General features: G+C 73.2%; 102 protein-coding genes and 1 tRNA gene (2 of these 103 only partly in view). 51 read left to right on the plus strand and 52 right to left on the minus strand.

Going from position 1 to position 112741, the window contains the following annotated elements:
• Positions 1-67, minus strand: the 5' end (the start) of a protein-coding gene (locus tag CP977_RS07245; RefSeq protein ID WP_208421656.1) for a site-2 protease family protein. 1067 nt of this gene lie to the left of the window's left edge; 67 of the gene's 1134 nt are visible here — the first part of the coding sequence; its start codon is at positions 65-67; its stop codon lies off the left edge, out of view.
• A gap of 181 nt (positions 68-248) precedes the next feature.
• Between CP977_RS07245 and CP977_RS07250 the strand changes: the two genes are divergently transcribed.
• Complete coding sequence (locus CP977_RS07250; RefSeq protein ID WP_229991590.1) at positions 249-1151, plus strand: RecB family exonuclease; 903 nt, start codon at positions 249-251, stop codon at positions 1149-1151.
• Between the two features lie 84 nt (positions 1152-1235).
• On the plus strand, positions 1236-1910 hold the full coding sequence (locus tag CP977_RS07255) for a response regulator (RefSeq protein ID WP_062758812.1): 675 nt from the start codon (positions 1236-1238) through the stop codon (positions 1908-1910).
• A gap of 80 nt (positions 1911-1990) precedes the next feature.
• Here the strand turns inward: CP977_RS07255 and CP977_RS07260 are convergent, their stop codons facing one another.
• The 4 genes from CP977_RS07260 to metH form a co-directional block, all read right to left on the minus strand.
• Positions 1991-3574 carry an ABC transporter substrate-binding protein gene (locus CP977_RS07260; protein ID WP_152369794.1) on the minus strand — a complete coding sequence of 528 codons (1584 nt, stop codon included), beginning with the start codon at positions 3572-3574 and terminating at the stop codon, positions 1991-1993.
• Between the two features lie 65 nt (positions 3575-3639).
• The gene (locus CP977_RS07265) at positions 3640-5229 is read right to left on the minus strand and encodes an ABC transporter substrate-binding protein (RefSeq protein WP_152369795.1); all 1590 of its coding nucleotides are present in this window, start codon (positions 5227-5229) and stop codon (positions 3640-3642) included.
• Between the two features lie 443 nt (positions 5230-5672).
• Positions 5673-6371, minus strand: coding sequence for an HAD family hydrolase (locus CP977_RS07270; protein WP_062759698.1), 699 nt, complete (start codon positions 6369-6371; stop codon positions 5673-5675).
• A 146-nt stretch (positions 6372-6517) separates the two neighbouring features.
• Positions 6518-10042 carry a methionine synthase gene (gene metH, locus CP977_RS07275; protein ID WP_109187040.1) on the minus strand — a complete coding sequence of 1175 codons (3525 nt, stop codon included), beginning with the start codon at positions 10040-10042 and terminating at the stop codon, positions 6518-6520.
• Between the two features lie 243 nt (positions 10043-10285).
• On the opposite strand from metH, the gene CP977_RS07280 reads away from it, so the two are divergent.
• From CP977_RS07280 to CP977_RS07300, 5 genes are all read left to right on the plus strand, one after another.
• Positions 10286-11050 (plus strand): IclR family transcriptional regulator, encoded by a 765-nt coding sequence (locus tag CP977_RS07280; protein ID WP_152369796.1) that lies wholly within the window; start codon positions 10286-10288, stop codon positions 11048-11050.
• A 301-nt stretch (positions 11051-11351) separates the two neighbouring features.
• Positions 11352-12110 (plus strand): MIP/aquaporin family protein, encoded by a 759-nt coding sequence (locus tag CP977_RS07285; protein ID WP_152369797.1) that lies wholly within the window; start codon positions 11352-11354, stop codon positions 12108-12110.
• Between the two features lie 35 nt (positions 12111-12145).
• Positions 12146-13681 (plus strand): glycerol kinase GlpK, encoded by a 1536-nt coding sequence (glpK, locus tag CP977_RS07290; protein WP_109187114.1) that lies wholly within the window; start codon positions 12146-12148, stop codon positions 13679-13681.
• 27 nt (positions 13682-13708) lie between these two features.
• On the plus strand, positions 13709-15313 hold the full coding sequence (locus tag CP977_RS07295; RefSeq protein WP_062758826.1) for a glycerol-3-phosphate dehydrogenase/oxidase: 1605 nt from the start codon (positions 13709-13711) through the stop codon (positions 15311-15313).
• 273 nt (positions 15314-15586) lie between these two features.
• Positions 15587-16690, plus strand: a complete 1104-nt coding sequence (locus tag CP977_RS07300) for a PAC2 family protein (RefSeq protein ID WP_152369798.1) — start codon at positions 15587-15589, stop codon at positions 16688-16690.
• A gap of 89 nt (positions 16691-16779) precedes the next feature.
• On the opposite strand, the gene mshC is transcribed toward CP977_RS07300, so the two are convergent.
• The 4 genes from mshC to CP977_RS07320 form a co-directional block, all read right to left on the minus strand.
• The gene (gene mshC, locus CP977_RS07305) at positions 16780-18009 is read right to left on the minus strand and encodes a cysteine--1-D-myo-inosityl 2-amino-2-deoxy-alpha-D-glucopyranoside ligase (protein ID WP_062758839.1); all 1230 of its coding nucleotides are present in this window, start codon (positions 18007-18009) and stop codon (positions 16780-16782) included.
• A gap of 229 nt (positions 18010-18238) precedes the next feature.
• Positions 18239-19045, minus strand: a complete 807-nt coding sequence (locus tag CP977_RS07310) for an SCO1664 family protein (protein WP_152369799.1) — start codon at positions 19043-19045, stop codon at positions 18239-18241.
• Complete coding sequence (locus CP977_RS07315) at positions 19042-19632, minus strand: DUF3090 domain-containing protein (RefSeq protein ID WP_062758844.1); 591 nt, start codon at positions 19630-19632, stop codon at positions 19042-19044. Before CP977_RS07315 ends, CP977_RS07310 begins: the two co-directional genes overlap by 4 nt.
• Positions 19633-19699: 67 nt before the next feature.
• Positions 19700-20389 carry a histidine phosphatase family protein gene (locus tag CP977_RS07320; protein WP_104860568.1) on the minus strand — a complete coding sequence of 230 codons (690 nt, stop codon included), beginning with the start codon at positions 20387-20389 and terminating at the stop codon, positions 19700-19702.
• A 241-nt stretch (positions 20390-20630) separates the two neighbouring features.
• On the opposite strand from CP977_RS07320, the gene corA reads away from it, so the two are divergent.
• A complete protein-coding gene (corA, locus tag CP977_RS07325; protein WP_109187047.1) occupies positions 20631-21626 on the plus strand; it encodes a magnesium/cobalt transporter CorA in 996 nt (331 codons plus the stop codon).
• Positions 21627-21672: 46 nt separating this feature from the next.
• Here the strand turns inward: corA and CP977_RS07330 are convergent, their stop codons facing one another.
• Positions 21673-22458, minus strand: a complete 786-nt coding sequence (locus tag CP977_RS07330; RefSeq protein ID WP_062758846.1) for a hypothetical protein — start codon at positions 22456-22458, stop codon at positions 21673-21675.
• A gap of 335 nt (positions 22459-22793) precedes the next feature.
• A complete protein-coding gene (locus CP977_RS07335; protein WP_062758847.1) occupies positions 22794-23843 on the minus strand; it encodes an LLM class F420-dependent oxidoreductase in 1050 nt (349 codons plus the stop codon).
• Positions 23844-23972: 129 nt separating this feature from the next.
• Here CP977_RS07335 and CP977_RS07340 point away from each other — a divergent pair, with 129 nt between their 5' ends.
• Both CP977_RS07340 and CP977_RS07345 read left to right on the plus strand, forming a co-directional pair.
• On the plus strand, positions 23973-24950 hold the full coding sequence (locus CP977_RS07340; protein WP_062758849.1) for an aldo/keto reductase: 978 nt from the start codon (positions 23973-23975) through the stop codon (positions 24948-24950).
• Complete coding sequence (locus CP977_RS07345) at positions 24947-27127, plus strand: helix-hairpin-helix domain-containing protein (protein ID WP_104860567.1); 2181 nt, start codon at positions 24947-24949, stop codon at positions 27125-27127. The genes CP977_RS07340 and CP977_RS07345 overlap by 4 nt, the downstream gene beginning before the upstream one ends.
• 77 nt (positions 27128-27204) lie before the next feature.
• Here CP977_RS07345 and CP977_RS07350 read toward each other — a convergent pair whose 3' ends face one another.
• Positions 27205-27864 carry a hypothetical protein gene (locus CP977_RS07350; protein ID WP_062758851.1) on the minus strand — a complete coding sequence of 220 codons (660 nt, stop codon included), beginning with the start codon at positions 27862-27864 and terminating at the stop codon, positions 27205-27207.
• A gap of 47 nt (positions 27865-27911) precedes the next feature.
• Here CP977_RS07350 and CP977_RS07355 point away from each other — a divergent pair, with 47 nt between their 5' ends.
• The gene (locus CP977_RS07355; protein WP_015032473.1) at positions 27912-28100 is read left to right on the plus strand and encodes a DUF5703 family protein; all 189 of its coding nucleotides are present in this window, start codon (positions 27912-27914) and stop codon (positions 28098-28100) included.
• A gap of 103 nt (positions 28101-28203) precedes the next feature.
• Here the strand turns inward: CP977_RS07355 and CP977_RS34755 are convergent, their stop codons facing one another.
• The 3 genes from CP977_RS34755 to CP977_RS07370 all read right to left on the minus strand — a co-directional run bounded on the left by CP977_RS34755 (position 28204) and on the right by CP977_RS07370 (position 30829).
• On the minus strand, positions 28204-28923 hold the full coding sequence (locus CP977_RS34755) for a chaplin (protein ID WP_152369800.1): 720 nt from the start codon (positions 28921-28923) through the stop codon (positions 28204-28206).
• Positions 28924-29063: 140 nt separating this feature from the next.
• Positions 29064-29297: a chaplin ChpH gene (gene chpH / locus CP977_RS07365; RefSeq protein ID WP_062758855.1), complete on the minus strand. Its 234-nt coding sequence runs from the start codon at positions 29295-29297 to the stop codon at positions 29064-29066.
• A 206-nt stretch (positions 29298-29503) separates the two neighbouring features.
• A complete protein-coding gene (locus CP977_RS07370; RefSeq protein WP_109187051.1) occupies positions 29504-30829 on the minus strand; it encodes a M20/M25/M40 family metallo-hydrolase in 1326 nt (441 codons plus the stop codon).
• Between the two features lie 227 nt (positions 30830-31056).
• Between CP977_RS07370 and CP977_RS07375 the strand changes: the two genes are divergently transcribed.
• A tRNA-Leu gene (locus tag CP977_RS07375) sits at positions 31057-31144 on the plus strand.
• A gap of 93 nt (positions 31145-31237) precedes the next feature.
• The gene (locus CP977_RS07380; RefSeq protein ID WP_152369801.1) at positions 31238-32164 is read left to right on the plus strand and encodes a pseudouridine synthase; all 927 of its coding nucleotides are present in this window, start codon (positions 31238-31240) and stop codon (positions 32162-32164) included.
• Here the strand turns inward: CP977_RS07380 and CP977_RS07385 are convergent.
• From CP977_RS07385 to CP977_RS07400, 4 genes are all read right to left on the minus strand, one after another.
• A complete protein-coding gene (locus tag CP977_RS07385; RefSeq protein WP_152369802.1) occupies positions 32148-32777 on the minus strand; it encodes an MBL fold metallo-hydrolase in 630 nt (209 codons plus the stop codon). The genes CP977_RS07380 and CP977_RS07385 overlap by 17 nt on opposite strands.
• On the minus strand, positions 32777-33862 hold the full coding sequence (locus tag CP977_RS07390) for an S-(hydroxymethyl)mycothiol dehydrogenase (RefSeq protein WP_062758862.1): 1086 nt from the start codon (positions 33860-33862) through the stop codon (positions 32777-32779). Before CP977_RS07390 ends, CP977_RS07385 begins: the two co-directional genes overlap by 1 nt.
• 113 nt (positions 33863-33975) lie before the next feature.
• Positions 33976-35448: an amino acid permease gene (locus CP977_RS07395; protein WP_062758864.1), complete on the minus strand. Its 1473-nt coding sequence runs from the start codon at positions 35446-35448 to the stop codon at positions 33976-33978.
• Positions 35449-35645: 197 nt separating this feature from the next.
• Positions 35646-36347 (minus strand): FadR/GntR family transcriptional regulator, encoded by a 702-nt coding sequence (locus CP977_RS07400; protein ID WP_062758866.1) that lies wholly within the window; start codon positions 36345-36347, stop codon positions 35646-35648.
• Positions 36348-36512: 165 nt separating this feature from the next.
• Between CP977_RS07400 and CP977_RS07405 the strand changes: the two genes are divergently transcribed.
• From CP977_RS07405 to CP977_RS07415, 3 genes are read left to right on the plus strand one after another with little or no spacing between them, the layout of a single operon-like run.
• Positions 36513-37034 carry a gluconokinase gene (locus tag CP977_RS07405; RefSeq protein WP_062758869.1) on the plus strand — a complete coding sequence of 174 codons (522 nt, stop codon included), beginning with the start codon at positions 36513-36515 and terminating at the stop codon, positions 37032-37034.
• Positions 37035-37081: 47 nt separating this feature from the next.
• Positions 37082-38479: a GntT/GntP/DsdX family permease gene (locus CP977_RS07410; protein ID WP_062758871.1), complete on the plus strand. Its 1398-nt coding sequence runs from the start codon at positions 37082-37084 to the stop codon at positions 38477-38479.
• A 52-nt stretch (positions 38480-38531) separates the two neighbouring features.
• Positions 38532-38963 carry an ASCH domain-containing protein gene (locus tag CP977_RS07415; RefSeq protein ID WP_152369803.1) on the plus strand — a complete coding sequence of 144 codons (432 nt, stop codon included), beginning with the start codon at positions 38532-38534 and terminating at the stop codon, positions 38961-38963.
• Positions 38964-39147: 184 nt separating this feature from the next.
• On the opposite strand, the gene CP977_RS07420 is transcribed toward CP977_RS07415, so the two are convergent.
• The gene (locus CP977_RS07420; protein WP_062758875.1) at positions 39148-40803 is read right to left on the minus strand and encodes an FAD-binding dehydrogenase; all 1656 of its coding nucleotides are present in this window, start codon (positions 40801-40803) and stop codon (positions 39148-39150) included.
• Between the two features lie 106 nt (positions 40804-40909).
• Between CP977_RS07420 and CP977_RS07425 the strand changes: the two genes are divergently transcribed.
• The 9 genes from CP977_RS07425 to CP977_RS07465 all read left to right on the plus strand — a co-directional run bounded on the left by CP977_RS07425 (position 40910) and on the right by CP977_RS07465 (position 47671).
• A complete protein-coding gene (locus CP977_RS07425) occupies positions 40910-41560 on the plus strand; it encodes a TetR/AcrR family transcriptional regulator (protein ID WP_109187054.1) in 651 nt (216 codons plus the stop codon).
• Positions 41557-42321 carry a glucose 1-dehydrogenase gene (locus tag CP977_RS07430; RefSeq protein WP_062758881.1) on the plus strand — a complete coding sequence of 255 codons (765 nt, stop codon included), beginning with the start codon at positions 41557-41559 and terminating at the stop codon, positions 42319-42321. The genes CP977_RS07425 and CP977_RS07430 overlap by 4 nt, the downstream gene beginning before the upstream one ends.
• Positions 42322-42354: 33 nt before the next feature.
• Positions 42355-42876 (plus strand): NUDIX domain-containing protein, encoded by a 522-nt coding sequence (locus CP977_RS07435; RefSeq protein ID WP_062758883.1) that lies wholly within the window; start codon positions 42355-42357, stop codon positions 42874-42876.
• Positions 42877-43062: 186 nt separating this feature from the next.
• Positions 43063-43455 (plus strand): YidH family protein, encoded by a 393-nt coding sequence (locus tag CP977_RS07440; protein WP_062758886.1) that lies wholly within the window; start codon positions 43063-43065, stop codon positions 43453-43455.
• Between the two features lie 20 nt (positions 43456-43475).
• Positions 43476-43781, plus strand: a complete 306-nt coding sequence (locus CP977_RS07445) for a DUF202 domain-containing protein (RefSeq protein WP_062759703.1) — start codon at positions 43476-43478, stop codon at positions 43779-43781.
• 141 nt (positions 43782-43922) lie between these two features.
• A complete protein-coding gene (locus CP977_RS07450) occupies positions 43923-44219 on the plus strand; it encodes a hypothetical protein (protein WP_109187055.1) in 297 nt (98 codons plus the stop codon).
• Between the two features lie 93 nt (positions 44220-44312).
• Entirely contained in the window at positions 44313-45272 is a 960-nt protein-coding gene (locus CP977_RS07455) for an MBL fold metallo-hydrolase (protein ID WP_062758890.1), read from the plus strand.
• A gap of 120 nt (positions 45273-45392) precedes the next feature.
• Complete coding sequence (locus CP977_RS07460) at positions 45393-46451, plus strand: phosphotransferase family protein (protein ID WP_062758892.1); 1059 nt, start codon at positions 45393-45395, stop codon at positions 46449-46451.
• Positions 46452-46456: 5 nt separating this feature from the next.
• The gene (locus CP977_RS07465; protein ID WP_109187058.1) at positions 46457-47671 is read left to right on the plus strand and encodes an acyl-CoA dehydrogenase family protein; all 1215 of its coding nucleotides are present in this window, start codon (positions 46457-46459) and stop codon (positions 47669-47671) included.
• Positions 47672-47711: 40 nt separating this feature from the next.
• On the opposite strand, the gene CP977_RS07470 is transcribed toward CP977_RS07465, so the two are convergent.
• Together CP977_RS07470 and CP977_RS07475 are read right to left on the minus strand one after the other, a co-directional pair.
• A complete protein-coding gene (locus CP977_RS07470; RefSeq protein WP_062758896.1) occupies positions 47712-48305 on the minus strand; it encodes a TetR/AcrR family transcriptional regulator in 594 nt (197 codons plus the stop codon).
• 78 nt (positions 48306-48383) lie between these two features.
• A complete protein-coding gene (locus CP977_RS07475) occupies positions 48384-49235 on the minus strand; it encodes an SDR family oxidoreductase (protein WP_079131441.1) in 852 nt (283 codons plus the stop codon).
• A 209-nt stretch (positions 49236-49444) separates the two neighbouring features.
• Between CP977_RS07475 and CP977_RS07480 the strand changes: the two genes are divergently transcribed.
• The 4 genes from CP977_RS07480 to CP977_RS07495 all read left to right on the plus strand — a co-directional run bounded on the left by CP977_RS07480 (position 49445) and on the right by CP977_RS07495 (position 54248).
• A complete protein-coding gene (locus CP977_RS07480; RefSeq protein WP_152369804.1) occupies positions 49445-50722 on the plus strand; it encodes an exo-beta-N-acetylmuramidase NamZ family protein in 1278 nt (425 codons plus the stop codon).
• A 111-nt stretch (positions 50723-50833) separates the two neighbouring features.
• Positions 50834-52204 (plus strand): erythromycin esterase family protein, encoded by a 1371-nt coding sequence (locus CP977_RS07485; protein WP_152369805.1) that lies wholly within the window; start codon positions 50834-50836, stop codon positions 52202-52204.
• Between the two features lie 126 nt (positions 52205-52330).
• Positions 52331-53476: a serine-threonine protein kinase gene (locus CP977_RS07490; RefSeq protein WP_152371529.1), complete on the plus strand. Its 1146-nt coding sequence runs from the start codon at positions 52331-52333 to the stop codon at positions 53474-53476.
• Between the two features lie 157 nt (positions 53477-53633).
• Positions 53634-54248, plus strand: coding sequence for a hypothetical protein (locus CP977_RS07495; protein WP_062758902.1), 615 nt, complete (start codon positions 53634-53636; stop codon positions 54246-54248).
• Positions 54249-54497: 249 nt separating this feature from the next.
• On the opposite strand, the gene soxR is transcribed toward CP977_RS07495, so the two are convergent.
• Positions 54498-54980 carry a redox-sensitive transcriptional activator SoxR gene (gene soxR, locus CP977_RS07500; protein ID WP_062758904.1) on the minus strand — a complete coding sequence of 161 codons (483 nt, stop codon included), beginning with the start codon at positions 54978-54980 and terminating at the stop codon, positions 54498-54500.
• Between the two features lie 145 nt (positions 54981-55125).
• Between soxR and CP977_RS07505 the strand changes: the two genes are divergently transcribed.
• On the plus strand, positions 55126-55587 hold the full coding sequence (locus CP977_RS07505) for a MaoC family dehydratase (protein ID WP_062758906.1): 462 nt from the start codon (positions 55126-55128) through the stop codon (positions 55585-55587).
• On the opposite strand, the gene CP977_RS07510 is transcribed toward CP977_RS07505, so the two are convergent.
• The 4 genes from CP977_RS07510 to CP977_RS07525 form a co-directional block, all read right to left on the minus strand.
• The gene (locus CP977_RS07510; protein WP_109187115.1) at positions 55578-56204 is read right to left on the minus strand and encodes a TetR/AcrR family transcriptional regulator; all 627 of its coding nucleotides are present in this window, start codon (positions 56202-56204) and stop codon (positions 55578-55580) included. The genes CP977_RS07505 and CP977_RS07510 overlap by 10 nt on opposite strands.
• 61 nt (positions 56205-56265) lie before the next feature.
• Positions 56266-56931, minus strand: a complete 666-nt coding sequence (locus CP977_RS07515) for a hypothetical protein (RefSeq protein ID WP_229991589.1) — start codon at positions 56929-56931, stop codon at positions 56266-56268.
• An 88-nt stretch (positions 56932-57019) separates the two neighbouring features.
• Positions 57020-57307, minus strand: a complete 288-nt coding sequence (locus CP977_RS07520) for a YiaA/YiaB family inner membrane protein (protein ID WP_062759707.1) — start codon at positions 57305-57307, stop codon at positions 57020-57022.
• Between the two features lie 71 nt (positions 57308-57378).
• Positions 57379-58530 carry an acyl-CoA dehydrogenase family protein gene (locus CP977_RS07525; RefSeq protein ID WP_062758908.1) on the minus strand — a complete coding sequence of 384 codons (1152 nt, stop codon included), beginning with the start codon at positions 58528-58530 and terminating at the stop codon, positions 57379-57381.
• 79 nt (positions 58531-58609) lie between these two features.
• Here CP977_RS07525 and CP977_RS07530 point away from each other — a divergent pair, with 79 nt between their 5' ends.
• A complete protein-coding gene (locus CP977_RS07530; protein WP_109187063.1) occupies positions 58610-59284 on the plus strand; it encodes a TetR/AcrR family transcriptional regulator in 675 nt (224 codons plus the stop codon).
• 18 nt (positions 59285-59302) lie between these two features.
• Positions 59303-59998 (plus strand): ArsR/SmtB family transcription factor, encoded by a 696-nt coding sequence (locus CP977_RS07535; RefSeq protein ID WP_062758912.1) that lies wholly within the window; start codon positions 59303-59305, stop codon positions 59996-59998.
• An 86-nt stretch (positions 59999-60084) separates the two neighbouring features.
• On the opposite strand, the gene CP977_RS07540 is transcribed toward CP977_RS07535, so the two are convergent.
• Both CP977_RS07540 and CP977_RS07545 read right to left on the minus strand, forming a co-directional pair.
• Positions 60085-60996 (minus strand): hypothetical protein, encoded by a 912-nt coding sequence (locus CP977_RS07540; RefSeq protein ID WP_152369806.1) that lies wholly within the window; start codon positions 60994-60996, stop codon positions 60085-60087.
• A 119-nt stretch (positions 60997-61115) separates the two neighbouring features.
• Positions 61116-62321 (minus strand): S1 family peptidase, encoded by a 1206-nt coding sequence (locus tag CP977_RS07545; protein ID WP_152369807.1) that lies wholly within the window; start codon positions 62319-62321, stop codon positions 61116-61118.
• Positions 62322-62797: 476 nt separating this feature from the next.
• Here CP977_RS07545 and CP977_RS07550 point away from each other — a divergent pair, with 476 nt between their 5' ends.
• Positions 62798-63115, plus strand: a complete 318-nt coding sequence (locus CP977_RS07550; protein ID WP_062758922.1) for a hypothetical protein — start codon at positions 62798-62800, stop codon at positions 63113-63115.
• Here the strand turns inward: CP977_RS07550 and CP977_RS07555 are convergent.
• Complete coding sequence (locus tag CP977_RS07555) at positions 63112-66000, minus strand: LuxR C-terminal-related transcriptional regulator (protein ID WP_152369808.1); 2889 nt, start codon at positions 65998-66000, stop codon at positions 63112-63114. The genes CP977_RS07550 and CP977_RS07555 overlap by 4 nt on opposite strands.
• Before the next feature lie 837 nt (positions 66001-66837).
• Between CP977_RS07555 and CP977_RS07560 the strand changes: the two genes are divergently transcribed.
• The 3 genes from CP977_RS07560 (at position 66838) to CP977_RS07575 (ending at position 71237) form a co-directional block, all read left to right on the plus strand.
• Positions 66838-68304 carry a S8 family peptidase gene (locus CP977_RS07560; protein WP_062758924.1) on the plus strand — a complete coding sequence of 489 codons (1467 nt, stop codon included), beginning with the start codon at positions 66838-66840 and terminating at the stop codon, positions 68302-68304.
• A 200-nt stretch (positions 68305-68504) separates the two neighbouring features.
• Positions 68505-70070, plus strand: a complete 1566-nt coding sequence (locus tag CP977_RS07565; protein WP_152369809.1) for an ABC transporter substrate-binding protein — start codon at positions 68505-68507, stop codon at positions 70068-70070.
• A gap of 252 nt (positions 70071-70322) precedes the next feature.
• A complete protein-coding gene (locus tag CP977_RS07575) occupies positions 70323-71237 on the plus strand; it encodes a DMT family transporter (protein ID WP_062758928.1) in 915 nt (304 codons plus the stop codon).
• A 69-nt stretch (positions 71238-71306) separates the two neighbouring features.
• Here the strand turns inward: CP977_RS07575 and CP977_RS07580 are convergent, their stop codons facing one another.
• On the minus strand, positions 71307-71975 hold the full coding sequence (locus CP977_RS07580; protein WP_062758930.1) for a TetR/AcrR family transcriptional regulator: 669 nt from the start codon (positions 71973-71975) through the stop codon (positions 71307-71309).
• Positions 71976-72103: 128 nt separating this feature from the next.
• Between CP977_RS07580 and CP977_RS07585 the strand changes: the two genes are divergently transcribed.
• The gene (locus CP977_RS07585) at positions 72104-73042 is read left to right on the plus strand and encodes a DMT family transporter (RefSeq protein WP_152369810.1); all 939 of its coding nucleotides are present in this window, start codon (positions 72104-72106) and stop codon (positions 73040-73042) included.
• Positions 73043-73154: 112 nt separating this feature from the next.
• On the opposite strand, the gene CP977_RS07590 is transcribed toward CP977_RS07585, so the two are convergent.
• The 7 genes from CP977_RS07590 to CP977_RS07620 all read right to left on the minus strand — a co-directional run bounded on the left by CP977_RS07590 (position 73155) and on the right by CP977_RS07620 (position 83336).
• Positions 73155-74243 (minus strand): Zn-dependent alcohol dehydrogenase, encoded by a 1089-nt coding sequence (locus CP977_RS07590; RefSeq protein WP_109187067.1) that lies wholly within the window; start codon positions 74241-74243, stop codon positions 73155-73157.
• Between the two features lie 47 nt (positions 74244-74290).
• The gene (locus tag CP977_RS07595; protein ID WP_109187068.1) at positions 74291-75682 is read right to left on the minus strand and encodes an aldehyde dehydrogenase family protein; all 1392 of its coding nucleotides are present in this window, start codon (positions 75680-75682) and stop codon (positions 74291-74293) included.
• A 434-nt stretch (positions 75683-76116) separates the two neighbouring features.
• The gene (locus CP977_RS07600; RefSeq protein WP_308017207.1) at positions 76117-76947 is read right to left on the minus strand and encodes a class F sortase; all 831 of its coding nucleotides are present in this window, start codon (positions 76945-76947) and stop codon (positions 76117-76119) included.
• Between the two features lie 55 nt (positions 76948-77002).
• The gene (locus CP977_RS07605) at positions 77003-77704 is read right to left on the minus strand and encodes a hypothetical protein (RefSeq protein ID WP_062758940.1); all 702 of its coding nucleotides are present in this window, start codon (positions 77702-77704) and stop codon (positions 77003-77005) included.
• Positions 77705-77891: 187 nt separating this feature from the next.
• Positions 77892-79301, minus strand: coding sequence for a CitMHS family transporter (locus CP977_RS07610; protein ID WP_152369812.1), 1410 nt, complete (start codon positions 79299-79301; stop codon positions 77892-77894).
• Positions 79302-79514: 213 nt separating this feature from the next.
• On the minus strand, positions 79515-81716 hold the full coding sequence (locus CP977_RS07615; protein WP_152369813.1) for a molybdopterin-dependent oxidoreductase: 2202 nt from the start codon (positions 81714-81716) through the stop codon (positions 79515-79517).
• Positions 81717-81806: 90 nt separating this feature from the next.
• Positions 81807-83336, minus strand: a complete 1530-nt coding sequence (locus tag CP977_RS07620) for a flavin-containing monooxygenase (protein ID WP_152369814.1) — start codon at positions 83334-83336, stop codon at positions 81807-81809.
• Positions 83337-83568: 232 nt separating this feature from the next.
• On the opposite strand from CP977_RS07620, the gene CP977_RS07625 reads away from it, so the two are divergent.
• Positions 83569-84798, plus strand: coding sequence for a PucR family transcriptional regulator (locus tag CP977_RS07625; protein WP_229991588.1), 1230 nt, complete (start codon positions 83569-83571; stop codon positions 84796-84798).
• Between the two features lie 30 nt (positions 84799-84828).
• Here the strand turns inward: CP977_RS07625 and CP977_RS07630 are convergent, their stop codons facing one another.
• From CP977_RS07630 to CP977_RS07645, 4 genes are read right to left on the minus strand one after another with little or no spacing between them, the layout of a single operon-like run.
• Entirely contained in the window at positions 84829-85569 is a 741-nt protein-coding gene (locus CP977_RS07630) for a TetR/AcrR family transcriptional regulator (RefSeq protein ID WP_062758950.1), read from the minus strand.
• 36 nt (positions 85570-85605) lie between these two features.
• Entirely contained in the window at positions 85606-86955 is a 1350-nt protein-coding gene (locus CP977_RS07635) for a hypothetical protein (protein ID WP_229991587.1), read from the minus strand.
• A complete protein-coding gene (locus CP977_RS07640; protein ID WP_229991586.1) occupies positions 86952-87782 on the minus strand; it encodes a cupredoxin domain-containing protein in 831 nt (276 codons plus the stop codon). The genes CP977_RS07635 and CP977_RS07640 overlap by 4 nt, the downstream gene beginning before the upstream one ends.
• On the minus strand, positions 87779-90043 hold the full coding sequence (locus tag CP977_RS07645) for a right-handed parallel beta-helix repeat-containing protein (protein ID WP_152369816.1): 2265 nt from the start codon (positions 90041-90043) through the stop codon (positions 87779-87781). The genes CP977_RS07640 and CP977_RS07645 overlap by 4 nt, the downstream gene beginning before the upstream one ends.
• A gap of 199 nt (positions 90044-90242) precedes the next feature.
• Between CP977_RS07645 and hmgA the strand changes: the two genes are divergently transcribed.
• The 4 genes from hmgA to CP977_RS07665 all read left to right on the plus strand — a co-directional run bounded on the left by hmgA (position 90243) and on the right by CP977_RS07665 (position 94874).
• Entirely contained in the window at positions 90243-91556 is a 1314-nt protein-coding gene (gene hmgA, locus CP977_RS07650) for a homogentisate 1,2-dioxygenase (RefSeq protein WP_109187071.1), read from the plus strand.
• A gap of 39 nt (positions 91557-91595) precedes the next feature.
• A complete protein-coding gene (locus CP977_RS07655) occupies positions 91596-92345 on the plus strand; it encodes a GntR family transcriptional regulator (RefSeq protein WP_152369817.1) in 750 nt (249 codons plus the stop codon).
• Between the two features lie 33 nt (positions 92346-92378).
• Entirely contained in the window at positions 92379-93602 is a 1224-nt protein-coding gene (locus CP977_RS07660; RefSeq protein WP_152369818.1) for a type ISP restriction/modification enzyme, read from the plus strand.
• A 75-nt stretch (positions 93603-93677) separates the two neighbouring features.
• Positions 93678-94874: a CaiB/BaiF CoA transferase family protein gene (locus tag CP977_RS07665; protein ID WP_062758960.1), complete on the plus strand. Its 1197-nt coding sequence runs from the start codon at positions 93678-93680 to the stop codon at positions 94872-94874.
• Between the two features lie 220 nt (positions 94875-95094).
• Here the strand turns inward: CP977_RS07665 and CP977_RS07670 are convergent, their stop codons facing one another.
• On the minus strand, positions 95095-95367 hold the full coding sequence (locus tag CP977_RS07670; RefSeq protein WP_079131446.1) for a hypothetical protein: 273 nt from the start codon (positions 95365-95367) through the stop codon (positions 95095-95097).
• A gap of 336 nt (positions 95368-95703) precedes the next feature.
• Here CP977_RS07670 and CP977_RS07675 point away from each other — a divergent pair, with 336 nt between their 5' ends.
• Positions 95704-96798 (plus strand): serine/threonine-protein kinase, encoded by a 1095-nt coding sequence (locus CP977_RS07675; RefSeq protein ID WP_152369819.1) that lies wholly within the window; start codon positions 95704-95706, stop codon positions 96796-96798.
• Here the strand turns inward: CP977_RS07675 and CP977_RS07680 are convergent.
• Positions 96782-97588: an SGNH/GDSL hydrolase family protein gene (locus tag CP977_RS07680; RefSeq protein ID WP_062758967.1), complete on the minus strand. Its 807-nt coding sequence runs from the start codon at positions 97586-97588 to the stop codon at positions 96782-96784. The two genes, CP977_RS07675 and CP977_RS07680, sit on opposite strands and share 17 nt — an antisense overlap.
• A gap of 648 nt (positions 97589-98236) precedes the next feature.
• Here CP977_RS07680 and CP977_RS07685 point away from each other — a divergent pair.
• The 4 genes from CP977_RS07685 (at position 98237) to CP977_RS07700 (ending at position 102201) form a co-directional block, all read left to right on the plus strand.
• Positions 98237-99067, plus strand: coding sequence for a glycosyltransferase family 2 protein (locus CP977_RS07685; protein ID WP_109187075.1), 831 nt, complete (start codon positions 98237-98239; stop codon positions 99065-99067).
• A complete protein-coding gene (locus CP977_RS07690; RefSeq protein WP_229991585.1) occupies positions 99064-100206 on the plus strand; it encodes a glycosyltransferase family 2 protein in 1143 nt (380 codons plus the stop codon). Before CP977_RS07685 ends, CP977_RS07690 begins: the two co-directional genes overlap by 4 nt.
• Complete coding sequence (locus tag CP977_RS07695) at positions 100203-101009, plus strand: polysaccharide deacetylase family protein (protein ID WP_152369820.1); 807 nt, start codon at positions 100203-100205, stop codon at positions 101007-101009. Before CP977_RS07690 ends, CP977_RS07695 begins: the two co-directional genes overlap by 4 nt.
• Before the next feature lie 73 nt (positions 101010-101082).
• The gene (locus CP977_RS07700) at positions 101083-102201 is read left to right on the plus strand and encodes a DUF5925 domain-containing protein (RefSeq protein ID WP_062758973.1); all 1119 of its coding nucleotides are present in this window, start codon (positions 101083-101085) and stop codon (positions 102199-102201) included.
• Positions 102202-102204: 3 nt separating this feature from the next.
• Here the strand turns inward: CP977_RS07700 and CP977_RS07705 are convergent, their stop codons facing one another.
• Positions 102205-102579, minus strand: coding sequence for a GntR family transcriptional regulator (locus CP977_RS07705; protein ID WP_030212822.1), 375 nt, complete (start codon positions 102577-102579; stop codon positions 102205-102207).
• A 73-nt stretch (positions 102580-102652) separates the two neighbouring features.
• Here CP977_RS07705 and CP977_RS07710 point away from each other — a divergent pair, with 73 nt between their 5' ends.
• Both CP977_RS07710 and CP977_RS07715 read left to right on the plus strand, forming a co-directional pair.
• Positions 102653-103576, plus strand: a complete 924-nt coding sequence (locus tag CP977_RS07710; RefSeq protein ID WP_152369821.1) for a GNAT family N-acetyltransferase — start codon at positions 102653-102655, stop codon at positions 103574-103576.
• Positions 103557-104045, plus strand: a complete 489-nt coding sequence (locus CP977_RS07715) for a ribonuclease FAU-1 family protein (protein ID WP_152369822.1) — start codon at positions 103557-103559, stop codon at positions 104043-104045. The genes CP977_RS07710 and CP977_RS07715 overlap by 20 nt, the downstream gene beginning before the upstream one ends.
• Positions 104046-104054: 9 nt before the next feature.
• Here CP977_RS07715 and CP977_RS07720 read toward each other — a convergent pair whose 3' ends face one another.
• The 4 genes from CP977_RS07720 to CP977_RS07735 all read right to left on the minus strand — a co-directional run bounded on the left by CP977_RS07720 (position 104055) and on the right by CP977_RS07735 (position 107667).
• Positions 104055-104579, minus strand: coding sequence for a DUF6299 family protein (locus tag CP977_RS07720; RefSeq protein WP_109187078.1), 525 nt, complete (start codon positions 104577-104579; stop codon positions 104055-104057).
• A 74-nt stretch (positions 104580-104653) separates the two neighbouring features.
• A complete protein-coding gene (locus CP977_RS07725) occupies positions 104654-106159 on the minus strand; it encodes a tripartite tricarboxylate transporter permease (RefSeq protein WP_109187079.1) in 1506 nt (501 codons plus the stop codon).
• A gap of 3 nt (positions 106160-106162) precedes the next feature.
• Entirely contained in the window at positions 106163-106687 is a 525-nt protein-coding gene (locus CP977_RS07730; RefSeq protein WP_062758984.1) for a tripartite tricarboxylate transporter TctB family protein, read from the minus strand.
• Complete coding sequence (locus CP977_RS07735) at positions 106684-107667, minus strand: Bug family tripartite tricarboxylate transporter substrate binding protein (RefSeq protein ID WP_062758986.1); 984 nt, start codon at positions 107665-107667, stop codon at positions 106684-106686. Before CP977_RS07735 ends, CP977_RS07730 begins: the two co-directional genes overlap by 4 nt.
• A 135-nt stretch (positions 107668-107802) precedes the next feature.
• Here CP977_RS07735 and CP977_RS07740 point away from each other — a divergent pair, with 135 nt between their 5' ends.
• The gene (locus CP977_RS07740; RefSeq protein ID WP_079131447.1) at positions 107803-108471 is read left to right on the plus strand and encodes a response regulator; all 669 of its coding nucleotides are present in this window, start codon (positions 107803-107805) and stop codon (positions 108469-108471) included.
• A gap of 161 nt (positions 108472-108632) precedes the next feature.
• The gene (locus CP977_RS07745) at positions 108633-109652 is read left to right on the plus strand and encodes a lytic polysaccharide monooxygenase auxiliary activity family 9 protein (RefSeq protein WP_152369823.1); all 1020 of its coding nucleotides are present in this window, start codon (positions 108633-108635) and stop codon (positions 109650-109652) included.
• A gap of 62 nt (positions 109653-109714) precedes the next feature.
• Here the strand turns inward: CP977_RS07745 and CP977_RS07750 are convergent, their stop codons facing one another.
• From CP977_RS07750 to CP977_RS07760, 3 genes are all read right to left on the minus strand, one after another.
• A complete protein-coding gene (locus tag CP977_RS07750) occupies positions 109715-110917 on the minus strand; it encodes a hypothetical protein (RefSeq protein WP_229991584.1) in 1203 nt (400 codons plus the stop codon).
• 202 nt (positions 110918-111119) lie between these two features.
• Positions 111120-112001 carry an esterase/lipase family protein gene (locus CP977_RS07755; protein ID WP_062758990.1) on the minus strand — a complete coding sequence of 294 codons (882 nt, stop codon included), beginning with the start codon at positions 111999-112001 and terminating at the stop codon, positions 111120-111122.
• A 270-nt stretch (positions 112002-112271) separates the two neighbouring features.
• Positions 112272-112741: the 3' portion of a S1 family peptidase gene (locus tag CP977_RS07760; protein ID WP_183953305.1), read on the minus strand. The gene runs 424 nt beyond the window's last position; the window shows 470 of its 894 coding nt (coding positions 425-894); its start codon lies off the right edge, out of view; it ends in the stop codon at positions 112272-112274.

Consider the following 112741-nt stretch of genomic DNA (forward strand, 5'->3'; position numbering starts at 1 on the left):
TGATGAGGGCGGCCACCAGGAACCAGCTGGGGGCGACGTAGACGGGCACGCCGAAGGGCCGGCCCATGAGGATGCCTCCGCCGGGCTCCTCGGTCCGCTGCGGCTTGGGCTCGTCCTGGTTCACGGGTTCCTTTCGTCGCGCCGGTGTGGTCCGCGTCGTTGCGTCACGGTTCGATCATGCAGTGCGACGGGGTCCCGGGTCGATGGTATGCGTCCGGTTGTCGGTGGCGGGTCGTAGGGTCGGGGTCATGAGTACGAGCGAGCGGGTGCCGATGGAGCCGAGAGCGCCCATGTCGTTGTCGCCGTCGCGGGCGAGCGATTTCATGCAGTGTCCGCTGCTGTACCGGTTCCGGGTGATCGACCGGCTGCCGGAGAAGCCGAGTGCGGCGGCGACCCGGGGCACGCTGGTGCACGCCGTCCTGGAGCGGCTCTTCGACGATCCGGCGGCGGAGCGGACGGCGCCGCGGGCGAAGGCGATGGTGCCGGGGCAGTGGGAGCGGCTGCTGGCGTCGAAGCCGGAGCTGGGCGAGCTGTTCGCGGAGGATCCGGACGGGGAGCGGCTGGCGGGGTGGCTGGTCGAGGCGGAGCGGCTGGTCGAGCGGTGGTTCACGCTGGAGGACCCGACGCGTCTGGAGCCGGCCGAGCGCGAGCTGTTCGTGGAGACGGAGCTGGATTCGGGGCTGCGGCTGCGCGGGGTGATCGACCGGATCGACGTGGCGCCCTCGGGAGACGTGCGGATCGTCGACTACAAGACGGGCAAGGCGCCCCGGCCGGAGTACCGGGACGGCGCGCTGTTCCAGATGACCTTCTACGCGCTGGTGGTCCGGCGGCTGAAGGGGGTGGTCCCGAGGCGGCTCCAGCTGGTGTACCTGGGCAGCGGGGAGGTGCTGACGTACGACCCGGTGGAGGCGGACCTGCTGCGGGTGGAGCGGAAGCTGCTCGCGCTGTGGGAGGCGATCCGGCTGGCGACGGAGACGGGCGACTGGCGGCCGCGGCCGACGAAGCTGTGCGGGTGGTGCGACCACCAGGCGGTCTGTCCGGAGTTCGGCGGGACTCCCCCGGTCTATCCGCTGGAGATCGTTTCGGTGCGGCCGCCGGAGTCGGGCGAATCCGGGCAGGGCAGAATGGACCCGGCCCCGCCCGCACCGTAGGGGTCCGCCCGCGCCTCGGGGACCCGCCCGGTCCGTGAGCCCCGTGGGCCCATCCCCGTGAGTCCAGCTCGTGAAGGAGCCCCCGTGACGATCCGCGTCCTCCTGGTCGACGATCAGCCGCTGCTGCGCACCGGCTTCCGGATGATTCTGGAGGCGGAGCAGGACATCGCGGTGGTGGGTGAGGCCGGGGACGGTCTCCAGGCGCAGGAGCAGGTGCGCGTCCTCCAGCCGGACGTGGTCCTCATGGACATCCGGATGCCGCGGATGGACGGGGTGGAGGCGACCCGGCAGATCACGGGTCCGGGCCGGGACGGTCCGGCGAAGGTGCTGGTCCTGACCACCTTCGACCTGGACGAGTACGTGGTGGAGGCGTTGCGGGCCGGTGCGAGCGGCTTCCTCCTGAAGGACGCCCCGGCGAACGAGCTGGTGCAGGCGATCCGGGTGGTGGCCGCGGGCGAGGCGATGCTGGCGCCGTCGATCACGCGCCGGCTGCTCGACAAGTACTCGGCGCACCTGCCGACGGGCGAGGAGCAGGTCCCGGACACGCTGAACACCCTGACCGACCGCGAGCTGGAGGTGCTGAAGCTGGTGGCGCGGGGCCTGTCGAACGCGGAGATCGCGGCGGACCTGTTCGTGAGCGAGACGACGGTGAAGACGCACGTGGGGCACGTGCTGACGAAGCTGCGGCTGCGGGACCGGGTGCAGGCGGCGGTGTACGCGTACGAGAGCGGTCTGGTGCGGCCCGGCGGCAACCAGTAGCGGCGCGGACGGACGACAGAGGGGCCCGGCGCGGGTGCGCCGGGCCCCTCTCGTCGTGGGGGAGGGTCCTGTGACGGGCTTCAGCTCTTGCGGAGCTCCCAGAAGCGGAAGACGGTCGAGGCGTCGAGGGTCCATTCGAGGCCGGTGACGCCCGTGCGGGAGACGGCGTACTGCTTGCCCTGCCAGAGCGGCAGCATGGGCAGCTCGTCGGCGACGATGTCCTGGAGCTTCCCGTACTCGTCGGTGGTGGAGGCGCGGTCGGCCGCGGCGGCCGTCTTCGGGAGGAGGGCGCCGGTGATGGTGGCGTTCTCGTAGTGGTTGCCGAGGACGTTGCCCTCGCCGAAGAAGGGGGCGGTGAAGTTGTCGGGGTCGGGGTAGTCGGGGACCCAGCCCTTGACGTAGACGCCGTACTTGCCGGCCGCGATGTCCTGCTCGTACTGCTCGAAGGCGACGGACTTGACGTCGGCCTCGAAGAGGCCGCTGGCGTTGAGCTGGCCGGCGATGGCCTTGAGCTCCTGGTCGGTGGAGGGGCCGTAGCGGCTGGGGGTGGACCAGAGGGTGAGCTTCACCTTGTCGGTGACGCCTGCGGCGCGCAGGGCCTTCTTCGCCTTGGCGGTGTCGGGGGTGCCGTAGGTGTCGTAGAAGGCGGTGTTGTGGCCGGTGATGCCGGCCGGGACGATCGAGTAGAGCGGGGTGGCAGTCGACTTGTAGACGTCCTCGACGAGCGCCTCGCGGTCGACGAGGTGGGCGATGGCCTGCCGGACGCCGAGCTTGCCGACGACCGGGTCCTTCATGTTGAAGACGAGGTGCTGGACCTCGGCGCTGGTGCCCTGGACGACCTCGACGCCCCGGTCGCCGGTGGTGGCGGAGGTCTCCAGGGCGGCGATGTCGTCGGCGGAGAGGCCTCGGTAGGCCACGTCGATCTGGTCGTCGGCGAGGGCCTTGGCGAGGGCGGAGCGGTCGCCGCGGTAGAGCTTGAGGGTGACCGACTCGCTCTTGCGCTTGGCGTCGCCGCGGTAGCCGGTGTTGCCGGAGAAGGTGGCCTGGGTGTCGCTGAGGGAGTCCAGCTTGTACGGGCCGGAGCCGGTGGCCTTCCCGTCGGTGCGCAGCGCGTCGGCGGGGTACTCGCGGTGGTCGACGATGGAGCCGGCGCCGGAGGCGATCTTGCTGGGGAAGGTGGCGTCGGGGACCTTGAGGCGGAAGACGACGGTCTTCTCGTCGGGGGTCTCGATGGTGTCGATGCCGGCGAGCAGGGGGGCCGGGCCGTTCGGGTCGGCGATCCTGATGGCGCGTTCGAAGGAGTACTTGACGTCCTCCGAGGTGAGCTTGTTGCCGTTGGAGAAGGTGAGGCCGTCCCGGAGGGTGCAGGTGTAGACCTTGCTGCCGGTGGAGAAGGCGCACTCGTCGGCGGCGTCGGGCTCGGGTTCGAGGCCGCCCTTGGGGAAGGCCAGGAGGGACTGGAAGACGTTGTTGAACAGCAGCCAGGAGCCGGGGTCGTAGCCGGCCGCCGGGTCGGTGGCGAGGATCTCGTCGGACATGCCGACGCGTATGCCGTCACCGGAGCCGCCGGAGCCGCCGCCCTGTTCGGTGCCGCAGCCGCTGAGGAGGGCGGCGGACAGGCCGGCGGCGAGCGGGGCCGTCAGCCACTTGTTGTGTGCCTTCACAGTCGTGCCTCTTGATCTCTTGCCATGACCGGCCGCGCGGGCGCGCGGCCGGGACAACGAAGGGGTCAGGCGGTGCCGCGACCCAGTTCCCAGAGCAGCAGGTCGGAGGAGGTGTTGAGCGCGTACTCGACTCCGCTGAGGTCGTCGCGGGCGGCGACGTACTGCTTGCCCTGCCACAGGGGCAGGACGGGGACGTCCTCGGCGACGATCTTCTGGATCTGCGCGTAGACGGGGGCCGCGGCGGTGCGGTCGGCCTGGCGGCGCGAGCGCGGGATGAGCTGGTCGCGGACGACCGTGTTCACGTACGGGGTGTTGAGGAAGTTGTCGCTGTCCAGGAAGGGCGCGATGTAGTTGTCCGGGTCCGGGTAGTCGGGGAACCAGCCGAGGCCGTAGACGGCGTAGTCGCCGCGCTTCTGGGCGGTGCGGAAGGTGGACCACTCGGTGCCCTTGACGGTGACGTCGAAGAGTTCGCTGGCGGTGAGCTGCTTGCCGAGCGCCTCGAACTCCTGGGCGGTCTCGGCGCCGTAGTGGTCGGTGGTGTAGTTCAGGGTGATCTTGACCGGGGTCTTGATGCCGGCCTTCTTGAGGATCTGGGCGGCGCGGTCGCGGTCGGGCTCGCCGTACGCGTCGAAGAAGGGGGTGGCGTGGCCGGTGATGCTGGAGGGGATCAGCGAGTAGAGCGGCTGGGCGGTGGGGCCGTAGACGAGGCTGACCAGGGCGCCCCGGTCGACGACGGCGGCCATCGCCTGGCGCACGGCCTTCTGCTCGACGGAGGGGGCCTTGGTGTTGAAGCCGAGGTAGCGGATCTCCAGGCCGGGGACCTCGACCGTCTTGATGCCCTCCTTGGGCTTCTCGGCGAGGTCCTTGATCTGCTTCTGCGACAGGGAGCGGGCCATCATGTCGATGTCCTTGCTCTCCAGGGCCTTGCCCATGGCGGCCGAGTCGGCGAAGGGGCGCAGTTCGACCTTGTCGTTGCGCGGGGTGATGTCGCCCTTGTACTTCGGGTTCCTGGTGAAGACGAAGCGGCCGACCTTGTCGCCCTCGCGCTCGACCTTCATGGTGTACGGGCCCGAGCCGTCGACGTCGAAGCCGTCGCGGAGGCCGTCGCCGGGGTACTTGTCCTTGCTGAGGATGCCGGCGACGGGGGTGGAGAGCTTGTACGGGAAGGTGGCGTCGGGGGTCTTGAGGTGGAAGACGATCCCGTCGGTGCCCTGGGTCTCGACGGTGTCGATGTTCGAGAGGAGGGCGGCCGTTCCGTTGTCCGACTTGATCTTCAGGACGCGCTCGATGGAGTACTTGACGTCCTCGGCGGTGATGGGGGTGCCGTCGGCGAAGGTGAGGCCGGGGCGGAGGGTGCAGCGGTAGCTCCCGCTGGCCTTGTCGGAGAAGCCGCAGCTCTCGGCCGCCTCGGGGACGGGCTCGCCGCCCTCGCGGGGGACGTGCAGCAGGGTCTGGACGGTCTGTCGCAGGACGTTCCAGGCGCCGGTGTCGTAGGCGTAGGCGGGGTCGAGCGGGGCGGGGGCGTCCTCGGTGGCGATGAACTGGTCCGTGGTGCCGACCACGATGGCCCGGTCGCCCTCGGATCCGCCGCAGGCGGCGAGCAGGGGGGCGAGCAGGCCGGCGACGGCCGGGAGCACCAGGGTCTTGCGGTTCATCAGGGACGATCTCCTCATCCGGCACTGGGTTGCAGCGGTCAGTGACACTCCGCCGCCTGCCGCCCGGTCGGGGCGGGAGCGATCGGGCCGGGTGTTGCGATCGGTCCTGTGTTCACGGCGACTCGGATGTGCGCCGGTGCACGCGGTTATGCGGCGAAGTACTCGCGAAAGATTAGTGGGCCGCGCCCCTATTGCCGGACCACGGCCCGGTGGCGGGGTAATCGCACAGTGATCATGAATGCGTGCGGTTCGATAGTCATGCGTCGGACGATGCGGACGGGCACGAGCGAATCGGGGCACATGGGGGCGCCGAAAAATGTGCATTCCGGGCGGTGGACGAGGTCAGGCCATCTGCCGTCCGGCACCCTGCGTGACCAAGGTCACGCGGAGGCCTTTTCGGCAAATGGCCTGATCGTTTTCTCCGGGGAAAGCTCAGTGAAAGCTCAGATTCCCGTGATCAATGTGCGGAGAAAGGGCACGTCGACCTCTTCGAGCGAACGCACGACGACCCGGCCCGGGGAGGGCGCGATCGGGGCGACGGAGGGGACGGCGACGACCCGGCAGCCGGCCGCCTCCGCCGCCGCGACGCCGGTCGCGGTGTCCTCGACGACGGCGCAGAGCGTGGGGTCGGCCCCGACTCCCTCGGCGGCCGCGAGGTACGGCTCGGGGTGCGGCTTGGTCCGTACGACCTCGTCGCCCGCGACGGTGAGGGAGAAGCGGTCGCGGCCGAGCGAGGCGAGGACCCGGTCGATGATCCGGCGGTGCGAGGCGGAGACCAGGGCGGTGGGGATGGAGTGCCGGGCCAGCTCGGCGAGGAGCCGCTCGGCGCCGGGCATGAGCGGGACGCCCCGCTCGATGCGCCGCTCGAACTTCTCGTTGAGCAGGACGGTCAGCTCGGGCAGGGTGATGTCGGCGCCGGTGGCCTCGATGAGGTAGCCGGCGCTGCGGGTCATCGGCCCGCCGACCACCACGTCCCGCCAGGCCTCGTCCAGCCGGTGCCCGAGGTCGGCGAAGGCCTCGACCTCCGCGTCCCACCAGAAGCCCTCCGTGTCGACGAGGGTCCCGTCCATGTCGAGGAAGACCGCCTGCAGGGCGGAGCTGCCGTTCGTACGGAACAGGGACGCGGGAACCGTACTGGTCATCCGGCACACCTCCATGAAGGGACGAGAAGGCCGGTCTTCCCCCCGCGCGGGAGGAGGACCGGCCTGCTGGACGGACAAGTGTACGTCCCGATCAGCGGAAACGCGTCCCTTTACGCGCCGGCGAATTACGCGAGGTCAGCGAGCCGTCACCGTGCGTTGAAGTACTTCGCCTCCGGGTGGTGGATGACGATGGCGTCGGTGGACTGCTCGGGGTGGAGCTGGAACTCCTCCGAGAGGTGCACGCCGATCCGCTCCGGCCGCAGCAGGTCCGCGATCTTCGCACGGTCCTCCAGGTCGGGGCAGGCGCCGTACCCGAGGGAGAAGCGGGCGCCGCGGTACTTGAGCGCGAACATGTCCTCGACGTCGGCCGGGTCCTCGCCGGCGAAGCCGAGCTCGGCGCGGACGCGGGCGTGCCAGTACTCGGCGAGGGCCTCGGCGAGCTGCACGGAGAGGCCGTGGAGCTCCAGGTAGTCGCGGTAGGAGTCGGACTCGAAGAGCTTGGCGGTGGCCTCGCCGATCCTCGAGCCGACGGTGACGACCTGGAGGCCGACGACGTCGGTCTCGCCGGACTCCTCCGGGCGGAAGAAGTCCGCGAGGCAGAGGCGGCGGCCGCGGCGCTGGCGCGGGAAGGAGAAGCGGGTCCGCTCGTTGCCGTCCTCGTCCAGGATGATCAGGTCGTCGCCCTTGGAGACGCAGGGGAAGTAGCCGTGCACGACGGCCGCCTCCAGGAGGTTCTCGGTGTGCAGGCGCTCCAGCCAGCCGCGCAACCGGGGCCGGCCCTCGGTCTCGACCAGCTCCTCGTACGCCGGTCCGTCGCCGGCCCGGTTCTGCTTCAGGCCCCACTGGCCCTTGAAGAGGGCGCCCTCGTCGAGCCAGGACGCGTACTCCTTGAGCGGGATGCCCTTGACGACGCGGGTGCCCCAGAACGGCGGGGTCGGGACCGGGTTGTCGACGGCGACGTCGGAGCGGCCGCCGGGCTCCGGCTCCTCGACCTGGAGGGCGGCCGCGTCCCGCTTGGGAACGCGGCGCTGCTTGAGCTCGGGCAGCGCCGCGCCGGGCACGCCGCGCTTGATGCCGATGAGGGCGTCCATGAGACGCAGGCCCTCGAAGGCGTCGCGGGCGTAGCGGACCTCGCCCTGGTAGATCTCGTGGAGGTCCTGTTCGACGTAGGCGCGGGTCAGGGCGGCGCCGCCGAGGATCACGGGGTACTTGGCGGCCAGCTCGCGCTGGTTGAGCTCCTCCAGGTTCTCCTTCATGATCACGGTGGACTTCACCAGGAGGCCGGACATGCCGATGACGTCGGCGTTGTGCTCCTCGGCGGCCTCCAGGATCGCGGAGACGGGCTGCTTGATGCCGATGTTGACGACGTTGTAGCCGTTGTTGGACAGGATGATGTCCACGAGGTTCTTGCCGATGTCGTGGACGTCGCCCCGAACGGTGGCGAGGACGATAGTGCCCTTGCCCTCGGCGTCGGACTTCTCCATGTGCGGCTCCAGATAGGCCACCGCGGTCTTCATGACCTCGGCGGACTGGAGCACGAACGGCAGCTGCATCTGGCCGGAGCCGAACAGCTCGCCGACCACCTTCATGCCGTCGAGCAGGATCTCGTTGACGATGTCGAGGGCGGACGTGGTGGTCAGGGCCTCGTCGAGGTCGGCCTCCAGGCCGTTCTTCTCGCCGTCGATGATCCGCCGCTTCAGGCGCTCCTCCAGCGGCAGGGCGGCCAGTTCCTCGGCCTTGCCGGCCTTGAGGGACTTGGTGGTGGCGCCCTCGAACAGCGCCATCAGCTTCTGCAGCGGGTCGTAGCCCTCCGCGCGCCGGTCGTAGATCAGGTCCAGGGCGGTGGTGACCTGCTCCTCGTCGAAGCGGGCGATGGGCAGGATCTTCGAGGCGTGCACGATCGCCGAGTCCAGGCCGGCCTTCACGCACTCGTCCAGGAAGACCGAGTTGAGCAGGATGCGGGCGGCCGGGTTGAGGCCGAAGGAGATGTTCGACAGGCCCAGGGTGGTCTGCACGTCGGGGTGGCGGCGCTTGAGCTCGCGGATCGCCTCGATGGTGGCGATGCCGTCCTTGCGGGACTCCTCCTGACCGGTGCAGATGGTGAAGGTCAGGGTGTCGATGAGGATGTCCGACTCCTGGATCCCCCAGTTGCCGGTCAGGTCCTCGATCAGGCGCTCGGCGATGGCGACCTTGTGCTCGGCGGTGCGGGCCTGGCCCTCCTCGTCGATGGTCAGCGCGATGAGCGCGGCGCCGTGCTCCTGGGCCAGCCGGGTGACCTTGGCGAAGCGGGACTCGGGTCCGTCGCCGTCCTCGTAGTTCACCGAGTTGATGACGGCCCGGCCTCCGAGCTTCTCCAGACCGGCCCGGATGACCTCCACCTCGGTGGAGTCGAGGACGATCGGGAGGGTGGAGGCGGTGGCGAACCGCCCGGCCAGCTCCTCCATGTCCGCCACGCCGTCGCGGCCGACGTAGTCCACGCAGAGGTCGAGCATGTGCGCGCCCTCGCGGATCTGGTCGCGGGCCATCTCGACGCAGTCGTCCCAGCGGCCCTCCAGCATGGCCTCGCGGAACTTCTTGGAGCCGTTGGCGTTGGTGCGCTCACCGATCGCCATGTACGAGGTGTCCTGGCGGAACGGCACGGTCTGGTAGAGCGAGGCGGCGCCGGGCTCGGGCTGGGGGGAGCGCTCGGGGGGCGTGAGGTCCCGGACCCGCTCGACGACCTGCCGCAGGTGCTCGGGGGTCGAGCCGCAGCAGCCGCCGATCAGCGACAGGCCGTAGTCGCGCACGAAGTGCTCCTGCGCGTCGGCCATCTCGGAGGGGGTCAGCGGGAAGTACGCGCCGTCCTTGGTCAGCACCGGCAGGCCCGCGTTCGGCATGCACATGAGCGGCGTGCGCGAGTGCCGGGCGAGGTAGCGCAGGTGCTCGTTCATCTCGGCCGGGCCCGTGGAGCAGTTCAGGCCGATCAGGTCGATGCCGAGCGGCTCCAGGGCGGTCAGGGCCGCGCCGATCTCCGAGCCGAGCAGCATGACGCCGGTGGTCTCGAAGGCGAGGGAGCAGATCAGCGGCACGTCCACGCCCAGGGCGTCCATGGCGCGCCGCGCGCCGATCAGGCTCGACTTGGTCTGGAGGAGGTCCTGGGTGGTCTCCACGATCAGGGCGTCGGCACCGCCGGCGAGCAGGCCCTCGGCGTTCCGCTGGTAGCCGTCGCGGAGCACGTCGTACGTGATGTGGCCGAGCGACGGCAGCTTGGTGCCCGGGCCGATGGAGCCCAGGACCCAGCGCTGGCGGCCGTCCCCGGCGGTGAACTCGTCGGCGATCTCGCGGGCGATCCGGGCGCCCGCCTCGGAGTGCTCGAGAATCCGGTCCGCGATGTCGTACTCGCTCGCGGCGGAGTGGTTGGAGCCGAAGGTGTTCGTCTCGACGCAGTCGACGCCGGCCTCGAAGTACTCCCGGTGCACCGAGCCGACGATGTCGGGCCGGGTGACGTTCAGGATCTCGTTGCATCCTTCGAGGTCCTGGAAGTCCTCCAGGGTGGGGTCCTGGGCCTGGAGCATGGTTCCCATGGCTCCGTCGGCGACGACCACCCGGGTCGCGAGTGCCTCGCGGAGGGCGGCGACGCGGTTCCGGCTGTCTCCGGTGGCGGAGGCGGAAGGGGACGGCAACGAGGCCATGGGCTATCTCCCTGGGATGCGACGGCTGTCGGCTTTGCACGCTCGGTGGAGGGTGCACGGAGCCAGCGTAACCGCGCTCGGGCCGGGGTGGACACGGTGTCCCACGAGGCGGACGGCATCCTGTGTCCGGGGACTCCCGGTCCTGCCCCTCCTTGACCGACACTGTGGGATGTGACGCAAGGTCGGCATCGACCGATAGTGTTCAGCATTGTCGAACAGCGTGAGAGGGATAGGGGCCGGGCGATGGCGAAGAACATCCAGTCGCTTGAAAGAGCGGCGGCCATGCTGCGACTGCTCGCGGGCGGCGAGCGCCGGCTCGGCCTTTCCGACATCGCGTCCTCGCTGGGGCTCGCCAAGGGGACGGCCCACGGAATCCTGCGCACCCTCCAGGCGGAGGGCTTCGTGGAGCAGGAGGCGGCCTCGGGCCGCTACCAGCTGGGCGCGGAGCTGCTGCGGCTCGGCAACAGCTATCTGGACGTGCACGAGCTGCGGGCGCGGGCCCTGGTCTGGACGGACGACCTGGCCCGGTCCAGCGGCGAGAGCGTGCACCTGGGGGTGCTGCACCAGCGGGGCGTGCTGATCGTGCACCACGTCTTCCGGCCGGACGACAGCCGCCAGGTCCTGGAGGTGGGGGCCATGCAGCCGCTGCACTCCACGGCCCTGGGCAAGGTCCTCTCGGCGTACGACCCGGTGGCGCACAGCGAGGTGGTGGAGGTCGAGCGGGAGGCGTTCACGCCCCGGACGACGACGGAGCTCGGGGACTTCGAGACGCTGCTCGACACGGTGCGGGCCCGGGGCTGGGCGGCGGACCTGGAGGAGACCTGGGAGGGCGTGGCGTCGGTGGCGGCGCCGATCCACGACCGGCGGCGGATGCCGGTGGGGGCGGTGGCGGTGACGGGCGCGGTGGAGCGGCTCCGCCCGGACGGCGAGCTGCGCCCGGAGCTGGTGGCGGCGGTGCGCGACTGCGCCCGCGCGGTCTCCCGGGACCTGGGGGCCGGCCGCTTCTGAGGCCTCCGGGGCTCCCTGCGCCCCGCCTCCCCCGTACCCCTCCGCACTCCCTTCGGACCCCCTTCCGACCCGCCGGTAACGATCGCGTTATCGGCGGGTTTTTCACTTCCCAGACCCTTGACGCGCTGTTAACCCCGGGGCAAAACTTCCGTTCATCGGTCGGCATTGCCGAACACCTAACGGCAATACGCGCTAGAGTGTGGCAGTGCCAAGGGCCGGCAACGCCCTCAACACGAGGGTGCGGACCATCGGAGGGACCCGTGGTTCGCCTTCCCCTGGACGAAGGACAAAGGAGTCGCGGGTGTCCAGCTCCGACATCTTCCTCGGCGAGACCATCGGTACCGCCGTACTCATCCTGCTCGGCGGTGGTGTGTGCGCCGCCGTCACGCTCAAGAGCTCCAAGGCCCGCGGCGCGGGCTGGCTCGCGATCACCTTCGGGTGGGGCTTCGCCGTGATGACGGCCGTCTACATGACGGCTTCCCTCTCGGACGCCCATCTGAACCCCGCCGTCACGGTCGGAATCGCGATCAAGGACGGGGCCTGGGGCGACGTGCCCGTCTACTTCGCCGGCCAGATACTCGGCGCGATGATCGGCGCGGCGCTGGTCTGGGTGGCCTACTACGGCCAGTTCCAGGCCCACCTCACGGACCCGGAGACCATCGGCGAGAAGCCGATCGAGGGCCCCGGCCCGGTGCTCGGCATCTTCTCCACGGGCCCCGAGGTCCGCAACACCTGGCAGAACCTGGCCACCGAGATCATCGGCACCGTCGTGCTCGTGCTCGCCGTGCTCACCCAGGGCCTCAACGACAGCGGCAAGGGCCTCGGCACCCTGGGCGCCCTGATCACCGCCTTCGTCGTGGTCTCCATCGGCCTCTCGCTCGGCGGCCCGACCGGCTACGCCATCAACCCGGCCCGCGACCTCGGCCCGCGCATCGTGCACGCCCTGCTGCCGCTGCCGAACAAGGGCGGCTCCGACTGGGGCTACGCCTGGATCCCGGTCGCCGGTCCCCTGATCGGCGGCGCCCTCGCCGCGGGTATCTACACCATCGCGTTCGCCTGAGCCGTCCTTCTTCCAGACCTCCCTTGGAGCACACCGTGACCGACGCCCACACCTCCGGCCCCTTCATCGCCGCCATCGACCAGGGCACCACCTCCTCCCGCTGCATCGTCTTCGACAAGGACGGCCGGATCGTCTCCGTCGACCAGAAGGAGCACGAGCAGATCTTCCCGAAGCCGGGCTGGGTGGAGCACGACGCCGCCGAGATCTGGACCAACGTCCAGGAGGTCGTCGCCGGCGCCCTGGAGAAGGCGGAGATCACCGCCGCCGACGTCAAGGCCATCGGCATCACCAACCAGCGCGAGACCACGCTGCTGTGGGACAAGCACACCGGCGAGCCGGTCCACAACGCCCTCGTCTGGCAGGACACCCGCACCGACGCCCTCTGCCGGGAGCTCGGCCGCAACGTCGGCCAGGACCGCTTCCGCCGCGAGACCGGCCTCCCCCTCGCCTCGTACTTCTCCGGCCCCAAGGTCCGCTGGCTGCTCGACAACGTCGAGGGGCTGCGCGAGCGGGCCGAGCGCGGCGACATCCTCTTCGGCACCATGGACTCCTGGGTCATCTGGAACCTGACCGGCGGCGTCGACGGCGGCGTGCACGTCACCGACGTCACCAACGCCTCCCGCACCATGCTGATGAACCTCCACGAGATGGCGTGGGACGAGCGCATCCTGCACTCCATGGACGTCCCGGCCGCCGTGCTGCCGGAGATCCGCTCCTCCGCCGAGGTGTACGGCACGGTCAAGGGCGGCGTCCTCGACGGCGTCCCGGTCGCCTCCGCGCTCGGCGACCAGCAGGCCGCCCTGTTCGGCCAGACGTGCTTCGCCGAGGGCGAGGCCAAGTCCACGTACGGCACCGGCACCTTCATGCTGATGAACACCGGCGAGAAGATCATCAACTCCTACAGCGGCCTGCTGACCACGGTCGGCTACCGGATCGGCGACGAGAAGCCGGTCTACGCCCTGGAGGGCTCGATCGCCGTCACCGGCTCCCTGGTGCAGTGGATGCGCGACCAGATGGGCCTGATCAAGTCCGCCGCCGAGATCGAGACCCTCGCGTCCTCGGTCGAGGACAACGGCGGCGCCTACTTCGTCCCGGCCTTCTCCGGCCTGTTCGCCCCGTACTGGCGCTCCGACGCGCGCGGTGTCATCGCCGGCCTCACCCGGTACGTCACCAAGGCGCACATCGCCCGCGCCGTCCTGGAGGCCACCGCCTGGCAGACCCGCGAGATCACCGACGCCATGACGAAGGACTCCGGCGTCGAGCTGACCGCGCTCAAGGTCGACGGCGGCATGACCTCCAACAACCTGCTGATGCAGACCCTCTCGGACTTCCTGGACGCGCCCGTCGTGCGCCCCATGGTCGCCGAGACCACCTGCCTCGGCGCCGCCTACGCCGCCGGCCTGGCCGTCGGCTTCTGGCCCGACACGGACGCGCTGCGCGCCAACTGGCGCCGCGCCGCCGAATGGACCCCCCGCATGGACGCCGACAAGCGCGACCGCGAGTACAAGAGCTGGCTGAAGGCCGTCGAGCGCTCCATGGGCTGGCTCGAAGACGAGTCCGACGAGCAGTAAGAGCGAGCAGTAAGAGGAGTAAGCGACATGACCACCCTGCAGAGCGTCCCCGCCCTGGGGACGCGCCCGGCTGCCGGTTCCCTGCCGAGCCGCGCCGAGACCCGGGAACAGCTCTCCAAGGCGACGTACGACCTCCTGGTGATCGGCGGCGGCATCCTGGGCATCTCCACCGCCTGGCACGCCGCGCAGTCGGGCCTGCGGGTGGCCCTGGTGGACGCCGGCGACTTCGCCGGCGCCACCTCCTCCGCCTCCTCCAAGCTGCTCCACGGCGGACTGCGCTACCTGCAGACCGGCGCGGTGAAGCTGGTGGCGGAGAACCACTTCGAGCGGCGCGCGGTCTCCCGCCAGGTGGCCCCGCACCTCGCCAACCCGCTCACCTTCTACCTGCCCGTCTACAAGGGCGGCCCGCACGGCGCCGCCAAGCTGGGCGCCGGCGTCTTCGCTTACTCCGCGCTCTCGGCGTTCGGCGACGGCGTCGGCCACCTGCTCTCCCCCGCCAAGGCCGCGCAGGACGTGCCGGAGCTGCGGACCGACGACCTGAAGGCCGTGGCCGTCTACGGTGACGACCAGATGAACGACGCCCGGATGGCGCTGATGACGGTCCGCGCCGCGGTCGACGCCGGCGCCACCGTCCTCAACCACGCCGAGGTCACCGGTCTGCGCTTCACCCGCGGCCGGGTCACCGGCGCCGAGCTGAAGGACCGCACCAGCGGCGACGAGTTCGGCGTGAGCGCCCGCCTGGTCCTGAACGCGACCGGCCCGTGGGTCGACCACCTGCGGAGGATGGAGGACCCGAACGCGGCCCCCTCCATCCGCCTCTCCAAGGGCGCGCACCTGGTCCTCAAGCGGACCTCGCCGTGGAAGGCGGCGCTCGCCACCCCGATCGACAAGTACCGCATCACCTTCGCCCTCCCCTGGGAGGACATGCTGCTGCTCGGCACCACCGACGAGGAGTACGAGGGCGACCCCGGCCAGGTCGAGGTCACCGAGAAGGACACCGCCCAGATCCTGGACGAGGCCGCCTTCTCCATCCGCGACCAGCAGCTGTCGCGCGACCTGATCACGTACGCCTTCGCCGGTCTGCGGGTGCTGCCCGGCGGCCCCGGCGACACCTCCAAGGCCAAGCGCGAGACGGTCGTCACCGAGGGCCGCGGCGGGATGCTGTCGGTGGCCGGCGGCAAGTGGACGACCTTCCGCCACATCGGCCGCACGGTCATGAAGAAGCTGGAGCAGCTCCCGGGCCATCCGCTGGGCGAGGACTACGAGCCGGTGTCGGCGCTGCCGAAGCGGCTGCCGCTGCCCGGCATAGCCAACCCGAACGCGGTCGCCCACCGGCTGCTCGTCGACGGCCCGGCGCCCGGCCCGCGCATGGCCGCCGACACCGCCAAGCACCTGGCGACGCACTACGGTTCGCTCTCCTTCGAGATCGCCCGCATGGCGAACGAGAACCCGGAGCTGGCCCGCCGCGTCCACCCGGACGCGCCGGAGATCTGGGCCCAGGTCGCCTACGCCCGCGACCACGAGTGGGCCGAGACGGCCGACGACGTGCTGCGCCGCCGCACGACGCTGACCATCCGCGGTCTGGCGACGGACGAGGTCCGCGCCGGGGTCGAGGCGATGCTCCGCAAGTAACGCGCCCGCGTGCAGGGGCGGTTCCTCTCCGAGGGGCCGCCCCTTCGGCGTGCCGCGCCCCGTCCGCTCACCGGCGAACTCCTTTCCGCCGCCGTCCGGTCGGGGCGGATCGTCACGGTCCGGGAGGAGTGACCCCTCCGTGTGCGGAGGCGAGTTCCTGGGTAGTCGATCAAGGCCGCACGGGTTTTCGGGGATGTCCGGGGGCTGCGGACGGACCGCCGGAAAGCCGTAAGGTTGGTCCGTACGACAGGAACTTCGAGAAGGAGGCGCTGGGTGATCGAGCTCGAGGGGGTGCCCGAGCTGATCGACCCGGTCATGGTGGCCGCGTTCGAGGGCTGGAACGACGCCGGGGACGCCGCCTCCACCGCGGTCGCCCATCTGGACCGGGAGTGGAAGGGCGAGGTGTTCGCGGCGCTCGACGCCGAGGACTACTACGACTTCCAGGTGAACCGGCCCACGGTCTTCCTGGACAACGGCGTGCGGAAGATCACCTGGCCGACGACCAGACTCTCCGTGGTCCGGGTGGGCGGTGACAAGCCCCGTGACCTGGTCCTCGTGCGCGGGATCGAGCCCTCGATGCGCTGGCGCTCCTTCTGCAACGAGCTGCTCGCCTTCGCGCACGAGCTGGGCGTGGAGATGGTGGTGATCCTGGGCGCGCTGCTCGGGGACACCCCGCACACCCGGCCGGTCCCGGTCAGCGGCGTGACCTCCGACCCGGACCTGGCGCGCACGATGGACCTGGAGGAGACCCGGTACGAGGGCCCGACGGGCATCGTGGGCATCCTCCAGGAGGCGTGCACGCACGCGGGCGTGCCGGCCGTGAGCCTGTGGGCGGCGGTGCCGCACTACGTGTCGCAGCCGCCGAACCCGAAGGCGACGCTGGCGCTGCTCAACCGCCTGGAGGACCTGATCGGGCTGCGCATCCCGCTGGGCGAGCTGCCCGAGGACGCGCGGGCCTGGCAGCTGGGCGTGGACCAGCTGGCCGCCGAGGACAGCGAGGTCGCCGAGTACGTGCAGACGCTGGAGGAGGCGCGGGACACCGCGGAGCTTCCGGAGGCGTCCGGCGAGGCGATCGCCCGCGAGTTCGAGCGGTATCTGCGGCGGCGCGAGCCGGGCGCGGGGCCGGGCCCCGGCCCCGGGGTGGCGACGGAGGGCGGGGACTCCCCCTTCCTGCGGGACCCCGGCAGCGGCCGCACGCGTCCGCCGAAGCCGGAGCAGCCGGGACCGGAGTCGGTTCCGGGACCGGAGTCGGTTCCGGGCGCCACCGGGGAGAACCCGCCCGGAGAGGCCCCGGAGAGCGGGAGTCCGGAGACCGAAGGCCCGGACGGCGAGGGCCCGGAGAACGGTGGGACCCCGGACGGCGACCCCGGCAAGTAGCCGGCGAAGGTCGGTACGGAAGGAGGGGCGTCCGGAACCGGGCGCCCCTCCTTCATGCCGTCACGTGCGTACGGGACCTCTCCGGCGTCCTACAGGGCGACGCCCAGGAGCGCGTCGACCGTGCGGGAGACGAGCCCGGGGGCGGACTCGTCGGTGCCGCCGTCGGCCTCCTGGAGCGCGGCCCAGCGGTCGACCGCGGCGAGCGCGGCCGGCGCGTCGAGGTCGTCGGCGAGGGCCTCGCGGACCTCCTCGACGAGGGCGTCGGCGGACGGCCCGTCGGGGCGGGAGACGGCGGCGCGCCAGCGTCCGAGGCGCTCCACGGCGTCCTGGAGGACCTGGTCGGTCCACTCCCAGTCGGCGCGGTAGTGGTGGGAGAGGAGCGCGAGCCGGATCGCGGCCGGGTCGACGCCGTCGCGGCGCAGCTTCGAGACGAAGACCAGGTTGCCCCTGGACTTGGACATCTTCTCGCCGTCGAGGCCGACCATGCCGGCGTGGACGTACGCCTTGGCCATCGGGAACTCGCCGGTGAGGGCCTGGGCGTGCGAGGCGCCCATCTCGTGGTGCGGGAAGACCAGGTCGGAGCCGCCGCCCTGCACGTCGAAGCCCATGCCGAGGTGGTCGAGGGCGATGGCGACGCACTCGATGTGCCAGCCGGGGCGGCCCGCGCCGAGGCTGCCGCCGTCCCAGCTCGGCTCGCCCTCGCGGGCGGCCATCCAGAGCATGGGGTCGAGCGGGTTCTTCTTGCCGGGGCGCTCGGGGTCGCCGCCGCGCTCGGCGGAGAGGTGGCGCATCAGCTCGGTGTCGTAGTGCGAGACCTGGCCGAAGTGCGGGTCGGCCTCGACGGAGAAGTAGACGTCGCCGTCGAGCTCGTAGGCGGCGCCGGAGTCCCGCAGGCGCTCGACCAGCGGGACGATGCCCGGTATGGCCTCGACCGCGCCGATGTAGTGCCGCGGGGGCAGCATGCGCAGGGCGGTCATGTCCTCGCGGAAGAGGGCGGTCTCGCGCTCGGCGAGGCCGACCCAGTCGACGCCGTCGCGGATCGCGCGCTCCAGGAGGGGGTCGTCCACGTCCGTCACGTTCTGGACGTAGTGCACCTGCCGCTTGGTGTCGAGCCACACGCGCTGAACGAGGTCGAACGCGTTGTAGGTCGCCGCGTGACCCATGTGGGTCGCGTCGTACGGGGTGATCCCGCAGACGTAGATACGGGCGACGGGGCCGGGGACGAGGGTGACTCGTCCGCCGGTCGCGGTGTCGTGGATCCGGAGGTCGCGGCCCTTGCCGGGAAGGGCGGGGACCTCAGAAGCGGGCCAGGCATGCATGACCCGAGCGTAACCGGACAGGTGTTCCGGATACGAACCGGATCCGGGATCTTGACCGATTAGGCGGTCTTGCGGGACGAATGCGCCCATGCATACCCCTGGGGGGTGCCGTTCGGCGCAGCTCGGCTTGGCCGAAACCTTTCGGTCGACCCCCTGTGTGAACCTCTGGGCGAACCCCTGAGGCGTCGGGTCCGTACGGGACCGGGAGCGGCGTCCGGGGCGGCGGTTCTCAGACGGGCGGCCAGGGGATGGCGGGCCACTGCCCCGAGGGTTCCGGGTGGCGTCCGCTCGTCCGCATCGCCTCCACACGGGCGCGTACCGCCGCCACTTCGGCGCCGGTGAGCAGTTCGGCCAGTCGGGTGGCTAGCGGCGCGCCCGGCGCCAGGGACCGGCCGAGCCCGTCGAGGACCTCGACCGCCTCGGCGGGCAGCTCCTCGCCCGCCCATCCCCACAGCAGGGTGCGCAGCTTGTCCTCGACGTGGAAGGTGACCCCGTGGTCGATGCCGTACAGGTGTCCGCCGGGGGCCGGCAGCAGGTGCCCGCCCTTGCGGTCGCCGTTGTTGACGACGGCGTCCAGGACGGCGAGCCGCCGCAGTTCGGGGGTGTCGGCGTGGACGAGGAGGGCGGTGCGGCCCTCGCCGACCTCGGCCTCCCCGACGGCCTTCCAGCCCTCGCCCGGCTCCTCGTCCTCGGTGAGGGCGAGCAGCCGCGCCCCGGGGTCGGCCTCGATCCACAGCTGGACCATCCCCTCCCCGTACGGGCCGTCGCGCAGCACCGTCGGCGGGACCAGGCCCCAGCCGGTGGCCTCGGAGACCTCGTACGCGGCGACCTCGCGCCGGGCGAGGTTCCCGTCGGGGAAGTCCCACAGGGGCCGCTCCCCCGCGATCGGCTTGTAGACGCAGGCCGCCTCCTGGCCCTCGTGGGCGACGGAGCAGTAGAGGACGGCGTTGGAGGCCTCGCGGATCCGGCCGCGCACGGTCAGCTCACCGCGGGCGAGCAGGTCCGCGCCCGGCAGGGTCTGGGGGCTGCTGCTCATGCTCCGCGGCGGTATCCGTTCTGGCGGGGGCAGACGTGCCCCTCGGGGTCGAGCGGCAGGCTGCACAGCGGGCACGGCGGGCGGCCGGCGTTGACGACGTCCAGGGCCCGCTTGGCGAAGGCCCGGGCCTGGGCGCCGCTGAGCCGGACCCGGAGCATCGGCGGGCCGTTCTCCTCGTCCTGGAGCAGCCGCTCCTCGGCCTCGGCGAGGTCCTCCTCGGACTCCGCGTCGAGTTCCACGAGGGCCTGCGCCTCGACGATCATGCGCTGTTCCTCGCCGTCCCAGGCGAGCGCCATGGTGCCGACCCGGAACTCCTCCTCGACGGGCACGTCGAGGGGGGCGGTGTCCGCGATCTCGGCGGGGGCGACGGCGGGCACGGGCGCGTTGCCGCCGGTGCGCCGCACGACCTCGTCCAGGAGTTCGTCGATGCGCTCGGCGAGGGCGGCGACCTGCATCTTCTCCAGGGCGACGCTGGTGACCCGACCGCCGGCGGACGCCTGGAGGAAGAACGTACGGCGGCCAGGCAGCCCGACCGTACCGGCCACGAAACGCTCCGGTGGGTCGTAGAGGAACACCTGACGGGACACGTTCCCGGCTCCCTTGCGTCTCGACGGTCGTACTACAGCGGCGCGTCCACCCTACTGCGCGAAGGGATCACGGTGCGCCCGCACCGCCACCGACCTCGGCCGTCCCGGCGTCCCCGGGGCGCTCGCGGGGGGCGAATCCGGCGAAGTCCCCCGTGTCGCCGAGCCGGAGGAGGAAGGGACGCAGGCGCGTGTAGCGGATGACGGTGACCGAGCAGGGGTCCACGTGGACGCGCTGGAAGAGGTCGAGGTGGAGGCCGAGGGCGTCCGCCACGAGCGACTTGACGATGTCGCCGTGCGAGCACATGAGGTAGCAGGCGTCCTCACCGTGCTCGGCCTCGATCCGCGCGTTCCAGTCGCGCACGGCCTCGACGGCGCGGTTCTGCATGGCGCGCATGGACTCGCCGCCGGGGAAGGCGGCGGCGGAGGCGTGCGCCTGGACGACCTCCATCAGGGGCTCGTCGTTGAGCTCGGCGAGCTTGCGGCCCGACCAGTCGCCGTAGTCGCACTCGTTGATCCGGTCCTCGACGTGGAGCGGGAGGTCCGGGCGGGCGTCGAGGAGGGGCCGCAGGGTCTCCCGGCAGCGCTGGAGGGGGCTGGAGACGGCGGCGGCGAGCGGGACGTCCGCGAGGCGCGCGGGGAGGGCGGCGGCCTGCGCGGCCCCGCGCTCGTCGAGCGCGATCCCGGGCGTGCGCCCGGCGAGGACCCCGGAGGTGTTGGCGGTGGAGCGTCCGTGCCGGACGAGGATCAGCGTGGCCATGGCGGCCAGCCTAGGGGGTGCCCCGGGCGGGCCCCGTCCCCCGCCCGTACGCGCGCGTGCGGAACGCGGGGAGGCGGGGGTGATGGTCATGCGTCGGTCTCCCGCCCGTACGCGCGTGCGGAACGCGGTTCGCCCGTCGGCCGCCCGTCACGCCCGCCCGGCCGTACGCGTGCGCGTGCGTGCGGAACGGCGGAGGTCCGCGCGAGCCGTACGCGTGCATGGCGGAGCCGTTCGGGGGAAAATGCGGCCCGTGATCGTGGACTCTGCCATCTATCGGGACGGGCACCGCACGGACGGACCCGCCGACCTCTCCGACGCCCTGAAGGAGGCGCGGGCGACGGGCGACGACGCGTTCCTGTGGGTGGGGCTGCACGAGCCCACGGAGGAGGAGTTCGACCACGTCGCCTCGGAGTTCGCGCTGCACCCGCTGGCCGTCGAGGACGCCCTGAAGGCCCACCAGCGGCCCAAGCTGGAGGTCTACGACGACTCGCTGTTCATGGTGCTCAAGCCGGTCGTGTACGAGCCGGAGAGCGACCGGGTCTCCTCGGGCGAGCTGATGCTGTTCGTGGGCGATTCGTTCGTGGTCACGGTCCGGCACGGCGAGGGGGCCCCGCTGGCGGAGGTGCGCCGGCGCCTGGAGGCCGATCCGGAGGTCCTGAAGCACGGTCCGACGGCGGTCCTGTACGCGGTGAGCGACGCGATCGTGGACCACTACCTGGAGGTCGCGGGAGAGCTCCAGGTGGACCTGGAGGAGTTGGAGGCGGACGTCTTCGCGCCCACCGGGGACGCGGCCTCCAACACGGCGGCGCGGATCTACACGGCGAAGCGGCAGGTCCTGGAGTTCCGGCGGGCCAGCGGTCCGCTGGCCGGGCCGATGGCCCGCCTCACGGCCGGTTCGGTGCCGTTCGTGAACGAGCACTCGCAGCCGTTCTTCCGGGACGTCAACGACCACCTGCTGCGCTCCAACGACCAAGTGGAGGGCCTGGACCGGCTCCTGTCCGACGTGCTCTCGGCCCATCTGGCGCAGATGGGGGTGCGGCAGAACGACGACATGCGGAAGATCTCGGCGTGGGCGGCCATGGCGGCGGTCCCCACCATGGTCGCGGGGATCTACGGGATGAACTTCGAGCACATGCCGGAGCTGGGCTGGGGCATGGGCTATCCGGCGGTGATCCTGGTGATGACGGGCATCGTGGTCGTCCTGTACCGGATGTTCAAGCGGCGCGGCTGGATGTAGGACCGCTCCCGCCGCCGGGACCGCTCCCGCCGCGCCGAGGCCCGGGTCAGAACGCGGGGGCGGGGGTCATGGGGCCCCCGAGCGCGTCGAGCCGTTCGGGCATCCTGAGGTCGATCATCTTGTGCCAGCCGGCGAGGCGTTCGTACGCGTACATGCCGTGGATGCCGGCGGCGAGGGCGAGGGCCTTGGGCTTCGGCCACTCCAGGACGCGGCCCATGTGGCGCATCACGGCGAGGCTGACGTCCCGGTAGACCTGGATCTCGACCAGGGCGGACTCGCGCAGGGTCTTCTGGATCAGCCGGCCGTGCCCCTGGCGGGCGAGCCGGAGCAGTTCCTCGTGGCAGTAGGCGAGGTGGTTGGCCTCGTCGTTGTCGATCATGTGGATGGCCCTGCCCAGTTCGGGGTGGTCCCCGAAGTAGGTGACGAGCATGTCCATCTGGTCGGCGGCCCGCTGCTCGGTGACCCGGCTGTGGGCGAGGTAGACGATGATGTCCCGCTCGGTCAGCGGCTCGTCGCGGCGGAGCTTGTCGTGCGCGAGGCCGATGCCGCGCTGTTCGAGCAGCATCGTGTAGTCGGTGTCGGGGGGTACCGGGACGGGTTCGAGGCCGCGCTTCTTCATCAGCGCGTTGAAGATCCGGCCGTGCTTGTCCTCGTCGGCGCCGTGCCGGGTGATCTTGGGCGCGAGTTCGCGCATCCCGGGGGCGACGAGGGCCGCGATCCGGCCGTTCTCCCAGCCGCCCTGGGCCTCGCCGCTCGCCGCGATGGAGCAGAAGAGCCGGAAGGACTCGTCGTTGTCGATGATTTCCTGGAACAGGCCCTTGGCCGTGAGCATCGCCGCCACCTCCGTGCGGACGTTCGCACTCCGGTACGTCCGGGGAGCGCCCTGTCCGGGGAGAACGAGTCAAGTCCGGTCCGGGGCGGCGGGCAACACGGGGGCGGGAAGGACTCGGCCGAAAGAGTGACCCCCGAGGCCGTAACCGGGGGCCCGCCGGAGCCGTTGTGCTGCGTGACGGCCGTGGCGGGGAAGACCCCCCGAGCCCCCACCACGGCCGCAGACCTCTCCGGCGGCCCCGTACGCGACATCCGTACGGGGCCGTCGGCGCGTCACGTGCTCCACGCGTCACGTACGAAGCCGTCAGTGCGCCGCGTACGGAGCCGTCGGCGCGGTCACGCGAGCCCGGCCCGCTCCAGCGCCTCGACGCCCGCCCGCAGGGCCGCCACCCGCTCGTCCAGGGTGAAGCCGGCCGGGGCGACGGTGAGGGTGGTGACCCCGGCGGCGGCGTAGGCCGCCATCCGGTCCGCGATCCGCTCGACGGAGCCGAGCAGGGTGGTCCGGTCGATCAGCGAGTGCGGCACGGCCGCCGCCGCGCCCGTCTTGTCGCCGGCCAGGTACTTGTCCTGGACCTCGGCGGCCTCCTTCTCGTACCCCATGCGGCGCGCGAGCTGGTTGTAGAAGTTCTGCTTGCGGCTGCCCATGCCGCCGACGTAGAGGGCGGTGTACGGCCGGAACACGTCGGCGAGCGCGTCGACGTCGTCGCCGAGGGCGAGCGGCACGGTGGGGCAGACGTCGAAGCCGTCCATGGTGAGGCCGGCCTTCTCGCGGCCCGCGCGGATGTGCCGCAGGGCCGTGTCCTCCAGGTGGTCGGCGGAGGGGAAGATCAGCAGGGCGCCGTCGGCGATCTCGCCGGTCTGCTCCAGGTTCTTGGGGCCGATGGCGGCGATGTAGAGCGGGATGTGCTCGCGCTGCGGGTGCACGGTGAGCTTGAGGGGCTTGCCGGGGCCGTCGGGGAGCGGGAGGGTCCAGTGCTCGCCGTCGTAGCTGAGCCGCTCGCGGGTCATGGCCCTGCGGACGATCTCGACGTACTCGCGGGTCCGGGCGAGCGGCTTGTCGAACTTCACGCCGTACCAGCCCTCGGAGACCTGGGGTCCGGAGACGCCGAGGCCGAGGCGGAAGCGGCCGCCGCTGAGCGAGTCGAGGGTGGCGGCGGTCATCGCCGTCATGGCGGGCTGGCGGGCCGGGATCTGCATGATCGCGGAGCCGACGTCGATCCGCTCGGTCTTCGCCGCGACCCAGGCGAGGACGGTGGGCGCGTCGGAGCCGTAGGCCTCGGCGGCCCAGCAGACGTCGTACCCGAGGCGGTCCGCCTCCTGCGCGACGGCGAGGTTGTCGCCGTCCATACCGGCGCCCCAGTAGCCGAGGTTGATGCCGAGCCGCATTCCACGCACCCCTTACCCATCGGTAACGTCCCTGTGGGCCGGACTCTAGCGCGCGGTCGGCGCCTCCGACAGGACGCGGTTGTCCACAGGCTCTCTCCGCGTGCCGCCCCGGACAGTAATCTCGCGCCCATGGAGCAGAGGCATCTCGGACGTACGGGCCTGCGCGTGTCGCGCGTCGGACTCGGCACCCTCACCTGGGGCCGGGACACCGACGAGCACGACGCCGCCGAGCAGCTGAAGGCGTTCTGGGACGCCGGCGGCACGCTGGTGGACACCGCCGACGTGTACGGCGGCGGCGAGGCGGAGTACCTGCTCGGGCGCCTCATGGAGCGGCTCGTGCCCCGGCAGGACCTCGTCCTGTCGACCAAGGCGGGCAGCGTCCCCGACCCCGACCGGCGCACGGACGGCTCGCGCGGCCACCTGCTCGCCGCGCTCGACGCCTCCCTCGCCCGGCTCGGCACGGACCACGTGGACCTGTGGCAGCTGCACGCCTTCGACCCGCACACGCCCCTGGAGGAGTCCCTGCAGGCGCTCGACATCGCCGTGCGCAGCGGCCGGGCCCGGTACGCGGGCGTGGCGAACTTCTGCGGCTGGCAGCTCGCCAAGGCGGGCACCTGGCAGCTCGGCGGGGACCGGACCCGGCTCGCGGGCGCGCAGCTGGAGTACTCGCTGCTCCAGCGGGGCGTGGAGCGCGAGGTGCTGCCGGCCGCCCTGGACCTGGGGATAGGCCTGCTGCCCTCCTCGCCGCTGGGGCGCGGCGTCCTGACCGGGAAGTACCGGAGCGGGACGCCGTCGGACTCGCGGGGCGCGTCGGAGACGATGGCGCCGTTCGTGGAGCCGTACCTGGACGACGCGGCGAGCCGGATCGTGGACGCGGTGACGACGGCGGCCGACGGCCTCGCGACGACCCCGCTCCACGTGGCGCTCGCCTGGGTCCGCGACCGGCCCGGGGTGACCGCCCCGATCGTCGGCGCGCGCACGGCGCGCCAGCTCACGGCCGCGTTGTCGGTGGAGACCCTTAGTCTTCCTGACGAGATCTGCCGGGCGCTGGACGACGTGTCGGCGCCCGTGCACCGCTATCCGGATCACGACTGGAGCACCTTGTGACCGAGCCTTCCGGGGAGACCGCGCCCGAGGCACCCGAGGACGTGGAGCCCACCGAGGACGTACGGGAGGGGACCGGGACGGCCCCGGCCGGCACCACGGAGGACGGGCCGGAGGCGACCGCCGGGGAGCCCGACGCCGCCGAGGGGGCCGGGGAGACCTCCGAGAAGCCGGCCGAGGACGCCGGGGCCTCCGACGCGCCCGGGCTGAGCGAGGCGCAGGCCGAGCTGGCCGCGCAGCGGGAGCTGCGGGCGAGGATCGAGGCGCGGAAGGCCGAGAAGGGCGGCCCGGTCGCGGCCGGCGCCAAGCTGAGCGGCACCGCCGCGGACCTCCTCGCGGCGGTCCGGGCCGTGGAGGGCGGTGCGGCCAAGGGCAGTGCCTTTTACGAGACGGCCGCCCCGGTGCCCGAGCCCTCCGCCCCCGAACGGCCCCCGACGGCACCCCCCGGGCCCCCCGCACCGGAGCGACCGACGGGCCCGGCACCCGCCACCACGGCCGCCGTCCGCGAGGTCCTGGCCCGGGGCGGCGCCCCGGAGACCCTGGCCGGGCCGGTGGCCGCCGCGCTCGGCGAGGGCGCGGCCGCGATCCTGCTCGACGACCCCTGGCAGCTCCTGGCGGTGGCGGGGGTGCGGCCGGAGCAGGCCGACGGCTTCGCGCGGGCGCTGCTCGGCCCCGACTGCGGCCCCGGCGACCCGCGCCGGACGGTCGCGCTCACCGTGTGGCTCCTGGAGCAGGCCGCGCTCCGGGGACACACCGCCCTGGAGACCGCGACCGTGTGCGCCGGCCTCGCCGCGCACTCCGTGCCCGACCCCGAGGAGGCGGTCGACACCGCGGTCTCCGAGGGGGCGGTCCACCTCTTCCGGGAGGAGCGGGAGGAGGCCCCGGAGGAGGAACCGGACGAAGAGGCCGGCGAGAAGGCGGACACGAGCGACGAGAGCGGCGGGGCACCCCCCGCGCTGCTCGGCCTCGACCGCTACGCGCTCGCCGAGGAGAGCCTCGCGGAAGGACTCGCCCGTCTCGTCAGGACGGCGACGGCCGACGCCTGGGAGGGCTCCGAGCTGGAGCGCGCCGCCGGTGCGCACGGTCTCGTCCTGCACACCGGCGGCGAGGCCGCCCGCGCCGAGCCGGTGGCGCTCGCGGCGGCGGCCCGCGAGCGGGGCCTGCGCGCCCTGGTCGCGGTCCACTCCGACGGCGGGCGGCGGGCGCTCGGCGCCGCGGGGACGGAGGCCGTGACGGTCGCCGCCCTGCTGGCCGGGGCGGCCGGTCCGGGCCGGGACGAGGACGGGGCCCTCGCCCTGGACCTCCTGGTGGTGCTCGACGCGCCGCAGCTGGACGTGGAGACGGCCGCGACGCTCGTGGAGTCGCTGCCGGACGGCTGCCGCCTGGTCCTGAGCGGCGACCCGGAGGTCCTCGGGGCGCCGGGCGCGGGCCGGGTCTTCGCCGACGTGCTCGCGGCCAAGGTGTGCCCCCGGATCGCCTCGCGCGTCCCCGACCCGGGGCCGCTCGGCGAGCTGGTGTCGGGCATCGGCGTCGGCGAGCTGAACCAGGTCGAGGCCCCCGGCAAGGAGATCGTGATCGTCCCGGTGCGGGACGCGGGCGAGGCCGTGCACCGCACCGTCCAGCTGGTGGCCGACTCGGTGCCCCGGGCGATCGGGGTGCCGCCGGAGCGGACGCAGGTCGTCACGGTCGGCCACGGCGGCTCGGCCGGGACGCGCGCGCTGAACGCCGCCCTCAAGCAGCGGCTCAACCCCGGCCCCGGCCGGTTCGGCGGCTACGACCCCGGCGACCGGGTGGCGTACGCGCCGGTGCCGGGGCGGACGGTCACCGGCACGGTCCTGTCGGCCGACGCCGAGGGCCTGCGGCTGCGCTGCGGGGACGACGAACTCCTCGTACCGAAGGAGCGGGTGGAGTCGGCGCTGCGGCACGGCTGGGCGCTCACCGCGCACCAGGCGGCCGGGACGCGCTGGCCCGCGGTGGTCGCGGTGCTGCCCGGGGACGCGGCCGGGGGCCTGAGCCGGCCGTGGGTGTACACGGCGTTCGGCCGGGCGGAGCGCCATCTGTCGGTCGTGCACGGCGTGGACCAGGCGCTGCCCCGGGCGGTGGCCGAGGGGGTGGCCCCGGAGCGCACGACGCGGCTGCGGCCGCTCCTGGAGGGGCTGCTCGCCGCTCCCGGGGAGTAGGGCGGCGGAACGACGGGAGGGCCGGGACACCTCGTACGGTGTCCCGGCCCTCCCGCGTCTCCGCGTCGGCCGCGGGGTCAGGCGCGGACCCTCCCGACGGGGCCGTCGCCGTCGTCGCCGTCGTCCTCCTCGTCGAAGACGGAGCTGACGTCGAAGCGGCAGACGATCCGCTCCGGGTCGGCGTGTTCGAAGGGGGCGTGGAGCCACTCCCCCGGTTCGGGGAGTTCGTCGGCCGCGACGACCCAGAGCGTGGAGTCGCCCTCCTCCAGGCCGAAGTCCTTGTGCCGGGAGGCGATCTCGTCCGGTTCGTACTCGCCGAAGAGCACGCCGAGCGCGGCGAGGGGCGAGACGCCGGCCTTGGCGGCCGCCCCGGTGACGTCCTCGCCGCCGCTCTCGGCGACGCGGCGGGCCTGGGCGAGCAGGCGTCGGGGTTCCGCCACGGCGTAGTCGCGGCGGATCAGGAGGCTGAGGGCGTGGGGTTCGTCGGGCCCGGTGTAGGGCGGCAGGGCGCCGTCCGCGCCGGGGATCTCGAAGGGGGTGACCTCGTCGTAGCGGTCGTAGAGGAGTTCGTCGTAGGTCTCGGCCGCCGAGGCCAGGGCGTTGAAGGCCTCGTAGACGGCCGGGTCGTCGTCCCCCGTGCGGCGTTCGACCGCCGCGAGGTGACGGTCCAGTGCGGCTTTGACCGCCTCGGCGGCGGCACGTACCTCGGCAGCGGTGGGCTGCGCAGCATCAGACATGGGAGAGACGCTATCCGTACCGGGGCCGTGCCCGCACAATAGATGCGATGCCGGAATACGAATTTGTCGACGTGTACGTGCCGCGCGGTGTCTCCCGCAAGGAGGCGACGCGGCTGCTGACCGATCATGCCGAGTACGGACACTGGGAGTTGGACCGTCTGAGCCTGCACCGGGACGGGAGCCGCAGGGTGCGGCTGAAGCGACGGATCATCCGCCAGGTCAGGGCGACCTGGTAGACCGGAGAACGACGAGAAGGGGCCCCGCGGTGTGCGGGGCCCCTGTGCGTGGTGCGCGTCCGCGCGTGGTGCTCGTCACACGGCCCCGGGCCGTGCGGCGGGCTCAGGCGGCGCGGCGGGCGCGGCGGTAGATCAGCGAACCGGCGAGCAGCAGTCCGGCGCCGGCGGGGACGATCACGCCGAGCGGCCCGGCGCCGGTCTCGGCGAGCTCCTCGACGGCCCGCGGGGGCGTCACGACGTGCGTACCGGGAGTGTTCGACCCGCCGTCGGTGCCCGGGTTCCCGGGGGTGCCGGGGTTCCCGGGGGTGCCGGGGTTCCCGGGGTTGCCCGGGTTGCCGGGGGTCTCCGGCGTCTCGGGGGTCTCGGGGTTCCCCGGCTGCGTCGGCTCGACGCCGTTGGCGCAGTCGTTGCCCGCGGCCGGGTTGAGGAGCCCGATGACCGAGACGCTGTTGCCGCACACGTTCACCGGGACGTCGACCGGCACCTGGACGTTGTTGCCGGAGCCCACGCCGGGCGAGCCGCTCGTGTGGCCCTCGGCGGAGGATCCGCCGCCGGGCGTGCCCGGCTTCCCGGAGTCGGAGACGTTGGCGCACGTGTTGCCCATCGCCGGGTTCAGCAGTCCGACGACGCTGACGGTGTTTCCGCAGGCGTTCACCGGCACGTGCACCGGGACCTGGACGGAGTTCCCGGACGCGACGCCCGGGGAGTTCGAGGCCGTACCGTTCGCGCCGGAGTCGGCGTGCGCATAGCCGCCGCCGACCGCGGCGAAGACGCCTCCGGCGGCCGCGACGGTGATGAGGCCCTTGCGCGTGACCTGTCGCATAGCTTGTTCCCTGCCTGCTCGGCTTCGAAGAAGTGCCACCGGGCGAAGGGCCCGAGGCGGAAATGGCCACCGGCCCCGGAGTGCATGGCACGCACTCCGGGGCCGGACCGGCTCACACCCTCACGGGGCGAGGGACGACGTCAGTCGTTGACGCAGGCGTTGCCGAAGGCGGGGTTCAGCAGACCGATCACGGAGACCGTGTTGCCGCACAGGTTCACGGGAACGTGAACCGGCACCTGGACGACGTTGCCCGAGAGGACACCGGGGGAACCGATGGCCGCACCCTGGGCACCCGCGTCGGCAACGGCCATGCCCGCACCCGCGAGAACGAGACCGCCAGTGGCAGCCGCAGCAGCGACGACCTTCTTGATCATTATTCCTCCTAGTTGGCAATGCGGCCCCAGCCGCGGACCGCACACCTGTAACGAGGGGGAAGGGCGGGGGCTACGAGCCCCCGGGGTCATTCACTCTTTTCGGGCAAGGGCAAACGCGCGGACGAATCCGGCGCGCGCCGTCGGCGGGTCCTTCCGGCAGGCCCTCTCCTCGGGTCCTCCCCACGCCTCCTCTCCTCGGGGCGTCCTCAGCAGGCGTCCAGGAAGCGGTCCAGGACGCGGGCGCCGAACTTGAGGCCGTCGACCGGGACCCGCTCGTCCACGCCGTGGAACATGCCGGCGAAGTCGAGCTCCGGCGGCAGCTGGAGCGGGGCGAAGCCGAAGCAGCGGATGCCGAGGTCGTCGAAGGACTTGGCGTCGGTGCCGCCGGAGAGCATGTACGGCACGGCGCGGGCGATCGGGTCCTCGGCGCGCAGGGCCAGCTGCATGGCGTCCACCAGGGCGCCGTCGAAGCTGGTCTCCAGGGCCTTGTCTCCGTGCACGTCCTCGCGCTTCACGCGGGGCCCGAGGATCCGGTCGAGGTCGGCCAGGAACTCCTGCTCGTACCCGGGCAGGAAGCGGCCGTCGACGTGCGCCGTGGCCTGGCCGGGGATCACGTTCACCTTGTAGCCGGCGCCGAGCATGGTCGGGGCGGCCGAGTTGCGCAGGGTGGCGCCGATCATCTTGGCGATGCCGCCGAGCTTGGCGAGGGTGGCGTCCATGTCCTCGGGGTCGAGGGGGGTGCCCAGGGCGTCCGAGAGCTCGTCCAGGAAGGACCGGACGGTCTTGGTGACCCTCACCGGCCACTGGTGGCGGCCGAGGCGGCCCACGGCCTCGCACAGCTCCGTGATGGCGTTGTCGTCGTTGGTCATCGAGCCGTGGCCGGCGGTGCCCTCGACGGTCAGGCGCATCCAGTGCATGCCCTTCTGGGCCGTCTCCACCAGGTAGAGGCGCAGGTTCTCGTTGACGGTGAAGGAGAAGCCGCCGACCTCGCCGATGGCCTCGGTGACCCCCTCGAAGAGGTCCCGGTGCTCGTCGACCAGGTACCGGGCGCCGTAGGTGCCGCCGGCCTCCTCGTCGGCGAGGAAGGCGAGGACGACGTCGCGCGGGGGCTTGCGGCCGCTGCGCAGCCGGTCCCGCACGACCGCGAGGGTCATCGCGTCCATGTCCTTCATGTCGACGGCGCCGCGGCCCCAGACGCAGCCGTCGGCGATCTCCCCGGAGAAGGGGTGGTGGGTCCAGTCCCCGGCGTCGGCCGGGACGACGTCGGTGTGGCCGTGGATCAGCAGGGCGGGCCGCGACGGGTCCTCGCCCTCGATCCGGGCGACCGTGGAGGCCCGCCCCCGGTGCGACTCGAAGATCTTCGGTTCGAGGCCGACCTCGGCGAGCTTCTCGGCGATGTACTCCGCCGCCGCCCGCTCCCCCGGCCCCGAGTGGTCGCCGTAGTTGCTGGTGTCGATGCGGATGAGGTCGCGACAGAGGTCGACCACCTCGTCCTCGCCGCGGACGCTCCCGGCCGTGTTCGACTCGCTCACGCTGCTTCCTCCCACTACGTGCCCCACGCGGTTGCTGCTGGTCGCCTCCATCCTCGCGCGTGGCCCCCTCCCCGCCCAAGGCCGACCGCCGTCCGACATGCGGCCGTCACGTGCCGGGGGGCGCCGGGGCGGACCGGGGCCGGCCGGGGGTGGTGATCGACCACCCCGAATGTTTGCTATGGTTTTCCTCGTCGGAAGGGCCCAGCGGCCAAGAAGACAGACACCTTGTCCGGGTGGCGGAATGGCAGACGCGCTAGCTTGAGGTGCTAGTGCCCTTTATCGGGCGTGGGGGTTCAAGTCCCCCCTCGGACACCACACGGAGTCCCGGTCGAGATCTTCTCGACCGGGACTTCCGCATGAGCACTCGCGTCATGAGCGCACGCGTACGGACGGCCACGAGGCGGAGTGGTGAGACGCAGAACCAGGGCCCCCGCGTCGCCGCTGGCCCAGCGGGACGGGGTCGATCCCGTGCGGGTGCGGCTGCCGGAGGATCCGGAGGGTGCCTGGGCGACCGTGCGGGACCACCTGGTGGAGCGGTACGGGGCGGCCGTCGGGGTCGGGCGGGTCGAGGAGATGCTGCGGGCCGGGAGGTTCGTCGGGGTCGACGGGCCGGTCTCCGGGGACGAGTCGTACGCCGCGGGGCGGTGGCTCTGGTTCCACCGGGACTTTCCGCCGGAGGTGCCGGTGCCGTTCGGGGTCGGGGTCGTGTACCGGGACGAGCGGATCGTGGTGGCCGACAAGCCGCACTTCCTGGCGACGATGCCCCGGGGGCGGCACGTCGTGGAGACCGCGACGGCGCGGCTGCGGCGGGACCTGGGGCTGCCCCGGTTGCAGGCCGCGCACCGGCTCGACCGGCTGACGGCGGGGCTCGTGCTTTTCGTCGTGCGGGAGGAGGACCGGGGGGCGTACCAGACGCTGTTCCGGGACCGGGCCGTGCGCAAGGAGTACGAGGCGGTGGCGCCTTACGACCCGGCGGTGGGGCTGCCGGTGACGGTGCGGAGCCGGATCGAGAAGGAGCGCGGGGTGATGGCCGCCCGGGAGGTGCCGGGCGAGCCGAACGCCGAGAGCCGGATCGCGCTGGTGGCGCACGGGGGCGGGCTCGGCCGGTACCGGCTTGAGCCGGTGACCGGGCGGACGCACCAGCTGCGGGTGCACATGAACGCGCTCGGGCTGCCGCTCCTGAACGATCCGGTCTATCCGGTGGTCCGTGAGGACGGGCCGGAGGACTTCGGGCGTCCGCTGGGGCTGCTGGCACGGACGCTGGAGTTCACCGACCCGTTCTCGGGCCGTGCGGTGCGCTTCGAGAGCCGGCTGCGGCTCAGTGGCCCCGGCTGATCCACTCCTGGAGGTGGGGGGCCTCGGCGCCGACGGTGGTGGTGTCGCCGTGGCCGGTGCGCACCACGGTCTCCGGCGGCAGGGTGAGGAGCTTGTCCCGGATCGAGTCGACGATCGTGGGGAAGTCCGAGAAGGACCGGCCGGTGGCGCCGGGGCCGCCCTGGAAGAGGGTGTCGCCGGTGAAGACCGTGCCGAGGTCCGGCGCGTACAGGCTGACCGCCCCGGGGGCGTGGCCCGGGGTGTGCAGGACCGTGAGGTCGGTGCCGGCGATGGTGAGGACCTGGCCGTCGGCGAGGTCGCCGTCCGGGCTGTGGTCGGGGTGGGTCTGCTTCCACAGCGGCAGGTCGGCGGGATGGAGCAGGATGCGGGCGCCGGTGGCGGCCGCGAGCGCCGGGGCCGCGTCCACGTGGTCGTCGTGGGCGTGGGTGCAGACGATGGCGCGCAGGGTGCGTCCGTCGAGGGCGGCGAGGATGGCCTCGGCGTCGTGGGCGGCGTCGATGACGATCGCCTCGGTGTCGTCGCCGACGATCCAGACGTTGTTGTCGACGTCCCAGGTGCCGCCGTCGAGGCTGAAGGTGCCGGAGGTGACGAGGTGGTCGATGCGGGCGGTCATCACAGCACCACCACCGAGCGCAGGACGTCTCCCTCGTGCATGCGGGCGAAGGCCTTCTCGACCTCGCCGAGGCCGATGGTCTCGGTGACGAAGGCGGCGAGGTCGATGCGGCCCTGCCGGTGCAGGTCGACGAGCATCGGGAAGTCCCGGGAGGGCAGGCAGTCGCCGTACCAGGAGGACTTGAGCGCGCCGCCGCGGCCGAAGACGTCGAGGAGGGGCAGTTCGAGCTTCATCTCGGGGGTGGGGACGCCGACGAGGACGACGGTGCCGGCGAGGTCGCGGGCGTAGAAGGCCTGCTCGTACGTCTCCGGGCGGCCGACGGCCTCGATGACGACGTCGGCGCCGAAGCCGCCGGTGAGTTCGCGGATCGCCTCGACGGGGTCGGTGGAGCGGGAGTTGACGGTGTGGGTGGCGCCCATCGTCTTCGCCGTCTCCAGCTTCCGGTCGTCGATGTCGACGGCGATGATCTTCGCGGCTCCGGCGAGGCGGGAGCCGACGATCGCCGCGTCGCCGACGCCGCCGCAGCCGATGACGGCGACGGTGTCGCCGCGGCCGACGTTGCCGGTGTTGATCGCGGCGCCGATGCCGGCCATGACGCCGCAGCCGAGGAGGCCCGCGACCTCGGGGGCGACCTCGGGGTCGACCTTGGTGCACTGGCCGGAGGCGACGAGGGTCTTCTCGGCGAAGGCGCCGATGCCGAGGGCCGGGGAGAGTTCCGTGCCGTCGAGCAGGGTCATCTTCTGCTTCGCGTTGTGGGTGTCGAAGCAGTACCAGGGGCGGCCGCGCAGACAGGCGCGGCAGTTCCCGCACACGGCGCGCCAGTTGAGGATCACGAAGTCGCCGGGGGCGACGTCGGTGACGCCCTCGCCGACCGACTCGACGATTCCGGCGGCCTCGTGGCCGAGGAGGAAGGGGAACTCGTCGTTGATGCCGCCCTGCTTGTAGTGGAGGTCGGTGTGGCAGACGCCGCACGCCTGGATCTTCACGACGGCCTCGCCGGGGCCGGGATCGGGGATCACGATCGTCTCGACCCGTACCGGTTCGTTCCTGCCGGGGGCGATGACCCCCTGGACGTGCTGCGGCATCGCGAACTTCCTTTTCTCCGAACGGATCTTGTAAGGCTCCTGCGTACCACTATCTCCTGACAAAAGGCGAGACCCCCGCAGGCCGTGCCCGCGGGGGTCTCGTGGGGGGCGCGTCAGTCGCGGGGGGTTCCGGCGGTCGCGCGGACCCGGCCGCGGACCAGGAACCAGCCGCCGACCAGGGCCGCGGCGATGAGCGGGAGGCAGTTCACGGTGGTGCGGCTGATGCCTTCGTCCATCCACATCAGGACGAGGACGGAGCCGAGGAAGAGCAGGGTCACGATCTGGGTGTACGGGGCCCAGGGCAGCCGGTAGCCGGGGCGGGCGAGCTTGCCCTCCTCGGCCCGGCGCCAGAACAGCAGCGAGCAGACCATGATCATGGCCCAGGTGCCGATGATGCCGATCGAGGCGAGGTTGAGGACCAGCTCGAAGGCCTCGCCGGGCATGACGTAGTTGAGGCCGACGCCGAGGACGCCGAAGCCCGCGGTGAGCAGGATGCCGCCGTAGGGGACGCCGCCCTTGTTCATGACGCCGGTGAAGCGGGGTGCGGAGCCGGCCAGCGACATGGAGCGCAGGATGCGGCCGGTGGAGTACAGGCCCGAGTTGAGGCTGGAGAGGGCGGCGGTGAGGACGACCAGGTTCATCACGCCGGCGGCGCCGGGGACGCCCAGCTTGTCGAAGACGGTGACGAAGGGGCTCTGGTCGCCGGAGTAGGCCGTGTACGGCAGGAGGAGGGCGAGCAGGACGACGGAGCCGACGTAGAAGAGGCCGACGCGCCACATGATCGAGTTGATCGCCTTCGGCATGATCTTCTCGGGGTTCTCGGTCTCGCCGGCGGCGACGCCGCACAGCTCGACGGAGGCGTAGGCGAAGACGACGCCCTGGATGAGCAGCAGCATCGGCATCGTGCCGTGGGGGAAGATGCCGCCGTTGTCGGTGATGTTGGCGAGGCCGGGGGTGCTGCCGCCGACGTCGTGGGAGGTCACGATGAGGAAGACGCCGACCAGCATGAAGACGACCAGGGCGGCGACCTTGACGATGGCGAACCAGAACTCCATCTCGCCGAAGTACTTCACGGAGATGAGGTTGGCGGCGAGGACGACCGCGAGGGCGATCAGGGCGAGGATCCACTGCGGGACGTCGCTGAACATCGACCAGAAGTGGGCGTAGGTGGCGGCCGCGGTGATGTCGGCGACGGCGGTGGTCGACCAGTTGAGGAAGTAGAGCCAGCCGGCCGTGTAGGCGCCCTTCTCGCCCATGAACTCGCGGGCGTAGGAGACGAAGGCGCCGGAGGAGGGGCGGTAGAGGACCAGCTCGCCGAGGGCGCGGACCACGAAGAAGGCGAAGACGCCGCAGACGGCGTAGGCGATGAAGAGGGAGGGACCGGCCTGGGACATGCGGCCGCCGGCGCCCAGGAAGAGCCCGGTGCCGATGGCGCCGCCGATGGCGATCATGTTGATGTGCCGGGACTTGAGGTCCTTGCGGTATCCGGCGTCGCCGGCGTCGACGTGGGGGGTGGCGGCCGTGGTCCCGCCGGATGCCGCCGGTGCGGCGGACAGCGGGTCGGCCGCGATGACGCGGTCACTCATGGAGTTGTTCGCCTTCGTGAGGGGGGTTGTGCGGTACCCGGTCGCACCCGGTGGGGGGTCTCCCCGGTACGACCAGCGCACATCCTCACGGCACGGGGCGGTGACTGACTGTGGCGCATGTCACTGAACGCCCATATTTGAGCTAGTTCAGAGCTTGCGTCCGGTTGCCAGGACTCCTCGCGGCCTCTCGCGGCTTCTCACGGCGCGAGGACGTCCAGCTCCTGGAGGGCGCCGACCGCGATCTGCCGGGTCAGCTCCTCGGCGCGGGCCGCGTCCCGTTCCCGTACGGCCTCGGCGACCTGGACGTGGAGGGTGACGGCGGCCGGGTCCGGGTCCTCGAACATCACGTGGTGGTGGGTGCGGCCGGTGAGGACCTCCGCGACGACGTCGCCGAGGCGGGCGAACATCTCGTTCCCGGAGGCGTTGAGGACGACCCGGTGGAAGGCGATGTCGTGGACGAGGTACTCCTCCAGGCGCCGGCCGCGCGAGGTGGCGACCATGCCGAGGGCCTCCTCGGTGAGCTCCCGGCACTGCTCGGGGGTGGCGTGCACGGCCGCGAGGCCGGCGGCGACGGGCTCGACGGCGGAGCGGAGCACGGTGAGCGAGCGGAGCTGGCGGGGGCGGTCGGCGCCGGCCAGGCGCCAGCGGATGACCTGGGGGTCGTACACGTTCCAGCTGGCGGTGGGGAGCACGGTCACGCCGACGCGGCGGCGGGACTCGACGAGGTGCATGGACTCCAGGACCCGGACGACCTCGCGGACCACGGTCCGGGAGACGTCGAAGCGCTGGGCCAGTTCGTCGGTGCGGAGCACGGTGCCGGGCGGGTACTCCCCCGCGGTGATCGCGAGGCCCAGGGCGGCCAGGACGTGGGAGTGGAGCCCCTGGGCCTGTGTCGTCATGGGGTCAGCCTATGCGGGTACGCGGGAGTGATCACCCCTGAAGCGCACCCCGGAGCAAAAGTACGACTTTTATGTCACAGTCTCTTGAATAAGTCGTACCCAATGGGTTTCATGAGCGCGACGGACAACGGAATCGATGTCGACGAAGACAGCGAGGCACCTCCCATGACCACCACTCCCCAGGCCCCTCCCGTCGTCGTCGTGATGGGCGTCGCGGGGACCGGCAAGACCACCATCGGTCCGCTGGTCGCCGATGCCCTCGGCCTCCCCTACGCCGAGGGCGACGACTTCCACCCGGCGGCCAACGTCGCCAAGATGTCGGCCGGCGTCCCGCTGGACGATGAGGACCGGGGCCCCTGGCTGGACGCCATCGGCGAGTGGGCACACGGCCGGGCCGGGCTCGGCGGCGTGGTGAGCAGTTCCGCGCTGAAGCGGGCGTACCGGGACCGGCTGCGTGCCGCCGCGCCCGGCGTCGTCTTCCTGCATCTGACCGGTGACCGGGAACTCATCGAGGGCCGGATGGCCGCGCGCAAGGGGCACTTCATGCCGACGGCGCTGCTCGACTCCCAGTTCGCCACCCTGGAGCCGCTCCAGGACGACGAGGCCGGCGTCGCCGTCGACGTGTCCGGCACCCCCGAGGAGATCACCGCCCGCGCCGTCGCCGCACTGCGCGGCCGGGCCGGCTGACCCCCTCCGCCCCCTCTCTTTCTCCTGCCCGTACGAAGGACACCACCGTGACCAGTCTCAGCGTCGAGATCCTGGCAGCGGACGCCGCCGAACCGATCACCTCGGCAGGCAACGCCCAGCTCGGAATCGCCGTGCTCGCCGGCATCGCCGTCATCGTCCTGCTCATCACCAAGTTCAAGCTGCACGCGTTCCTGGCGCTGACCATCGGGTCCCTGGCGCTCGGCGCGTTCGCGGGCGCGCCGCTCGCGGACACCATCAAGTCCTTCACCGCCGGCCTCGGCAGCACCGTCGCCGGCGTGGGCGTGCTGATCGCCCTCGGCGCCATCCTCGGCAAGCTGCTCGCGGACTCCGGCGGCGCGGACCAGATCGTGGACACGATCCTGGCGAGGGCCGGCGGCCGGGCCATGCCGTGGGCGATGGTGCTCATCGCCTCCGTGATCGGCCTGCCGCTCTTCTTCGAGGTCGGCATCGTGCTGCTGATCCCGGTCGTGCTGCTCGTCGCCAAGCGCGGCAACTACTCCCTGATGCGGATCGGCATCCCGGCCCTCGCCGGCCTCTCCGTGATGCACGGGCTCATCCCGCCGCACCCCGGCCCGCTCGTCGCGATCGACGCGGTCGGCGCCAACCTGGGCGTCACCCTCGCCCTCGGCCTCGTCGTCGCGATCCCGACCGTGATCATCGCCGGTCCGCTCTTCTCCCGGTACGCGGCTCGCTGGGTGGACATCCCGGCCCCCGAGAACATGATCCCCACGCGTCCCTCCGAGGACCTGGAGAAGCGTCCCGGCTTCGGCGTCACCGTCGCGACCGTGCTGCTGCCGGTCGTCCTGATGCTGGTCAAGGCGCTCGTCGACATCGTCGTGGACGACCCCGAGAACGGCGTCCAGAAGGTCACCGACGTCATCGGCTCGCCGCTGATCGCGCTGCTCGCCGCCGTCATAGTCGCGCTCTTCACCCTGGGCCGGGCGGCCGGCTTCACCAAGGAGCGCCTGTCCTCGACCGTCGAGAAGTCCCTCGCCCCGATCGCGGGCGTCCTGCTGATCGTCGGCGCGGGCGGCGGCTTCAAGCAGACCCTGATCGACATCGGGGTCGGACAGATGATCCTGGACTTCTCCAAGAGCTGGGCCATCCCGACCCTGCTGCTGGCCTGGCTGATCGCGGTCGCGATCCGGCTCGCGACGGGCTCGGCGACGGTGGCGACGATCTCGGCGGCGGGGCTCGTGGCTCCGCTGGCGGAGGGCATGTCGACGGGCGAGACGGCGCTGCTGGTCCTCGCGATCGGTGCCGGTTCGCTCTTCTTCAGCCACGTCAACGACGCCGGGTTCTGGCTGGTGAAGGAGTACTTCGGCATGAACGTCGGCCAGACGATCAAGACCTGGTCGGTGATGGAGACGATCATCTCGGTCGTGGGCATCGTGTTCGTGCTGCTGCTGTCGCTGGTGTTGTAGCACCGCCGAAGACGGACGGTGAGGGCCGGTCGTGGCTGACAGACTGTCGGCCATGACCGGCCCTCACGCGCTCAAGCCCTTCCTCCTCGCCTTCCCCGGCCCCCTGCGGGACCGGCTCGTCGCGGCGGTGCTCTCCGGCGAGAAGACCGCCACGACGGGGCTCCTCCTGGAGTACGAGGCCGAGAAGGAGGAGCTGCCCGAGGTCGGCGAACGGTCGGCGCTGATCGACTCGGACGGTCGCGAGGTGGCCGTCGTGGAGATCACGGAGGTCCAGGTCCTGCCCCTGCGCGACGCGGACCTCCGCCTCGCACTCGCCGAGGGCGAGGGCTACCGCTCGGTCGCGGAGTGGCGAGCGGGCCACGAGAACTTCTGGCACGGCGAGGAGATGCGGGAGGCGCTGGGGGATCCGGGGTTCGTGGTGGACGGGGACACGATGCTGGTGGTGGAGTGGTTCCGGGTGGTGGAGGTGCTCCGGGAGGCCTGACAGTCAGGGCCCCTGGGCCTCGAGGACGGTGAGGAGTCGCCAGGCGAGATCGTGGATTTCCGGTGCCTCATCCTCCGTCGCCCGACGGAGGAACGGGAGGAACTCCGGGTCGTCGCGGCGAGTGGCGGCGAAGGACCTCGCGTCAGCCCACCGCCTTCACCGCCGCCCGGCCCAGGACCCCGCGTCAGCCCACCGCCTTCGCCGCCGCCCTCCCCGCCGCGCGGCCCGAGAAGATGCAGCCGCCGAGGAAGGTGCCTTCGAGGGAGCGGTAGCCGTGGACGCCGCCGCCGCCGAAGCCGGCCGCCTCGCCCGCCGCGTACACGCCCTCCAGGGGTTCGCCGCCCTCCGTCAGGACCCGGGAGTCGAGGTCGGTCTCCAGGCCGCCGAGGGACTTGCGGGTGAGGATGTTGAGGCGGACGGCGATCAGCGGGCCCGCGCCGGGGTCCAGGATGCGGTGCGGGGTGGCCGTGCGGATGAGCCGGTCGCCCAGGTACTTGCGGGCGCCTCTGATCGCCGTGACCTGGAGGTCCTTGGTGAAGGGGTTGGCGATCTCGCGGTCGCGGGCGGTGATCTCGCGGCGCAGGGCGGCCTCGTCGATCAGCGGCTCGCCGGTGAGCGCGTTCATGCCCCGGACCAGGGCGGAGAGGTCCTTCTCGACCACGAAGTCGACGCCCTTGTCCATGAAGGCCTGGACGGGGCCGGGGACGTCCGCCCGCGCGCGCCCGATGACGTCGCGGACCGACTTGCCGGTCAGGTCCGGGTTCTGCTCGGAGCCCGAGAGGGCGAACTCCTTGCCGATGATCTTCTTGTCGAGGACGAACCAGGTGTGGTCGTGCCCGGTCCGCGTGATGTGCGCGAGGGTGCCGAGGGTGTCGAAGCCGGGGAAGAGCGGCACGGGCAGCCGCTTGCCGGTGGCGTCGAGCCAGAGGGAGGACGGGCCGGGCAGGATGCGGATGCCGTGCCGGGCCCAGATGGGGTTCCAGTTCTCGATGCCCTCGGTGTAGTGCCACATCCGGTCGCGGTTGATGTGGCTGGCGCCGGCCTTCTCGGCGATGCCGAGCATGAGGCCGTCGACGTGCGCGGGGACGCCGGAGAGCAGCTTGGCGGGCGGGGTGCCCAGGCGGGCGGGCCACTGGGCGCGGACCAGGTCGTGGTTGCCGCCGATGCCGCCGGAGGTGACGATCACGGCCTGGGCGCGCAGTTCGAAGGAGCCGGTGGCCTCGCGGCCGCTGGCGGTGCCGCGCGGGACGGCGGAGGGTTCCAGGATCTCGCCGGTGACGGTGTCGACGGCCCCGGCGGTGCGGCCGAGGCCGGTGACGCGGTGGCGGAAGCGGAGCCGTACCAGGCCGCGGGCGACGCCCTCGCGGACCTTCCGCTCGAAGGGGGCGACGAGGCCGGGGCCCGTGCCCCAGGTGATGTGGAAGCGGGGGACGGAGTTGCCGTGCCCGGTGGCGTCGTAGCCGCCGCGCTCGGCCCAGCCGACGACGGGGAAGAACCGCACCCCGCGCGCGTGGAGCCAGGCGCGCTTCTCGCCGGCCGCGAAGTCGACGTACGCCTCGGCCCACTTCCTCGGCCAGTGGTCCTCGGTCCGGTCGAAGCCGGCGGTGCCGTACCAGTCCTGGAGGGCCAGGGCGTGGCTGTCCTTGACGCGCATCCGGCGCTGTTCGGGCGAGTCGACCAGGAAGAGGCCGCCGAAGGACCAGTGGGCCTGGCCTCCGAGGGACTGCTCGGGCTCCTGGTCGAGGAGGATCACGGTGCGGCCGGCGTCGACCAGCTCGGCGGTGGCGACGAGTCCGGCGAGGCCGGCCCCGATGACGATCACGTCAGCGTCGTAGGACATGGACCGCATCTTGGATACACCGGTGTATCGAGTCAACCGTTCGAGCGTTTTCCCGCTCACGGAGGGCTCTTATCGCTTTTTTAATGCTCAGCATTAATATGGTCGCATGGCCAGGACATCGGGTCCCGAGACCCGGGAGAAGCTGATCCGCGCGGCCGAGGAGCTCTTCGCCGCCCAGGGCGTCCACGGCGCGCAGCTGCGGGACGTCGTGGCCCGCGCCGGGCAGGCGAACCCCTCCGCCGTGCAGTACCACTTCGGCTCGCGCGCCGGCTTGCTCGACGCCGTGATGGCCGGGCGCCAGGCCCGTACGGAAGCGGTCCTCGCGCCGCTCCTGGAAAGTACGGACGATGACCTGAAAGGGCTGGTCACGGCCCTCGTCACGGCCGAGGCCAGTGAGCTGCGCACCGAGCGGGGCCGGCGCTGTCTGCGGATCTCCGCGCAGCTCAGCCACGAGAGCGGGGTCCGCGCCCGCACGCCCCACCCCGCACTCGCCGGCACCGCCTACTGGCGCCTGATCGAGCGGATCGCGGACCGCCTCGCCGCCGCCGGACTGCCCGAACCCCTCCTCCTGGAACGCCTCGACCTGGCGCTGACCGTGGTCGGCGCGGCCCTGGCGGACCGGGCCCGGCAGTACCTCGCCGGCACCGAACCCCTCACCGGCGAGGCGCTCTTCCTCGCGGACCTCGCCGAGACCACCACCGCCCTGCTGCGCGCCCCCCGGCCGGAGCCGGCGGACCACCGAAAGGATTCCTCATGAACGACCTCACCGGCAGGACCGTCCTCGTCACCGGCGGCGCCCGGGGCCTGGGCGCCGAGGCCGCCCGGCAGGCCGTGGCCGCCGGGGCGAACGTCGTGCTCACCGACGTCCTGGACGAGGAGGGGAAGGCGACCGCCGCGGAGCTCGGCGAGCGGGCGCGGTTCCTCCACCACGACGTGACCTCCGAGGAGGAGTGGGCGGCGGCCGTCGCGTACGCGGTGGCGGAGTTCGGCGGGCTGCACGGTCTGGTGAACAACGCCGGCATATCCACCGGCACCCTCCTGGAGACCGAGTCCGTCGAGCACTTCCGCAAGGTCCTCGACATCAACCTGACCGGCGTCTTCATCGGCATGAAGGCCGTGGTCCCCGCGATGCGGGAGGCGGGCGGCGGCTCGATCGTCAACATCTCCTCGGCCGCCGGTCTGATGGGCCTGGCCCTGACGGCCGGTTACGGCGCCTCCAAGTGGGGCGTGCGCGGCCTGACGAAGATCGGCGCGGTGGAGCTCGGCACGGCGCGGATCCGCGTCAACTCCGTGCACCCGGGCATGACGTACACCCCGATGACCGCCTCCGTCGGCATCGAGCGCGGCGAGGGCAAGTACCCGAACACCCCGATGGGCCGGGTCGGCGAGGCCGGGGAGATCGCGGGCGCGGTCGTCTTCCTGCTCTCGGACGCCGCCTCGTACGTGACGGGCGCCGAGCTGGCGGTGGACGGCGGCTGGACGACCGGTCCGACGGTCAAGTACGTCATGGGGCAGTGAGACCGGGCCGCGCGGTTTTGTTTGGATGGCGGCATGAGTTCCGCCGAAGAGATTCTCGACGTCGTCGACGAGCAGGACCGGGTGATCGGGCGGGCCCCGCGCGGTGAGGTGTACGCGCGGGGCCTGATCCACCGCTGCGTCTTCATCCGCGTCCGGGACGCCGGGGGCAGGGTCTTCGTCCACCGCAGGACGCCGACGAAGCTGGTCTTCCCCTCGATGTACGACATGTTCGTCGGCGGTGTCGTCGGCGCGGGCGAGTCCTACGACGAGGCCGCGCTGCGCGAGGCCGAGGAGGAGCTGGGGGTACGGGGGCTCCCCCGCCCCGAGCCGGTGCTGCGCTTCCTGTACGACTCCGGGGGCGTGGCCGGGAAGTGGTGGTCGGCCGTGTACGAGGTCCGCTGCGAGCTGCCGGTGGACCCGCAGGTCGAGGAGGTCGCCTGGCACGCCTTCCTGACGGAGGACGAGCTGGCCGCGCGGCTCGGCACGTGGGAGTGGGTGCCGGACGGGCTCGCCGCGTACGAGCGACTGCGGGCGCATGCGGCGGGGCGGGGCTGAGGGGGCGGGCCCCGGGGCCCCGGCGGGGGGCTGAGGGGTCGGCACCCGGGAGCCCCGGCGAGGCGCGGCCGGGCGGGGCCTGGCTCCGGGAACCCGGCCGGGCGGGGCCTTTCGGACACGCCCCGGGGGTCGGTTCGGAGCCGGACGTGCCGGGCGGGGCGATCATCCGGCCGTTAGGGTGCACGGGTGAGCGATTTCGTGCAGAGTCTGCGGCTCTGGTTCGCGCCGCAGCGGATCCGGGATGAGGGGGACACCCCCGACTACCGCTTCTCCCTCGCCAACGAACGGACCTTCCTCGCCTGGATCCGGACCGCGCTCGCCCTGGTCGGCGGCGGCTTCGCCGTCGACCAGTTCCTGCCCGACCTGCGCTGGGGGGTGCGGGTCGGGCTCGCGCTCGCCCTGCTCGCCGCCGGCGTCCTCTGCGCCCTGCGCGCGGTGAACCACTGGATGCGCTGCGAGCGGGCGATGCGGCGCGGCGAGGACCTGCCGGTCTCCCGGTTCCCGGCGCTGCTCAGCCTCGCGGTGGCCGTGGTGGCGCTCGCGATGGTGGTGGTCGTCCTCTTCGGCTGGGCCGGGTAGTGGAGGGGCCGCCGGACGCGGTGGTGACCCGGGACCCCGGGCTCCAGCCCGAGCGGACCCGGCTCGCCTGGCGGCGCACCACGCTCTCCTGCACGGTCGTGGCGGTGCTCGCCGTCAAGCTGGCCGTCCAGGACGAGACCACGCCCAGGGGCCTTGCTGGGCTCGCCCTCACCGCCCTCGTGTGGCTCCTGTTCCTGGCGGTGGCCCACCGCCGGATCCGCTCCCTGGACACGGCCCGGCCGCGCCCGCTCACCCACCGGGGCGCGCTGCTCGCCGCCCTGTGCACGATCGGACTGGCCGTCTTCGGGGCGGCGCTGATCTGGTGAGCCCGGCGGGGTCCCCGTAAGGGAAGCCGTAGGGGAGACCGCAGGGGAAGACACGGACGCGGCGGGCCTTCCGAACCAGGACGAGAGGGACGTATCGGACTAGCCTGGAAAGGTCAGCCGCTCCCTCACAGAGGCCATGTGATGACCGTTCTCCACCACGAGCACCCCACGCACGCCCACGCCCACGGCCCGGACTGCGGCCACCGGGCGGTGGACCACGGGGACCACGTCGACTACGCGCACGACGGGCACCTGCACCGCGAGCACTCGGGCCACTGGGACGAGTGCGAGCCGGCCGGTCACGTCTCCCACGAGGCGCACGCGCACGAGCACGGGCCGGACTGCGGCCACCAGTCGGTGACGCACGGCGACCACCTCGACTACGTGCACGACGGACACCGGCACGCGGCGCACGACGGGCACTGGGACGACCACTGATCCGGTGAACGACCCGGCTCCTCCTTCCCCCGGGCCGGGGCCGACTGGCACTCTCCCCCCTGTCCGGTCCGGCTCTCCTCCCGGGGGAATCCCTTGTCTTCCAACGGCCCTTCCAGCGGCTCTTCCAGCGGTCCTTCCCGCGCGTCCTCCACCGACCCCTACGTGGTCACCCTCGCCCCGCACGTCCACGCCTTCGTCCAGCCCGACGGCGGCTGGTGCCTGAACAACGCCGGCTTCCTCGGCGGCGCGGACGAGTCGCTGCTCGTCGACACCGCCGCCACCGAACGGCGGGCCCTGCTGCTGCGCGAGGCCGTTCTCGCCGCCGGTCTTCCGCTGCCGCGGACCGTCGTCTCCACCCACCACCACGGGGACCACACCTACGGGAACGGGGTGTTCGCCCCCGAGGCGCGGATCGTGGGCCACGAGAACTGCCGGACCGAGCAGCTCTCGGCCGGGCGCCAGCTCCATCTGATCTGGCCGCAAACCGACTTCGGCCGGGTCGAGATCCTGCCGCCGACCGTCACGTACACCGACCGGCTGACGCTCCACGTCGGCGGGATCGAGGTGCGGGTGATCCACCCGGGCGCCGCGCACACCACGGGCGACTCGATCGTGCACCTCCCGGAGCAGGGGGTCGTCTTCACGGGCGACCTGGTCTTCCACGGCGGGACGCCGTTCCTGCCGATGGGGTCGCTCGCCGGTTCGCTGCGCGCGCTCGCCCTGCTCCGCTCGCTCGACGCGCCGACCGTGGTGCCGGGGCACGGGCGGGTGACCGACCCCTCCGCGTACGACGCGACGGAGCGGTACCTGCTGTGGGTGCGGGAGCTGGCCGCCGAGGGGTACGCGAAGGGGGACCCGCCGCTGGAGACGGCTCGGCGGGCGGAGCCGGGCGAGTTCGCCGCGTGGCGGGAGAGCGAGCGCCTGGTGGCGAACCTGCACCGGGCGTACGCGGAGCTGGCGGGACTGCCGGAGGGGCACCCGCTCGATCCGGTGGCGGTCTTCGGGGACATGGCGGCGATGAACGGCGGGGAGCCGGTGGCCTGCCACGCCTGAGCCGTACGGAGAGCCGCACGGCGGGGGCTTCGGCGGAGTGTGGCGGACACCCCTCTGGACGACATACCGACTGGTCGGTCATCATGAGGGCCGACCGAAGCCGACCCGGAGGTACGTCCGATGAGCTCCGCCCCTGACCCGCAGTCCACGACGCGGGAGGTGCCCCCACCAGGCCTCGACCCCGAGCGGCTGCGCCGTCTCCTCGACCGCGAGCGGCCCGGCCTGGTGGGCGGCCCCCTCGAAGCCCGGCTGATCGAGGGCGGGCGGTCGAACCTGACGTACGCGGTGACCGACGGCACCGCCGCCGGCCGCTGGGTGGTCCGCAGGCCCCCGCTCGGCCACGTCCTGGCCACCGCCCACGACATGCGGCGCGAGCACCGGGTGATCAGCGCCCTGCGGGCGACGGACGTGCCCGTGCCCGCGACGGTCCTGTTCTGCGAGGACGAGTCGGTGCTCGGCGCGCCGTTCTACGTCATGGAGTTCGTGGAGGGCACCCCGTACCGCTCGGCCCGCCAACTCGCCCCGCTCGGCCCCGAGCGCACCCGCGCCGCCGTCCTCGGCCTGGTCGACACCCTGGTCGACCTGCACGCCGTGGACCCCGACGCCGTCGGGCTCGGCGACTTCGGGCGCCCCGACGGCTTCCTCGACCGGCAGCTGCGCCGCTGGGGCAAGCAGCTCGACGCCTCGCGCGGCCGGGAGCTCGCCGGGATCGACGAGCTGCACGCCGCCCTCGGCCGGGCGCTGCCCGCCTCTCCCCCGCCCACCGTGATCCACGGCGACTACCGGCTCGACAACGTCCTCGTCGGCCCCGACGACCGGATCCGGGCCGTCCTCGACTGGGAGATGTCCACGCTCGGCGACCCGCTCACCGACCTCGGCCTCCTCGTCATGTACAGCACCCCGCTCGATCTGCCGGGCTCCCCCATCTCCACGACCGCCACGGCCGCCGGGCACCCGAGCGTCGCCGAGCTGGTCGAGCGCTACGCGGCCCGCTCGGGCCGCGACACCTCCGCCCTCTCCTGGTACACGGCCTTCGCCTGGTTCAAGCTCGCCGTGATCCTGGAGGGCATCCACTACCGCTACACCCTCGGCCAGACGGTCGGCGCCGGCTTCGACCGCATCGGCGAACTCGTCCCCGTCTTCATCGAGCACGGCCTGACCACCCTTCAGGAGGGCTGACCCCCATGGACTTCGCCTACGACGCGCGCACCGAGGAACTCCGCGCGAAGCTCCTCGCCTTCATGGACGAGCACGTGTACCCGGCCGAGGCCGTCGCCGAGGAGCAGCGGGCCCTGCTCGCCTCCCCGTGGGACACCCCGGCGGTGGTCGAGGAGCTGAAGGCCGAGGCCAAGCGGCAGGGCCTCTGGAACCTCTTCCTCCCTGACGCCGAGTACGGGGCGGGCCTGACGAACCTCCAGTACGCGCCGCTCGCCGAGATCACCGGCCGCAGCCCCCAGCTGGCCCCGACCGCCCTCAACTGCGCCGCCCCGGACACCGGGAACATGGAACTGCTCGCCGAGTTCGGCGACGAGGCGCAGAAGAAGCAGTGGCTGGAGCCGCTGCTCGCGGGCGAGATCCGCTCGGCGTTCGCCATGACCGAGCCGGACGTCGCCTCCTCCGACGCCACCAACATCGAGACCCGCATCCGGCGGGACGGCGACTCGTACGTGATCGACGGGCGCAAGTGGTACATCTCCGGGGCGATGAACCCCGACTGCAAGGTCTTCATCGTCATGGGCAAGACCGACCCCGACGGCACCGACCTCCGCCGCCAGCAGTCGATGGTCCTGGTGCCGCGCGACACCCCGGGCGTCGAGGTGCGGCGCGCGATGAAGGTGTACGGGTACGAGGACCACTACCACGGCGGCCACGCCGAGGTGATCTTCGACGGCGTCCGCGTCCCGGCCGCGAACCTGGTCGGCGAGGAGGGCGGCGGCTTCGCCATCGCGCAGGCCCGGCTCGGCCCCGGCCGCATCCACCACTGCATGCGGCTGATCGGCATGGCGGAGCGGGCCGTGGAGCTGATGTGCCGGCGCGCGGTCTCCCGTACCGCCTTCGGCAAGGCGCTCGCCCAGCAGGGCGTCGTGCAGAACTGGATCGCGGACGCCCGGGTGACCATCGAGCAGCTGCGGCTGCTGGTCCTCAAGACGGCGTGGCTCATGGACACCGTCGGCAACCGGGGCGCGCACACCGAGATCCAGGCCATCAAGATCGCGACCCCGCGCGCGGTCGTGGACATCATCGACAAGGCCGTGCAGGCGCACGGCGCGGGCGGGGTGTCGCAGGACTTCCCGCTGGCCGAGCTGTGGGCGGCGGCGCGGACGCTGAAGCTGGCGGACGGGCCGGACGAGGTGCACCAGCGGTCCCTCGCGCGCCGGGAGCTGAAGAAGTACCTGTAGGCCGTCGCGGTCGGCCGCGCCCCCTCCGCGGGGGGTGCGGTCAGGGGCGCAGGGCCCGGAGCAGCAGGTCGGCGAGGTGGCCGGCGACCTGCTCGGGGCTGAGGGGGCCGTCCGGGCGGTACCAGGTGGACAGGTGGTGCACGGAGCCGAAGTGGTAGTCGACCACCAGGTCGGCGGGGGTCGCGGAGGAGAACACCCCGGACTTCTGGCCCTCCTCGATCAGGGCCCGGAACCGCTCGTGGTAGCGGCGCCGCTCGGCCCGCACCCGCTTGTTCTTCTCCGGGCTCAGGTGGTGCATGGAGCGGAAGAAGATCGAGGCGTCGTCCAGGTTCTCGATGGTGGTGACGACGACGTCGGCGGCGGCGTCGCGCAGCCGCTCCTCCACGGGCGCGTCGGCGTCGGCGAAGGCGTCGAGCCGCTCCTGCTGGAGGCGCAGGACCCGGGAGTAGACCTCCTGGAGCAGGTCCTCCTTGGAGCCGAAGTAGTGGTAGAGCGCGCCCTTGGTGACCCCGGCGGCCTCCACGATCTCCTGGACGGAGGTGCGGTCGTAGCCCTGCTCCGCGAAGAGCCGGGTGGCGGCGGCGAGGAGCCTCTGGGGGACGGGGGTGCCGTTCCCGTCCGTCGTCCTGGCCATGCTCCGCCGCCTTCCTTCGTACTGCTTCGTTCATCGTTCTGGGTGATCGTTTTCGGTCGGGGGAACGCGTTCCCGCCGCTAGATCTTCCCATCCGCCGGGGTCTGCGGCCGACCGGTGCCCGTCTCCCAGGTCCGCTGGACGTGGTTCATGGTGCCGAGCCAGCGCTCGGGGTCGGTGGCCCGGTTGCGGTAGTAGCCGGCGACCTCGGGGTGGGGCAGCACGAGGAAGCGGTCGGCCGCGATGGCGTCGATCAGGGCGTCGGCGACGTCCCCGGGCTCGATGGCGGTGGGGGCGAGGACCAGCTCGCCCGCGCTCCCGGCGGCGGTGAGCATGTCCGTGCGGACGCCCTGCGGGCAGATGGCGTGGACGGAGAGGCCCCGGTGCCGGTAGGTGAGGGAGAGCCATTCCGCGAAGGCGTACGCGCCGTGCTTGGAGACGCTGTACGGCGCCGCGCCGATCATGGTGAGGAGTCCGGCGGCGGAGACGGTGGAGACGAAGCGGCCGCCGCCGCGCTCCAGCCACTCGGGGAGCAGGGCGCGGGCCGCGCGGACGTGGGCCATGACGTTGACGTCCCAGGCGGCGGCCCAGACGTCCTCGTCGGCGAAGGCGTCGCCGGGCGAGGAGAGGCCGGCGTTGGCGCACCAGACGTCGACGGTGCCGCCGAGGGCCTCGCGGGCCTCGGCGACGACGGCGGAGGCGTCGCCGGGGACGGCGACGGCGCCGATCTCGGCGGCGACCGCCTTAGCGCGGTCGGCGTCGAGGTCGTTGACGACGACGCGGGCGCCCTCTGCGGCGAAGCGGCGGGCGAGGGCGGCTCCGATGCCGCCGCCCGCGCCGGTGACGACGACTCCGGCGTCCCGGAGGTCCGCCCCGGCGCCCCCGGCCGTCTCCGTGCCCGCGCTCGTACCCGTGCCCGTGTCCGCGCCCATGTCTGGACCCACCTCTCCGCGACTCTCCGGCCCGTCCGGCTTCCCCGGGACGACGACCCCGGCAGACTAACCGGTCGGTATGCAGGGAGGGAAGGGTCGGCGGGAGGAGGACCCCTCCGCACGCCTCGTTCCCCCGGGCGGCCGGGGACGCTAGCGTGCGTGCCCATGTCATGTGCCCCGGCCGGGGCCGCGATCGAGGAGGTTCGCGCATGGGTCTGTCGCGACGGGGTCTGCTGGCCGCCGGAGGCGCCCTGGGGGCGGTGGCCGCGACCGCGCACCCCGCCACCGCCGGGACGCCGGGCCGGGAGACGGGGGCTCCGGGCCGGGAGAACGGGCGGCGCCGGGTGCGGACCGGCTTCGAGCGGCTCGCGGCGGACGGGTACGCACAGCTCGCCGGGCAGCGGGTCGGCGTCGTCACCAACCCGACCGGCGTGACCCCGGACGCCCGCCACCTCGTGGACGTGATGCACGCCGACGAACGGGTGGACCTGACCGCCGTCTTCGGCCCCGAGCACGGCTTCCGGGGCACCGCCCAGGCGGGCGGCTCGGAGGGCCGGTACGACGACCCGGCGACCGGACTGCCCGTCTACGACACGTACCTGAAGAGCGGGCGGCCGCTCTCGGACGTCTTCACGGCCTCCGGCGTGGACACGGTCGTCTTCGACATCCAGGACGCCGGCGCCCGCTTCTACACCTACATCTGGACGCTGTACGACTGCATGGAGGCCGCCGCCCTCGCCGGGAAGCGGTTCGTGGTCCTGGACCGGCCGAACCCGGTGACCGGGCGCGCGGCGCTCGGGCCCGTCCTGGACCGGGCGTTCGCCACCTTCGTCGGGCGCGAGCCGATCGCGCAGGCGCACGGCATGACGGTGGCCGAGCTGGCGCTGCTCTTCAACGGCGAGTTCCTGGCCGCGCCCGTCGCCCTGGAGACCGTGCGGATGTCGGGGTGGCGGCGGTCGGACTTCTTCGACGCCACGGGGCTGCCCTGGGTGCCGCCGAGCCCGAACATGCCGACGCCGGAGACCGCGCTCGCCTACTCCGGCACCTGTCTCTTCGAGGGCACGAACCTCTCCGAGGGCCGGGGCACCACCCGCCCCTTCGAACTCCTCGGCGCCGAGGGGATCGACCGCCGGTGGGCGGAGGCGGCGAACGCGCTCGGCCTGCCCGGGGTCCGCTTCCGCGAGGCCTACTTCGCGCCGACCTTCTCCAAGTTCCAGGGGAGGACGGTGGGCGGGGTGCAGCTGCACGTCCACGACCGGGAGTCCTTCGACCCGGTACGGACCGGGATCGGGCTCCTGGTCACCGCCCGCCGCTCGTGGTCCGGCTTCGCCTGGCGGCCGGACCACTGGATCGACAGGCTGACCGGCTCGGCCCGGGTGCGGACCCTGATCGACGCGGGCGCGGACACGGACGAGGTCGTCGGGGCGTGGCAGAAGGACCTGGCGGCCTTCCGGGCGGTGCGGAAGGAGTACCTGCTGTACCGCTGAGGGCCGCCCCGGGAAGGGGGTTGTCCCCCGTGTCCCGAGGGGGTGGGCGGGAGGCCGGGAAAGGGGGCGGGCGGGATGTCCCGGCGGCGTCCCGCCGACCACGCTGGGCCCATGCGTCCCACCGCCCTTCCCCAGTCATCCTTACGCCGTCGCCTGTCCGTCGCCGGGCTGCTGCTCGCCGTCTGCCTGGGCGGCCTCGCCCCGGCCCCGGCCGGTGCGGCTCCCGCGAGCACCCGCACCGAGGCGGCCGTCACCGATCCGGCGCGCGAACTCGCCCGTTCCGCGCGCCCCCTGGCCGATCTGCGGCCGCTCGACCGGATGATCGGCTCCGCCGAGGTCGTCGGCGTCGGCGAGGCCACCCACAGCTCGGCGGAGTTCTTCACGACCAAGCACCGGATCTTCGAACACCTGGTGGAGGAGCGGGGGTTCACCACCTTCGCCCTGGAGGCCAACTGGTCCACCGGGCTCCTCATCGACGCGTGGGTGCGCACCGGCCGGGGCGACATCGAGGCGATCATGCGGGACGAGTTCCAGGAGTCGTACCGCCTCTGGAACACCGAGGAGTACCTCGACCTGTTCCGCTGGATGCGGGAGTACAACCGGGCCCACCCCGACCGCCCGGTCCGCTTCATGGGGAACGACCTCGGGTACGCGGGCCCGAACCTCTTCGACGCCGTCACCGCGTACGTCTCCCGCACCCGCCCGGCGCTGCTGCCCCGCTTCCGGGAGCTGTACCGGGAATCGCGGCCCACCGGCGGGGTCGAGGAGTGGATGAAGGGGTACCTGGACCGGCCGCTCGCCGAGCGGCGGCGGATGGCCGGCGACGTGAACCGGGCCCTCGCCCTCCTGGAGCGGCAGCGGCCCGGCGGGGGCGCCGGGGCGCGGGAGGCGCACGCCTGGGCCGTGCAGCACGCGCGCGCGATCGCCCAGGTCGGCACCGAGTACGCGCACGACTTCGCGACGCCCGAGGGGCTCGCGGCGGCGATGCTGTACCGGGACCGGGTCATGGCGGAGAACACCGTCTGGTGGCAGCGGCGGACCGGGGACCGGATGGTGCTCTCCGCGCACAACGGGCACGTGGGGTACGTGACGCTCGACCCGGAGCACTACCCGCGCCTCCAGGGCACCTTCCTGCGGGACGCGCTCGGCCGGGACTACGTGAGCGTGGGCGCCTCCTTCGGGCGGGGGTCCTTCAACGCGCACGACACCGGGGCCCCGGGCGAGCCGCTGCGGGTCTTCACCGTCGGGCCGCTCGGGCCGGACAGCGGCGCCCACACCCTGGACCGGGTCGCGGACGAGCCGTTCTACCTGGACCTGCGGCGGACGACCCCGGCGGCGCGCGAGTGGCTCGGGACGCCCCGGCCGGACCGGAACATCGGGACCGCGTACCCCTGGCCGGGCGACACCGTGCCCGGCCGGCTCTCCGCCTCGTACGACCTGCTGATCCACTTCCCCCGGATCTCGGCGGCCCGGCTGCGCTGACTCCCCGTCGCGGGTCTGGGAGGGTCCGTGCGCGGGCATGCTGGCCGTGGAGCCGCCGCCCGCGCACGGGGCGCACTCGGTGCCGCGGCCCCCTCGAAGCGGAGGGACGGTCGTGCCGTGGCCGGGATGAGTGTGGAGCCGTACCGGGAGATCACCTTCGACCAGGACGGCGACGGTCCCCCGGAACAGGCGGCGGCGCTCGCCGCGCTGGCCCGGCAGGGGGTCTCGGACCTGTTCCTCCTCGCGCACGGGCGGAACGGTTCTCCGTCCGGCGCGACCCGGCTCTGTTCGGACTTCTTCGCCCCCTTCCCCGGGCTGCTCGCCCCGGGGGCCGAGGCCGGGTACGCGGGGGTGGTGTGGCCCTCGGCGGTGTGCACGGGCGAGCCGGGGCCCGACTACCGGGCGCTCGCTACGGTCCTCCCGGAGAAGGAGCCGGTCCTGGAGCGGCTCACCGGCCTCCTCGCCTCGGTCCCCGGGGAGGAGGCGGCGTTCGCCGAGTTCGGGGCGCTGCTGCGGGAGTTGGCGGACGTGGCGGGCGCCGGGGATCCGGTGCCGGCGTTCCTGGCGGCGGACCCGGCGGAGGTGTGCGACCTGTTCGCCGAGGCCCTGGGCCCGGGGCTCCCGGAGGGGCCGGAGCGGCGCCGGCAGGGGGCCCGGGAGGCGCTGCGGCAGGCCGCGTACCACGTCCTCGGGCGGCGGGCCGGGCACGTCGGGGAGTACGGGCTCGGGCCGCTGCTCGGCCGGGTCGCCCGCGCGGCCCCCGGGCTCCGCGTCCACCTCGTCGGGCACGGCACGGGCGCCCGGCTCGTCGCGTACGCGCTGCGGGGGCTGCCCGCCGGGGCCCGGCCGGTCGCCTCCGTGACGCTCCTCCAGGGCGCCCTCCCCTCCTACGCGTTCGCGGAGCGGCTGCCGCACGCGCCCGAACGGACCGGGGCGCTGCGGGGGACGCAGCACCGGATCAGGGGGCCTGTGGTGGCCTGTCACTCGCGGTACGACACGGCGCTCGGGGTGCTGTACCCGCTGGCGTCGCGGCTCGCGGACGGCCCGGGCCCCGCCGGTGCGGACGATCCGCGCTGGGGGGCGGTCGGGTACGGCGGGATGCGCGGGGTGCCGGGGACGGTGGCGCGGAGCCTGGCGGCGGTCCTGCGCGCGGGGGTGCCGGGGGCGGGGTGCGTGAACGTGGACGTGACGGAGGTGGTCCGCTCCCACGGCGACCTCTGCCGGCCGGAGCTGGCCCGGGTGGTGGTGGCGGCGTCGGGGACGGGCCGCTGAGCCGGGCCCGTCCGTCCCCGGACCCGGTGGTTCCGCCCCGTCCCACGGGCCCCTCCCGCCCCACTGATGGCTGCCATCCGCATTTCGATGGAACGCGGAGGGCTTCCCGTTCGTCCCTCTGATACCGCGGAAGGACCAGCGACGGAGGTGGCGGGAGATGGCCGGTTTCCGGAGTCTCGCGAGACAGGTGCGCGATCCGGGGTGCGACACGGCACTGCGCAGGTACTCGCTGCGCAAGTGCCTGGAGCGGTTCGCCCCGTACGGGCACCGCGCGACCTGGGACCACTTGTGCCGCAGGCACAGGTTCGGACCGGAGGACCGGGAGCTCGACCCGGGGCGGCTCGTGGCGGCGCTCGACGAGCTGGAGGAGGCGCGGGCCGTGTGGCTCGCGTACGAGGAGGAGTTCGCCGCCCGGCGGCGGCGCGAGAAGCACGAGGGGCTGCGCCGGCCCGGCGCGCTGGACGACTGGCACCGGCGGGTCTGGGGCGGCAACGGCGTGGTCCGGTGCGGCGACCCCGAGCTGCATCCGTCGGACCCTCTGCCGGAGGTGCTGCGGCGGCTGATCGCGGCCCTGGAGCGCGGTCCGGGCGAGGCGTGCCCGGTGTGCGCGGGGCCCAGGATCGAGTGGGCGGGGCCCGGGGACCGGTACGAGCCGTGGCGCGGCCCGGTGTGCGTCGACTGCGGTGTGGGCGTTCCGCGCACGGTGCTCACCTCGGGCACCCTGGCCCGGGCGCGGGCCGACCGGGGCCGGCGGCTGGCGTCGGCGGCGTGACCTCCGGGGCGCCGGGGCCGGGAGGACCCTGAAGCGCCCCGGTGGCCCGCGCCCCGGTCCCGTACGCGCGTCTTCGCGTCCGTACGCGCCGTACACGCGTCCCTCGGCGCCGTACGCGGGGTTTCGTGGGCGCCGTACGCACGCTCCTCGGCGCCGTATGCGCGGTTTCGGGGGCGCCGTACACGCATCCCTCTGTGCCGTGCGCGCGGCTTCGTGGGCGCCGGCTCCCGTGGGCGTCGGCCGTGCCGTCTACTCCTCGCCGTGCTCCGGGGCCGGGCGGCGCACCGGGAGGAGGCGGGAGCCCGCCATCCGGTCGCCGAAGGCGTCGTCGGGGTTGGACAGGACGCAGGTCTCCAGGGAGAGACAGCCGCAGCCGATGCAGTCCGTCAGGTGGTCGCGCAGCCGGCCGAGCTGCTTGATGCGCTCGTCGAGTTCGGTGCGCCAGGCCGCCGAGAGGCGGGCCCAGTCCTCGTGGGTGGGCGTGCGCTCCTCGGGGAGCTGGGCGAGCGCCTCGCGGATGGTGGCGAGGGGGATCCCGACCCGCTGCGCGGCCCGGACGAAGGCGACCCGGCGGAGGGTGTCGCGGCCGTAGCGGCGCTGGTTCCCGCTGGTGCGGCGGCTGCTGATGAGCCCCTTGGCCTCGTAGAAGTGCAGGGCGGAGACGGCGGCCCCGCTGCGGGCGGAGAGCTGGCCGACGGTGAGCTCGTGGATCTTCTCTGGAATCTGCGGCACCCCGCGACCCTACGGGAACGGGCCCGCCGTCCGGCCGGGCGTTGACAGGGGTCCGCCCGCACCACAATGCTGAGCAAGCGCTTGGACAGCGCGACCGGAGCGTGCGGGGGCGTCCGGGGAAGGCGTGACGAGAGGGAGCAGGGACATGGCCGAGCCGAGGATCTTCACCTCCGCCGAGGAGCTGCGCGCGGGGGTCGGCGAGCAGCTGGGGCACAGCGACTGGCTGGAGGTCGACCAGAAGCGGATCGACCTCTTCGCGGAGGCCACCGGCGACCACCAGTGGATCCACGTCGATCCGGAGCGCGCCGCCTCCGGGCCGTTCGGCACCACCATCGCGCACGGCTATCTGACGCTGTCGCTGCTGCCGGTGTTCGTCCCGCAGGTCCTGGCGGTCGAGGGCGTGAAGATGGGCATCAACTACGGCACGGAGAAGGTGCGCTTCCCGGCCCCCGTGCCGGTGGGCTCGCGGCTGCGCGCCACGGCCGTCCTGACGAAGGTCGAGGAGGTCGCGGGCGGCGTGCAGGTGACGGCGGCGGTGACCGTGGAGCGCGAGGGCTCCGAGAAGCCGGTCTGCGTCGCCGAGTCGGTCTCCCGCTACTACTTCTGAGCGCCGACCATCCTGAGGACGAGGTCGGCGTAGAGCGCGCCGACCTCGTCGGGCGTCCGGCGGCCCTGGGTGGTGAACCAGCGCGAGACGTCGATGCAGAGGGACAGCACGGCGACGGTGGTGCCGGCCACGTCGGGGACGTCGAACTCCCCTGCCGCCACGCCCTCGTCGATGATCCGGCGCACGGTCGCGTCGGACTCGCGGCGCAGCTCCACGATCTCGGCGCGGTGCTCGGGGCCGAGGGCGTCGAGCTCGTACTGGACGACGCGGGCGGTGGTGTGGCGCTCGGCGTGCCAGCGGACGAAGGAGCGGACGGCGTCGGCGAGCCGCTCGGCCGCCGTGCCCTCGCCGTCGGCGGCGGCCCGGAGGATCTCCAGGGCCCTGTCGTGGCCGATCCGGCTGATCCGGTGGAGCAGCTCTTCCTTGGTCTTGTAGTGGATGTAGAGCGCGGCCGGGCTCATGCCGGCGCGGCCGGCGATGTCCCGGGTGGTGGTGGCGTGGTAGCCGCGCTCGGCGAACGCCTCGACGGCGGCCACCAGCAGCCGCCGCGCCGCCTCGGGCGTGACCTCGCCCCAGGGCACGTCCTCGCCCCCGGGCGTCTCCTCCGCCGCGCTCATCCCACACTCCTCCTCGGTCCCCGTCAGCAGGGACACCATATCAACGAGGGTGAGCAAGCGCTTAGAGCCGCCGTTCCGGCCTTCCGTCCGGTTCCGCCGCCGCGATCGGTTCCGCCGCCGGAATCCGTGCGGGAGCCGCGATCGGTTCGGGAGTCTCGACCGGTCGGGGGGCCGCGGTCGGTTCGGGAGCCGCGATCGGCCGGGGCGCCTCGGGGGTGACGCCGAGGTCGTGGCGCATCGCGGCCCTCATGGCCTGGAGCAGGTTCCAGATCTCCGCCTGGTCCCGGGCGGCGGTGGCCGTCGTCTCGCCGGGCTCGGGGGCTCCCCGTTCGAGGCGCTTGACCTGGCCGTAGACCCCGCTGAGGGCCCGGTTGACCCGGCTCATCCGGGCGAGCACGGCGTCGGGGGCGATCATCTGCGCCTCGGAGTGCCGGTCGCGGTGGTCCGCCTTCGCCTGTTCCAGGGCCTCCACGTCGGACTCCTCGACGGCCCGTTCCCGCATGACGTGCAGGTGCTTGTTGAGCGCCGTGGTGAACTGGCGCGCCGCCCGGTTGAACTCCACGTAGCAGGTGCGCCGGAGGAGCAGGTTCTCGCGCCCCTCCTCCTGGTCCCGGAGCAGGGCGATCTCCCGTCGCCTCGCCCGCTCGGAGGCCCGCTGGGTGAGGAACGTTCCCCCCAGCGTGCCGGCCACGCCGGCCACCGCGATGATCACCGAACCCAGATCCACAACATCCCCCTCGAAGCCGTCGGCGGCCCCATCACCTCCCACGGCCGGATCGGCTGTCAAGCCTTTCCGGCCGTGCGGCGGGGCCCGTTCAGAGCTTCTGGAAGGGGTCGTGTTCGGCGAGGAGCTTCTCCAGGCGGGCCTGGTCGACGCGGCTGACGATCTGGCCGGCCTCCTGGCGGTCGCGGACGACCTTGGCGAGGGTGAAGGCCGAGGTCGTGAGGTAGAGGACCGAGATCGCGAGGAAGGCCCGGACCCAGGCGCTGGCGTCGAGCTGGTAGACGCCGACGGCCACGGCCGTGAGCGCGAGCCCGAAGGAGATGACGGCCTGCATGTAGTAGGCGGCGGTGTTCTGCTGCTTGACCGGTGTGTCGCTCATGCCGGACAGCATCGGACGGATGTGGCCCCCGCCACATCCGTCCGTGTACTCAGGGGCGCGCGGCTCCGTACTCAGAAGGCCGAGACCCCCGTCAGCGCCCGGCCGATGATGAGCTTCTGGATCTGGCTGGTGCCCTCGTACAGGGTCATCACGCGCGCGTCGCGGACCAGTTTGCCGACCGGGTACTCGTCGACGTAGCCGTAGCCGCCGAAGACCTGGAGCGCGTTGTTGGCGGCGCGGACGGCGGCCTCGGAGGCGTACAGCTTCGCCTGGGAGGCGGCGGTGGCGAAGTCCCGGCCGCGGTCGATCAGGTCGGCGACCCGCCAGGTGAGCAGCCGGGCGGCCTCCACGTCGACGGAGATGTCGCTGATCAGCTCCTGCACCAGCTGGTACGAGGCGATCGGCTTTCCGAACTGCTCGCGCTCCGCCGCGTACCGCAGGGCCGCGTCGAGGGCCGCCCGGGCGATGCCGACGCAGCCGGCGGCCACCGACATGCGCCCCTTGGCGAGGGCGGACATGGCGACGGCGAAGCCCTTGCCCTCGGGGCCGAGCATCGCGGCGGCCGGGACGCGGACGTCCTCCAGGACCAGTTCGGCGGTGGCCTGGCCGCGCAGGCCGAGCTTGCCGTGGACGGGGCGGCGGGTGAGGCCGGGGGCGTCGGCGGGGACGAGGAAGGCGGAGACACCCTTGTGGCCGGGGGTGTCGTTCGTCCGGGCGAAGAGCAGCACCACGTCGGCCCAGGTGCCGTTGGTGATGAACATCTTGGCGCCGTTGACGACGTAGTCGTCGCCGTCCCGGACGGCCCGGGTGGCCAGGTTCCCGGCGTCGGAGCCGGTGCCCGGCTCGGTGAGCCCGAAGCAGCCGAGGGCCTCGCCGGAGGCGAGCCGGGGCAGCCAGGCCCGCTTCTGTTCCTCGCTCCCCCAGGAGGCGATCGTCTTGGCGACCAGACCGAGCGAGACGGAGACGATGCCGCGCACGGAGGAGTCGCCGCGGCCCAGCTCCTCGGTCACCAGGCAGTACGCGAGGTGGTCGCCGCCCGAACCGCCGTACTCCTCCGGGACCGTGAGGCCGAGGAAGCCGACGGCGCCGAGCTTCTTCACGATCCCCCGGTCCACCTCCTCCGCGCGGTCCCACGCGGTGACGTGCGGGGCCACCTCACGTGCGACGAAGTCCTCGGCGAGCCGCCGTACGGCCTCCTGCTCCTCGCTCAGCGCCAGATCCACCGTGCCACCTCATCCGTCCGACCGCGATCACTTTAATTACCACTGCTAGTTTTTCAGGGGCAGGCCTACTATGTGCGCCATGGCCCGACCGCGCAAGCCCCTGCTCAGCCGAGACCGCATCGTCGAGACGGCGGGCGCGCTGGTCGACGCGGAGGGGCTCGCCGCGCTCTCCACCCGCCGGCTCGCGGCCGAGCTCGGGGTGAGCGGGCCCTCGCTCTACAACCACTTCCGCACCAAGGACGAGATCCTCGACGCCGTCGCCGACGCGGTGAGCGCGAAGATCGACCTGTCGATGTTCGCGGAGGACGACCCCCGCGACTGGCGGACGGCGCTGCACGACTGGGCGGTCTCCTACCGCGCCGCCCTCGCCGACCACCCGCACATCGTCCCGGTCCTCGCCCAAGGGCCCGGCCGCCGCCCGGCCGGACTGCGGGTCGCCGACGCCGTCTTCGGCGCGATGGTCCGCGCGGGCTGGCCCCCGGCCCAGGCCACGTACATCGGCGCCCTGATGCGGTACTTCGTCACCGGCTCCGCCCTCGGCTCCTTCGCCCGCGGGTTCGTCGACGACGAGACGGCGTACGACCCCGCCGAGTACCCCCACCTCGGCCAGGCCCACCTGCTCGCGGAGCGGCGCCGACAGGTGGACGAGGGCGCCTTCGAAACGGGCCTGCGGGCGCTCCTCGACGGCCTGGCCGCGCAGTACGCGGCCCGGGTGACCGGATCCCGTGACGCTTCGGCCGCCGCCGAAGGGTGAGTGCGGCAGCCTGGGGGCATGGCAGCCAGTGACCTCGCCGCGCTCGCGGCGCTCTTCGCGGACGAGAGCCGCGCCGCGTTCCTGCTCGCCCTGCTCGACGGGCGGGCCTGGACCGCCGGGGAGCTCGCCCGGCACGCCGGGGTGGCGCCGTCCACCGCGAGCGAGCACCTCGGGAAGCTGGTCGGGGGCGGGCTGCTCGCGGAGGAACGGCAGGGCCGGCACCGGTACGTCCGGCTCGCCGACCCCGGGATCGCGCAGCTCGTCGAGGACCTGGCCGCCCGGTCCGGCCCCCCGGCGCCCGCGCGGCCCCGCTCGCTGCGGGAGGCGAGCGCCGGGGAGGCGATGGCCCGCGGCCGGACCTGCTACGACCACCTCGCCGGACGGCTCGGCACCGCGATCGCGGAGGCGATGACCGTACGGGGACTGCTGCGGCAGGACACCGGGTTCGCGCTCACGGACCGGGGCCTGGCCTGGTTCGAGGAGCAGGGCGTCGCCCTCGTACGGAAGGGGCGGCGGCCCGTCGCGCGCGGCTGCCTCGACTGGACCGAACGCCGGCCGCACCTCGCGGGGACGGCGGGCGCCGCGCTCTGCCGCCACGCGCTCGACACCGGCTGGTGCGTACGGATCGGGTCCGGGCGGGCCGTGAAGGTGACCCCGGCGGGCGAGGCCGCGCTGGGGGCGTGCCTGGGGATCGCGGCGGGGGCGCTGCGGTGACGGTCCCGGCCGCCGCGCCGGGAAGCGCCGTACGGGGCCCGTCGGGCCTCGGTGCCGGGGAGTGACGCGCGGGGTTCCGTCGGACCTCAGTCCGTCCACTGCCATTCCATGCCGTACGCGCCCGGCGGGCACTTCATGGGCAGCAGGTGCGCCGTGCGGAAGCCGTCCAGGGGTGCGAGCTGCCGGTTCCGGGGCTCGGCGCCGAGGTGCCCGCGGTAGTAGTGCCAGCACCTCGACGGCACCGCCGAGGGGTGGAAGCGGACCTGGAGCAGATAGGTCCGCAGGGGGGCGGTGATCCGGCGTTCGTGGTGGTGGGAGACGCCCTCGGTGGCGGCGGCGCGGAGCGTGTACTCGACGACCGCGGTCTCGTTCCTGGCCAGCCGGCGGCCGAGCGGGATCTCGGCGATCACGCAGTTCAGCTCCGGCCGCGACCGGACGCTCGGGGGCGGCCCGTGGGGGACGGCGAGGTCGACCGCGCCGTCCTGCGCCGCGTCCAGGGTGTGGACGACCGTCAGGTGCCGCACGTCGTCGCGGACGGCCCTGACCGCGGTGGTGACGCGCATCTCGTCCACGAGGCGGTGCTCGTTCACGCTCACCGCCTCGTGGACGACCAGCCGCCGCAGACCGGCGTTGAAGTACGGGAAGGTGTCGCCGAGCGCCTTTTCGAGGTCGGAGCCCTCGCCGTAGACGTCGCGGACGGCGGCCGGGTCGTGCTGCGGGACCCAGCCGCGCGGCCGGCGCCTCAGCAGTGAGCGCAGGGCGCCGCGCGGGAGGCCGAGGAAGGGTTCCAGGACGTCGACGGCGCGCAGGGACTGGGGTTTCTCCGGCAGGCTGCGGCCGCTCTGCCAGTAGCTGAGGGTGGCGAGGCTGAGGGTGATCCCGTACGACTCCAGGTGGTCGCGCACGCGGTCCAGCGGCAGGCCCCGCCGCCGCAGGGCCTCTTTGAACACGGCCGCGAACATCGCGTCCGGGCCGTCGGTGTGGGGGGTGTTCGGCATGGCGTCTTCCAGCGGGCGGGGACGACGGGGGGCGGGAGGCGGGGCTCTGCCGGAAAGCGGCCGGGGGCCGCTCGCCTTGTTCCGCGAGCGACCCCCGGCCGGTCCTGCTACGGACGTGCTCAGTTGGTGTTGAGCGTCAGACCGTAGTACTTGAGGGCGTCGTCGAGCGGCTGGAAGTGCGAGGTGCCGCGGGAGTTGACCCCGCCGGTGCACTCCTGGCCGATCGGGCCGCCGGAGGTCATGCCCTGGGCCATGTTGCCGGAGATGTACGCACCGCCGCTGTCGCCGCCCTCGGTGCAGACGCTGGAGGTGGCCAGACCGCTGACGACCGTGTCGGGGCCGCCGTTCAGGTCCTTGTAGGTGACGGTGTTGTTGTAGGAGCCGATCGTGCCGCAGGTCCAGCCGGTGGTGGCGCCGGACTTGCAGATCGCGGCGCCGGACGCGGCGCGGCTGACGCCCTTGACGGCGACCGTCCTGGTGCTGCCCTGGCCCCAGGTGCCGACGGCGGTGACGATCGAGTGGCCGGAGTTGACGGTCAGGATGCCCATGTCGACGCTGCGGGTGCCGAGCGCGTAACGGGTCTTGTACCCCTGGGCGAAGGCCGCCCCGTCGTAGCGCAGGGTGTTGGTGACGCAGTGCCCGGCGGTCACCAGGTACTGCCTGCCGGAGCTGTCGCGGGCGCCGTAGCCGACGGAGCAGTAGTTGCTGGTGTTGTTGAACGTCATCTTGCTGCCGGGGTAGATCGCGGCCTGGGGCGCGAGCTCCTCCTGACCCCGCACGATCTGGACGGCGGCGCCGTGCTTCGCGGCCGCGGCGAGGAACGCCTTGGCGGCGGCGCCCCGTTCGTTGTTGACCTTGACGGTCACCTTGTCCGAGGCCAGGTCCACGGACCAGGCGACGACCCCGGAGGGGACCTTCTTCGCCGCGAGGGCGTCGAGTTCGGCCTTGATCCCGTCGAGTGCGGCCTGGCCGCGGGCGGGCACCCGGGCGGCGAGGCCGGCCTCCTCGATCCTGGCCGCCTCGGCCTGGTCGTCGGCGTTGACGGTCAGCGTGCCGGAGGCGTCGAAGAAGGCGCCGTCGCCGGATATCCCGCTCTTCACCAGCTGGGCGAGCCGGGCCTGCTGGGCGTCCTGCCGGTCCAGGCGGTCGACCGCGGCCTTCTCGCTCACGCCGAGCGAGGCGGCCAGCGCCTCGACCATCTCGGGCTGGTAGCGGGGGGTGGACGCCGTGTCCTGCGCCTGCGCCAGGGTCTGGGTCCCCAGGACCGCCGAGGCCGAGAGCGCGATGCCCACCGCGGCCAGGCGGTACTTACGAGAGTTACGCACGTTGATTCCTTCCGGATGACAGTCAGGAACCCGATGGGGGGTGTATCGCCGGAATGCGCCAAAAACGCACCGACGAAGGGCAGTTCCTGTCTGACGGGGAGTGGGAAACTCGCCGCGGTCCGAACTATTGCCCAGCGGCCGAATGAACTTCAAGACACGTGCGCCGGGTAGTTTTCAACAGAATTCACGGCTCTCCTGTTGACCGGGGAGAGCCTTTCCGCGACCGGTCCGACGTGCGCCGGTACGCCGGCCGCCCCGCGCGGCGACCGGGATACGTACGGGGCGGGATACGCGGGGTGCGTGCGGGATACGGGCGGGATACGTATAGGTGATTCGCCGTTTCCGGATATTCAGGCCCCCGGGCCGGTTCGTAGGTTGATGGGGTCCGGTCGGGGGCCGAGCGGTCGTGAGGCCGAACGGGCCCGAAGGGGCGCAGCCCGCCGCACGGGAAAGCGCGGAACCGAGGAGACGGCACCATGGCCAAGGTCTACTTCCAGGTCAATGTCCCCATAAAGAACTCCGTACGGCCCGAGCAGTGCGGGCTGCACGTCCTCACCGGGCCGGCCGACACCTGGTCGGACGCCCTCCGCATCGCGCGCGAGACCTGCGACACGGCGGCCGCCGCGCAGCGGGCGGGCTTTCCCCTGCCCCGCAGGCGCCCGGACGGCTGGGGAGCGCGCGGGCTGCGCCCCGGCTGGGTCTTCGACTGGACGGCCGCGACCGTGGACGCCTGGGCCCACGACGGAATGTTCCGGGACCGCGGGCCCGCCCTGCCCCGGCGGGGTACCCCCTAGGGGGTACCCCCCAGCCTGTGGGCGAGGTCGCGGCGGGAGAGCGCCCCGGTCTTCCGCATGGCGCGGGCGATGTGCTGCTCCACCGTCCGGGGGGAGAGGTGGAGGGTGGCGGCGATCTCCCGGTTGGTCAGGCCGGAGACCGCGAGCTGGGCCACCTCCGCCTCCCGGGGGGACAGCTCGTCGGCGTGCGAGGGGCGGCCGGGAGGCCGGCCCTTCCTCGCCGGCAGGCGGGTGCGCAGCAGGGCCCTGGCCCGCGCCGCGTCCCAGACGGCCCCCAGCTCGGTGAAGCTCCTGGCACAGTCCTCCAGTTCGGCGATCGCCGCCGGGGTGGTGGGGTGGTCGGGGGCCGGGGCCGAGTCCGGGATCGGGGTCGGGTTCGAGGTCGGGGCCGGTGACGCGGTGGTGTCCCCGTGGTCCGCAGCGGGAACGGGGCTCGCCCCGGAGCCCGCCCCGGTGCCGGGCTCCGTGTCCGGCTCGGCGCCCGCACCAGTAACGGACCCCGCATCCGGCCCGGTGCCCACATCGCTGTCCGCCGCGAGTACGCAGCGCGCGGCGCCCTCCGCGGTCAGCGCCCGGGTGTAGGGGCGGGGCAGCTCCGCGTAGGCCGCCGCGGCCTGCCGGTACAGCTCCGCGGCCCGCAGCAGTCCGTCCCGCGGCTCCCGGTCCGGCGCCTCCGTCTCGGCGAGTACGGCCCTGCTCCAGATCAGCGCGGCCCTGGCGGCGGGCGCGTCGCTCCGGCCGAGGCCCCGGGAGAAGTCCCGGACCACGGCGTGCGCCGCGGCCCCGTCCCCCGCGCGCGACAGCGCCTCCACGGCCCACGGCGCGAGCTCCGCGGCCCACGGCCACACGCCCTTCCCGGCCACCACCGCCCAGGCGGCACGCGCCTGTTCCGCGGCGGCCTCCACCTCCTGGCGGGCCAGGGCGAGGCGGATCATGCCGCCGGCCGCCGTCGCGCCCAGGGGCACGGGCAGCTTCTCCGTCCCGAACGTCCCCCGCTGGGACAGCCAGGACATCGCCTCTCCCCAGTCGCCCTGGGCGACCGCGAGCAGGCCGCGCACGACGTAGGCGTCGGAGGCGATGAACGGCATGTCGGCGGTGGCGGCGACGAAGTCCTCGCACCGCTCGGCGAGGCCGGGCCACCGGCCGGTCCACCACTCCTGGAGCAGCCGCGTCCCCAGCGCGTTGTACTCCATGTACGGCGCGCCGCTCCGGGCGGACAGGTCGCTCCCCGCCGCGAGGAGGTCCTCCGCCCGCTCGTAGAAGCCGAGCCAGACCGCGAAGTCCGCCGTGTTGCACAGGCCGCGCGCCGCCTGCCGGGCGCACGCGGGGTCCGTGTCCTCCGCGGGCAGTTCCTTCGCCAGTTCCCACGCTCCCGGGTCGGCGCAGCTCATGGCGAGTCCCGCCCGGCCGGCCAGGACCGCCGTGCGCATGGGTTCGTCCCCGCTGACGTCCGCCGCGGCGGTGGCCTCGGCCAGCCACCTCCGGTGGACGTCGAGGGAGCTGCCCGGCCAGTAGGGGCTGGACAGTGCCGTCATGGCGCGTGCGGCCAGGCCGGGGCGGACCTCGCGCAGTTCGGCGGCGGCGATCTCCAGCATCCGCCATCCCTCGGGGAAGCGGCCCATCTGGTTGCACAGCATCAGCCCCAGGTCGAGCCGCAGTTCTCCGCGTACGGCCGGGGGCAGGGAGGCGTCCCGCACGATCTGCGCGAGGACCTCCACGGTCCGGTCCGAGCGCAGTCCGGTCACCGCGCTGCGGGCGAGGAGCGGTGCGAGGCGGGCCCGGCTCCGCGGGGGCAGGCCGGGCGTGGCGAGGGTTCGTTCGAGGAGCGCGACGGCCTGTTCGTGCCGGCCGGACGCCGCCGCCGACTCGGCCGCCCTCTCCACCGCCCCGAGCCATCTGCGGGTGTCGCCGGCCGCCCTGTGGTGTTCGGCCACGTCGGCCCAGGGCACGGGCTGCCTGCGGCCCAGCGCCCTCGCCGCCCGTCCGTGCAGGTCCTGGCGGACGGGTCCGGGCACACAGGCCCGTACGGCCGGTGCGGCCAGCGGGACGGCGAAGCCGTAGCGGCCTTCGGCCGGCTCCGCCAGGGCGGCGGTCTCCAGGGCCCGCAGCAGCGCGTCGCCGCCCGCCGCGGCTCCGAGGCCCGACACCGCGATCAGCTCGTCGCGGCCGGCGGGCTCGCCGAGGACGGCGGCCGCCCAGACCACCGGGCGGTGGGCCGGGGGCAGCGCGTGCGTACGGCTCAGGACCAGCTCCGCGAGGCGGGCCGGCACTCCCACCGCCTCGACCTCCGCGGCCGTACCGGTGAAGGGCGGATGACGTTCCCCCAGTACGGCGAGGAGGTCGACGACCACCCGGGGCACTCCGCCGGTGAGTTCGCGCAGCCTGCGCACCACCTCGTCCGTGCAGTCGGCCTCCAGCGCCTCCGCGGCGGCGCGGCGGACGCGTTCCTCGTCCCAGGGCGCCGGCCGGTGCCGGAGCACCGTCAGGCGGGAGGGGTACGTCAACGGCGGGGCGCCCAGCGGCAGGCCGGGCGCGGGGAGTTCCTCGGGGCGGTAGGCCACGGCCGCCGCCGAGCCCGGCTCCAGGGCCTCCAGGACCCGGCGCAGCCGCCGCAGTTCGGCCTCGTCCGCCCGGTGCACGTCGTCCACCAGCCACAGGGTCGGCACCCGCCGGTGGGCGTCCTCGTCCGGCGGCCCGCCGTCGGTTCCGCACCGCCACCGCACGCGGACGGTCTCCGCCGTTCCGGGCAGGTCGGCGAGTTCCTGGAGCAGATGGCTCTTCCCCGTGCCGGCGGCGCCCTCGACGAACAGCAGCACCGGTCCGGTACGGCCGTCGGTGAGGACCCGGGCCAGGGGCCGCAGAGCGGAACCACGCGTCTCGTTCACGCCGTCATCCTCGCTCTCCTTCTTCCGACGGGAATTCCGCGCGACGCATTTCTTTCCCGTTCCCGTTACCGCTCCCGTTCCCGGATCGCCGGTCCGCGCGGGTCGATTCCGGCACCGTATCAAGGAGGCGACGGCGGCACACGGGCACGGAAGCGTGCGGGGGGAGCAGGTTTTCCACCGTCTTTCTCCTGTACGGAACGGGAAAGGCCGCGCGATGCGAAATCGCCGGTGGCGGACGGCGCGGATTCGCGAGGGTCGCTCGCTTTCGGCCCGGAATTCCGGCGGGAACGAGTGCCCGGGCGCGCGGAAGAGCCTTCGGCGACGGGCGCGCCGCGGAGCACGCCCGGCCGACTGCGGAAAAGCAGGGCGCATTGCCATCCGGCCCGGGACTGCCCGAGGGCGGCGCGCACAGCTCGTTCCGCACGCCCGTGCACGATGTCGGCCGACCGAGGCCGGTGGGGTCCGCGCGGGTTTCGCACGGCCCGCGAGTCCGGTGGGCCGACACCTGAACTTAGGGTTCCGCCCGTGCTCCCGAACATCCGGGGAGCCGGTTCCACGGATACGCAATCAACCCTCCGGACCGTCCCGGGCGTCACGCCCCGCTCCCCCGGCCGTCGCGGTCCTCGTCGGGATGAATAGGTGTCCGTATGTGCGGCACCCGGATGGTCTTCCGGTCGCCTCCGTCCATAGGTTTCCGCCCATCGGTCGATCACCCGCCCTCCACGGCGGCCGACCGCACCACGACGGGCCACGGGCGCACCGGTCCCACCGCCCTTCGTGCCCCCCTGCCGACCCCCCACAGCAGAACGGGCGGCATCCGAGAAGTAAGGAACCACCGTGCACCGTTTCACCCCCCTCCGAATAGCCCTCGCGGTCGCGACCGCCGCCGCGGTGATGGGCACCGGCGTCGCCTTCGCCGGCGGCTCCTCCGACGCGGCCCGCCCCGCCGACGCCGGCAGGGCCGCCACCCCCGTGGCCGCCGACGTCTCCGGTGCCACCGAGCTCGTCCAGGGCTTCATCGTCGGGTACAAGTCCCAGGCGGCCGAGGCGAAGTCGAACGAGGCGGCCGTGAAGGACGCCAGGGCCAAGGCCGGCAAGGCCGGCGAGCCGGTCTCCTTCGAGCGCCGCCTGGGCACGGGCGCCGCCCTGGTCGAGCTGCCCGAGGCCGACAAGGTCCAGGACGCGCAGAAGGTCGCGGCGGCCTTCCTGGCCGACCCCGACGTGGCGTACGTCGTCCCCGACCGCCGGGTGTACGCCACCGCGGTCGACCCCGACGAGTACAGCTACCAGTGGGACCTGTACGAGACCACGGCCGGCATGAACGTTCCTGCGGCCTGGAAGCAGGCCACCGGCAAGGGCGTCACCGTCGCGGTCATCGACACCGGCATCGCCAAGCACAGCGAGCTGAGCTCCAAGGTGCTGCCCGGCTACGACTTCATCTCCCACACCTGGACGGCCAACGACGGCGGCGGCCGCGACAACGACCCCTCCGACCCCGGTGACTGGCTGAAGAGAGGGGAGTGCGGCAAGGACAAGAACGGCAACCCCGTCCCCGCCCGCGACACCAACAGCGGCTGGCACGGCACCCACGTCGCCGGCACCGTCGCCGCCGCGGCCAACGGATACGGAACGGTCGGCGTGGCCCACGAGGCCAGCATCCTGCCCGTCCGCGTCCTGGGCCGGTGCGGCGGCACGACCTCCGACATCATCGACGCCATCACCTGGGCGTCGGGCGGAACCGTGACCGACGTCCCCGCCAACAAGAACCCCGCCGCCGTCATCAACATGAGCCTGGGCGGCGGGTTCACCTGCGACCAGGCCTACAACGCCGCCCTCAAGGGCGCCAGGGACCGGGGCGCCACCGTCGTCGTGTCCGCCGGCAACGACAACACGGACGCCGCCGCCTACAGCCCGGCCGGCTGCGCCAACGTCATCACCGTCGCCGCCTCCGACCGCGAGGGCAACCGCGCCGCCTACTCCAACTACGGCAAGGTCGTCGACGTCACCGCTCCCGGCGGCGAGAACAACGTGCGCGACGCGGACGGCATCTGGTCCACCCTCAACACGGGAACCACCACGCCGGACAAGGAGAAGTACGCCTCCTACCAGGGCACCAGCATGGCCGCCCCGCACATCGCGGGCCTGGCCGCCCTGCTGAAGCAGAAGAACCCCTCCCTCACCCCCGCCCAGATCGAGCAGACGATCAAGAACAACACGCGCGCCCTGCCCGGCACCTGCTCCGGCGGCTGCGGCGCCGGCCTCTCCGACGCGGACAAGGCCCTGACGGCCGTCACCGGCGGCTGACCCGACCGCCGGCACGGGCGGCCGGCCCGCCCGACCGCCGTCACCGGCGGCCGAGCCGGACTCCGTACCGGCCGGCCTCCCCCTGATGCCCGACAGCCCCGGCGGCTTCCCCCCGCCGGGGCTGTCCGGCGTCGCGTCGGCCGTCCGCCGACGATTCCCCCCACGCCGACGACTCCCCCACGCAGAAGGAAGACGATCGCATGAAACGCAGAAGCCTCGGCATCACGGCGGGAGCCTGCGCGTTACTGGCGGCCTGCGGGTACCGGCTGCTGCCGTTCACGGCCTCGCCCGAAGAGCCCGTCGTCATCGGAACGGCGAACAGCCTCACCCACCTCGACCCCGCCGGGGGTTACGACAGCGGGTCCTGGGCGCTGTACAGCAACATCTACCAGCCCCTGCTCACCTTCGACCCCGGGGCGACCGTCCCCCGGCCCGACGCGGCCGAATCGTGCGGGTTCACCACGTCCCTGACCACCTACCGGTGCAAGGTGCGCGGGGACCTCACGTTCTCCAACGGGCGTCCGGTCACCGCCGAAGCCGTGAAGCACTCGTTCGACCGCATCCTGGACATCCGGGACCCCCTCGGGCCCTCGCCGCTGTTCGCGAACCTCCTCTCGGTGGAGGCGAGCGGCCCCTTCGTGACCTTCCGCCTCTCGACGGAGGACGCCACCTGGCCCTCCAAGATCGCCACGCCGGCGGCGTCCATCGTCGATCCGGCCGAGTTCCCCCGGAGCGGACTCCGGACGCGGCAGACCTTCCCGGGATCGGGCCCCTACGTCGTCTCCTCCTACGAGAAGGGCGCCCGGATCACGCTCGCCCCGAACCCCTCGTACAGGGGAGCCGTCTCCCGGAAGGGCGGGCCGGTCGAGATCCGCTACTACAAGACCTCCCAGGAGGTGGAGAAGGCGTGGAACGCGAAGGAGATCGACATCGCCCACGCCGGGCTCACCGCCGCGACGCTGGCGACCCTCGAGAACGGCGAGGACCCGGACGTGCGCCTCTCCGTCGGGGAGAGCACGGTGGCGCGCCACCTCGTCCTGAACACGCGCCCGCCGCGCCGCCCCCTGGGGAACGTCGCGGTCCGCGAAGCCGTCGCCGCGCTCGTCGACCGGGGGCGCCTGGCGGAGACGGTGTTCAAGGACACCGTGTCACCGCTCTACTCGCTCGTCCCGCGAGGCGTCACGGGACACAGCACCGACTTCTACGACGTGTATCCCGAATCGGACCCGCAATGGGCGGCGCGGCGGCTGCGCGACGCGGGCGTTCCCACTCCGGTACGGATCACCCTGGGCCACCAGGTCGGCAGCGCCGCCGCCGAGGCGCGCGCGCTCAAGGCGCAGCTGGAGCGGAAGGGGCTGTTCCGGGTCGAACTGGTCGAGGAGAGCGACTGGGTCACGTACCAGGAGCGGTACAAGAGCGGCGAGTTCGACGCCTACGTCCTGCAGTGGAGTCCCGACTTCCCCGATCCCGACACGTTCGTCCAGCCGCTGGTGGGGAGCGGCAACGCCCTCCACAACGGCTACTCGTCGGCCGAGATCGACGACTCCATCAAGGTGACGCAGCGGTTCGTCGAGCGCGATCGGAGCGTCGACCGGTTCCGGGCGATCCAGCGGGTGGTGGCGAAGGAGGTCCCGCTGGTGCCCCTCTGGCAGAAGAAGAACTACGTGGCGGCCCGGCCGGCGGTCACCGGAGGCCACTACCTCGTCGCGGACAACAGCGGGGTGTGGCGCCTGTGGGAACTGCGGCGGGAGCGGTCGGCGGGGTAGAGGGGTGCTCTGCGCGGGCCGGGGGCGGGTTCGGGGCCGGGACCGGGACCGGGACCGGTCGCCCGGCCCGACTGGGCCCGGCCGGGACCGGGCTCGGCTTCGAGCCGGGTTCGGGTCCGGCTTCGGGTTCAAGCCGGGCCCCGGCTCCCGGCTCCCGGCTCCCGGCTCCCGGCTCCCGGCTCCCGGCTCCCGGCTCCCGGCTCCCGGGATATTGCGGTGAGCGCCGAACGGTCCTCCGCCTACCGTCGAGGCATGCAGAAGCCGTCCTCCCGGCTCGCGCTCGTCGCGGCCGGTGTCACCGTCGTCCTGTGGGCCTCCGCCTTCGTCTCCATCCGCAGCGCGGGAGCCGCCTACTCCCCCGGCGCGCTCGCGCTCGGCCGGCTCCTCTCCGGGGTCCTGGTCCTCGGCGCCGTCCTCCTGGTGCGGCGGGAGGGGCTGCCGCCCCGGGCCGCGTGGCCGGGGATCGCGGTCTCGGGGCTGCTCTGGTTCGGGGTGTACATGGTGGTGCTCAACTGGGGCGAGCAGGAGGTCGACGCGGGCACGGCCGCGATGGTGGTGAACGTCGGGCCGATCCTGATCGCCCTGCTCGGCGCGCGGTTCCTCGGGGAGTCCCTGCCGCCCCGGCTGCTCGCGGGCATGGCGGTCTCGTTCGCGGGCGCGGTGACGGTCGGCCTCTCGATGTCCCGGGACTCCGCCGGCGGCCACGCCTCGGTGCTGGGGGTCGCCCTCTGCCTGCTCGCGGCGGTGGCGTACGCGGGCGGGGTCGTCGCCCAGAAGCCGGCGCTCGCGCACGGCAGCGCGCTCCAGGTGACGACGTTCGGCTGCCTGGTGGGGGCGGTGGCGTGCCTGCCGTTCGCCGGGCAGCTGGCCGGCGAGGTGGGACGGGCGCCGCTGTCGGCGACCCTGAACATGGTCTACCTCGGGGTGTTCCCGACCGCGCTCGCGTTCACGACCTGGGCCTACGCCCTGGCCCGTACGACCGCCGGAAGGATGGGCGCGACGACGTACGCCGTGCCCGCCCTCGTGGTGCTGCTCGCGTGGGCGTTCCTGGGTGAGCTGCCCGGGCCGCTCACCCTCGCCGGGGGCGCGCTGTGCCTGGCGGGCGTGGCCGTCTCCCGCTCCCGGCCGCGGGGTTCCGCCGCCACCGCGACAACCGAATCAGCCTGACGGGCCGCGCTCGGGGGCGGACGCCGTACGACTCCGCTCCGGCATCCGGCCTCTCCCCCCGAGGGGCCCTCAGCTCCCGTTCCCCGACCGCAGCAGCCGGCGGGCGAAGGACGTCAGCGAGCGGCCGACGCGTTCGACCGACAGGCCGAGTTCGTGCCGCTGGAACTGGAAGAGCTCCGGCGACAGCGGGCTGAGCGCGATGTCGACCAGCGGGTCCGGGTCCTCGACCCCGTGGTCGACGAGGAGCGTCCGGACGTGGACGCGCCAGAAGCCGTACGCGCCCGTCCGGAAGCGCGCCGGGCCCGTCTCGGCCCCCAGGGCCAGCGGCAGGTGCCGTTCGAGGAGGTCGAGCATCGCCAGGTAGAACGCCGCGAGCCGTTCGTCCGCCGGTGCGCCGGGCCCGAGCGGCGGGGGGCCGTGGATGAGCTGCCCCTGGAGCCGGCGTTCGTGCTCGTCGAGCAGCGCCACGGCGACCGAGGAGGGGTCGGGGAAGCTCCGGTACAGGGTGGCGCGGCCCACCCCGGCGGCCTTGGCGATCCGGTCCATGGTGACCGACCGGGGGTCCTGTTCGGCGAAGAGCCGCTCGGCCGCGGCCAGGATCTGGGCGCGGTTCCGCTCGGCGTCCGCGCGTCTGCGCGGGGCGACCGGCCGCTCGTCCGCGGCCTGGAGGTCACCGAGGAGCCCGTCGGCCCGGTGCACGGCACCGGCTCCGCCGCCCCGCTGCTCGTCGTCGCTCATGGCCCGACCCTACTTCCCTCGACTTCCCCCGAAACAAGTGGACGCCTTGTCCGCTTACCGTGTCGAATGGCATGCTAAACGGACTAAGTGTCCACTTACTGCTCGCCATCCCGTCCCAGGGAGATCCCATGCACACCGCGCTCCTCGCCGCGGCCCTCCTGGTCGGCTGCCTGCTGGCCGTCCAGGCCTCGGTGAACCTCCAGCTCAACTCGGCCGTCGGCACCCCCTACGGCGCCTCGACCATCCAGCTCGGCGTCGCGACCGGCCTGCTCGTCGTCCTCGCGGTGGCGGCCGGGGCGCTCGGCGCGCTCGGCAAGCTGCCCGACGTCGAGCCCTGGCAGCTGCTCGGGGGCCTCGCCAGCCCGCTCTACATCACCAGCGGCATCCTGCTCTTCCCCCGGCTCGGCGCCCTCGCCGCCGTCGGGCTCTTCGTCACCGGCCAGATGTTCGCCTCGCTCGCGCTCGACCTCTTCGGCCTCCTCGGCCTGGAACGGAAGGAGCTCGGCGCCGGCATCGTCCTGGGCGCCGCGGCGGTCCTCGCGGGCATCGTCGTGATCATCCGGGGCATGAAGGCCGCGGCCCCGGCCGGCGCGCCCGCGATGTCGAGCGCCGGGCGCGCCGGGTGGCTCGCCCTCGGCGTCGTGGCCGGCGGCGTGCTGCCGGTCCAGGGCGCGGTCAACGCCCGGCTGCGTGCCCGGATCGAGGAGCCCCTCACCGTCGCGGTGATCAGCTTCGCCGTGGCGACCTTCACCATCGCCGTCGTCCTGCTCGTGCTCCACGCGACCCGCCGCACCCCGAGGCCCAGGATCGTCCCGCTGAAGAAGATGCCCTGGTGGGGCTGGCTCGGCGGCGCCTGCGCGGCCGCCTACGTCACCGGCACCTTCCTGCTCATCCCGGCCATCGGCGCGGCGGTGACCATCGCCCTCACCGTGACGGGCCAGCAGCTGACCTCCGCGCTCATCGACCACAAGGGCCTGTTCAAGCTCCCGCGGCGCTCCCTCACCCGGCCGCGCGCCCTGGGCCTCGCCCTGTTGATCGCCGGCTCCCTGACCATCCAGCTCGCCTGACCCCGGGCCGCTCGGGGCACCGTGCAAGGTGCGTCACCAAAGCACCCCGGACCACACCGGCCGACGAGACGAAGTTCCTCCGGCCCGTACGGACCTCCGTCCCGTACGGGTCTCAGGGGAAGACGACCAGGGCCCGGCCGCCCTTGCCCGCGAGCATGTTGTCGAAGGCGCCGGGGATGCCGTCCAGGGTGATCCGCTCGGTGACGAGGGAGCCCAGGTCGAACCGGCCGGCCCGGATGTGTTCGGCGATCACCGGCAGGTCCTCGGCCGGGTTCGAGTTGCCGTAGACGCAGCCGGCCAGGGTGCGGCCCCAGTGGAAGATCTCCAGGGCGTTGAAGGTGACCTGCTGGTCCTTGCCGCCGATGCCGACGACCGTGGTCCGGCCGCCGCGCCGGGTGGACTCCCAGGCGGTGCGGATGGTGACGGCGCGGCCCACGCACTCCACGGCCACGTCGACGCCCTGACCGCCGGTCAGCTTCCTGATGTCCTTCGCGGTGGTGTCGGAGGCGACGACGTACTCGGTGGCCCCGGCCGCCCGCGCGAGGGCCTCCTTCTCCGGGGAGACGTCCACGGCGACGACCGTCGAGGCGCCCGCGATCCGGGCGGCCTGGAGCGCGGCGAGGCCCACGCCGCCGACGCCGTACACCGCGACGGTCTCGCCCTCCCGGACCCGGGCGGAGTGGTGGACCGCGCCCCAGCCGGTGAGGACGGCGCAGCCGAGCAGGGCGGCGTCGGCGAGCGGGACGCCGTCGGGCACGGGCAGGACGCAGCGGGCGGCGACGACCGTCTCCTCGGCGAAGGCGGCGACGTTGAGGCCGGGGTGGAGCTCGGTGCCGTCCTGGGCGCGGGCGTGGACGTCGCCGGCGCCGGTCAGGGCGTCGGCGCAGAGCCAGACCTCCCCGAGCGAGCAGGGGTGGCACGTGCCGCAGGAGGGCGCCCAGTTGAGGACGACCCCGTCGCCGGGGGCGACGTGCGTGACGCCCTCGCCGACGGAGACGACGGTGCCGGAGCCCTCGTGGCCGAGGACGGCCGGGACCGGCACGCGCATGGTGCCGTTGGAGAGGGAGAGGTCGGAGTGGCACACGCCGGCGGCGGCGAGACGGACCCGGACCTGGCCGGGGCCGGGCTCCGGGAGCTCGATGTCGGCTATCTCCAGCGGAGCGCCGACGGCGGGCAGGACGGCGGCGCGGATCGGGCTCACGTACGGTGCTCCTCGGGGCTCGGGGCTGTGTGAAGGGGCGAGTCGTCTCAGAACTGCAGGGACTTGGTCTGGAGGTACTCGGCGAGGCCGTGCGCGCCCAGCTCCCGGCCGACGCCGGACTGCTTGTAACCGCCGAAGGGGGCCAGCGGGTTGAAGCGGCCGCCGTTGATGTCGACCTGGCCGGTGTCCATGCGGCGGGCGAAGGCGACGGCCTCCTCGGGGTCGCCCCAGACGGCTCCGGCGAGGCCGTAGACGGTGCCGTTGGCGATGGCCAGGGCCTCCTCCTCGTCCTCGTACCTCAGGAGCGAGACGACCGGCCCGAAGATCTCCTCCTGGGCGATGGTCATGTCCGGGGTGACGTCGGCGAAGACGGTCGGGGAGACGTAGTAGCCGGTCTCGCGGGGGGCCTCGGGGCCGCCGGCGACGAGCCGGGCGCCCTCTTCGATCCCCTTCTCGATGTAGCCGCGGACGCGCTCCTGCTGCTTGGCGTTGACCAGCGGGCCGACGCGCCCGCCGGGGACGTACTTGGCGACGGCCTCGGCGGCGAGCGCCACCGCCTCCTCGTACCGGTCGGCGGGGATCAGCATGCGGGTCCAGGCGCTGCACGTCTGGCCGGAGTTGGACATGACGTTGGCGACGCCGACGGCGACGGCCTTGGGAAGGTCGGCGCTCGGCAGGATCACGTTGGCGGACTTGCCGCCGAGTTCGAGGGCGACCCGCTTGACCGCGCCGCCCGCGAGGGCGCCGATGCGGCGGCCGACGGCGGTGGAGCCGGTGAAGGAGACCAGGTCGACGTCCGGGTGCTCGGCGAGCGCCTGGCCGGCGACCGGGCCGAGGCCGGTGACCAGGTTGAAGACGCCGGCGGGCAGGCCCGCCTCGTGGACGGCCTCGGCGAAGAGCTGCGCGGTGAGGGGGGTGTCCTCGGCGGGCTTGAGGACGGTGGTGCAGCCGGCGGCGAGGGCCGGGGCGACCTTGGCGACGATCTGGTGGAGCGGGTAGTTCCAGGGGGTGATCGCGGCGACGACGCCGACCGGCTCGGCGTAGACGGTGGAGTTGCCGACCTTCTCCTCGAAGGGGTGGGTGGCGGCGAGTTCGGCGTACGAGCCGGCGACGGCGATCGGCAGTCCGGCGTGGACGGCGGCGGCGAGCTGCGGCGGGGCGCCGAGCTCGGCGGTGACGGTGGCGGCGATCTCCTCCGCGCGGGCGGCGAGCGCGTCGCGCAGGGCGGCGATGCGGGCGGAGCGCTCGGCGGGCGGGGTGGCGGCCCAGCCGGGCAGCGCGGCGCGGGCGGCGCGTACGGCGGCGTCGACGTCCTCGGCGGTACCGGCCGGGACGTGACCGATGACCTGCTCGTCCGCCGGGTTGACCACCGGGACGGTCTCCGTGGAGGAGGCGGGGCGCCACTCCCCGCCGATGTACATCGCGTCGTGCGCCTTCATCCGCTGTCTCCTCACGTCACCGACGGGTTCGTCGCCCACCCAAACTAGCGCCGTTAGTTTTCCGGCGCCAGGGTGGCGGGACGTGCCCCGGGTCTCAGTGCCGGGCCGTCCCCGGTGCCTCTGTGGGATTCGGTACGGAGCCGATCGTGCCGCCCCGGACCGGGCGCCGTCCACGGCGGAACCGGACAGGCGCGGGGCGGCGGGACTGGGCCCCTCCGCCTTGCCGCCGGGCCCGCGGCCCGGACACGCCGCCGCGCCCGGTGGGCGCACGCCGGGGGGGGCGCGGCCCGCCGGGCGCGGCGGGAGGGGGCCGACGGAGCGGCTGGGATCCGTCGGCGGGAGGGTTCCGGGACGTCGGTGTTCCGCGGCCTCGGCGTTCTGTGGCCTCGGCGTTCTGTGGCCTCGGCACTCCGGGGCTCGGGCGTTCCGGGGCGTCAGATCTTCTGGGCGATGTCGGTGAGGTGGGCGAAGACGACGATGTTGGCGTCGTAACCCGTCTTGCGGTCGAAGGATCCGCCGCAGGTGAGCAGCCGCAGCTCGGGCCGCCCGGTGGCGCCGTACACCTCCTTGTCGGGGAAGTCGTCCTTGGCGTACGTCTTGACGCGGTCGACCGTGAAGACGGCCACCTTGCCGTCGGCGCGGGCGACCCGGACGGTGTTGCCGGGGTTGAGCACGCCGAGGTTGAGGAAGACCGCGGGGCCGGTGAGGGTGTCGCGGTGGCCGACGACGACGGCGGTCCCGCGCTCGCCCGGTGTGACCCCCTTGGCGTACCAGCCGACGACCCCGGGGTTGTCGACCGGCGGGGTGGCCAGCTGCCCCTTGGCGTCGAGGCCGAGGTCGATCACGGGGGCCTCGATGGTGATGGCCGGGACGGCGACGGCGGTGGGGCGCGAGCGGGGAAGCGGCGCGGGCGCACCCTGGGACGCGCCCTTCGACCGGGGCGCGGCCTTCGGGGCGGGCGCGGCCTTCGGAGTCGGCGTGACCTTCGTGGTGGGCGCGGCCTTCGGAGCGGGTGCGGACTTCGGAGCGGGTGCGCTCTCCGAAGGGGGTGCCTTCTCCTGCGGGGGTGCCTTCTCCTGCGGGGGCGCGTTCTCCTGCGGGGCCTCGGGTTTCGCCTTGCGGTCCAGGGCGGCCGGGGCCCCGGCCGCCGCGGCCGCCGCCGCCCCGGCTTCGCCGGAGGCGGCCGGAGCGGCGGCAAGGGGCGGGGCGGCGGGCTCGTCGTCGCCCGCCCACCAGAAGCCTCCGACCACCAGGACCACGACCATCGTCACGGTCCTGGCGAGCCGGAACAGGCGCCGGCGCCTGCGCGTGATGCGGGACCTACGCGGCGCCATCGTTGCGGCGGCGCGAGCGGCGGATCATGACCAGTCCGGCCGTACCGGCGAGGCCGGCGGCGACGGCCGCCCCGACGCCGAAGGCGGAGGACTCCTCGGCGGCGGCGAGCTGCACGCCGCCACCGCCCGCGCCGACCGGGCCCTGCGGGGGCCGGCCCTGGCCGTTGTTGGACCAGTTGCTGTTGCTGTCATTGCCGGACCAGTTGCTGTTGCCGGCGCCGTTGTTGCCGTTGTTGCCGTTGTTCGGGCCGTTGCCCGGACGTCCGCCCGGCCCGTTGCCGTGGCAGTCGACCGTGAAGGTCTTCTGCTTGCCGGTGGGGGTGGCGCCCGGGAAGGTCCAGGTGACCCGGTACTGGCCCTCGGGCAGCGTCAGCGGGTTGGTGTGGCCCATCCCGGTGTTCAGCGCGACGCGGCCGCTGAGGGTGGGGACCTCCGGCCGGGGCGGCTGCGGGGTGATCTCCCAGCTGACCTCTTCGAGGATGTCGAAGTTGAAGGCCGCGAGGTAGAACTTGCAGACCCTCACCTCGTCGTCCAGGTTGCCGTAGGGGGTGCCGACCTTGTGGACCTTGATGTCACCGTTGTCGCCGGGCGCGGCGAACGCGGCCGGGGCACCGGCGAGGGCGAGGCCGCCGATGGCCGCCGTGGCCACGAGGGTGGTGGCGAGGGGGCGGAGAGCACGAGCAGGCATGCGGGTTCCTCCAGGAAAGGACACGTCGGGTGTTTCAACCGATAATCCGACTATCAGTCATAACGTGACTGCGGAGGGTGGCGACATGCGTGTGTCGATCTCCGAGTCGCCCGTCCGGCTCAGAGGCCGTCGGACCCGCCCCCGACCCACCGGGGCACCCGCCCGTGACCAGGGCCTGTCCGGCGGATCAGACGATCCCGAAGAGGACCGCCGCCGCCAGCACGACCAGCGAGGTCAGCGCGGCCCACTTCACCGTGAACCTGGTGTGGTCGCCGAACTCCACCTTCGCCATGCCCACGAGCACGTACACCGCCGGCACCAGCGGGCTCGACATGTGCAGGGCCTGGCCGACGATCGACGCCCGGGCGATCTCCAGGGACGACACCCCGTGGGCCGCGCCCGCCTCCGCGAGGACCGGCAGCACGCCGAAGTAGAAGCCGTCGTTCGACATGAAGTAGGTGAGCGGGAGGCTCAGCACCCCGGTGACCAGGCCCATGTGCGGCCCCATGCCCTCGGGGATCGCGCCGACGAGCCAGTCCGCCATGTGCTCGACCATGCCCGTACCGGTGAGGACACCGGTGAAGACGGCGGCGGCGAAGACCATGCCGGAGACGTTGAGGACGTTGTCGGCGTGGGCGGCGATACGGGCCTTCTGCTCGGCCATGTCCGGGTAGTTGACGGTGAGCGCGAGGGCGGCGCCGAGGAGGAACAGCACCGGGATCGGCAGCAGTTCGAGGATCATCGCGGTGAGCAGCGCGACCGTCAGGCCGGCGTTGAACCAGTACAGCCGGGGGCGGAGCGTGGCACGGTTCGGATCGAGCCCCTGGAACCCGTCGCCGTCCGTCTCCCCCGCACCGGAGCCGGCCCCGGCCCCGGCCTCCGCGTGGCCACCCGCGCCCCTGCTTCCGCTCCCACCGCCACTCCCGCCGGCCGCGACCAGCACCGTGTCCGTCTCCGGCACCAGGGCCTCGTCGAGCGTGAGGTAGCCGATGCGCTTGCGCTCGCGGCGGCCGAGGACGTACGCGAGGGCGAACACGAAGAGCAGGCCCACGCCGAGCGCGGGGATCATCGGCACGAAGATGTCGGCGGCGTCCAGTTTCAGGGCGGTCGCGGCGCGGGCGGTGGGACCGCCCCAGGGCAGGGTGTTCATGACGCCGTTGGCGGTGGCGGCGACACCCGTCATGACGACCAGGCTCATGCCGAGCCGCTTGTAGAGCGGATACATCGCCGAGACGGTGATCATGAAGGTGGTGGAGCCGTCGCCGTCCAGGGAGACGATCGCGGCGAGCACCGCCGTGCCCACGACGATCCGCACGGGGTCGGCCTTGCAGAAGCGCAGGATGCCCCGGACGATCGGGTCGAAGAGCCCGACGTCGATCATGACGCCGAAGTAGACGATCGCGAACATCAGCATCGCGGCCGTCGGCGCCAGGTTGCCGACGCCGTCGATGACGTAGTCACCGAGCCGGGCCCCCTCCCCGACCGCGACGCAGAAGAGCGCGGGGATCAGCACGAGCGCCGCGATCGGCGACATCTTCTTCGTCATGATCAGGACCAGGAAGGTCGCGATCATGGCGAAGCCGAGGACGGTCAGCATGGAGGACACCTCACGTTCACCCTTGAACTGCCGCCGAGCGGCGGTCCGGACGACCGTAGGTGCCCCCTTCCGCCGTTAACAAGGTGTTGACCCGTGAGCAATACGAGCAAAACCCCAGGTCAATGCAGGGGTGCAGCTCGGGACCGCAGCCGGGGGGCATGCGATCACGGCGTTCGATCGCAGTTTCGGATCACGGCGGGGCGGCGCTCCGTGTCACGGCAGGGGCGACACCTCGACAGGAAAGCCGTTGAGCACGGCGGTGCCGGAGAGGGGGTCGATCCGCGACCCGTCGAGCAGCTGGTTGACGTTGACGCCGGGGCGGGCGGACGCCACGGCGAGCCGGGTGCCCGCCCGGTCGTGGCCCCAGCCGTGCGGAAGGCTCACCACGCCCGGCCGTACCCCGTCGGTGACCTCGACCGGCACCTCCAGCTCGCCGCCCTCCCCCTTGACCCGGGCGAGCCCGCCGTCGGTCAGCCGCAGCCGGTCCGCGTCCCGGGGGTGCACCTGGAGGGTGCAGCGGTTCGAGCCCCCGCCGAGCGCGGGCGTATTGTGCAGCCAGCTGTTGTTGGAGCGCAGGTGCCTGCGCCCGACGAGCCGGAGGGCGTCCGGGTCGGGTACGGCGTCGAGCGCGGCGCGCAGCCGGGGCAGGTCGGCGGCGAGCGGCGCGGGGAGGAGTTCGATCCGCCCGCTGCGGGTCTTGAGGAGCTGGGGCAGACGGGGCTTGAGCGGGCCGAGGTCGATGCCGTGCGGGTGCGCCTTCAGCTCGTCGAGGGTGAGCCCGTACGGGCCGAGCCGCAGCATCAGGTCGAGTCGCCGCTCGGCCCCGGTGTCCCCGGTGAGCCGGGCCGCGAACTCCTCGGGGTCGGCGCCGTACGCCGGCGAGTGCTCCTGCGTCACGGCCTTGGCGAGGGTGGTGCGGATGGCGAGGTCGTCCACGGCCGAGGGCGGCGTGCCGTGGAGGCCCGAGACGGCAAGGATCAGCCTGGCGTGGATCTCGCACTCGTCCATCCGGTCCGCTTCGAGGGGAACGGCCGCCGGGGTGTGGCGGACCTGGTCGCGGACGGCGAACCCGTTGAAGGCGAAGTCGAAGTGGGCGCTCCGGGAGGGCGGGGGCGGGGGCAGCAGGACGTCGGCGTGGCGGGTGGTCTCGTTGAGGTACGGGTCGACGGCGACCATGAGGTCGAGGGAGCCGAGGGCCGCGTCGAGGCGGTCTCCGTCGGGGGCGGACAGGACGGGGTTGGCGGCGAGGGTGAGGAGGGCCCGGACGCGCCCCTCCCCCGGGGTCTCGATCTCCTCGGCGAGCGCGACCAGCGGCAGCTCCCCCTTGACCTCGGGGTGGTGCGAGACCCGGCTGTGCCGGCGACCGAGGGCGAAGCCCCTGCCGGGTCCGGCGGGGCGCGGGGCGGGCGCGGTGGCGGAGAGCGGGAAGAGCGCGCCGCCGGGCCGGTCGAGGTTGCCGGTGAGGATGTTGAGGACGTCGACCAGCCAGTTGGCGAGGGTGCCGTACTCCACGGTGGAGCTGCCCATCCGCCCGTAGACGGCGGCGGTGGGCGCGGTGGCGAGCTCCCGGGCGAGGGCGCGGACGGTGGCGGCGTCCACGTCGCAGGCGGTGGCGACCGCTTCGGGGCTGAACTCCCGTACCGCGGCCCGTACCTCCTCGACGCCCTCGACGTGGGCGGCGAGCGGGCCGAGGTCGGTGAGGTCCTCCGCGAAGAGGGTGTGGACGAGGGCGGCGAGGAGCAGCGCGTCGGTGCCGGGGCGGATCGCGACGTGCCGGTCGGCGAGGCGCGCGGTGCGGGTGCGCCGGGGGTCGACGACGGTGAGGGTGCCGCCGCGCCCGCGGAGAGCCTTGAGCCTGCCGGGGAAGTCGGGGGCGGTGCACAGGCTGCCGTTGGAGTCCAGCGGGTTGGCGCCGAGGATCAGCAGGTGGTCGGTGCGGTCCAGGTCCGGCACGGGGACGGCGAAGGGGTCACCGAAGAGGAGGCCGCTGGAGACGTGCTTGGGCATCTGGTCGAGCGTGGACGCCGTGAAGAGGTTCCTGGTGCGCAGCGCGCCGATGAGCAGGGGCGGGTAGAGGGCTCCGGCGATCGTGTGCACATTGGGGTTGCCCAGGACGATACCCACCGCGTCCGGCCCGTACTCCTCGATGATCGGACGGATTCGGGCGGCGATCGTGTCGAACGCCTCGTCCCAGTCGACCTCCCGGAGTTCGCCGTCCTTCCGCACCAGGGGACGGCGGAGGCGGTCCGGATCGGCGTCGATCTCGGGGAACGCGGCGCCCTTGGGGCAGACGAACCCCCGGCTGAAGACGTCGTCGCGGTCGCCGCGCGCCCCGGTGATCCGGCTCCCTTCGAGCGTCAGGGTCAGTCCGCAGGTCGCTTCGCAGAGGGGGCAGATGCGCAGGGCCGTGGGCATGGAGTCTCCCTGGGGGCGTCGGGTGGCGCCGAGCATACCGACCGGTAGGGAGGGAGGGGAGGGGTGCGGTCGCACCGCTCGCTCCGCTCGTCAGAAGGCCGTCGTCGCGGGGGGAGAGTCCGTCGTGGCGCGAGCGGCCCCGGACCTGGTGAAGTGCAGTTCCGGGTCGACGACGCTGTCGGCGCGGAGCAGCTTGACGTCCGCGTGGTAGTCCATCGAGGTCAGCCACGGCATCCGGTCCCCCTGGCGGGGCAGTCGGTCGACCGCGCGCCGGATGTAGCCGGCGTCGAAGTCGAGGAACGGCCGGGTCGGCATCGCCGGATCGGCCGGTTCGGGCCGGCAGACGTCGTGGCCGGAGGCGTCCATGTGGGCGAGGAGACGGCAGAAGTGCTCGCACAGCAGGCCGACCTTCAGCGTCCAGGAGCTGTTGGTGTAGCCGATGGAGAAGGCCAGGTTGGGCACTCCGGAGAGCATCATGCCCTTGTAGGCGACGGTGTCGGGGAGGCGGACCTCCTCGCCGTCGACGGTGATCCGGACGCCGCCGAAGGCCTGCACGTTCAGGCCGGTCGCGGTGACGACGACGTCGGCCTCCAGCTCGCGGCCGGACGCGAGCCGTACCCCGCTCTCGGTGAAGGTGGCGATCCGGTCGGTGACGACCGAGGCCTTCCCGGCGCGGATGGCCTTGAACAGGTCCCCGTCGGGCACGGCGCACAGGCGCTGGTCCCAGGGGTCGTACGGCGGGTTGAAATGCTCGTCGACCGGGTAGCCGGCGGGCAGCTGCCTGGTGTTGACCCATCGGATGAGCCGACGCGCGGCCTTCGGGTACCGCCGGCAGAAGGCCCAGACGAAGCGCTGCTGGGCGATGTTCTTTCGCCGGGTCAGCGCGTAGCCCCGTTCCTGCCCGAGGTACTTCTTCAGGACGTTGGCGACCACGTCCCGTTTCGACACCGGCATGACGTACGACGGGGTCCGCTGGAGCATCGTCACGTGCGCGGCGGTTCCGGCCATCGCGGGCAGCAGCGTGACCGCGGTGGCGCCGCTGCCGATCACCACCACCCGCTTGCCGGCGTAGTCGAGGTCCTCGGGCCAGTGCTGCGGGTGCGCGATCGTGCCGCGGAAGCGCTCCCGGCCCTCGAAGTGCGGGGTGAACCCCTGGTCGTAACGGTAGTAGCCGCCCGCGCAGAACAACCAGGAGCACGTCAACGCCGTCCGCTCGCCGGTGTCGGCGCGTTCGACGTGCACCGTCCACCGCGCCCGGTCGCTCGACCAGGACGCGGAGAGCACCTTGTGGTGGTAGCGGATGTGGTCGTCGAGGCCGTTCTCGGTCGCGGTCTCGCGCAGGTACGACAGGATCCGGGGCGCGGCGGCGATGGACTCCTCGTCCCGCCACGGCTTGAACTCGTAGCCGAAGGTGTGCAGGTCCGAGTCGGAGCGGATCCCCGGGTAGCGGAACAGGTCCCAGGTCCCGCCGGAGGCGGCCCGGGCCTCCAGGATCGCGAAGGTCTTCGACGGCAGCTCGGTCTTCAGATAGCGGCCGGCCCCGATGCCGGAGATCCCGGCGCCGACGATCAGGACGTCGAGGTGTTCGGCGGCGACGGGCCGGGCGGCGGAAACGGACATGGGCGACCACTCCAGAGGATGAGGACGAGCCGGGGCGAAGGGGGCGGGCGGGGGTGCGAGAACGGAAGGGCGGCTCGGCGGGACGACAGTACGGCGGGATGGTGAGACGGCGGGATGACGGGACGGCGACGCGCGGTCCGACCATGGTGGGGCGCGAACGGCAGGGCGGCCAGGCACGATGTGCACCGGAGCGGCCTCCGTACGGTGCGATGTGCACCACTACAGTCGCCGTGTGTCGCTTACGCCGCTGCGGAAACCGCCGTCGCTCCGCGTCCGGGAACTGATCCGCCGGGGCGCCGAAATCGCGCTCGACCCCAGGCAGGATTGGCTCGCCGAGCTCGACGCGGCCACGCTGTCCGGGCAGGCTCAGCAGGCGGTCGCCGCCGATCCGGTACTCGCCGCCGGGACGCGCCGGACCAACCGTTCCAACCTGCTGTTCTGGGCGGCCTCCAACGTGCGTGCCCCGGGCGAGCGGGTGCCCGCGAACGAGGGGGACGCGCCGCTGGCCATCGCCCGCGACCTCGTGCGACGCGGCCTCGACGAGACCGCGCTCGACGCCTACCGGGTCGGCCAGGGCGTCGCCGTGCGCGTGTGGACGCAGATCGCCTGCTCGCTCACCGACGACACCGATGACCTGCGCGAACTGCTCGACGTGTCGCTGCGGTCCATCTCCGCCTTCGTCGACGACACCGTCGCCGCCATCGCCGCACGCATGCGCGTGGAGCGCGGCGAGCTCACCCGCGGCACCCACGCCGAGCGCCGCGAGGTCGTGACCCTCCTCCTGGACGGCGCGCCGATCGCCCGGCAGCGCGCCCAGGCCCGGCTGGGCTACGCCCTGGATCCGACGCACACCGCGGCCGTCGTCTGGACCGACGACCCCGACGCCGATCTGCACCAGCTCGACCGCGCCGCGGACGCCCTCGCCGCCGCGGCGGGCGGGACGCCGCCGCTGAGCGTCCTCGCGAGTGCCGCGACCCGCTGGGTGTGGGTCCACGGCCGCCCCGACACGGACCGCGTACGGGCCGCCCTGGCGGGGCTGCCGACCGTACGGGTCGCGCTCGGTTCGGCCGGGCCCGGCGTCGACGGGTTCCGCCGCGGTCACCTCGACGCGCTCGCCACCCAGCGGATGCTGGCCGGGCTCTCGTCCGCCCGGCGCCTGACCTCGTACGACGAGGTCGAACTGGTCGCGCTCCTCACCCGGGACCCCGAACACGCCGACCGGTTCGTCACGCGCGTCCTCGGCGACCTGGCGGCGGCGCCGACCGAGACCACCGAGGCGGTACGCGTCTTCCTCGCCGAGCGGTGCAACGCCTCCCGGGCCGCGGAGCGCCTCTTCGTCCACCGCAACACCCTGCTGCGGCGCCTCGCCCGCGCCGACCGGCTGCTGCCGCTCCCGCTCGCCTCCCGCCCCCTCGACGTGGCGGCCGCCCTCGAAGTGCTCCACTGGCGCGAACGCGACTGACCCTGGACGGGCCTCCTGAAAGCGGGGCTCCTACGAGAGGGAGGGCCCCAGGTACGCGTGGAGCAGGAGGCGGGTCTCGTCCACGAGCGCCGGGTCCCCGGCGGGGTCCGCACGGAAGGCGAGCCGGACGAGGGCGTCGGCGGTCTCGACCCCGACGAGCACCTTCCGGTGCAGTTCCTCGTCGGCGGGACGGCCCAGATGGGTGGCGAGGAGAGCGCAGATCCGCTCGGCGACGAGCCGGTTGGGATCCTCGGCCTCACCGCACGAGCCGCCCTCGCCGTCGCCGATAGCGGTGTCGCCCTCGGTACCGGAAGCCTCGTCGGAAGTGTTGCCGGGAGTGCTGCCAGGGGTGCTGTCGGAGGCTTCTCCGGGCAGGGCTGCGGGCACGCCGAAGTCGACGAGGGCGAAGCCGGGGACGGTGCGCTTCATCGCGATGAACTCGTCGAGGACGCCGTCGATGGCACCGTGCGCGTCGAGGAGCGGCGTCGCGGCGAGGCGCTCGGAGACCCGCTCGGCGTACCGGTCGAGGTTGCGGAGGGCGAGGGCCGCGACCATCGCCCTCTTGTTGCCGAAGAAGCGGTAGACGGAGCCGATGGGGACACCGGCGCGGACGGCGACGGCCCGGGTGCTCAGCCGCTCGTACCCGGTCTCGTCGAGGAGTACGGCGCAGGCGTCGAGGATCCGGGCGAGCCGCTCGGCGCTGCGCTGCTGCACGGGGGCGCGGCGGAGCGCCGGAGCGGTCTGGGGACGGGTCTGGGGCACGGGGTCCATGATGCCGTTCGGGCGGGGGCGGGCGAAGCCGGGGCCTCAGGCGACGAGCAGGCCGATGCCTCCGAGGGTGTACGCGATCATCAGCAGGAACAGGGGGAGTTGGCCCGCGACGGCCCTGGCCGGCGGGAAGAGGCGCACGGACCGGTCGTGGGCGGCGACGACGCCGAGGACGTGGCCGGCGACGACGGCGCCGACCTGAAGGACCGCGAGGCCGCCGGGGTCCAGGGGCGGAGCGGGGGCGGGGGCGTTGTCAGTACCCCCTGCCATGATTACTGTGCGTGAAAATTCAGTGACTAGGAGTGAGAAGTAGTGGGCAGTGAGATAGCCGAGGGCGATGGGCAGCAGGGAGTGGGCGAAGGAGGTGAGGGGGGTGGTGAGTTCGCGGTCCGTGAGACGCAGGACGCCGGCACAGAGGCCGTAACAGGCGGAGACGAGGGCCACGGCGGCGAGGAGACCGAGCGTGGCGGTGGGGACGGGGCCGAGGGGTGAGGTCTGGAGGGTGGTGATCCAGCGGGGGTTGTCGGAGATGCCGTCGTAGGCGGTGGAGCCGAGGAGGACGCAGACGGTGGCGACGAGGCCGGGGAGTCGGGGGGTGGAGTCGAGACCGTCGAAGGGGGAGCGCAGGACCAGTCGGCCGTCGGCTCGGCGGCCGAGCGGGGAGAGACGGGCGAGGAGGGAGGAGTACACCTCGAAGGGGTCGGCGTGGGCGAACCAGCGGTCGCCGTAGCGGGCGGCGCCCAGGAGTTGGACGCCGAGGTGGAGCGCGAGGGCGGTCAGGAGGGTGGCGCGGGAGGTGTTGTCGGGGGCGACGAGTTCGAGCCAGGTGAAGAGGAGGAGTCCCGTGGCGGCGGGGCGGATGCCGAGGACGGCGGGCAGCGGGCGGGGGTTCCGCGGCGATTGGAGGGAGTGGAGGGCGCGCAGGGGGTTGAGCAGGCGCCAGACGGGGCCGAACAGGAGGGAGGCGGGGACGAGTCCGACCCAGAGGAGGACGTAGAGGGCGCCGGGGGCGGGGTTGCGGTCCGGGTCGTCCGGGCCGAGGAGGAGGTGGAGGAGGAAGAAGAGGGCGACGGCGGTGCCGAGGAGCCGGAGGGCGGTGCGGGTGGACGGGGCGTCGGCGGCCCGTTGGAGGGCGGCGGGGATCGGGCGTCCGGCCACGTCGCCGCGGAAACGGGAGGAGGACCAGAGCAGCCCGAGGGCGAGGAAGGAGACGAGAAGCGCGGTGAAGGCGCCGACGTAGGCGTAGAAGGGGGAGAGGGGGAGGTCGTGCGAGGAGCCCACGCCGTGGGCGAGCGGAAGGGGGAATGCCGTGGCGTGGGCGTGAACGGGCCCGGCCCCGTGGGCGGGGGCCGGGACGGGGGCGAAGACCTGGGCGAGGGCCGTGGTCATCGGACGACGAGTTGGGTCAGCACGAGTCCGGAACCGTGCGTCTCGACCTCGAAGAGGCCGGTGCGGTCCGCGGTGAGGGCGAGGGCGGCGGGAGTGCCGGCGGAGAGCGGCAGTTCACGGTCGTAGCCGTGGACGTGAAGGGTGTCGTCGCGGTCGCTGGTGACGTGGAGGGTGAGCCGTTCACCCTTCTTCAACTCGATGCGGGAAGGAGGTGGTTGGACGGTCCGACCGGTGATGGTGAGGGTGACGGTCCGGCCGGGTTCGGGCCGGCCGGGTTCGGTGGGGCGGGGGCTCGGCGGGGCGGATGCGGCGGAGGCCCCGGCCACGGGGACGGTGGCCTGGACGGGGGCGCCGGCGGCGGCCCAGACGGTGTGGTCGTCCGCGTGGAGCCGGACGGTCAGGGTGCGGGCGCCGGCCGGTACGTATCCCCAGGGGCCGTAGAGGCGACCGGTCTCGCGCCCGTCGACCAGGAGGCGGGCGTGGCCCCGGCCCGGGACGGCCGCGCCGCCGGTGCTCTCCGGGGTGAAGAGGAACCTCTCCACGGTGAGGTGGACGTTCCAGCCACCCTCGGAGTCGGGGCGGACCTCGGCCCGGACGGTGGGGGCTTGCGCCGAGGGAAGCTCCCGGAGCCGGTGCCCGGCCTCGTCCCGGGCCGGCAGCAGGGTGCCGCTGCCGCCGGTGGCCTCCTGGTGGCCGGTGCCGGGCTTGTGATGGGTGGTGGCCCGGCCGCCGCAGCCCGCGAGGACCGGCGCGGCGGCCAGGACGAGCACCAGGCAGAGGCCGCCGAACCGGCGCCCGAGGGGCGGGGCCCCGGGTGTGCGCGTCACGCGGACCCCTCCCCGTGATGCGGGCGGACGTCGGAGGCCTGCGGGGGCACGGGGCCGGGAGTGGGGGTGGGGGTGGAGGTACGGGTGGGGGCGGAGACGGAGGCACCCCCGAATCCGGCCGGTGCGTCCCCGGGTATCGCTGGTGCATCTCCGGGTTCAGCAGGCGTGTCCCCGAGCACCACCGGCGCACCCCCGGGCTCGGTCGGCGCACTCCCGGGCCCGGTCGGCGCGTCCCCGGGTCCGGCTGGTTTTCCGGTCGGGGGGCGGGTGCCCGCTGTCACCACGGCCCAGAGGATCCAGATGACACCGAGGAGGAGGCGGAGCCAGGCGGGGCTCACGGGGATACCGGGGATCATGAGGACCGCCTTGTCGAAGGCGTCGAGGAGGGTGAGGGCTCCGAGGGCCAGGGTGGCCCAGGCGAAGGCGGGGCGGGTAGGGCGGAAAGCGAGGCCGAGGAGGGTCCACCAGGCGCCGGTGAGCAGGAGCGCGACGGCCGGGACGGCGGTCGGGGTGAGGGCGAGGGTCGAGCCGGCCACGTCCAGGGCGAGGCCGGCCAGGCCGAGGAGGGTGGCGGCGCCCGCGAGCCGGTTGCCGCGCAGCCGGCGCCACCACAGGGCGCCGCCGGTGAGGGCGAGGACGAGGGCGGTGCCGAGGGCGAGTTGGGTCTCGACGCGCTGGAGGCCCCGGGCGCCGTACCAGTCGCAGCCGGCCGGGAGGCGGCGGGCCTGGACGTCGTAGTCGGCGCAGACGAGGAGTTGGGCGAGTTTGACGGGTTCGCCGACGAGGCGGTCGGCGGTGCCGGAGACCTCGCCTCGCCGGGCGCCGCATTCGGGGAGGGCGCCGGGGCTGGTGGCGCCGGCGTCGGCCTGCCAGCAGTTGCCGCCGCCCTGGCCGTCCCACCAGACGTCGGTGCGGTTGGGTCGGGAGGCGCCGGAGGGGTCGGTGCCGAGGTGGTTGCCGGCGTAGCGGTTGCGGTGGGAGGTGTCGGTCTGCCTGCCCCAGGCGGACTCGCCGCGGATGAAGGCGGGTACGGCGTTCAGGTAGAAGGCGGCGCGCTGGTGGCCGTAGACCCAGTTGTCCTCGTAGAGGTTCCAGTTGCCGCCGGCGGTGATGATGCCGGTGCCGGGCGGCATGGAGATCTGGGGGCAGACGACGCCCCGTTCGTAGCCGCGTTCGACGGGCGGCTTGGCGCAGGTGCCGTCGGCGACGTACGGGTAGTAGTTCTGGTTGTTGTCGTGGATGAGGTTGCGTTCGAAGCGGGCGTGGTTCTGGGGCAGTCCGGGGTGGCCGGGGAAGGCGGAGTCCATGGAGGCACCGCCCATGTTGTGGTCGAACTCGTTGTCGTGGACCCAGACCGAGTCCCCGGCGGTGCCGGAGTAGCCGACCATGTTGTGGTGGCTGCGGCAGCCGGTGATCTCGATGGAGTAGCGGGGGACGTCGTAGCCGCGCCCGTCGTTGATGTTCGAGGCCGAGCCGGGGTAGATGCCGGAGTCGCCATTGCCGTAGGACTCGCAGTTCTTGTAGAGGCCGTGGTCGGAGGCGAAGGTGAGGAAGCCGTACTCGTCGTTCCAGCGGGTGAGGACGTCGTCGATGACGAAGCCGTCGGCGGCGAGGACGTACAGCGAGTTGAAGGTGGTGCGCTGGGCGGTGAAGTTGCGGAAGTAGACGCCGTCGGAGCCGTCGGCCCGGATCGCGTTGAGCTTCTGGTACTTGGCGTCGATGACGACGTCGAGGCGGGAGGCGCCGGTGCCCTCGATCTGGAGGTCCTTCTTGCCGAGGATGGCGACCAGGTTCTGGTTGTGCGGGCACTGCCGCTGCTGCTCGTAGCTGAGGATCTGGTAGCCGAGCGCGGAGTCCGGGGCGTCGAGGGAGGCGCAGGCCCCGGTGGGCGGGGGCTGCGAGGGCTCCTCCTCGTAGAGGCCGGGGAGGATCGCGATGGTGAGGCCGGGCCGGTCGACGGCGTCGACGGCCTGCTGGAGATGGCGGTGTCCGGAGGCCGCGCAGCGCTCGAAGAGGGCGAGGTTGCGGGCCTTGAGCGCGGGCGGGAAGCCGGAGATCCGGCGTGCGAAGTCGGTCCGGTCGGTCTTGCAGACGAGGAGGTCGGGTTCGCCGGTGCGAAGCTTCGGCACGCTGCCGGAGCCGTCGGGGAAGGTGACGGGCCGCTCCTCGTGGGCCTGGGCCCCGGGGGCGGTGAAGAGGGCTGCGGCGAGCGCCGCGAGCACGACCGAGAGCGCGAGGACGAACCTTCGGGTCCGGGACATGCGCGTGAGAGTAGAGCAATGTTCATCTTTTTTGACCCCCTCGCGCACGCATCGGTCCGCACCCTCTCGCACGCACCGGTCCACCCCCTCTCGCGTGCATCGACCCGCCCCCTCGCCCCCACGCGCCGTTGACGGGAGGCGCACGGAATCCTACGGTCTCCCATAGGATTCCCTTGCGGGCTCAGGACAGGAGCGGGCGATGACCACGGAGCAGGCCAGGAAGACGGCCGAGGCGCTCACCTACAGCACCGGTTTCGGCAACGAGCACAGCTCGGAGGCGATCCCCGGCGCACTGCCGCACGGCCGCAACTCGCCGCAGCGCGCACCCCTCGGCCTCTACGCCGAGCAGCTCAGCGGCAGTGCCTTCACCGAGCCGCGGGCGCACAACCGCCGCTCCTGGCTCTACCGGATCCGCCCGTCGGCCGCGCACCCGCCGTACGCCCGGATCGACAACGGGGCGCTGCGCGGCGCCCCCTTCACCGAGACCGTGCCCGACCCCAACCGGCTGCGCTGGAACCCGCTGCCCGACCCGGCCCCGGGCACCGACTGGCTGGCCGGCCTGTGGACGCTCGGCGGCAACGGCGACGCCACCCAGCGCACCGGCATGGCCGTGCACCTGTACCACGCCAACGCCTCCATGGAGCGGGTCTTCGGCGACGCGGACGGCGAGCTGCTGATCGTCCCCGAGCGCGGCGGCCTCCTGCTCCGCACCGAGCTGGGCCTGCTCGCCGCCCGCCCCGGCGAGGTCGCGCTGATCCCGCGCGGGGTCCGCTTCCGCGTCGAGCTGCTCGACGAGACCGCCCGCGGCTACGTCTGCGAGAACTACGGCGCCCCCTTCCAGCTCCCCGACCTTGGCCCGATCGGCGCCAACGGCCTGGCCAACGCCCGGGACTTCCGGGCCCCGGTCGCCGCCCACGAGGACGTCGAGGGCCCGGTCGAGGTCGTCAACAAGTACTGCGGCAACCTCTGGTCCGCGACGTACGGGCACTCCCCGCTCGACGTGGTCGCCTGGCACGGCAACCACACCCCGTACGTCTACGACCTGCGCCGCTTCAACGTCATCGGGTCGATCTCCTACGACCACCCCGACCCGTCGATCTTCACGGTGCTCACCTCGCCCACCGACACCCCGGGCCTGGCGAACGTGGACTTCGTGGCCTTCGCCCCGCGCTGGCTGGTCGGCGAGGACACCTTCCGGCCGCCGTACTTCCACCGGAACGTGATGAGCGAGTACATGGGCCTGATCGAGGGCGCGTACGACGCGAAGGCGGAAGGCTTCCTGCCCGGCGGCGGCTCGCTGCACAACATGATGTCCGCGCACGGCCCCGACCGGGAGACCTTCGACAGGGCCAGCGCCGCCGACCTGAAGCCGCAGAAGATCGACGACGGCCTGGCCTTCATGTTCGAGACCCGCTGGCCGGTGACCGCGACCCCGCAGGCCGCGAACGCCGACCATCTGCAGAAGGGGTACGACGACGTGTGGCAGGGTCTGGAGCGCCATTTCCGGCCGTAAAGTCCCGGCCGTAAGCCCGTAGCCCCGTACGGAGGACCCGTGACCGCCTTCGCTCCCGACTCGCTGGTCCTGAACCGCAAGCTGCCGCTCTGGTACCAGGTCTCGCAGTCGCTGCGCGCCTCGATACTGGGCCGCACGCCCGACGCCTCGCTGCGGCTGCCCACCGAGGAGCGGCTCGCCGCCCACTACGGCGTGAGCGTGCTGACCATGCGCCAGGCCCTCAAGGAGCTGGAGGAGGAGGGCCTGATCAGCAGGCACCGGCGGCGCGGCACCTTCATCGAGCCGGGTGCCCGCCGCTCCACCCCGCGCCGGCTGCTCGGCTCGATCGACGCGATCGTGGCCCAGCAATCGGGCGAGCGGACGACGGTCCTCGGGCACGGCGCCGAGCCGGTGCCCGGGGAGCTGGCGGAGTACTTCCCCGACGTGTCGGAGGTCGTGATGTACCGGCGGCTGCGCAGCGACGGGGAGAGCGGCGAGCCGACGAACTGGGCGGAGAACGCGGTGCTCCCCGAGCTCGCCACCGCGATCGACCCGGCGGACCTGGAGCGCTGGCCGATGACGAAGGTGCTGCGGGACGTGGTCGGGGTGCGGATCAGCCGCATCACGGACACGGTCGAGGCCCGCCTCGCCGACCCGGAGACGGCGGGCCTGCTCCAGGTCCCGCTGCTCTCCCCGATCCTGCACTACACGGGCGTGACCTACGACGAGGACGGCCGGGTCGTCGACGTGGCCCGCATCCGCTACCGCGGCGACCGCTTCTCGTTCACGGTCACGGTCGAGGCCCACTGACGTGCTGGAGGCGCGCCGACGGCGGTCGTTAGCATGCGGGGCGTGACCGATGACGCCCGGCCGCAGGACGCGCCCCTCCTCGACGAGCTGATGCCGTGGTCCGTGGCCCCGCTGCGGTTCGGCCGCTCCTGGATCGTCGCCCCCGACGCGCGGACCCTGCGGACCCGCTGGGCCCGGCTCACGGCCGCCGAGGGGGCCGAGCGGGAGACGCTGTTCCGGCCCAGCAGGGCCAGGACCCCGGCGAGCACGGTGGCCGCGCTGCCCGGACAGCGCACCGGGACCGTGCGGTTCGCGCGCGAGGCGGGCCCGTGCCCGGCGCCGGTGCGGGTGGCGTCCGGGCCGTTCGACGAGCAGTGGCTGCTCCCCGACCACCGGCTGATCGACACCGCGCGGCCGGAGCTGTGGCGGGTCGCCGGGGAGCCGCAGCTCTTCGCCGTGGAGCAGGGGTACGTGCCGGGGGCGGCCGGGCCCGCGCTCCTGGTGACGGCCGCGCTGCCGGAGGGCCGCTCCCCGGCGGGCCGGCCGGGCCGGATCCGGCCGCTGTTCCGGCGCCCCGGGGGCCTCGAACCCAACCTCGCACCCGGCCTCCTGGACTTCCTCGGGCAGCGGTACGGGCAGGAGGTCGGCGCCCGCGACTGGCTCGCGTGGACGGTGGCGGCGGCCCGCCCCTCCCCCGCCGGGTGCCGCGTCCCGCTCCCCGCAGGACCGGAGGCCTGGACGGCGGGCGTGGCGCTCGGCCGGGACCTCCTCGACGTGCAGCTGCGGGGCGCGCTGAGCGGGACGAAGCCCCGGCTGCCGGGCGGCCGCCGCCCCTACGTGCGGGCCGCGGTCCCGGCCCGCCCGACGAAGATGGCGTACGACTCCGAGGACGAGGCGCTGGTCCTCGACGGGGGCCGGATCTCCCCCGTACCGGCGGAGGCCTGGGAGTTCCGGGTGGGTGGGGCCCGGATCCTGGAGCAGTGGTTCGCGCACCGGACCGCCCCGGCGGAGCCCGGCTCCCTGGAGGCGATCGGGCCGGCCGCCTGGCCGCAGGAGTGGACCTCGGAGCTGCTCGACCTGATCACCGTGCTCGCGCTGCTCGGCGCGCGGGAGCCGGAGCGGGCGGCCCTCGCGGCACGGGCGGCGGAGGACGCGGCGGACGGCGCGGCGGCGCTGCGGGCCGCCGGGGTGCTGCCGCCGCCCGCCCGGGCCCGCCGCCCCGCGTCCGTACTGGACCACCGGGAGGAGGGCCCGGAGGGGCAGTTCGCGCTCCTGTGACCGCGACGGGACGACGGGGCGCGTGACGCATCCCCTGGTGACAAGGGCCGGTCCGGCAGGGTAGGCAGGGCGGTCATGAGCACTCAGCCACTCCCCCTCGAAGGAATCACGGTCGTCGCCGTCGAGCAGGCGGTCGCCGCGCCCTTCGCCACCCGCCAGCTCGCCGACCTCGGCGCCCGCGTCGTCAAGGTCGAGCGCCCGGACGGCGGCGACTTCGCCCGGGGGTACGACACCGCCGCCCGGGGCCTGGCCTCGCACTTCGTGTGGTGCAACCGCGGCAAGGAGTCGGTGGCGGTCGACCTCAAGGACCCCCGGGGCCTGGCCCTCGTGCGGCGGATGGCGGCCGGCGCCGACGTCTTCGTGCAGAACCTGGCGCAGGGGGCGGCGGCCCGCCTCGGCCTCGACGCCGCCACCCTGTGCGCCGCGCACCCGCGGCTGATCGCGGTGGACGTCTCGGGGTACGGGGCGGAGGGGCCGTACGCGCACCGGCGGGCGTACGACATGCTCGTCCAGTGCGAGGCGGGCCTGGTGTCGGTGACCGGCACCCCGGAGCAGCCCGTCAAGTCGGGCATCCCGGCGGCCGACATCGCCGCCGGCATGTACGCCTTCTCCGGTGTCCTCGCCGCGCTGGTGCGGCGCGGCGCGACCGGCCGGGGCGGGCCGGTGGAGGTCTCCCTGCTCGACTCGCTCGCCGAGTGGATGGGGCATCCGCTCCACCACGGGATGCACGGCGGCGGGGCCCCGGCGCGTACGGGGCTCGCGCACGCGGTGATCGCCCCGTACGACGCCTATCCGACGGCGGACGGGGGCCTGGTGCTGCTCTCCGTGCAGAACGACCGGGAGTGGCGGAGGCTCGCCGGGCAGGTGCTCGGCAGGGCCGACCTCGCCGACGACCCGGCCTTCGCGACGAACGCGGCGCGGGTCGCGGGGCGGGCGGCGACGGACGCGGCGGTCGCGGCGGCGCTGGCCCCGCTGACGGCGGAGGAGGCGCTGGCCCGGCTCGACGCGGCGGGCATCGCCTGCGCCCGGCTCAACTCGGTGGCGGAGCTGGCGGACCATCCGCAGCTGACGGCCCGTGACCGGTGGCGGGAGGTGGAGTCACCGGTCGGTCCGCTGCGGTCGCTGCTCCCGCCGATCGTGTTCCCGGACGCGCCGGAGCCGCGGATGGACCGGATTCCGTCCCTCGGGCAGGACACGGACGAGGTCCTCGCCGATCTCGGTCTGCGGGAGGCGGAGGTGAAGGCGCTCAGGGAGGCGGGCGTGGTCGCCTGACGGGGCCGGGGTCGGGGGCCTCGGCGGGGCGGGTGGCCGCACGGGGTCCGACGGTTCGGGCGGGAGGAGCGGGGGACCGGGCGAGGTCCGGCGGTTGGGGCGGGAGGGGCAGGTGACCGGGCGAGATCCGACGGTACGGGCACGACGAACGCCGGACGGGCGGGGACACGTCCGGCGGAGTCGAGGTCGGGGCCGTACGGGCGGCCGGGACCCGGGCGGGCTAGCGGCGGGTGCCGAAGAGGGAGCGGCGGAGTCGGCGGAGCGGGGCGAAGAGCGAGACCCGGGCGCTGCGGCTGCGGTGGCCGTGCACCGGCGCCTCGCGCGTACGCGTCGTCAGCTCCCGCATCAGCAGGGTCGCCTCGGCCGCCTCGCGCTGGGGCACGGCGGGTCCGCCGAGCACCGCGAGATGACGGTCGAGCCGCGAACTGGTCGCGCTGCTCCCGCAGGTGATGGCAGGCACTCGGGGCCTGCTGCGCATTGCTATCTGTTCCATGTCACTCCCCACCCGTACAAGGGCACCCGACCCGGGCAGGTTAACCCTATCGCCCCGTCATGACACCCGTGTATCCCGGCGACGGGATTCAACGCACTCGTACGGGGGTTGACGGTCACCCTCCGAATACGTCTGATTCCAGGGCGAGTTGGACAGGGCTCGAACACCTGTCGAACCGTCACGAACCATCCTGCACTCCGGGACGTCCGCCGGGGGCACGGAGACGCCTGTGATCTCCACCACCAAGATCCGCCGCGCGATTCGCCGCCGGTTCCCGTCGCCCGGGTCCGGTGCCGGACGGGGGCCGGAAGGGCGCCCCTCGGCTACCGTGGATCCATGACGGTGATCGCGGGTCGTTACCGGCTTCTGGACGTCCTGGCCGAGGGGGCGACGGGCACCGTCTGGCGCGCCCTGGACGGGGCGAGCGGCCACGAGGTGGCCCTGAAGGAGTCCCGGGTGCCGCCCCGACTCCCGGCGGACGAGGCGCCTGCGCTCCACGCGCGGCGGGAGCGCGGGGCACGGGCCCTCGCGCGGGTCTCCCACCCCTCCGTCGTACGGGTCCTCGACGTGGTCGCCGAGGACGGCCGGCCCTGGGTGGCGACGGAGCTGGTCCGCGGCCTGACCCTGGCCGAGACCCTGGAGGCGGGCGGGCCGCTGCCGGCGCGCGAGGCCGCGCGCGTCGGCGCCGACGTACTGGCCGGGCTGCGGGCGGCACGGGAGGCGGGCGTCCCCCACCGGGGCGTGGAGCCGGAGGACGTGCTCCTGGGGAACGACGGCCGGGCCGTCGTCACCGGCTTCGGCGACGCGCCGGAAGAAGCCGCGGGTCCGAAGGAGAGTGCGGGCCCGAAGGACGGCGCGGACCCGGCGGCGGAGCTGCGTTCCCTGGGCAGGCTGCTGGAGGCGGCCGCGGACGACCGGTCCGGCCCGCTGGGCGCCGTGATCGACGCGCTCCTGGGCGAGGGGCCGGAGGGCCCCGTCACGGCGGACCGGGCCGAGCGGGAGCTGCGCCGGGTGGCGGGCGGCGGCACGCGGACTCCCCCGGGCGGCACGGGGGCGTTCGGGGACGGCGCACGGAAGGACCGGGGCGGCGCACGGGCGGACGGGGACGGCTCACGGGCGGGCGGGGGCGCGCCGGGGGCGGCCCCCGGGGCGGCGGACGCGCCCGCCCCGCACCGGAGCGCCGGCGAGGACGACGCGGCCCCCGCGCCCGGCGCCCCGCCGGGCCGGAAGCACAAGGCGCCCCGCCGGGTCCCCGTCCTGGTGGCCGGGGTCGTCGGGGCGCTGCTCATCGCGGGGGCGCTGGTCTATCACGCGGTGCGGGACGACGGTCCGGGCGCCGGGCCGGGTGCGCCGGGCGGTGTCACGAGCACCGTTCCGGCCGGTTCCGGCGCCACGGGGGCGGACGGCGTACCGGCTACACCGCGTTCCTGAACGGCGGCAGGTAGCCGCCGGACTGTCCGGCGGCGGTCGGGTGGTACGACTCGCCGATGTTGAGCCAGTTGACGCTGTGCAGCCAGGCCGAGCCGGAGCAGATCTCGTGCCCGCTGAAGGCGGAGACGACACTGGCGAAGGTGTAGCCGTGGTCGGCGGCGCGCTTGGCCACGGCCGCGTTGAGGTGGTCGGAGGCCCCGTTGATGGCCTTGCGCTCGCCCTCGCTCAGTCCGGCCACGCAGGTGCCGTTGAGCTGGTAGAAGCGCGGGTAACCGAGGACGACCACGCGGGCGTTGGGTGCCTTGTTCCTGATGGCGTTGTACACGGAGTCGAGCTTGCCGGGCAGGGTGGAGTCGACGTAGGCCTTGGCCTGATTCACACGGTTGACGCAGGTGGACTCGGACTGGAGCACACAGGTCGTCATGACGTCGGCGAAACCGGCGTCATTTCCCCCGATCGTGAGGGAGACCAGGTCGGTGGCGGCCGAGAGGGGTCCGAGCTGATTCGCGGTCACATCACCCGTTCGGGCGCCCGAGCAAGCGGTGAAGGCGAACGAGGAGGGGGCGTTCGCGTTCTTCCAGAGGACGGGATACGCCTTCGTGGAGCGCTTGCAGTTGCCGCTGGCGCTGTCGTAGCTGCCGGCTCCCACGCCGGAGGAGTACGAGTCGCCCAGCGCCACGTAGTCGAGGGCGGCGGTCTCCGCGGCCTGGGCGGCGCCCGCCCCGGTGAGGGCGAGGACGGCACCGAGCAGGAGCGAGGAGGAGAGGGCGGTGAATCGGGACAGTCTCATGGAACCTCCCTGTAGCAGGATCTCTGCGTTACCAGGTAGTAGCAGCGGAACCGCCCCACCGGAAGTGTCCATGTCAAAACTGGGGGTGAACTTCCTCCGATCCTCCAGCAAGGACCATCGAAATCCGGCCAGTAGAGAGTCGACGGAGGAAGCGGACCTTCCGCTCCCGTTTATGACCCCGGCCGGGATCGCGACACATTCGCACATCAACACACAGGGATACACCCCCGCACCACCACTCCCCGACGCACCATCGGATTGATCGAATCCGACCGGTACGACCACACATCCGATCGCTGAAGCACCGTCAAACTACGGAAAAGCGGGCCACGGATCCGGGACTTGCCATACAGTCCTATTCGTCAATACCGTCGTACATCTCACCCGCACCGGTTCCTCATGCAAAGCGGCCCTGGGGAGGGCTCCAGCATCGCGACGGTTCCGGTACGGGGCGCGGTAGGGGGGTGCCGTGCTCGGTGTTCGAACGTGCGCCGAGTCACGGGTACCGCGCGGCCGGCCATGCCAACTCGGCGATCCCGCAAGGAGATCGTCTCCGTGCGGCATGGCGAGAACCCCCCTTTCGAACCGGACACACCATCGGACCGCCCAAGGGGTGGGCGGCCCACCGGACGAGAGGGAAAAAGACCCATGAGCTCGTTTCTGCGCCCGGCCGCCACGGGCCAAGAAATGACCGAGCCGAGTCGAATAGCCGCCCAGTACCGGGCCATCACCTCGCACCTCGCGATCACTCCACCGGTGAGCGTCGTCATTCCCGCCATGAACGAGGCCGAAAATCTTCCGTACGTCTTCAAGACGCTGCCGGAATGGATTCACGAAGTCGTCCTCGTCGACGGAAACTCCACCGACAACACGGTCGACGTCGCCCGTGAGCTGTGGCCGGACGTCAAGGTCGTCAAGCAGGTCGGAAAGGGCAAGGGCGACGCGCTGATCAGCGGTTTCGCCGCCTGCACCGGCGACATCATCGTCATGGTCGACGCGGACGGATCGGCCGACGGCCAGGAGATCGTCTCCTACGTCTCCGCACTCGTCGGCGGCGCGGACTTCGCCAAGGGGTCCCGTTTCGCCAACGGCGGCGGAACGGACGACATGACGACCATCCGGAGGCTCGGGAACTGGGCCCTCTGCACGCTCGTCAACCGCAAGTTCGGCGCCCGCTACACCGACCTCTGCTACGGCTACAACGCCTTCTGGCGCCACTGCCTCGACAAGATCACCCTCGACTGCACCGGATTCGAGATCGAGACCCTGATCAACATCCGGGTCGTCAAGGCCGGCCTCAAGGTGCAGGAGGTCCCGAGTCACGAGTACAACCGCATCCACGGCGTCAGCAACCTCAACGCCGTGCGCGACGGCATCCGGGTCCTGAAGGTCATCCTCAAGGAAAAGTCCCTCGCCAAGGCGGCCCGCCGCCGGCCCGCCCCCTTCTCGGTCAGCGTCCCCCGGGGAGAGGCGTCTTGAGCGACGGCACGTCCCCGCACGACTTCTCGGTGGTGATCTGCGTCTACACGGAGGACAGGTGGGAGGACATCCTCGCCGCCGTCGACTCCGTGCGGAAGCAGTCGCTGCCGGCCCTGGAGACGCTCCTCGTGGTCGACCACAACGAGCGTCTGCGCGCACGGCTCGCCGAGGAGTACGCGGACGCACGGCTCCGGGAGGAGGTGCGGGTGCTCGCCAACGCGGGCCCCCGCGGCCTCTCCGCCGGCCGCAACACCGGAATCGCCGCCGCCCGCGGCGCGTTCGTGGCCTTCCTCGACGACGACGCCGTCGCCGAGCGGGACTGGCTCCACCACTTCGCCGCCGCCTACGACGACCCGCGCGTCATGGCCGTCGGCGGCCGGACCCTGCCCGCCTGGGCCTCCGGCCGCCGCCCGGCCTGGTTCCCGGAGGAGTTCGACTGGGTCGTCGGCTGTACGTACCGGGGCCTGGCCCCGGGCCGCGTCCCCGTGCGGAACGTGCTCGGCGGCAACGCCTCCTTCCGCCGCACGGCCTTCGACGCGGCGGGCGGCTTCGCCACCGGCATCGGCCGGGACGGCGACCGGCGCCCCCTGGGCGGCGAGGAGACCGAGCTGTGCATCCGGCTCTCCAAGGCGCTGCCCGGGGCGATCCTGCTCATGGACGACCGGGCGGTCATCCACCACAAGGTGCCCGCCGTCCGCGAGCGCTTCGACTACTTCCGCACCCGCGTGTACGCCGAGGGGCTCTCCAAGGCGCTCGTCGCGCAGAGCGTCGGCGCGCAGAAGGGCCTGGAGTCCGAACGGCGCTACACCACCCGGGTGCTGCCCGCCGGCGTCCTGCGCGGGGCGGGCGACGCGCTGCGCGGCCGCTCCGGCGGCGCGGGGCGCGCCGGGGCCATCGTCACCGGGGTCGCCCTCGCGGCCGGCGGCTACGCCCTCGGCCGGCTCCGCGCCCGCCGCTCCGGCACCACCTTCTCCTGGGGACCGATCGAACGGGCCGACGGGCCGGCCGCCGAGCCGACCGGCGGGCCGACCGCCCCACGCGCCGGGGACGGGTCCGCCGAACGGGCCGGGAGCAGGGCCGCCGACCGGGCCCGGGACAGGGCCGCCGGGAGCGAGACCGGCGAGGGAGCGGCCACATGACCGGGACCGCGTCCGACGGCGCCCCCGTGCCCGTCCTCATGTACCACGCCGTCGACCGGGACCCGGCCCCCGCCGCCCTCGGGCTCTCCGTGACGCCCGAGGCGTTCGCCGCGCAGATGGCGGTGGTCGCCGAGCGGGGGTTCACGCCGCTGACCACCGCCGGGCTCGCCGCCGCCTGGCGGGACGGGACGCCGCTGCCCGCCCGGCCGCTGCTCGTCACCTTCGACGACGGCTACGAGGGCGTGCACCGGCACGCCCTGCCGGTGCTCGCGAAGCACTCCTTCGCGAGCACCGTCTTCGTCTCCACCGGCTGGCTGCGCGGCAAGCACGACGGGGGCGGCGCGCTCGACACCATGCTCGACTGGGCGCAGGTGCGCGAACTGGCCGACGCCGGAACGGAGATCGGCGGCCACAGCCACAGCCACCCGCAGCTCGACCAGCTCGACGCGGGACGGCTCCGGTTCGAGACGCTGCACTGCCGGGAGATCGTCGGCGAGGAGCTGGGCACCGCCCCCGTCTCCTTCGCCTACCCGTACGGGTACTCCAGCCGGCGGGTCCGCCGGGCGGTCCGGGAGGCCGGGTTCGCCCAGGCGCTCGCCGTCGGCAACGCGCTCGCCCGCCGCCGCCAGGGTCCGTACGCCCTGGAGCGGGTGACCGTGCGCCGCTCCACCGGCACCGAGGAGTTCGTCCGGCTGATCGAGGGGCGCGCGATCGCGCGGAACTTCGCGGCCGACCGGGCCATGACGAAGGGGTACGCGCTCGCCCGGCGCGCCCGGGGCGCACTGCGGGGCCACTGGATCTGACGTACCGCCACTCCGGCGACCGGAGGCGCGCCCCGCCCAAAAGACGGTGCGCCGCGCACCCGGTTGCCGGATCATGGGCGCCATGGCTGACACCCCACCGGCACCGTCCGCACCGCAGCGGTCGCTGCCGATCCGGTTGAACCTCGACGACAGCGACTCGCCGTCGGACGTCGTCGACGCGCTGTTCCTCGGCCGCTTCGCGACCGGCGAGCAGCCCCACTCCCACAGCACCACCCTGGACCGGGTCAAGCCGGAGGCGACGCTGCTCCCGGCGGGCGCGCGCGTGCTGCGGGCCTCCAAGGACGACGACCGCAGCGCCCTGCTCGCCGAGGGCGAGGGCTGGACGCTCCTGGTCTCCCGCTGGAACCGGGGCGCGGACGTCACCGTGACGGCCACGGACGAGGAGCTGGCGACGCGGGTCCTCGGCGAGGCCACGGACGGAGCGAAGGACGAGCCGGAGCCGCAGCCCGAGAACGTGACGATGGGCTTCTGGCACATGTCGCCCCGGCGCGGCCCGCACCGCACCACCCGGCAGATCAGCGCCGGGACGTGGGAGGAGGTGCGGCCCAACTACTCGGCGCCGGTGGCCGAGTCCATGGACCGGCTGATGAAGGTGACGCCCGACTCCGTCGCGGGCCGCCTCCTGCTGCTGCACGGGCCGCCGGGCACCGGCAAGACGTCCGCGCTGCGGACCCTGGCGCGGTCCTGGCGGGACTGGTGCCAGGTGGACTGCGTGCTCGACCCGGAGCGGCTCTTCAACGACGTCGGCTATCTGATGGACATCGCCATCGGGGAGGACGAGGGCACGGCGAAGGGCCGCTGGCGGCTGCTGCTCCTGGAGGACTGCGACGAGCTGATCCGGGGCGAGGCGAAGCACACGGCGGGCCAGGCCCTGTCCCGGCTGCTGAACCTGACGGACGGGCTGCTCGGGCAGGGGCGGAACGTCCTGGTCGGGGTCACCACCAACGAGGACCTGGAGCGGCTGCACCCGGCCGTGGTCCGGCCGGGCCGCTGCCTGGCCCGCATCGAGGTGGGGCCGCTGAGCCGGGCCGAGTCGGTGGCGTGGCTGGGCCGCGAGGAGGACGTGCCGCGCGAGGGCGCGACGCTGGCGGAGCTGTTCGCGCTCCGTCGCGGCACGCCCCCGGCGGACCTTCCGGAGCCCCGCACGGCGGGGGCGGGGCTGTACCTGTAGGGGTCAGTCGTCGTACGCGGCCCGCAGCGCCTCGTTCATCGCCGCCTCGGCGGCCTCGCGGCTGAGGCCGAGACGGCGGGTCTCCTCGGCGTACTGGGCGGCGGCGCTGGCGGCCCGGCGGCTGGCCGCGTCCCCCGCGGCGGCGACGAAGGTCCCGTGGCGCCCGCGCGTCTCGACGACCCCGTCCGCCTCCAGCGCCTTGTACGCCTTGGCGACCGTGTTCGCTGCGAGCCCCAACTGCTCCGCGAGTCCCCGTACCGTCGGCAGTTTGTAGCCGACCGGCAGTCCGCCCGACCGGGCCCGCTCCGAGATCTGGGCACGCAGTTGTTCGTAGGGAGCGGTGGTGGATTCGTGGTCCACGACGATGGTGAGTGTCACCCGCCGATTCTGCCCCCACCCCGCCGGAAAAGGGGAGGCGGCGGTGCACCCTCTGCCCGTAGCGTGCGCCCACATGACTGTGAACGTCCGTTACGTACGGGACGGGGACGCCGAGGGTTTCGCCCGGGTCCGCCGTGCCGCGCTCCCCTTCATGCTCGCGACCGCCGAACAGTGCGTGTTCGACTGGGCCCACGCCCACCCCGACAGCCACGCGCGCCCGCTCGTGGCCGTGGACGGGGACGGGGAGGTCGTCGGCACCGTCCAGCTCCGGATCGCCCACGACTCCCCGGAGCCGGGCATCGGCTCCCTCAACGTGTACGTGGACCCCGCCCACCAGGGGCGCGGCGCGGGGACGCTGCTGCTGCGCGCCGCCGAGGAGCACCTGGCCGCGCGCGGCGCGCGCACCCTCTACAGCTGGGTCCTGGACGCGCCGGAGCACCGGGCCTGGGCGGAGCGGCGGGGGTACTCCCCCAGCCGGTCGGCCCACTTCCTCCGGCTCGACCTGGCGCGGGCCGGGCTGCCGCCGCTCCAGGCGCCGCCCGCCGGTGTGGAGCTGCTGACGGCCGAGGACTTCGCGGCCGATCCCCGGCCGCTGTTCGAGCTGGACGCGGTGACGACCGCGGACGAGCCGGGCGACGTGTCGGTCGAGCTGGACGACTACGCGCACTGGCGGGAGACCACCTGGGAGCACCCCCTCTTCGACCGGTCGCTGACGACGGTGGCGGTGGTGGACGGGGTGCCGGCCGCGTTCAGCGCGGCGCAGACGGACGGACTGGGCCAGTACCACACGGGGATGACGGGCACGGCGCCGGCCTTCCGGGGCCGGGGGCTCGCCAAGCTGGTGAAGAACGCGTCGCTGCACCGGGCCCGGGAGGCGGGCTGTACGGAGGCGTTCACCGGGAACGATGCCGGCAACGGGCCGATGCTGGCGATCAACGCGTGGTTCGGCTACGAGATCGCGGCGACGGAGGTGCGGCATGTCCGTACGATCGGTTGAGGTCACCCTGACGAAGGCGGGCCGGACGAAGATCCGCTACCCGGCCGAGGTGCTCACGGAGGGGCCCGGCCGGCTCTCGGTGCGCGCGCCGTGGGCGGCCGAGGGGGTGCGGGACTTCGGCTTCGTGCGGTTCGAGCCGGGCGACGTGTTCGTGGAGCACTACTGGCGGGGCCGCTGGTTCACGGTCAAGGAGGTGTGGTCCGGCGACGGCGCCCTCAAGGGCTGGTACTGCGACGTCACCCGGCCGCCCGTGATCGGCGGCTCCGGGGTGGTGGTCGAGGACCTGGACCTGGACCTGTGGGTGTCGGCGGACGGCAGCGAGGTGCTGAGGCTCGACGAGGACGAGTTCGCGGCGAGCGGCCTCGCCGCCTCCGATCCGGAGGCGGCGGACCGGGCCGTGGCCGCCCTCGACGAGCTCGAAGCGCTCGGCCGCGCCGGTCTGGTGGACCTGCTGGACGGGTCCCGGTAGGGAGGCGCGTCAGCGCAGTTCGACGTCCGCCTTCTCGGTGGCGAGGAAGCGGGGCAGCGGCAGACCGGTCCCGCTGAGCTGCATCAGGGTGGCCTCCACGCGGGCGGCGCCGGGGACGTAGGCGGGGTCCTTCGCCACGGAGCTGTTGGTCCAGGTGTGGAGGTGCCCGTCGCAGACGGCGCGGGTGCCGCCGATGCCGGTGGAGCGGTCCCCCTGGACGAGGGTGGAGCTGACGAAGACGGGGCCCGCGCTGTCGTCGAGGCACCGGTAGGTGCCGGAGAGGGTGACGGTGCTGTCGTCGGCGACGGTCCCGTACGCGTCGACGAAGAGGCCGTCGGTGAAGTGACCGTCGGTGAAGCGGCTGTCGGTGAAGCGGCTGTCGCGGAGGTTGCTGTCGTGGAGGTGTCCGTCGCGGAGTTGGCTCCCGGTGGGCCGGTCGGCGGTGTGGTGGCCGTCGGCCCCTCCCGCGTGGGCGAGAGGGGCGACGGCGGCGGTGAGCAGGGCGGCTGCGGCGAGAACGAGCCGGACGCGCATGGGGGGTCCCTTCGGGGTGGGGGATGGTACTGCCCGCCAGGGATACCCGGATCCGGCCGTCGGATGGCCGAAGTTCATCCCTTCGGTGGGGCGGGGCGTTTACGGAGGGTGACCGCCCGCCGCAGGAGCGGCCAGGCGAGCAGGAGCGCGACGACCGCGTACACGGTGATCGAGAACGGGGTGTTCACGAGCCCGGTCAGGGAGCCGTCGCTGATCTGGAGGGCGCGGCGCAGCTGCTGTTCGGCGGCCGGGCCGAGGATGACGCCGATGACGGCGGGCAGCACCGGCAGGCCGTAACGGCGCATTCCGAGGCCGATCAGGCCGATGACGAGCAGGACGACCAGGTCGAGGGCCTCGCCGCCCACCGCGTACGCGCCGACGGCGGCGAAGAAGAGGATGCCGGCGTAGAGGTACGGGCGGGGGATGCGCAGCAGTTTGGCCCAGACGGGGGCGAGCGGCAGGTTGAGCGCGAGGAGCAGCACCATGCCGACGAAGAGCGAGGCGATCAGACCCCACACGAGCTCGGGCTCCCGCTCGAAGAGCAGCGGGCCGGGCTGGATGCCGTACTGCTGGAACGCGGCCAGCATCACGGCGGCGACGGCGGTCGTGGGCAGGCCGAGGGTCAGCATGGAGACGAGCGTGCCGGCGGCGGAGGCGGAGGCCGCCGCCTCGGGTCCGGCGACGCCCTCGACGGCGCCCTTGCCGAACTGGTCCTTGTGCTTCGAGAGGCGCTTCTCGGTGACGTACGAGAGGAAGGTCGGGATCTCGGCGCCGCCGGCCGGGATCGCGCCGAAGGGGAAGCCGATGAACGGGCCGCGCAGCCAGGGCTTCCAGGTGCGCTTCACGTCCTCCCGGCCCAGCCAGGGGCGGCCGACCGGGATGGCCTCGCCCGCCGTGCGGCGCAGGTGGGCGGCGACCCACAGGGCCTCGCCGATGGCGAAGAGGCCGACCGCGACGATGACGACGTCCACGCCGTCGGCGAGCTGGAGCGAGCCGAAGGTGAGGCGCTGCTGCCCGGTCATCGAGTCCAGGCCGACCAGGCCGATGGTGAGGCCGATGAGCAGGGAGGCGAGGCCGCGGACGCGGGAGGAGCCGAGGACGGAGGTCACCGCGATGAAGGCGAGGACCATCAGGGCGAGGTAGTCGGGGGCGCCGATGTCGACGGCGAGCGCGGCGACGGTCGGGGCGAGGACGACGAGCAGGATCGTGCCGATCATGCCGCCGGCGAAGTGGCCGACGGCCGCGGCGGCGAGCGCCTGCGCGCCCCGGCCGGCCTTGGCCATCGGGTTCCCCTCGATGGCGGCGACGACGGCCGCGCTCTCACCGGGGGTGTTGAGCAGGATGGAGGTGGTGGAGCCGCCGAACATGGCGCCGTAGTAGATGCCGGCGAACATGATGAAGGCGCCGGTGGGGTCGAGTCCGTAGGTCACCGGGAGCAGCAGGGCGACGGCCATGGCGGGGCCGATGCCGGGCAGGACTCCGATGGCGGTGCCGAGGAGCACGCCGAGGGCGGCCCAGAGCAGGTTGATCGGGGTGAGGGCGGTCCCGAAGCCGTCGAGGAGGGAGTTCAGGGAATCCACGGGTCAGATCACTCCCATCAGGGGGCCGCCGGGCAGCGGGACGCCGAGCAGCCGGTCGAAGACGGCGTAGGTGAGGAGCGACAGGCCGGCCGCGATCAGCGGGTCGCGGTGGAGGTGGCGGCTGCCGAGGGCGTGGGCGGCGCCCCAGAAGAGGAGGGCGCCGGCGACGGGGAAGCCGACGGGGCCGATGAGGACGGCGAAGCCGAGGAAGACGCCGGCCAGGAGCAGGACGGTGCGCCAGTCGGCGGGTGCGGTCAGGTCGACGTCCTCGCCGCCCTCGGCCTCGCCCCGGCCGCCGCGCAGGACGTCGACGGTGAGCAGGACGGAGACGGCGAGGAGGCCGCAGCCGACGACGAGGGGGACGGTGGCGGGGCCGACCGGGCCGCGTCCGGCGACGGTGGCGTCGAGGGTGAGGGCGTCGGTGAGGACGAGGACGCCGAGGAGGAAGAGGAGGGCTCCGACGCCGAGTTCGGAGCGTCCGCGCAGCCAGGTGGGAACGGTCGGCTTCGTGGGGACGGTCGGCTTCACAGTCCCAGCTCCTTCAGTACGGAGGCGACGCGCCGGTCCTGCTCGGCGAGGAAGTCGCCGAAGCGCTCGCCGGGGAGGAAGGCGTCGTCCCAGCCGTGGGTCTTCATCGACTCGCGCCACTGCGGGGAGTCGTGCAGGGCGGTGACGAGGGCGACGAGCTTGTCGCGTTCGGCGTCGGAGAGGCCGGGCGGGGCGACGATGCCGCGCCAGTTGGTGAACTCGGTGTCGAGTCCGGCCTCGCGGAGCGTGGGGGCGTCGAGGCCGGGGACGCGCTTCGGGCCGGTGACGGCGAGCAGGCGCAGCTCGCCGGCCTCGATCTGGTCGAGGTACTCGCCGACGCCGGAGACGCCGAAGGCGACCTTGTTCCCGAGGATGGAGGCGAGGAGTTCGCCGCCGCCGTCGAAGGGGACGTAGTTGACGTCCTTGGGGGCGATGCCGGCGGCGCGGGCCATCAGCATGGGGGCGAGGTGGTCGGGCCCGCCGGGCGAGGAGCCGCCGCCGACGGGCAGCTTGCCGGGGGCCTTCTTCCAGGCCGCGAGGAGGTCCTGGATCGTCTTGTACGGGGAGTCCTTGGCGACCACGACGATGTCCTGCTCCTCGGTGAGCCGGGCGATCGGGGTGGTGTCGGTGAGGGTGCTCGGGGTCTTGTTGGTGTGGACGGCGCCGACGACGCCGAGGCCCATGGACATGGCCAGCCGCCCGTTGCCGTGTTCGCCGACGAGCCGGGTGAGGCCGACGGTGCCGCCGGCGCCGGGCAGGTTGAAGACCTCGACGTCGCCGGTGAGTCCGGCTTCCTCGGCGTTCTTGGCGGCGGTGCGGGCGGTGATGTCGTAGCCGCCGCCGGGGCTGTTGGGGACCATGAGGCGCAGGCCGGGGATCCGGGTGCCGGTGTCGGAGCCGCTGCCCGGGCTGAGCAGCGGCGGACCCACCAGCACGAGCAGCGCCGCTCCGAGGAGGGCGAAGGGGGTGCGCAACCGCACGGGAGCCGCCTCTCAGGTAGGAGGAAAAGGGGGAGGTGAGGTGGCCCACATGTTGCCCGCGCGTTAAGGAGCTGTCTCTCTTCCGCAATCAACGGACGTTGTGGTCGTTGTGGTCAGGATCTAGCGTGGGTCGGCGTGACGAGGGTGCTGGTGGTCGACGACGACTTCATGGTCGCCAAGCTGCACTGCCGCTATGTGTCGGCGGTGGCGGGCTTCACGGTGGCCGGGGTCGCGCACAGCGGCGCCGAGGCCCTGCGGGAGGCCGAGCGGCTGCGGCCCGACCTGGTGCTGCTCGACGTGTTCCTGCCCGACATGGACGGCGTCCGGGTGCTGCGGGAGCTGCGCGCGGCGGGGCACGGCACGGACGCGCTCTTCATCACGGCGGCGCGGGACGCGGGGACGATCCGCTCAGCGCTGCGGGCCGGGGCGCTGCACTATCTGATCAAGCCGTTCAGCCAGGCGGCGCTGCACGAGCAGCTGCGGCACGTGGCCTCGCTGCGCAGCCGCCTCGACGACCTGGACGAGGCCCGGCAGGAGGACGTCGACCAGATCTTCGGCACCCGGCCGCGCGGCTCCCGCGACCTCCCCAAGGGCCTCGCCGCCCCCACCGCCGACCTGGTCGACTCGGTCCTGCGCGCCCACCCGGAGGGCCTTTCGGCCACGGAGTGCGCCGAGGCCGGCTCCCTCTCCCGCGTCAGCGCCCGCCGCTACCTGGAGTACTTCGCGGAGACGGGCCGCGCGGAGGTCACCCTCCGCTACGGCGGCACGGGCCGCCCGGAGCGGCGCTACCGGCGGCTGGGCTGACGGGGGTCTGCCGGGACGGTTCCTCAAGCGCCGCTCAGCGGCTCCTTAACAGGGCCCTAAGGATGGCCTCCGCCCCCTCCTCGCGGGCCCTTTCGCGGTTTCGGGCGGCTAGCTTTCTGGGCAACCCCCCACGCTCGCCCTCGTGAAGGAGCTGTCCTCCCATGACCTCTCGTCGTTCGGCCGCAGTCGTCACCGTCGGTACCGTACTGGCCCTGGCCGGGCTCCCGGCCGGTCCCGCGTTCGCGCACGGGTCGATGACGGATCCGGTGAGCCGGGTCTCGGCCTGTTACGCGGAGGGGCCGGAGTCCCCGCGGTCGGCGGCCTGCAAGGCGGCGGTGGCGGCGAGCGGGACGCAGGCGTTCTACGACTGGAACGCGGTGAACATCGCGAACGCGGCCGGGCAGCACCGGCAGCTGATCCCGGACGGCAAGCTGTGCAGCGCGGGCAACGACAAGTACCGCGGGCTCGACCTGGCGCGGGCCGACTGGCCGGCGAGCAAGCTGAGCTCCGGGGCGCACACCTTCCGCTACAAGGGGACCGCGCCGCACAGGGGCTCGTTCGAGCTGTACGTGACGAAGGACGGCTACGACCCGTCGAAGCCGCTCAAGTGGTCCGACCTGGAGGCGAAGCCGTTCCTGACGGTGACCGACCCGGGGATGCAGAACGGCGACTACGTCTTCCAGGGGACCGTGCCGAAGAAGTCCGGCCGCCACCTGATCTACTCGATCTGGCAGCGCTCCGACTCCCCCGAGGCCTTCTACACCTGCTCCGACGTGGTGTTCGGGCAGGACAACGGCTCCCCGGCGCCGGGCGCCAGCGCGCCCACCGAGCAGCAGATCGAGGACGGCAAGGGACAGTCCTCGGTCGAGCACGGCGGGCACGGGGACGACGACCCGGCGACCGGCGCCGGGGACACGGGCGCCGGGACCGGGGGTGCCGGGAAGACCGGCACCGCGGGAACGGGTGCCGAGGGGACGGCGGCCCCCGCGTCGTCCTCCTCGGCACCCGCCGCCCCGTCCTCGCCCAACGCGCCCGCGCCCGCCGGCACGTCCGGCTCCGGCGTGGAGCTGGCCGAGACCGGTGGCGACGCCGGCACCCCGTACCTCGCGATCGGCGGCGCCGCCGTGCTCGCGGCCGGTGCGGCCGTGCTCTTCGGGACCGCCCGGCGCCGCCGGGCCTGACGCCCGTCCGCTCGGGCAGCCTGGGGCTGTCCGAGCGGGGACGGTGTGCGGCGGTCGGTGCGTCAGGCGTTGCCCGCCGTGCCGGCCGCCCTCGTGTGCCGCACCACGGCCGAGGCGGCCAGGGCGACGACGGCCACGGCGCCCAGCAGGGCCACCGCCTTCGCCCAGGCGGACGTGGCGCCGAGGCTGCCGCTCAGCAGGTCGACCGTACGGGCGCTCGCGACTCCGTGGAGCGCGATGACGGCGACGCCGATGCCCGCGGCGGTGGCCCAGGCCACCAGGGTGTCCCGTGCCGCGAGCCACGCGGCGCCGACCAGGCAGAGCACGGTGACGACCACGGACAGCGTCTCCGTGTCACCGCCGGCGCGCAGGCCCGTGAGGTCCGTCGGCAGGTGGACGAGGCCGCAGGCGAACAGCGCGAGCGCCGCCGGCCAGCGCAGTGCCGACCGCAGCGCCGGGGAGCTGCTGTGGCTGCCGGGGCCCGCTGCCAGCGCGCCGTCCAGGGACGCCCCCGTCCGCTGGGCGGCGTCCCGGGAGCGCTCCGGACCGGCGGGAGCCGGGGCGGGCCCGGCCTTGCGTTCCGCGGTGTTCCCTTGCTCGGTGGGCTGCCAGTCGCTGCTGTCGGTGCCGAGGATGCCGACGAGCCGCACCACGTCCTCGATCGGCCGACCCACCGCCGCGGCGCGCAGCGTGGTCTCGGCCTGGTGGAGGTCGTATCCCGAGGCGTTCAGGAGGGCGAGCAGCTCGCGCACCTCGTCCAGGGGGCGGGTGACGGCGGCCGCGCGGAGCGCCACGTCCGCGGGGCTGGACAGTTCGCCGGTCTCCTGGAGCCGGGCCACGAGCGCGGCGACCTCGTCCACCGGGCGTTCGGTCGCCGCCGTCGTCAGGAGGGTGTGGACCGCCTCGTCGCCGGTCTCGTGCTGGTCCGGGACCTCCGGGACGGCCCGCGCGTCCTCACCGGGGTCGGCGGGGGCGGTCTGCGGACCGACCGGCAGACCGGCCGGCGGATCGGCCGGCGGATCGAACCGCCACGTCTCCGGCGGGGCCACGTCGTCCCGGTGGACGGGATCGACCGGGGCCGCCGTCAGGACAGGGACGTCCGGCGCCGTGCAGGGCAGGGCCGGACGAACGGGGAGGTCCGGCGCGTCGGGTGCCGGGGACGGGGAGACAGCCGACTGAGAGTGCGACCCGGAGACGGGCCCTTCGATCGGCTCTCTTCCTATGTCCTCTTCCGTCGGATGGGTGTGAGGAAGGTCGGTGGTCATGTCACAGGCTCCGTTCGTGGACGCCTTCGGGACGCCCACCATGGCTGTCTCTCGATGTGCCAGAAACGCACACCTGATGTCATTTAGCGCGCATTCCGTGACACTGCGCCATCAGAGGGCGTGTCCATTGGGCCGACGGAGCGAAGACGGGCGCGGCCGGGCCCCCTTCCGGGGGACCCGGCCGCGTGTCGAGCGGTGCGCGTCAGCCGATCACGGAGAGGCAGGTGGTCGGGGTCGCGCGGGCCGGGTCCAGGGCGTTGGCCACCTCGTGGAAGGTCACCCGGTCCACCGTGCCGATCGCCACGTGCTCGGACAGGTCGAGCGCGCACTTGTCCTGGATGAGGACGTTGGTGACGTTCGGGCCGCTCAGGAACTGCGAGCGGTACGGCGTGACGACCTCGTCGTACCGGGTCGCGATGACGTGGTAGCGGACCCCCGGCACGGTGTCGCCGCCCTGGTTGAGCTTGGTGACGAAGGGCGAGCCGGCGACCTGGTCGGCGAGGCCCGGGGTGCCGGCGCTGATGAGGTCCTCGACCCCGGGGAAGTACGGCAGCAGCTTGGTCAGGCCGAGCAGGGTGGTGCCGTGGCTGTTCGGGGCGATGCCGACGAGCGCGTTCACCTTGTCGGCCCCGCCGAGGAACTTCAGGTACCAGCGGGGCATCATGCCGCCCTGCGAGTGTCCGACGAGGTCGACCTCGGGGGCGCCGGTGGCGGCGAGGACCCGGTCGACGTAGGTGGCGAGCTGCCCGGCGGAGGCCTCGACGGGTCCGAGGCCGTGGAAGAAGGGCACGCCCGGGAGCTGCCCGTAGTCGAGCGAGAAGACGCAGTACCCGCGGTCGACGAGGTACGGCGCGAGGCCGAGCCAGTTGTCGACGGAGTTGCCGAAGGTGCCGTGGACGAGGACGACGGGGCGGGGGTGCGCGGCCGAGGGCTTGCAGGAGAAGTCGTTCCAGCCACGATGGGGCGCGGCGGCGACGGTTTCGGCCCGCTCGGGGGCGGCGGAGGCGGCGGTGGGGGCGAGGGTGGCGGCGGCGGTCAGCAGCAGGACGGACAGCGCTCTGACGGCGTGCTTCCAGGGCAGCATCGGGCGATCTCCTTGCGGCTCAAGGGGAAAGGTGGGGTGCTACGCCCTGCGGTCCGGACCACAAGTGGGGATGCGCTTCAGCCAAGCTACGCACGGGTAGCCACGGCTGGGAAGTTACGCGTCGGTAAAAAGTGATGCGCCGTCATGACCATCTGATAATGCGCGAGTTGGGGCGGTCCACGGACGCGCGACGCGGGAAGGCCCCGGCACAGGAGTGCCGGGGCCTTCCGTCTTCTTCACGCCGGGGCTGCTCGTCCCCGCGCGGTTCGCTCAGTACACGCTCACCCCGTACGCGTTCAGCGCCTCCGTCACGGGCTGGAAGAAGGTCGTGCCGCCGGAGGAGCAGTTGCCGCTGCCGCCCGAGGTGAGGCCGATGGCCCGGCTGCCCGAGTAGAGCGGGCCGCCGGAGTCGCCGGGCTCGGCACAGACGTTCGTGCGGATCAGGCCGGAGACGATGTCGCCGCCGCCGTAGTTCACGGTGGCGTTGAGGCCCGTCACGCTGCCGCTGTGGATGCCGGTGGTGGAGCCCCGGCGGGTGACCGACAGGCCGACCGTGGCGTTGCCGGCGCTCGTGATGTCCACGCTGCCGACGGTGCCGGGCTTGGCGATGGAGCTGTTGGTGTAGCGGACCAGGCCGTAGTCGTTGCCCGGGAAGCTGGACCCGGCGGTGGTGCCGAGGACGGTGGTCTTGGCGGAGTTGGCGTACCAGGTGCGGGCGCCGTCGGTGCAGTGCCCGGCGG

This window comes from Streptomyces cinereoruber, from assembly GCF_009299385.1.
Taxonomy (GTDB): Bacteria; Actinomycetota; Actinomycetes; order Streptomycetales; family Streptomycetaceae; genus Streptomyces; species Streptomyces bikiniensis.

Bases quoted from the DNA above. Each gene is read 5' to 3' on its own strand.
- CP977_RS07250 (WP_229991590.1), top strand. From the start codon at position 249: ATGAGTACGAGCGAGCGGGTGCCGATGGAGCCGAGAGCGCCCATGTCG.
- CP977_RS07265 (WP_152369795.1), bottom strand. From the start codon at position 5,229: ATGAACCGCAAGACCCTGGTGCTCCCGGCCGTCGCCGGCCTGCTCGCC.
- CP977_RS07270 (WP_062759698.1), bottom strand. From the start codon at position 6,371: ATGACCAGTACGGTTCCCGCGTCCCTGTTCCGTACGAACGGCAGCTCC.
- metH (WP_109187040.1), bottom strand. From the start codon at position 10,042: ATGGCCTCGTTGCCGTCCCCTTCCGCCTCCGCCACCGGAGACAGCCGG.
- CP977_RS07280 (WP_152369796.1), top strand. From the start codon at position 10,286: ATGGCGAAGAACATCCAGTCGCTTGAAAGAGCGGCGGCCATGCTGCGA.
- CP977_RS07295 (WP_062758826.1), top strand. From the start codon at position 13,709: ATGACCACCCTGCAGAGCGTCCCCGCCCTGGGGACGCGCCCGGCTGCC.
- mshC (WP_062758839.1), bottom strand. From the start codon at position 18,009: ATGCATGCCTGGCCCGCTTCTGAGGTCCCCGCCCTTCCCGGCAAGGGC.
- CP977_RS07310 (WP_152369799.1), bottom strand. From the start codon at position 19,045: ATGAGCAGCAGCCCCCAGACCCTGCCGGGCGCGGACCTGCTCGCCCGC.
- CP977_RS07320 (WP_104860568.1), bottom strand. From the start codon at position 20,389: ATGGCCACGCTGATCCTCGTCCGGCACGGACGCTCCACCGCCAACACC.
- corA (WP_109187047.1), top strand. From the start codon at position 20,631: ATGCGGCCCGTGATCGTGGACTCTGCCATCTATCGGGACGGGCACCGC.
- CP977_RS07330 (WP_062758846.1), bottom strand. From the start codon at position 22,458: ATGCTCACGGCCAAGGGCCTGTTCCAGGAAATCATCGACAACGACGAG.
- CP977_RS07335 (WP_062758847.1), bottom strand. From the start codon at position 23,843: ATGCGGCTCGGCATCAACCTCGGCTACTGGGGCGCCGGTATGGACGGC.
- CP977_RS07340 (WP_062758849.1), top strand. From the start codon at position 23,973: ATGGAGCAGAGGCATCTCGGACGTACGGGCCTGCGCGTGTCGCGCGTC.
- CP977_RS07350 (WP_062758851.1), bottom strand. From the start codon at position 27,864: ATGTCTGATGCTGCGCAGCCCACCGCTGCCGAGGTACGTGCCGCCGCC.
- CP977_RS07355 (WP_015032473.1), top strand. From the start codon at position 27,912: ATGCCGGAATACGAATTTGTCGACGTGTACGTGCCGCGCGGTGTCTCC.
- CP977_RS34755 (WP_152369800.1), bottom strand. From the start codon at position 28,923: ATGCGACAGGTCACGCGCAAGGGCCTCATCACCGTCGCGGCCGCCGGA.
- chpH (WP_062758855.1), bottom strand. From the start codon at position 29,297: ATGATCAAGAAGGTCGTCGCTGCTGCGGCTGCCACTGGCGGTCTCGTT.
- CP977_RS07385 (WP_152369802.1), bottom strand. From the start codon at position 32,777: ATGACCGCCCGCATCGACCACCTCGTCACCTCCGGCACCTTCAGCCTC.
- CP977_RS07390 (WP_062758862.1), bottom strand. From the start codon at position 33,862: ATGCCGCAGCACGTCCAGGGGGTCATCGCCCCCGGCAGGAACGAACCG.
- CP977_RS07395 (WP_062758864.1), bottom strand. From the start codon at position 35,448: ATGAGTGACCGCGTCATCGCGGCCGACCCGCTGTCCGCCGCACCGGCG.
- CP977_RS07400 (WP_062758866.1), bottom strand. From the start codon at position 36,347: ATGACGACACAGGCCCAGGGGCTCCACTCCCACGTCCTGGCCGCCCTG.
- CP977_RS07405 (WP_062758869.1), top strand. From the start codon at position 36,513: ATGACCACCACTCCCCAGGCCCCTCCCGTCGTCGTCGTGATGGGCGTC.
- CP977_RS07415 (WP_152369803.1), top strand. From the start codon at position 38,532: ATGACCGGCCCTCACGCGCTCAAGCCCTTCCTCCTCGCCTTCCCCGGC.
- CP977_RS07420 (WP_062758875.1), bottom strand. From the start codon at position 40,803: ATGTCCTACGACGCTGACGTGATCGTCATCGGGGCCGGCCTCGCCGGA.
- CP977_RS07425 (WP_109187054.1), top strand. From the start codon at position 40,910: ATGGCCAGGACATCGGGTCCCGAGACCCGGGAGAAGCTGATCCGCGCG.
- CP977_RS07430 (WP_062758881.1), top strand. From the start codon at position 41,557: ATGAACGACCTCACCGGCAGGACCGTCCTCGTCACCGGCGGCGCCCGG.
- CP977_RS07435 (WP_062758883.1), top strand. From the start codon at position 42,355: ATGAGTTCCGCCGAAGAGATTCTCGACGTCGTCGACGAGCAGGACCGG.
- CP977_RS07450 (WP_109187055.1), top strand. From the start codon at position 43,923: ATGACCGTTCTCCACCACGAGCACCCCACGCACGCCCACGCCCACGGC.
- CP977_RS07460 (WP_062758892.1), top strand. From the start codon at position 45,393: ATGAGCTCCGCCCCTGACCCGCAGTCCACGACGCGGGAGGTGCCCCCA.
- CP977_RS07465 (WP_109187058.1), top strand. From the start codon at position 46,457: ATGGACTTCGCCTACGACGCGCGCACCGAGGAACTCCGCGCGAAGCTC.
- CP977_RS07470 (WP_062758896.1), bottom strand. From the start codon at position 48,305: ATGGCCAGGACGACGGACGGGAACGGCACCCCCGTCCCCCAGAGGCTC.
- CP977_RS07475 (WP_079131441.1), bottom strand. From the start codon at position 49,235: ATGGGCGCGGACACGGGCACGGGTACGAGCGCGGGCACGGAGACGGCC.
- CP977_RS07480 (WP_152369804.1), top strand. From the start codon at position 49,445: ATGGGTCTGTCGCGACGGGGTCTGCTGGCCGCCGGAGGCGCCCTGGGG.
- CP977_RS07485 (WP_152369805.1), top strand. From the start codon at position 50,834: ATGCGTCCCACCGCCCTTCCCCAGTCATCCTTACGCCGTCGCCTGTCC.
- CP977_RS07490 (WP_152371529.1), top strand. From the start codon at position 52,331: ATGAGTGTGGAGCCGTACCGGGAGATCACCTTCGACCAGGACGGCGAC.
- CP977_RS07495 (WP_062758902.1), top strand. From the start codon at position 53,634: ATGGCCGGTTTCCGGAGTCTCGCGAGACAGGTGCGCGATCCGGGGTGC.
- CP977_RS07505 (WP_062758906.1), top strand. From the start codon at position 55,126: ATGGCCGAGCCGAGGATCTTCACCTCCGCCGAGGAGCTGCGCGCGGGG.
- CP977_RS07510 (WP_109187115.1), bottom strand. From the start codon at position 56,204: ATGAGCGCGGCGGAGGAGACGCCCGGGGGCGAGGACGTGCCCTGGGGC.
- CP977_RS07520 (WP_062759707.1), bottom strand. From the start codon at position 57,307: ATGAGCGACACACCGGTCAAGCAGCAGAACACCGCCGCCTACTACATG.
- CP977_RS07530 (WP_109187063.1), top strand. From the start codon at position 58,610: ATGGCCCGACCGCGCAAGCCCCTGCTCAGCCGAGACCGCATCGTCGAG.
- CP977_RS07535 (WP_062758912.1), top strand. From the start codon at position 59,303: ATGGCAGCCAGTGACCTCGCCGCGCTCGCGGCGCTCTTCGCGGACGAG.
- CP977_RS07540 (WP_152369806.1), bottom strand. From the start codon at position 60,996: ATGCCGAACACCCCCCACACCGACGGCCCGGACGCGATGTTCGCGGCC.
- CP977_RS07550 (WP_062758922.1), top strand. From the start codon at position 62,798: ATGGCCAAGGTCTACTTCCAGGTCAATGTCCCCATAAAGAACTCCGTA.
- CP977_RS07565 (WP_152369809.1), top strand. From the start codon at position 68,505: ATGAAACGCAGAAGCCTCGGCATCACGGCGGGAGCCTGCGCGTTACTG.
- CP977_RS07575 (WP_062758928.1), top strand. From the start codon at position 70,323: ATGCAGAAGCCGTCCTCCCGGCTCGCGCTCGTCGCGGCCGGTGTCACC.
- CP977_RS07580 (WP_062758930.1), bottom strand. From the start codon at position 71,975: ATGAGCGACGACGAGCAGCGGGGCGGCGGAGCCGGTGCCGTGCACCGG.
- CP977_RS07585 (WP_152369810.1), top strand. From the start codon at position 72,104: ATGCACACCGCGCTCCTCGCCGCGGCCCTCCTGGTCGGCTGCCTGCTG.
- CP977_RS07595 (WP_109187068.1), bottom strand. From the start codon at position 75,682: ATGAAGGCGCACGACGCGATGTACATCGGCGGGGAGTGGCGCCCCGCC.
- CP977_RS07600 (WP_308017207.1), bottom strand. From the start codon at position 76,947: ATGGTCGTGGTCCTGGTGGTCGGAGGCTTCTGGTGGGCGGGCGACGAC.
- CP977_RS07605 (WP_062758940.1), bottom strand. From the start codon at position 77,704: ATGCCTGCTCGTGCTCTCCGCCCCCTCGCCACCACCCTCGTGGCCACG.
- CP977_RS07610 (WP_152369812.1), bottom strand. From the start codon at position 79,301: ATGCTGACCGTCCTCGGCTTCGCCATGATCGCGACCTTCCTGGTCCTG.
- CP977_RS07615 (WP_152369813.1), bottom strand. From the start codon at position 81,716: ATGCCCACGGCCCTGCGCATCTGCCCCCTCTGCGAAGCGACCTGCGGA.
- CP977_RS07620 (WP_152369814.1), bottom strand. From the start codon at position 83,336: ATGTCCGTTTCCGCCGCCCGGCCCGTCGCCGCCGAACACCTCGACGTC.
- CP977_RS07630 (WP_062758950.1), bottom strand. From the start codon at position 85,569: ATGGACCCCGTGCCCCAGACCCGTCCCCAGACCGCTCCGGCGCTCCGC.
- CP977_RS07635 (WP_229991587.1), bottom strand. From the start codon at position 86,955: ATGACCACGGCCCTCGCCCAGGTCTTCGCCCCCGTCCCGGCCCCCGCC.
- CP977_RS07645 (WP_152369816.1), bottom strand. From the start codon at position 90,043: ATGTCCCGGACCCGAAGGTTCGTCCTCGCGCTCTCGGTCGTGCTCGCG.
- hmgA (WP_109187071.1), top strand. From the start codon at position 90,243: ATGACCACGGAGCAGGCCAGGAAGACGGCCGAGGCGCTCACCTACAGC.
- CP977_RS07660 (WP_152369818.1), top strand. From the start codon at position 92,379: ATGCGGGGCGTGACCGATGACGCCCGGCCGCAGGACGCGCCCCTCCTC.
- CP977_RS07665 (WP_062758960.1), top strand. From the start codon at position 93,678: ATGAGCACTCAGCCACTCCCCCTCGAAGGAATCACGGTCGTCGCCGTC.
- CP977_RS07670 (WP_079131446.1), bottom strand. From the start codon at position 95,367: ATGGAACAGATAGCAATGCGCAGCAGGCCCCGAGTGCCTGCCATCACC.
- CP977_RS07675 (WP_152369819.1), top strand. From the start codon at position 95,704: ATGACGGTGATCGCGGGTCGTTACCGGCTTCTGGACGTCCTGGCCGAG.
- CP977_RS07680 (WP_062758967.1), bottom strand. From the start codon at position 97,588: ATGAGACTGTCCCGATTCACCGCCCTCTCCTCCTCGCTCCTGCTCGGT.
- CP977_RS07685 (WP_109187075.1), top strand. From the start codon at position 98,237: ATGAGCTCGTTTCTGCGCCCGGCCGCCACGGGCCAAGAAATGACCGAG.
- CP977_RS07695 (WP_152369820.1), top strand. From the start codon at position 100,203: ATGACCGGGACCGCGTCCGACGGCGCCCCCGTGCCCGTCCTCATGTAC.
- CP977_RS07700 (WP_062758973.1), top strand. From the start codon at position 101,083: ATGGGCGCCATGGCTGACACCCCACCGGCACCGTCCGCACCGCAGCGG.
- CP977_RS07710 (WP_152369821.1), top strand. From the start codon at position 102,653: ATGACTGTGAACGTCCGTTACGTACGGGACGGGGACGCCGAGGGTTTC.
- CP977_RS07715 (WP_152369822.1), top strand. From the start codon at position 103,557: ATGTCCGTACGATCGGTTGAGGTCACCCTGACGAAGGCGGGCCGGACG.
- CP977_RS07720 (WP_109187078.1), bottom strand. From the start codon at position 104,579: ATGCGCGTCCGGCTCGTTCTCGCCGCAGCCGCCCTGCTCACCGCCGCC.
- CP977_RS07745 (WP_152369823.1), top strand. From the start codon at position 108,633: ATGACCTCTCGTCGTTCGGCCGCAGTCGTCACCGTCGGTACCGTACTG.
- CP977_RS07750 (WP_229991584.1), bottom strand. From the start codon at position 110,917: ATGACCACCGACCTTCCTCACACCCATCCGACGGAAGAGGACATAGGA.
- CP977_RS07755 (WP_062758990.1), bottom strand. From the start codon at position 112,001: ATGCTGCCCTGGAAGCACGCCGTCAGAGCGCTGTCCGTCCTGCTGCTG.